This window comes from Bacillus sonorensis NBRC 101234 = KCTC 13918 (genome assembly GCF_001592005.1).
In the GTDB taxonomy this organism is placed as follows: Bacteria; Bacillota; Bacilli; order Bacillales; family Bacillaceae; genus Bacillus; species Bacillus sonorensis.
The window spans coordinates 57,672-170,801 of sequence record NZ_BCVZ01000007.1 but is presented as its reverse complement, the minus strand read 5'-3'; the positions used below and the strand labels follow the sequence as shown (position 1 = coordinate 170,801).

Sequence of the window (113,130 nt, the reverse complement as noted above, 5' to 3'; positions counted from 1 at the left end):
GTTGTACACAAACGAAATTATGATGTTTCGTTTTTTTTTTATGTCTTTTTATATTGATTTTTCAGCTTGGTTCAGCCAAGCTTTCTTTATTTCTTGATGATAATTCGATAAACTAGTGTTAGTGTTTTTAATTGCCGCTTGTAACAGCAAAGGAGCATGTTATTTTATGGATGAATTTGAGCTGATTCGCAGGATTGCGCCGCGCTCTCTTTCTCATCGGGAAATCGAAATCGGTATCGGAGACGATGCCGCCGTTTATAATCCAAAAAAAGGATATCAGGAAATCGTTTGCGTCGATACGATGGTAGACGGCGTTCATTTTCTGTCTTCACATTCGACGCCAGCTGATATCGGCTATAAAGCATTGGCTGTTAATATTAGCGATATTGCGGCAATGGGAGGCTATCCGAAATTTTATCTCGTTTCGATTGCTGTACCTTCGGGACGACGCGAATCTGATATTGAAGCCATGTATGAAGAAATGACTAAACTGGCGAAACTGTACCAAATGGATTTAATTGGCGGTGACACTGTATCGACCCGCGGACAGATGGTCATCACCGTAACGGTCATCGGTGAGGTTGAAAAAGGCAGGGCCTGTTTGCGAAGCCATGCCCGTCCTGGTGATGTCGTCTTTGTCACAGGAGAACTTGGTTCTTCCGCAGCCGGGCTGTCATTGTTGTTGGGAGACCGGTTTACTAACGATGAAGGTCTTGTCCAACATTTTATGAAGCGGCATAAAAGACCTGAGCCCCGGGTGAAAGCCGGTTTGATCTGTTCCCGTTATCAACGTGTTGCGCTTAATGATATCAGCGACGGACTTGCCAGTGAATTAAATGAAATTGCTGAAGCAAGCCGTGTATCTATAGATATATATCAAGATTCAATCCCAACACATTCGGAATTACATAAGCTGCATTCAGATTGGGAAGAGTGGGTCTTGTTCGGCGGAGAAGACTTTGAGCTTGCCGGTACAATTTCCAGTGATCAATGGGAGCGTTTTGCTCAGGAATGTTCCAGCTGCGGGGTACCGGTATATAAAATCGGACAAGTCGTTCAATCCGGAGAAGCAAAAGTTTTCTACCACAGTGGACAAGACCGCATTCTCCTTGAGAAAAAAGGATATAATCATTTTAAACAAGACAGGTGACATAAAGGTGAAAACATTGGAATGGATAACGGCGGATCCTGAGGAAACAAAGAACATCGCCAAGTTGACGGCGCGTTATGTTCAGCCTGGGGACGTCATTACATTGGAGGGGGACCTGGGAGCCGGGAAGACGACTTTTACGAAAGGTTTCGCAGAAGGAATCGGCATTCAGCGGGTTGTCAACAGTCCGACCTTTACCATCATAAAAGAATATCGGGAAGGTGTCCTTCCCTTATATCATATGGACGTATACAGAATGGAAGATGAAACAGAAGACCTCGGCTTGGATGAATACTTTGAAGGAGAAGGGGTCTGCCTCGTGGAATGGGCGCATCTGATTGGAGAACAGCTTCCTGAAGAACGTCTTGAGATTGTCATCAAAAGGCTTGGCGGAGATGAACGACAGCTGGTCTTTACACCTAAAGGCAATCGGTATGAAAATCTTTGCAGGGAGATAAGCGAACATGACGATACTTGCGATTGATACATCTAATTTAACGCTTGGCGTTGCTTTGGTCCGGGATGGAAAAGTGATAGCCGAGCATATATCCCATCTGAAAAAAAACCATTCGGTCCGGGCGATGCCGGCGATCGATGAATTGCTCAAAGAATGCGGCCTCACCCCCCGTGATTTGAGCAAAATCGCAGTTGCAAGGGGACCGGGCTCTTATACCGGAGTGCGCATCGGCGTCACGATTGCGAAAACGCTGGCCTGGTCTTTGAATATTCCCGTTGCAGCGGTTTCAAGCCTTGAAGTGCTGGCTGCCAACGGCCGTTTTTTCTCAGGAGTCATCTGTCCGCTGTTTGATGCAAGACGGGGACAGGTTTATACTGGATTGTACCAATATGACGGCAATAACAGGCTTTTAGCTTTGGAAGAGGATCAAAATATTTTGCTTGAGGATTGGCTGAAAAAGCTGAAGGAAAGCAAGCAGCAAGTGCTGTTTTTAGGCAATGACACCGACATCCACAAGGAAATGATTGAAAAGACTCTAAATCATCAAGCCGTGATCGGAGGCGCTTCTCATCACCTTCCGCGGCCATCCGAATTGGCTTTAATCGGAGAGTGCAAAGAACCTGAGCCTGTCCACAGCCTTGTCCCGAATTATATTCGTTTGGCCGAGGCGGAAGCCGTATGGCTGGAAAAACAAAAGTAACGGGTGAAACCATGAATACTCAAATGGTCATACGTGATATGAGTCCAAAAGATGTAGATCAAGTGTATGAAATTGAAAAGCTGTCTTTTTCATCTCCATGGAAAAAGGAATCATTTTATCAGGAGCTTCACCATAATATTTATGCTCATTATCTCGTTCTTGAAGTCGACGAAAACATCATCGGCTACTGCGGGATCTGGATTGTGCTGGATGATGCGCAGATTACCAACATTGCCGTTTTACCCGGTTATCGGGGACGCCATTTTGGGGAAGCCCTTTTAAGAGAAGCTATGGAACTGTGCCGAAGAAAGAAGGCGGCCCAGCTTTCTTTAGAAGTCAGGGTATCGAACCATATTGCCCAAAGCTTATATCAAAAACTCGGTTTTCAGCCGGGGGGAATTCGCAAACATTATTATACTGATAATGGAGAAGATGCTTTATTAATGTGGGTGAGACTAAATGAATCATAAAAAAGATTTGTATGTATTGGGAATTGAGACAAGCTGTGATGAAACCGCCGCCGCCATCGTTAAAAACGGTACAGATATTGTCACAAACGTGGTCGCGTCACAAATTGAAAGCCATAAACGGTTTGGAGGGGTGGTTCCCGAGATCGCTTCAAGGCATCATGTAGAACAGATGACGATTGTGCTTGAGGAAGCCTTTTCACAGGCAGGCATGTCCTTTGATGATATTGATGCCATTGCGGTAACAGAAGGACCGGGACTTGTCGGCGCATTGCTGATCGGCGTCAATGCAGCCAAGGCACTGAGTTTTGCCCGCAATATTCCGCTGGTGGGCGTTCACCATATTGCAGGCCATATTTACGCAAACCGGCTTGTACAAGAGATCCGCTTTCCTGCGCTCGCTTTGGTCGTCTCCGGCGGACACACAGAGCTTGTGTATATGAAAGAACACGGCTCATTTGAAGTGATCGGGGAAACGCTCGATGATGCTGCAGGCGAAGCGTACGATAAAGTAGCCAGAACGATGGGGCTGCCTTATCCTGGAGGGCCTCATATTGATAAGCTCGCCCACCAAGGTGAAGCAAATGTACCGCTTCCGCGCGCATGGCTTGAAGAGGGGTCTTACAACTTCAGTTTCAGCGGCTTAAAGTCAGCGGTGATTAATACGCTTCACAACGCTTCTCAAAAAGGGGAAACGATATCTCCTGAAGATTTATCGGCAAGCTTTCAGGAGAGCGTCATCGATGTGCTGGTGACAAAAACGGAGCGCGCCGCTAAAGCCTATGGTGTCAAACAAGTGTTGCTTGCCGGCGGAGTAGCGGCAAATAAAGGACTTAGAACAGCCCTTGAAGAGACGTTCTCCGCATATCCGGATATCGAGCTGCTGATACCGCCGCTCTCTCTGTGCACGGATAATGCGGCGATGATTGCAGCCGCAGGAACCGTTGCTTTTGAAAAAGGAATCAGGGGAAAATATGATATGAACGGCCAGCCCGGCTTGGAGCTGACATCCTTTTGAAAACCTCACAGCTGTGAGGTTTTTTAGTACATATAAAGTTATAAACAAATTGTTAACATGTATCCACAGGACTGTGAATAACATCTAGAAAACCTATTATATAGAGCTTTTTTACCTGTTAATAATGTGCATAAATATTAGAAATGGTGTGGATATTGTGGGTAAATCGCTTTCTTCCCTTTAAATAAAGGATTTGTGTTGTGGATAAAAAACCACTTCAAAGAATGAAGTGGTTTTCGGTATTTATTCATTTGTAGAAAGTGCTTCCCATTCGGATAATAACTGTTCCAGCTCGTCATTCAGATGTTCATTTTCGGAGTTGATCTCCTGCACTTTTTCATGATCTTGAAATACTTCAGGCTCGCAAAGCAATTCTTCATTTTTTTCGATTTGGTCTTCAATGGCCGTGATCCGTGTTTCTATTTCTTCAATGCGGCGCTGGCGCTGGCGTTCTTTCCTTTTCCATTCTTTTTCTTCCTCATAGCTGCGTTTTGCTCCGGCCTCTTTTTCTGAAGCGGTTTTTCGCCGTTCTTGCGTTTTTTGCTTTTCCAGTTCTTCGAGCTCAAGCTGCTGCGCCTTTTTTTCTGTGTAATAATCGTAGTCCCCTAAATATTCTTCCACCTTTTCAGGGGAGAGCTCAAATACTTTTGTTGCGATGCGGTTGATAAAATAACGGTCATGAGACACAAATAGAATCGTTCCGGGATAGTCAATCAAAGCGTTTTCCAATACTTCCTTGCTGTCTAAGTCCAGATGGTTTGTCGGCTCATCAAGAATGAGAAAATTGGCTTTTTGAAGCATCAGCTTGGCGAGCGCGAGCCGGGCTTTTTCACCCCCGCTCAGGGCGTGAACCGGTTTTAGCACATCATCTCCGGAGAATAGAAAATTTCCCAGGCATGTTCTAATATCTTTCTCATTCATCTCTGGATACTCATCCCACAGCTCGTCAATGACACGTTTTGACGAAGTCAATTCAGCCTGTTCCTGATCGTAATAGCCGATCAAGACATGTGAGCCCGTTGTGATCGTTCCGGCGGCAGGCTTCAGCTTCTGTATCAGCGTTTTTAACAGCGTCGATTTTCCGATACCGTTAGGGCCGACAAGCGCCACGCTTTCCCCGCGTGTAATATGAAAATTGAGCGAACGGAGGAGCGGAGGCTGATCTTGATAGCTGACCGTCAGATCTTCGACGCGTAAAACGTCATTTCCGCTTTGCCGCGAAATCTCAAAGCGGAAGTTGGCTGATTTTTCATCGCCGAGCGGTTTTGTCATGACTTCCATCCGCTCGAGCTGTTTTCTTCTGCTTTGGGCGCGCTTTGTCGTTGAGGCCCTTGCCAGGTTGCGGTCGACGAAGTCCTGGAGCTTGGCGATTTCATCCTGCTGCTTTTCATACAGCTTGGTCTCTCTTTCAAGGTGTTCCGCTTTTAATGTAAGATATGAGCTGTAGTTTCCGATGTATTTTTTGCTCTGGGTGCGGGAAATCTCATATACTTGGGTGACGACCTTATCAAGAAAGTACCTGTCATGGGAGACGATCAGAATGGCGCCGCTGTAGTTTTGCAAATATTGTTCCAGCCATGTGAGCGTGTCGATGTCCAGGTGGTTTGTCGGTTCATCAAGAATCAGCAGATCAGGCTTTGTCAAAAGCATTTTTCCGAGTGCGAGCCTCGTTTTTTGTCCGCCGCTTAAATCCTGCACGCGCGCGGAATCGCCGTGTCCGGCGAATCCCATTCCGTGGATCACAGATCTGACGTCAGCTTCATATTGATAGCCGCCTTTGTCTTTAAACGTCTGCTGGAGTCTATCGTACGTTTTCATTAAAGATTCCAGCTTGTCCGGATCAGCATGCGCCATTTCCTCTTCAATCGAGCGCATCTCGGTTTCCATCGTTTTCAAATGATCAAAGACCGAAAGCAATTCCTCTTTAATCGTAAGCTCGGAATCAAGTCCTGAATGCTGATCAAGATAGCCGATGGTTAAATCCTTCGGCTTAATGATGTCCCCTTTTTCATAAGACAGGCGGCCGGCGATAATTTTTAAAAAAGTCGATTTTCCGGCTCCGTTGCGGCCGACGATCGCAATCCGGTCCCGTGATCTGACTTCAAGCTTTATATTCGTTAAAATGGAATCGGCCCCAAACGATTTTGAGAGCTGATTGACTTGTAAAATCATCATGATCTATTTCACCTCTTGTTTGCTATTTTAAGTGTAGCCTATCAGATAGCAGTCAGCAAACAATTAAGTGAAGTCTGGAAGATTTTAACCAAAAGAAAAAGACAGATTGAAAAAAATAGTGTATGATCTTTATAAGGAGAGTTTTTATCATGAACCAATTTACACACTTTAATGAACAAGGCAGAGCCAAAATGGTTGATATAAGCGAAAAGGAAGCTTCAGTCCGAACTGCTGTGGCTCTCTCAAGCGTGTCCATGACAAGAGACGTGCATGCAAAAATCAAGAACCAGGAAATGGGGAAAGGCGATGTGCTGGCGGTGGCCCAGGTAGCCGGAATCATGGCGGCGAAGCAAACGTCCGCCATCATCCCGATGTGCCATCCGATTGCCCTTAAGGGAGTCGATATCGCCTTTCGATGGGAAGAAAAAGAACAGAACAGCATCCTGCATATTCAGGCAAAAGTCAAGACAAAAGGGAGTACAGGTGTGGAAATGGAAGCGTTAACGTCAGCTTCCGTATGCGCCCTGACTGTTTATGACATGTGCAAGGCGGCGGATAAGGGAATGGTGATAGGCCCGACCTATCTTGCAGAAAAGACGGGCGGGAAAAACGGCGACTATAAAAGGGAAAAAGCTGAAGTAAACATGGAGGATCGGTTATGAACTTGGATCATTCAAAAATTCCGCAAGCGACAGCGAAACGGCTGCCGTTATATTATCGTTTTTTAAAAAACCTTCATGCATCAGGGAAGCAGCGTGTTTCGTCTGCTGAGCTGAGCGATGCCGTAAAAGTCGATTCTGCTACAATTCGCAGGGACTTTTCATATTTTGGAGCTCTCGGCAAAAAAGGCTATGGCTATAATGTGAATTATTTGCTGTCCTTTTTCAGAAAGACGCTCGATCAGGATGAAATGACAAACGTAACGCTCATCGGTGTAGGAAATTTAGGAACAGCCTTTCTCCATTACAATTTCATTAAAAACAACAACACGAAAATTGCGATGGCTTTTGATGTCAATGAAAGCAAAATCGGAACAGAAGTCGGAGGCGTTCCCGTATACGACCTGAATAAACTTGAAGAGCATTTGACAGATGACATCCCCGTCGCCATTTTGACGGTCCCGGCCCATGCCGCCCAATCGATTACGGACAGGCTTGTTGCGCTCGGTATTAAAGGTATTCTCAATTTTACGCCGGCCCGTTTGAATGTGCCGGAACACATTCGAATTCATCATATAGATTTAGCGGTTGAACTTCAGTCATTGGTGTATTTTCTGAAGCATTATTCAATGACGGAAGAAAAATGACGGAAAGGGGGAGGCTTTTATATGCCGACAATCGGTCCTGGAAGCTTTATTTTAATCGTTATTTTGGCGATTTTGATTTTTGGTCCGAAAAAACTTCCTGAACTGGGAAGAGCAGCAGGCAATACATTACGGGAGTTTAAAAACGCGACAAAAGGTCTGGCGGATGACGATAACGACAAAAAGAAAGAAGATCAGTAGGATGGGATGACATTGATGAAGGGAAAAGAAATGTCGCTGTTGGAACATATTAAAGAATTGCGAAGACGGCTCATGTTCACTGCCTTCTTTTTTGCCGTTTTTGTCATGGCGGGCTTCTTTCTTGCAAAGCCGATCATCATTTATCTGCAGCAGACGGAGGAAGCCAAACTGCTTACGCTCAATGCGTTTAAACTGACGGACCCTTTGCTGGTATACATGCAGTTCGCTTTCATCATCGGCGCTGTCATGACCTCGCCGCTCATTTTGTATCAGCTGTGGGCGTTTATCAGCCCGGGGCTGTCTAAGCTATATTCCTGTATCGATTATTCTCTTTTTAGGCGGCATTGCCTTTTCTTACTTTATTTTGTTTCCGTTTGTCGTTGATTTTATGATGAACTTATCCGATGATCTCAATGTGAATCAAGTCATCGGAGTGTACGAATATTTTCAATTTCTTCTGCAGCTGACGCTTCCTTTCGGTTTATTGTTTCAGATGCCTGTGGTGGTTATGTTTGTGACAAGGCTCGGCTTGGTGACGCCCATGTTTTTGTCAAAGATCAGAAAGTATGCCTACTTTGTTCTGTTCGTCATTGCGGCTGTTATCACTCCGCCGGAGCTGTTGTCTCATTTAATGGTTTCAGTGCCTTTATTAATTCTTTATGAGATCAGCATCGTGATTTCGCGAATCGCCTACCGGCAGGCGCAAAAAAATGCAATTCGGGAGGAAAACCAGGCATTTCTGCAGAAATAAAGAGCCATCTCTCTTTACGAGAATGGCTCTTATCTTTAAAACGAGTTGTTTTATTTTTTTCTTTTCAACCTGCTTGAAAGGGCGAACATTTTAAAGGAAATGCTGATGTTGTAAGCAGCGAAAAGCATGAGAAGAATCGTGTAGAACGACCACATATTCCCCGGAGTGGTAGCTGCCAGATACGTAAACAGCACACCGGTCAAAAAATAAATCAATCCCCAAAATTTCGGGCTTCTTATCATAAAAATCCTCCAATAATCATTTGCATTTTTTCGGCTCGTTCCAAATATTCTTCAATAGGCCCCTGGAAAGTCTGGATAATGACGACAAGCGTATTCATGGCGACATGGGCGAAGATCGGTACGATGATCCGGTTTGTCCTGACGTATAAAAACGCGAATGTGAAGCCCATTGCCGTATAGATTAAAAGGTGTGAGAAATCCAGGTGGACAACCGAGAATAAAATGGAACTGATTAAAGCGGCGATAAAGAAATTTGTTTTTTCATAAAATGCCCCAAAAATGATCTTTCTGAAAATGATTTCCTCCAGAATAGGACCGAATACAGATGAAACAAACATCATGAGCGGCAATGCATGAATGATATCCATGATTCTTTGTGTATTTTCCGATTCGGGATTTACACCGAACAGTTTCATTTCGATCGCGGCGGCAATCGATTGGGCAAAAAGCGCGAGAAAAACGCCGAGGACCGCCCAGGCGATAGAGACACCGATCGATGCTTTCGGGGCGTTTCGAAGCGTTGTTTTTGGAGCGGTCCTTAAAATCAACAGCACGATCACAAGACATAGTGTAAAGGCGATGACAGACCATACTCCGACGAGTGTGAGCTGAGTTTCGGCGGGTGGCTGCCCTTTTCCGACGCCAAGAAAATAAAGCAGCGGCAGACCGACAACGGACGACAATTGCATGAGCACGTATGTCAAAATAATAAACCAGTATTGTTTTCTCAAGCCGTATGTACTCCTTTTCTAAAGATCTAAAGCAGACTATGTTTATTGTAACACACTCCATTCAAATTATTGGGCGGGAAGGATAACGGGAAATATGTAAGCGCAAAAAATTTTTAACCTTATCACTTGAAATTGCCCTGGAGATTCTTTATTATAAGAATTGTGTTAGCACTCAATGAGTGCGAGTGCTAAAATTACATATGAAAATATTGAGGAGGTTGTTTCATTGTTAAAGCCATTAGGTGATCGCGTTGTCATTGAGCTCGTTGAGTCTGAAGAAAAAACTGCTAGCGGAATCGTACTTCCTGACTCCGCAAAAGAAAAACCCCAAGAGGGTAAAGTGGTTGCTGCCGGTTCAGGCCGTGTGTTAGAGAGCGGAGAGCGCGTTGCATTAGAAGTCAAAACAGGCGACCGCATCATCTTCTCAAAATATGCAGGTACCGAAGTGAAATATGAAGGTACTGACTACTTAATCTTGCGTGAAAGCGACATTTTAGCTGTTATCGGCTAAGACATAAATAAAATCTTTAAACAATCCTGAGGAGGTTCGAATAACATGGCAAAAGATATTAAGTTTAGCGAAGAAGCCCGCCGTTCAATGCTGCGCGGTGTAGATGCATTGGCGGATGCTGTAAAGGTAACGTTGGGACCTAAAGGACGCAACGTCGTTCTTGAGAAAAAATTCGGTTCTCCATTAATCACAAACGACGGTGTAACAATCGCGAAAGAAATCGAGCTTGAAGATGCTTTCGAAAACATGGGTGCCAAACTTGTTGCTGAAGTTGCCAGCAAAACGAACGATGTTGCCGGTGACGGTACGACAACTGCGACTGTTCTGGCTCAAGCAATGATTCGCGAAGGCCTTAAAAACGTAACAGCCGGCGCCAACCCTGTCGGTGTGCGCAAAGGAATCGAGCAGGCTGTTGCCGTTGCGGTTGAAAACCTGAAAGAAATCTCTAAACCGATCGAAGGCAAAGAGTCTATCGCACAGGTTGCTTCTATCTCTGCTGCCGATGAAGAAGTCGGAAGCCTGATCGCAGAAGCAATGGAACGCGTCGGAAACGATGGCGTCATCACAATCGAAGAATCAAAAGGATTCACAACAGAGCTTGAAGTTGTTGAAGGTATGCAGTTCGACCGCGGATATGCGTCTCCTTACATGGTGACCGACTCCGATAAGATGGAAGCGGTTCTTGACAACCCGTACATCCTGGTCACTGACAAAAAAATCACAAACATTCAAGAAATCCTTCCAGTGCTTGAGCAAGTCGTTCAGCAAGGCAAACCATTGCTTCTGATCGCTGAAGACGTTGAAGGTGAAGCTCTTGCAACACTTGTTGTCAACAAGCTCCGCGGAACATTCAACGCAGTGGCTGTTAAAGCTCCTGGATTCGGTGACCGCCGCAAAGCGATGCTTGAAGACATCTCTATCCTGACAGGTGCTGAAGTGATCACAGAAGATTTAGGCCTTGACCTTAAATCAACTCAAATCAGCCAATTGGGACGCGCTTCTAAAGTCGTCGTTACAAAAGAAAACACGACAATCGTTGAAGGCGCCGGAGAAGCAGAACAAATCGCAGCACGCGTCAACCAAATCCGCGCTCAAGTTGAAGAAACAACATCTGAATTCGATAAAGAAAAATTACAAGAGCGCCTTGCGAAACTTGCAGGCGGCGTAGCTGTCATCAAAGTCGGCGCAGCGACTGAGACAGAACTGAAAGAACGCAAACTTCGCATCGAAGACGCCCTCAACTCTACTCGCGCTGCGGTAGAAGAAGGAATCGTATCCGGCGGTGGTACAGCTCTTGTCAACGTATACAACAAAGTAGCTGCAATCGACGCAGAAGGCGACGAATTGACTGGTGTGAACATCGTTCTTCGCGCTCTTGAAGAGCCGATCCGTCAAATCGCGCACAATGCTGGTCTTGAAGGATCTGTCATCGTTGAGCGCCTGAAAGGCGAAGAAATCGGCATCGGCTACAACGCTGCAACAGGCGAATGGGTCAACATGATCGAAAAAGGTATCGTAGACCCTACAAAAGTAACGCGCTCAGCTCTGCAAAACGCTGCATCTGTAGCGGCTATGTTCTTGACAACTGAAGCAGTTGTTGCCGACAAGCCTGAAGAAAACAAAGGCGGCGGCATGCCTGACATGGGCGGCATGGGCGGCATGGGCGGAATGATGTAAGCCCACCCGCAACTAAAACCCCTTGAGTAATCAAGGGGTTTTTCCTTTTATTCCGCCGACCGCCGGACAAAAGTTTTGGACATGTTTACCCCCTCCTCATCGAGAAGGGGGCAATTTCATTCAAACTCTTTATCAGGTTCTGTAAACGCACAAAACCTGATCGGATCTCCATTTTGATCCGTGCACCAAGATTGCGTTAAGAAAGCTAAAAAAATGGCAACCCAATAGTCCTTAAATTGAATGAGTATCCCGCCGTCGTGATAAACTCCGTTGTCCTGTTTCCATCTTCCTGAATTCCCCTGGTTCATGTGAATATTATGCATACCGTTGGTTGGTTCGAACCCGAATATTTTATCTTTCTTATTCTCAGGTCCGAATCGTGAGCCGTAAACATAGATAGCAGCATTTTCTTTTTTGGCTTCGTTCATGTATGTTTCAATAAAATCATTCAAGTCATTATTTTCGCCAGTAACTTCATGAGGCAGAGGTATCATTTTGGTGGGATCGAAAAGATTGCCTCTTACATAGTCAAGTGCGATACGTTGATTTGCTTCATTTTCTCGAATAGGAGTATATCCGTTCTGCAGGTTTTGCAAATGGGTGATTTCACTGGCATTAAAATCATCATCCGCATAATACAATACTTCTGATTCGGCTGAGCTCGACATCACATTAATGGCACATCTGTAATGCGTGCCATCCTCTCCAATCACATCCACTTGATAATGGGGGGTATCAAAATCAACCTCTCTTCTCGTATCGTGTACAGTTCCCTTTAAAACGCCATAATTTTCAACAGCCATCGTTTTCCTCCTTTTAAAAAGTAGTTGGGAGAAAACATGGAAGGCTTGTTCACCAACCATCCCCACAATGTGGTCACATGACGTCTTTTTCACGGATGTATAATTTGAAATTCTCCGTATTCATAAAAAATCCTCCGCCAGCCGGCCGTTTCATGTAAAAATGGTAAAAAGGTGATATTGATGAGGTGATCAGTTAGATGGGGTACAACAGCAATTTTTAAAAAAATCTGTCAGTCTGCCCGGGAAGATCTGTGTGAGCTTTCATTTTTCCATGAACATATTATGATTCTTCCGCCCGTCGAGTCTTATTTGTATGGTACACCCCTTTTTTGTTTTAAAATGGATATTGGAGATGATGTTACTATACCTTAAGCCTTTACCATCCTTTAAGAAGGGAGAATCGCCATGCGGAAAACACTTTTTCGAAATGCGACAATCATTACTCTTGATCCGAGGCTGAAAAACATCGAAAAAGGGGACATGCTGATTGAGGGTTCAACGATAGTGGAGGTTGCCGGGTCTATCGTTGCACTAGACGCAGAGGTGATCGATGCCTCTAATATGGTGATCATGCCGGGGCTTGTCGACACACATCGCCATGTCTGGGAGTCTGTCATTCGGGGAATCGGCGCCGATTGGTCGCTGCAAACCTATTTGAGCCGGATTTATTATGGGAATTACGGTTCGATGCGCAGGCCTGAGGATGATTGGATCGCAAATTATTTGGGAGCGCTTGAGGCGCTCGATGCGGGCGTGACCACATTGCTGGACTGGACGATGATCGAGTCGCCGGATCACACGGATCAGCTGATTGCCGGTTTGAAAAAAGCGGGAATTCGTGCAGTCTTTGCTTTTGGAACATCAGGTGATGCCGCATATTGGGACAGAGAAAGCAATCTGTCCAATATGGATGAGGCCAAGCGGGTAAAAAAAGCTTACTTTCAGTCAAAAGATCAGCTTCTGACCATGGGGCTGGCGATTCGCGGCCCTGAGTTTTCATCATGGGATACATCTGCCTTTGAAATCAAGACAGCTCGCGAACTCGACGTCCTGTGCAGCATGCATATCGGCTTCGGCAATTGGGGAGCGAAAGACCGTTCCATTGAAAAGCTGCATAAAGCCGGGCTGCTCGGTCCTGATTTGAATATGGTGCATGTCAATGCAATTAGTGAAGAGGAGATGAAAATGCTGTCTGCCCATGGAAGCTCGATTTCTGTTACACCTGAAATTGAGATGATGATGGGACATGGCTACCCTGTCACAGGATTGGCCCTCAAACACGGAGTGCGTCCTTCGCTTGGCGTTGATGTTGTCACATCAACGGGGGGAGATCTATTTGCCCAAATGAAATTTGCCCTTCAGGCAGAGCGCGCTAAACAAAATGAGGCATTGCTTAAAGAAGGGATCATGCCTGGGCCGGAATTGGGCATCTTCGCCGAGCAAATCCTTGAAGCGGCTACGATTGACGGCGCACGAGCCTTAATGCTGGATCATAAAATCGGCTCTCTTTCTCCTGGCAAAGAAGCTGATTTCATCATGCTGAAAGCCGACAGCCTTAATTTGCTCCCTCTTACTGATGTGACAGGGGCTATTGTACAGACCGCTCATCCCGGTAATATAGATTCCGTATATGTTGCTGGAAAAGCAGTCAAACAACAGGGGAAATTGGTTGATGTCGATCTTGAGGATGTAAGAAAGAGAGCGGTCGCGGCAAGGGATCATATCCTATCCCGAGCCCCGGAAGCCGCTTTTTAAAGCATATCATTTATATCAATAGAGAGAAGTTATTACCCTTACAAGTATCTGTTAATGACCAGCCCTTCCTAATGAGAAGGGCTGTAGGCCCCATATGCGTTTGGTTTTCCTATATTAGTCTATCCCCGCCCTTTACGGGCAAAAAGAAGCAGAAATATTTCCTGCCGGGACAGCCGATATCTAAATGGTTAATGAGAAGAAGGGACATAATTCACGCCGCTAAGTATTTGTTTCCAAAGAGAATCGTTAGCTGCCCATATTTCTTTATCCGGAAGTTCAATTGCGCAAACTCGTTGTAACGGCCAATTTTGTTCAACAATCCCTTTAACATTCGTATGATTGATAAGTAAAACGCTGAATTCGTTTTGTACCAAGTCAGATAATACGGTTTCAAGTTCCTGCGCTTCTTCAAATGTTCCATTCGTTCTGATAAAAAGGATTCGATTAGCTGTCGCCATTTGATTTAAAAATCTGTTAATTCTTCTACTAAATTTCTCTTTTACTTCCGGATAAGTGACAATATCATCGAATGTGTTTTGATCTGCTTTAAAATCATGGGCAGAATCTACATAGTAATAATCATCTCTTAATGAGATATAGCGTTCATGGCTATCAACTCCGGTCGAGTAGCCTGTTATTCTGAGATTTTGAGGTTCTAAAAAATTGGAAAAGCGATTTCTTAAAAGGCGGTTGAGATCTGTCAGATAAGGGGTTCCGACCCAATCTAAAGGGCCCGCATAATGCCTTAAATTATTTTTTCTAAGTTGAAGGGCTGTTAAACAAAGATGCCCCAGTCCGAAAATAGCATCATAGTTTCCTTTTATTTGATCTAAATTCATAAGTCAAATTCTCCTTTTTATCTAGCGAGTTAATCATAGTATTCTATGTTGATCAGATTTTTAAGTAACGACTGCAGCCTATTTCATCAATTTAATAGGAAAAATAAAGAGGAGAAGAGGGATTGTGCCTCAATTAAATGTGCTTGTTCTATGGTCTTTATTTTTGGTCCGGTTTGAAGCCTGTCTTTTATATGCCCGCTGACAATGACTGTTGTTATGAAAGAAGCATAAACACCGCAGGAATTTCTGGTTATTTGCCGAACAATGATACGAAATAACGGATAAAAGGGGGAGATAGAATGGATACGAGTATCATCCAGCTTACCAATGATGAAGAACATCTTGAATGCATGAAAGAAATGGTGGAATTGTGGAACAGAAATGCTGTTGAGACTGCGAATTGTGAATTGGATGAGGAAGAGAAGAAAGCGGTTCAGGAACAAATCCAACAATATATTCAATCCACATATGGTGTCGTGTTCGCAGTGACGAATGAAAAAAGCCGGGCCGTTGGGTTCGGTATTGCTTCAATGAAGCAGGATCTTGTTAGTAACACGTTATACGGCCAAATCGATGAAATCTATGTGTCGCCAAGATACCGGAGACAGAACATTGCGGGAAACCTGGTGGATGACATAATGAATTGGTTTAAACGGAAGGACGTTTCTTTCGTTCACGTTTCTGTTGATATAGAGAATCAAACCGCTTTAAAATTTTGGCAGGGGATAGGGAATTTTTTATCCTCTCCAAATACTGACTTGCTATAGAAAATGATATACAATACCCCAGTAGAGTATGATTGTCACGAAATGTACAAAAAAACAGCCGTTCCCTTATGATAATATGATGAAGATAAGAATGTAGCGGAGATGATGAAAAATGACATGGCTTTTTGTAACGCTGCTTGTACTCGCAAGCCTTATTAAAATATTGGTGACGTGTCTTCCAACCGCTGTTGTCGAACGGATTTCTGCAAAATTTGAAGTTCATTCAAAGCTCAATGACAAAAATGCCACCGTCACGGTCGGCGGAAAACGCTTGGAAGGTCAAGAGAAAAAACAAGTGATCCAGTATTTTAACGAAGCGGTATTTATGGAGCGCTATTATATCTACCCTGGGGATGAGCATTTATATCTGCATCCGAAGAACAGTGGAACTCCGGTGGTCATCGATGCGAAAAACGGCAAAAAAGATGTTAAGATATATGTCTACACCTACAATGACCGTGTAGATGTTGTCAAACAGTTCAAGAAAAAAGTAATTGCGTACTGCCTGCAGTCCGATATCCTGCAAAAGGGTTCTTCACTGACAGCCGGGGATCTTCATAAAGAGTTTGTATGATAAAAAGCACACCTGAACAGGTGGGCTTTTTCTTTTCTGCGGGTTCTTACAAAAAAGTAAGCCTGGTGTAAGAAAACCGCATTTATTCAATATGACCGGATCTTTTAAAATAAGAGTATGAAAAGGAGTGAAGAAAACATGAAAAACATAACGTTTTTTGTGATGATATTAGGCTGTTTATCGGCTTTTATACTAGGCGGGTGCGCGGAAAAGGGCGCTGTGCTGGAAAGCGATTTTTATGTGCAGATTCATGGGAAAGCAGAACAAGCGGGAAATAAGAAGGATTATGTCTATAACGTAGAGGGGATCAATGAGGACGGAAAGAAAAAAGTCGTGTCATTTTTTGTTGACAAGCCTTATCAAGAGGGAACGCTCGTACGGGTTCCAAGAAGATATGACGGGTATACAGGCAAGCCTAACGTCATAAAAGCAGAAGATTTGCCTGAAAAGTTGAAAGAGCAGTTTCATATGGAAAAATAAAGCTAGGACCTGTATAGAATGCTATACAGGTTTTTTAAATTTTGTTGACTGGGCGGTCAGCAAGCGTTACAATTTTTACTAACCAATTGGTCAATAAATCAAAAGGAATGATTCATGTGCCTTTACAGCTTTATGATAAAGAGCAAATATTGGAGACCTGTTTGGCCGTTTTTGCCCGGCACGGCTATGCAAAGACGTCGACCGGAATGTTGGCGGAAGCGGCGGGGATTTCAAAGGCGCTTATTTTTCATCATTTCAAGAGCAAAAAGGATTTGTACCTCTCTTTGCTGGACTACTGCATAGACAAAGTGAAAAAACACCTTTCCATCGATGATCTGCCGCATGATGAGGATTTTTTTGAGGCGAAAGAAAAACTCAGCTTGGCAAAGCTTGAGTTTTTCAGGAAGTATCCTGATGTGTATAAAGTGACGATGGAAACGTTCCATACACCGCCTTCTGAATTGAAGGAGGAGATAGCCGAAAGGTATGGGGAGCAGTTTGCTTTCAGAGATCGTTTTTGGAAGCAGTTATTTGCCAAAGTGCCTCTGCGGGAAGGAGTGAACCGTGAAGAGGCTTTCGAACTGATCATGCTGGCAATCAAACATTTCGAGCATAGATTTTTATCAGAAGCGTCTGACGAGCATGAGTTTGATGAGGCTTATCACAAGCGCCTCCTTGATGAAAGGAACCGTTTTTTGAATATGATTCGTTTCGGCATTGAACGATAAATACAAGAGGGGGATGCCTTATGCAAACAAATGTATTGGGCTTTGATGAAATAAACGAAACGGATTTGCTGCTCGTCGGTGGAAAAGGCTTAAATCTTGGAGAACTGTCAAGGATTGAAGGCGTCCGCGTGCCTGCAGGCTTCTGCGTTACAACCGCGGCTTATCAGCGCATGGCCGGACAAAACGGGAACATCAGCAGTCTGCTCGACCGGCTGTCCCTGTTAACAACGGCCGATAGGGAGCAGATCGCTGACATCAGCCAAGAGATACGCAATGAAATCGAAAACGTGAAGATCGATGCAGAGATTAAAGAAGCCATCAGCCGCTTTCATTCAAAGCTTGGGGAAAGGGAGGCATATGCCGTCCGTTCCAGCGCCACGGCTGAAGATCTCCCGAATGCATCTTTTGCCGGACAGCAGGACAGCTATTTGAACATCATCGGGATTGATGACATATTGAAGCATGTCGCCAAATGCTGGGCATCCCTGTTTACAGAACGGGCCGTGATCTACCGGATTCAAAATGGCTTTGACCACCGCAAAGTCCAATTATCGGTCGTGATCCAGCAGATGGTGTTTCCACAGGCATCAGGAATTTTGTTTACCGCTGATCCGGCCACTTCCAACAGGAAAGTGCTGTCGATCGATGCCAGCTTCGGCTTGGGGGAGGCGCTCGTATCCGGACTTGTGTCCGCTGATCACTATAAGGTTCGCGAAGGAAAGGTGATAGAAAAAACGATTTCTGCGAAAAAAGTAGCGGTTTATGGATTAAAAGACGGCGGTACGGAGGAGCGGGCCATTGAAACCGGACGGCAGAAAATGCAAACATTGACCGATGAGCAGATCCTTCAGCTTGAGAAAATCGGCAGAACGATCGAGGCGCATTTCAATGCTCCGCAGGATATTGAGTGGTGTCTGGCTGATGACAAATTTTTCTTTGTTCAAAGCCGCCCGATTACAACATTGTTTCCGCTTCCGGAAAAAAGCGACGGCCGATTTCGCCTTTATATGTCAGTCGGCCACCAGCAGATGATGACAGAGCCGATCAAGCCGCTCGGAATCTCGTTTTTCAGCCTGATGTCGGAATACGAATTGAGCCGCGCCGGCGGAAGGCTGTTTATTGATTTGTCACATGATTTGGCATCAGCCGCCGGGCGGAAAATCGTCCTTGCTGCATTGGGAAAAAATGATCCGTTAATGCACAATGCGCTGTCCAATTTTATGAAAAGAAAGGAACTTGTGAAATCGCTTCCCAATGGAAAAAGGATGTTCAAGTTTGGCGCTGAAGGATTTTCCTGGTCGTTGCCGGCCGACATGGCCAAAATTTACCGGAAAAACGACATCGGGATCGTCAAACGGTTGATATCCAAAGCCGAGGAATCCATCAAAAACGCTGAGCGAAACATACAGCATCTCACAGGAGATGAGCTGTTTGAAGCTTTGTTGGAGGATCAAAAGGAGCTCAAGAAAGTCCTCCATGACAAGGAGAGCATGGCCGTCATTATGGTCGGCATATATGCGGCGTTTTGGATCAATAAAAAAATGGAGAAATGGCTGGGGGAAAAGAGCGCGGCCGATACCCTTTCCCAGTCGGTGCCGAACAATGTCACATCAGAAATGGGGCTGGCTCTTCTGGATGTGTCAGATGTCGCCAGGAAATATCCGGAAGTGCTCGATTATTTTAAACAGCCCAATGACGAAACCTTTTTTGAAGACCTTGAAAAGCTGGAAGGCGGGCCCGCCGTCAGAACGGCTCTGCGGGAATTTCTCAATCAATACGGCGTGCGCTGCACAGGTGAGATCGACTTGACGAAAACAAGGTGGAGTGAACGGCCGACCGCCCTCATCCCCTTGATTGTCAGCAATATCAAAAACTTTGAACCGGGTGCGCGAAAGGCCAAGTTTGAGCAAGGAAGGCTCGAAGCTGAACAAAAAGAGCGGGACCTTTTAAAGCGTCTGGAGAAATTAAAAGGCGGCAGGAAAAAGGCCAAAAAGACAAAGAAAATGATCAGCGTTTTGCGAAATTTTATCGGCTATCGGGAATATCCGAAGTATGCCTTCATCAAGCGCTACTTTATTTACAAGAAGGCGTTGATGAAAGAAGCCGCTGTTTTACAGAAAAAGAAGCTCATCAAAGCGAAGGAAGATATCTATTATCTATCCTTTGACGAACTCCGGGATGCGGTCAGAACAGGGCGGCTCGATTACAGGATGATTGAAGAACGAAAGGCGGCATATGAGCTTTATGAGAAATTGACGCCTCCGCGGCTGATGACCTCCGAGGGAGAAGTCATATTCGGTGAATACCATAGCGGAAGCCTTCCGGAAGGAGCCTTGCCGGGCATTCCGGTTTCGGCAGGCGTCATCGAAGGAAGAGCGAGAGTCGTTTTAAAATTGGAGGAAGCCGATATTGAAGAGGGGGATATTCTCGTAACAGCTTTCACTGATCCGAGCTGGACGCCTTTGTTTGTTTCTGTCAAAGGTCTGGTGACAGAGGTCGGCGGTCTGATGACCCACGGCGCCGTGATCGCCCGGGAATACGGACTTCCGGCAGTCGTAGGCGTTGAGAACGCAACGAAAGCCATCAAAGATGGCCAGCGGATCAGGATCAACGGTGCGGAAGGGTATGTTGAAATAGTAGATGCCGGTAAATGATGTATTCAACATCACGCTCAGGTTTTCATTAGAAAGAACCTGAGCGTGTTTTTACGTACATTTCATCGGCAGTCAGACTTTGAGGCACGGACAATCACCTATAAGGGGTTGAGACAGTATAATATTGGAAAACGAAATGAGGAGATGAACACGATGTATTTTTACCCGTCTTATCATTCGGATCAGCGCCAGTATTATAATGTCTATCCCGGGACTTATCCAGGAGGTTCCCCATATATGTATGGCCTGCCTTCCCTGTTTGATTCCCCATGCTACAGAGAATGTATAAGGAGCGGAGCGGATAGCTATTTCTGCTGCTATATCTGCGGTTTTTGTTAAAGTATACCGAGGGATCTTGGCTTTTCAGCAGCGGAGAGGCCGCAGCAAAAAAGCGCAACTTTCAATGGTAGCTTTTTCTATGACTGTTTTTTGTAAAACTCGGGGGACGACATCCAGTCCAGCAAGTGCTGGTATGGATAATACGTCGTTCCTTTTAGTTCGATCATGATATTTGCTAAGCATTTCCTTCGTTTCTTCTCTAGTTAAACCTAAATAATAGTGCAAATCTTTTTCCTTAATTAAATAAGGATAGCCGGAAACATCCCCTTTTGGGTTCTGAAAGTTTTTCAACCCTTCGCCAATAAAATAACCCATAAGCCCTAAGCCAATGGCAAGCCAAATCAAGCCGGAATCCATGTGTACCATCCTTTCTTTTTCCCCGTAATACGGGGATGGCGCATAAAAGTTTCACGTCTCCAATACTTCTTTCAGGACAACGGCATGGTTGTGGAGCTCGTCCTTCGCGCCGTACAGCAGGACAACGCGCTCATTTGCCATCCTTTCTTTTAGCTCCTTTACCTTTGTCTGTTTTTCAGTGTCTTGTGTCAGTTCGTCTTTATATGCTTGTTTAAACTGTTCGAATTTCGCCGGATCGTGATTGAACCATTTTCTTAATGCCGGGCTCGGCGCAATCTCCTTCATCCATTCATCAAGCCGCGCATCTTCTTTGGATATGCCGCGCGGCCAGACGCGGTCAATTAAAATTCGCCGGCCTTCAGATTCGGGATGTTCATGATAAATCCGCTGCAGAACGATCGGCATGTTGGCCATACCTCCTTTTTTATTCATGAAAAAACGATTGGATTAGACAAAACAACCGATATGGCTTCATGAAAAAGGGCTTCCCGCTTGCATACGTGAGGAAACCCATTGGTTTTATTCGATCGCGCTTTTTTGGGCGCTATACATTTGTGCAACACTTTCGTCAATCTCGTCTCTTGACATCAGCCGTGCTTTTTCAGCCCGTCCATAGCCGATTTCGAGCTTTCCTTCTTTCAATCCTTTGAAAATCGCATCGGCGAAATCATCGACCGGAGCACCATAATCGTGCAGGCCGGCTCCGCCCAAATCAGTATTGACCGCCGGCGGCGCCACTTCAATGACCTGTACGCCGGTATCTGATAGCTGATGCCGTAAACTCATAGTAAAGGAGTGAAGAGCGGCCTTCGTCGACGAGTATATCGGCGTGATCGCCATCGGTGTAAAGGCGAGGCCTGAGGTTACATTCATAATCGCAGCGTTTGTTTGCTTTTCGGCGAAATACGGAGCAAAGAGCATGGAAAGATGCAGCGGAGCCTCCAAATTGACGGTGATTTCTTTATTGTAGCGGCCCCAGTCGTTTTTTGCAGCGGTTTTTAACAGATTATAGCGCTGCTGAATTCCTGCGTTATTAACAAGCACGTTTACTTCCGGGTGGTGCTCGGTTGTCCATTCAAACAGCGCAAGCCGTTCAGCTTCATCCGCTACATCGCACACACGCGTGATGATGCCCGGCAATGCTTGCTTTGCTTCTTCAAGCTTGTTTTTGCGTCTGCCGCATATGATGACCGTATTTCCAGCCTTCACGAATCGTTCGGCAAAAGCGAATCCGATCCCTGTTGCTCCTCCTGTAATCAGTATGGTATTCCCTGACAGCTCCATGCAGATCCCTCATTTCTTGTTTTTTCGAAGCGTTCCGCTTATAGAATGGACAGCCTCCATCATTCTATACCGGGACTTGCTCCATATCCTATGATGATTGAAATATCCTCAGTTTGCAAGTGTCGCCATTAGACGGAATAGGAACGCTTCCTTTATCATGAAATGATGAAGGGAGTGGTATAAAATGTCTGGTCTCACAGTGAAAACCCGTTATGGAGCGCTGAAAGGAACGATGCAGAACGGCGTCCGCGTATGGAAGGGCATCCCTTATGCGAAGCCGCCTGTCGGAGAGTGGAGATTTAAAGCTCCGCAAGAAACCGATGCATGGGAAGGAGTCAGGGATGCGACTCAATTCGGCTCCATCTGCCCCCAGCCTGAAGGGATATTGTTTCAATTAGAGAGGGTGGAGAAGTCTGAGGACTGCCTTTGCTTAAATGTGTTTGCTCCACAATCGTCCGGCGAAAACCGGCCGGTGATGGTGTGGATTCATGGCGGCGCGTTTTACCTCGGCGCAGGCAGCGAGCCTCTATATGATGGATCTCATCTCGCGGCTGATGGAGATGTCATCGTAGTGACGATCAATTATCGCCTCGGTCCGTTTGGATTTTTGCACCTTTCTTCTGTCAATCAATCCTACAGCAACAATCTCGGTCTGCTTGACCAAATTGCTGCGCTGAAATGGGTGAAGGAGAATATCTCATCCTTCGGAGGAGATCCTGACAACATCACGGTTTTTGGAGAATCGGCCGGTTCGATGAGCATCGCCTCGCTATTGGCCATGCCAGATGCAAAAGGCTTATTCCAAAAAGCGATTATGCAAAGCGGAGCTTCCGAAACCATGCCGAAGGAAAAAGCGGAAACTGCGGCAGAAACATTTTTACACATTCTCAATATCGATCCGGACCATTCGGAACAGCTGCACGATGTATCTGCTAAAGAGCTCCTTGAAGCAGCGGATGAGCTTAGGGATGTCATGGGGGAAAATATTTTTCAATTGCTGTTTTTACCGGTCGTTGACAGGGAGACGCTGCCGCTGGAGCCTGTGACAGCCGTTGCACAAGGAGCGGCGGATGACATCAAGCTGTTGATCGGGACAAACCGGGATGAAGGCGTGCTATTTTTCACGCCGGAATCGGAGCTGTTGCCGGAACAAAAAAAGGCTGAGATTCTAAGAGAACATGTGGGGGGCGAATTGGCGAAAACAGCTGCCGAATTGTATCCGGGATCGCTGGAAGGCCAAATCAATATGATGACAGACATCCTTTTTTGGCGTCCGGCCGTCGCGTTTGCCGCAGGGCAGTCGGCGCATTCGCCCGTATGGATGTACCGGTTTGACTGGCATTCCGAACATCCGCCGTTCCATAAAGCGGCACACGGTTTGGACATCCCCTTTGTGTTCGGCAACATGGATGCCCTTGACATGATCACGAATACGAAAGCAAGCGAAGAAACGAAACAGCTTTCGCAACATATTCAGGCTGCCTGGCTTTCATTTGCACATACGGGAAGTCCGTCCACTGAAGCCTTCAGCTGGCCGAACTATGATAAGGACACACGAAAAACGCTCATTTTCAATACAACTATTTTAATAGAAGAAGATCCTGATGCTGAAAAGAGAAAAAAACTGAAGATCTGATGATTGACCTCCCTCGTCATGAGGGAGGTTCTAAAGCATCGAATCATCATCAAATCAGCCGCTTTTCTGATACCGTTCATTTTGAATGTCTTCCAAAGATTTTCCCCTCGTCTCCGGGGCCATGAGAAGGCCGATGATCATATGAACGGCGAGAAATGTGATCATCACGCCTCCGGCCGTTTTAAAGCCAAGTATGGTAATCATGGCCGGGACAACCAAGGAAATCAAGCCGACGCCGATCCGCACGACAAAGAACATAAAGCCTTGGGCCATCGCCCTGTATTTCGTATGGAACAATTCGGCAGCCCACAATCCGTAAAAGGCCTGGGCTTCAAAGCCTGCAGCAATCCCCCATAGGCTGACGAACAGCAGAAGCTCCGTCATTCGCATGCTGCCGAAGGTGAGAACGATCCATGCAGCCGTCACCATTGCCGCGCCGATGCCGAATAATCGTTTTCGATTGACTTTGTCCCCTAAACGGATGAAGACAAAATATGTGGCCGCGACGGTTAAAATCCATAAAAAGGCTTGCAGCAAATTGGCTTGAGCGGCTGTTAAGCCGCCTACAGTTTCATAAATATAAGGCATGAAATACCCCATGGTGCCGGCGACAAGATTCCAGAAAGCATAGATTCCGATTAACAGAACCATCGCATGCAGGTTCGCTTTATTCGTAAACAGCTCTTTGATAGACGCTTTTTCATCCATTCCTTGCGCTTTCCCTATCGCTTCTTTCTGCTCGGGTTTAACGGTGATCATTGCACACAAACTCATTCAGCAAAAAGCAGGTTCGAACGCCTGCTTTTTAGTCTGTGGAGCGGCGTTATATAGACGAAAAAGGCGAAATGATCACTTTAATAACATTCACGCTCTTTTTAAGTCAGATGCTTTTAGAAAAAGGATGAAGCTAAACCACACAATGATGCTTCCGGCGCATAATAGAATGAACTGAACACTGATTTGTAAGTTTAGGAGAGCAGAAACCAGTCCATAGGAAACAGGGATAAGCCCCATAGAAACCATTGTATTTATGCTCATGACCCTGCCTACTATAGTTGAAGGGGTTTTCTCTTGTATTACACTTACTAAAGGAATATTAATACTTGATACACAACATCCAATCATAAGCAAGCTGACAGCGGCAAGCCAGAGATTGGTCGCTTGGCTAAATGCCGTCAGTAATAATCCTTCTATGAGTATGAGAGCAATGACAAGTTTTCCTCTTTGTTTTTTCATATTCAACCATCCCATGATTATAGCGCCCAACAGCATCCCGCCGGCAAACGAGCTTTGCAGCATGCTTAAGTTGAAGGGATTTCCTTCAAAACGATCCTCCGCAATGATAGGGATGCTTACCATGAGAGGCCCGATAAAGAATAGGTTCACAATAATAAAGGTGCCCATGACAGTGAGCAGAAAAGAAGAACCTTTAACATAATGAATACCTTCGGCCAAATCTCTTAAGAGAGATGATTTCTTGGGGGTTAGTTCCTTTTTTTCCTGGACGAATCGCAGCAAGAGGATGCTGATGAGAAGGGCAAAGGCAATGATCAGAAAGATGGTCGAATATGAGAATAGGGAAAGGAGAGCAGCCCCTAAGACAGGGCCAAGCATGACAGAAAGCTGATTTGTTGTTTGGATGACTGAATTCGCTCTGACAAGTTGCTCTTTAGGAATCATCCCCGGAACAATCGAATCTCTAGCCGACCAAAAAAATGCATCAGATGCCCCGAATAATAAAGCAAATATAAATAAGGCGGAAAGGGTTAAGACATGATTTGTATAGAATAGGGCCATGAGAAGCAGAATAAAGCACCTTGTTAGCAATGAGAAGCATATAATTTTGGATCGGCTGTATTGATCTGCTGCAATGCCTCCAATCATCATGAATAATACTCTGGGAATCGTAGTGGCCATTAAAATGATTCCTAAGGAGTTCTTCAAGTTCAGGTAATGGACTACGTACCATTGCTCAATGGTTAAATACATGGAAATAGAAAGGCTTGAAAATATGCTTGCACCCCATAGATAAATAAATTTTCCTTTCCAAATACTTGTTTGCCATGCAGCTTCTTCACTTGTTGGAATCATATTTCCACCTCATTGTTTGTTAAAATCGATCTAATTCGATATATATCGAATTAGATCGGATGAAAAAATGAACGTAAGAACGTTCATTTTTAAAAGACAACGGGCCACATCTCTTTTGGATTTAATTCATACTCTCCGTTTTGTCTATACATGAAGTGCTGCATAATTAATTCTCTGCGAATCGTCGCATAATCTTCATGATAGTTTTTTATATATTCATTAAGATCTTTTTCTTTATATCTTTTCCCGTGGTGTAAATCGCGGATTAAATACGCCAAGACCACGTTCTTTTTCTTCCTTTGACTTGGGATTTGTTTCAATGTCCCGTCGCTGTTTATGAAATTTTTAACAATAGACAGCTTTTCTTTATCATTGATTTTGATTTCCTGGTTCTCCATCGACTCTACCCCGATGTTTAAGATAGCCTTTGAATTATATTCCAGCCGTTCACGATCTAGATAAAAATAAATGATATTCCCTTGTCTTCTTTGATAAACTAACCCAACATCTCTTAACTTTGAAATATGATGAGTAATCGTCGGCGGTTGTAACCCCAGTTTATAAGCAATGGCTTGCCCATGAAGGGGTCCGTTTTTTAGCAAGGCAATGATTCTAATTCTGGTCGGGTCCCCAACCGCTTTATGATAATCCACTAACTTACTGAGTTGCATCGCCTAATCCCCTCTTTTTTAAATTCGATATACATCTAATTAGATATTAATCTAATTGGATGTGTTTGTCAATGGGCATCGTCATTAAGGACCGCTTTTATGGAGAAACTTGTTTAAGGGGTCAAGATGGAGGCCCTGTTTAGGGGCGGGTTCTCACAGCCGATCACTGAGATACCGGGCGCGCTGATTTGGCGGCTGGTTCTTTTTTATAAATCACATCAATTGCATCATCGGTCCGCTGCCCGTATTCTATAGTCAAGAGATTTCGCTTTATGTTAGGGGATCGGCAAACATAAATGAAGTTTAAAAGGAAAACAATCAAAGCAAAGAGAATGAAACACATCTTAAAAACATCTGGAGGATAACAAAATGGAATTAGGCATCAGCACCTTTGCAGAAACAACCCCGGACGTCAAAACCGGAAAAGTGATCAGCCACGCGCAACGGCTGCGTGAGGTAGTCGAGGAGATCGTCCTTGCCGATCAGGTAGGCTTGGATGTGTTTGGCGTTGGAGAGCATCATCGCGAAGATTATGCCGCATCTTCTCCAGCCGTTGTGCTGGCTGCAGCTGCTCCGCAGACGAAGCGCATCAGGTTGACCAGTGCTGTTACAGTGCTTTCATCTGATGATCCGGTGCGCGTCTTCCAGGATTTTGCCACGCTCGACGGTCTTTCAAACGGACGGGCCGAAATCATGGCGGGACGGGGGTCTTTCATCGAATCGTTTCCTCTGTTCGGCTACGATTTGGACGATTATGAAGAGCTGTTTGAAGAAAAGCTTGATTTGCTTTTGAAGCTGCAAAAGTCAGAAAGAGTAACATGGAGCGGCAAGCATCGTCCTGCTATTCAAAACCTTGGCGTGTATCCGCGGCCTGTGCAAGATCCGCTGCCCGTCTGGATCGGGAGCGGGGGTAACCAGGAATCCGTCGTTCGCGCCGGATTGCTCGGCCTGCCGCTTGTTCTTGCGATCATCGGAGGGAATCCGCTGCACTTTGCGCCGCTTGTTCAGCTTTATCAAAAAGCGGCAGAGCATGCGGGTCATGATGCATCAAAGCTGAAAGTCGCCTCTCATTCCCACGGCTTTGTTGCCGAGGATACAGAGACGGCCGCCGACAAGTTTTTTCCGTCCACGCATCAGGCCATGAACACGCTCGCACGTGAGCGCGGCTGGGGACCTTACAGCCGGTCAAGCTTTGATGCTGCGCGAAACTTTGAGGGAGCGCTTTATGTAGGCGATCCTAAGACCGTGGCGGAAAAAATTATTCATCTGCGCAAACATGTAGGGGTGACAAGGTTCATGCTGCATGTGCCGGTTGGAACAATGCCGCATGAAGACGTCATGAAGGCGATCGAGCTGTTTGGAAGGGAAACGGCGCCGCTTGTCAGGGAAGAAGTCTCCCGCTGGGAAGCCGCACAAAGGACATCATGAACCATGCTGTTGAAAAGGCCCGCAGGTTATGCGGGCCCTTTATTTCATATAATGCTTTTTCAAATCGGGATGGATCGAAAATTTGCGCCGCAAGCTGATGAGGTTTTCCCCGAAACTTTCTTCCAGCACGTCTCTATGCTTTTCCATGATTTCCATGAGGTACAGATCGTGGATCATCACTTCCGTAATCGGCATCACCAAGCCTACATGCATCGTCCATGCCGCGCGGCTGTCTTTCCCATGGGAGACGATGCCTGCTACGACTTCAGAATCGTCCACGCTAAAAACGAGCCACCGGCCGTCATATTCTTCGGTAATTTCACGGCTCCTGTCATGCAGGTACACGTTCGCGAAATCAGCCTCAATGTCGCCATAGGCAATAATCGTCACGATAACGCCTGTCTGTGCGGCTTGTTTTAGTTCAGATTCAATTTCTTTAAAATCTTCTTTCCAAATTTCCAGGAGAATTCTTTTTTGGGCTGATAATATACACGCCTTTACCTTATCGAGTATTTCGCTTCGCCCTGTGATATTCCAAATATTTTCACGGTCGTTTGCTGAGCGCTCAAACTTTTTAAAGTATTTTTCGGCCTGTTCAAACGTCTCTTCCGCTTTCAGCCGGCGGTTTTTAATCAGCTCCTTGGCGGGAACGGGAATGTACTGCGGAGTGTTGCCGTAGCTTACAAAAATATCACCGCGAATCACGAGGCTCTCCAATACTTCATATATCTTCGAACGGGGAACGCCTGATTTTTTTGCCACAGCATAGCCCGTCAGCGGCGATTCTTCCAATAGCGCAAGATATGCTTTCGATTCATATTCGGTGAAATTCAAGTTTTTTAATATTTTTAAAAGGTTGTTTTTCATAGCTCCTCCTGACCTAAAGGAAATAGTCGCTACCATTGTCACTCATATTTTAGCCGGACGTATTGATTTTTTTCAAGTGCACTGATACACTTTTTGTAAGTAGTTACCCTGGTAGTCACTATTTGTGATTGCATGAACAATTGAAGTATGTAATGGAGGGAGAACATCGTATGGATAGCCTTGTGTCATACATAGCGATTGCCGCCATGATGGTCATCATACCGGGAGCTGATACGATGCTGGTGGTAAAAAACACGCTTCGGTACGGTCCAAACGCGGGCCGCTGCAATGTTCTCGGGTTGGCGACCGGACTTTCTTTCTGGACGATGATTGCCATTCTTGGCTTAGCCGTTGCCATTGCGAAATCGGTGATTCTTTTCAGCACGATTAAATATTTGGGGGCGGCATATTTAATTTATTTAGGCGCAAAAAGTTTTTTTACCAAAAACGCGATGTCTTTAGAGGACATTCAAGTGCAGAACGGGGACTCAAAAAGTTCTGCGAATCGCCATTATAAAGATTCTTTTATTCAGGGCTTGTTAAGCAATATTCTCAATCCAAAAACCGTTTTGGTCTATATTACAATCATGCCCCAATTTGTCAATTTAAAGGAAAGCGTGAATCAGCAATTGATTGTGCTTGCTTTAATCCTTACATCCATCGCCGTGTTTTGGTTTCTGATCCTTGTTTATCTTATTGATTATGCAAAAAAATGGCTGAGGAACTCAAAGTTTCAAAAGATCTTTCAAAAAACCGCAGGCTTGGTGCTGGTGGGGTTTGGCATCAAAACGGGGTTGAATTAATAAAAAAGGGAGTGGGCATTCACAGCTCACTCCTTTTTTAAAATTTTTCTATTCATATTTCTTCAATACAATGGCCGAATTGTGCCCGCCAAAGCCAAATGAATTTGACAGTCCATAATCGAGTGACACTTTGCGGGCGCTGTTTGCGACAATATCCAGGTTGCATTCCGGATCAAGAGTGTCTATATTAATCGTCGGCGGTATGATGCCGTGCCTTAGACTTTCGACTAAAGCAATCGCTTCTGCCCCGCCTGCGGCGCCGAGCATATGGCCGAACATTGATTTGTTGGCCGTAATCGAGACTTTATCGGCACGGTTTCCGAACAGCCTTTTCACCGCTAACATTTCGGAGCGGTCTCCTACCTGTGTACTTGTAGCATGAGCGCTGATCACGTCAACTTCATCTGTTGCGACTTTTGCTTTTGCCAAAGCGTGCTTCATCGCCAGATACGCACCCTTTCCTTCAGGGTCCGATGCCACCATATGATGCGCATCAGAGCTGGCCCCGTATCCGATGACTTCGCATAGAATAGGAGCATTTCGACGGACGGCATTTTCCAATGATTCCAATACTAATACACCTGCACCTTCGCTCATGACAAAACCGTCTCTGTCTATATCAAACGGCCGGCTTGCTTTAGCAGGCTCATCGTTTCTTGCAGATAAGGCCTGGGCGTTTCCGAAGCTGGCCACGGACAATTTCGTAATGGCGGCTTCAGTTCCTCCGGCAAAGATAATATCTGCGGCCCCATTCTGAATGGCATAAAATGCTTCGCCAATCGATGTATTTCCGATCGAACATGCGGTTACCGGCGATAATGACGGTCCGAGCGCGCGCAATCTGATGCTGATTTGCGCTGCGGCCGCATTTGAGATCATCATCGGCACCAGGCTTGGACTGACTCTCCCAGGGCCTCGTTCATTCATCACATTTACTTGATGAATGAGTGAATGGATGCCGCCAATTCCAGAACCGACATATACACCGATACGTTCACGGTCAACTTTATCCAATTGAAGCTTGGACTGTTCCAGCGCCTGTTCGGCGGCAGCCAGGCCGAATTGTGCAAAACGATCCAATCGTCTGGCTTCTTTCTTTCCCCATCTTCCTTCTGCGTCAAACCCTTGAACACATCCCGCGATTTTTGTCTTGAGCTGAGATGTATCAAAAGTGTCGATTAAAGATATTCCAGATTCTCCGTTCACTAATCGGTTCCAAAACGTATTGACATCATTGCCCAGAGGAGAAATAATCCCCATTCCGGTGATGACGACTCTTTTCATAGCAATTCCTCCCTTGAATATATTCTTAATTCTAGCCGTTTTTGATCCTATTACAAGTTGTCGTTTATCATAGTATAATCAGTACTACGATAAGAAAGGAGACGGACATGAAACCTGAAACCAGACTTCAAGCGCTCTCAGAATTTTTGAAAACCCAGCGTGCCAAGATTCATCCGCAAATGGTCGGACTGCCGGCGGGCACCCGCAGAAGGACACCGGGTTTAAGAAGGGAGGAAGTCGCCCAACTGGCCGGTGTCAGCACAACATGGTATACGTGGCTGGAACAAGGGAGGGATATAAAAGTGTCCGCCGCAGTCCTGGATGCTGTGTCAGATGCATTGCAGCTCAATAAGGATGAGCGGAATTATTTATATGCCCTTGCATTGGAAGAAGGGGTGAAACAAGCGTCCCCGATTGAAACCGAAACAGAGATCAGCCCAGCTTTAACCAAAATTCTGCAGGAGCTTCGCTACTGCCCGACGATCATTTCTGATAGAAGATGCCATATCGTCGGGTGGAACCAGGCGGCAGCCCACGTGTTCATCAATTTCGACCAAATTCCGCCTGAAGAGAGAAATCTGATCAAACTGCTGTTCTCCAGAAAGGAATTCAGAAGCTTAGCTGTAAATTGGGAGCATTTTGTAAGAGGATTTATTGCGATTTTCAGAACATATTACGGACAGTATGTGGCTGATGACTGGTACTCGCAATTCATTGAAGAGATGGAGCAGGCCTACCCGGAATTTCATAAAATGTGGAATGAAAGCGAGGTAAGCTCTGCACCGGAAGTGTTAATTGAATTCAGGCATGCCAAAGCCGGAAAAATGCTGTTCAACCTGACTTCATTGCAGGTGCAGGGGGATGCAGATTTAAGATGCAGCATCTATACACCGGTTGACAATACCGAAACGGAATCCAAGCTAAAGCGGCTGATTGAGTTCAGAGGCCTTTCTTAGAAAAGAAAGGCCTGTTCAATTTCATATCAAGTTCTCGCCGCAAAAATTTGAAAGGTCACGCCGTACGGGTCGGTGATGATGCCGTAGGCCGGGCTGAAATACGTTTGTTCAAGTTCAAGGACGACTGTGCCTTGTTCCCGCAGTTTTTCGAAAAGCTGTTTTGTTTCAGCCACACTCGATACCGTCATGCAAATCGACAGTTGATTTCCGCTTTGAAATGGCAGCTCCGGAATGATGTCGGCGATCATCATATTGGTTTCTCCGATTTTTAATACGGCATGTGCGATAAAATCCTGTTCATTTTCTTTAAATTTAGCCGCTTCTTCTTTAGGCCCTTCTCCTATCGTCTGCTGAAATTTCACCTCGGCGTTCAGCGTCTCCCGGTAGTATTCAATCGCTTCTTTTGCTCTGCCATCCATCAGGATGTAAGGGGTAAACTGTAATGACATTATAAAAAACATCTCCTTTTTTATTGATCTGAGACGATTGTATATTATAATGGTGACAACTTATGTCATGGTTATGGAGGAATTCATGTCAAAGGCTAAAAGATTAAATGAAATGATGATGATGGTCAACCGAAAGAAAAGGTTTACGGTTGGGGAATTGGCGCAAGATTTCGGGGTTTCCAAAAGGACCGTGTTGCGGGATTTGCAGGAGCTCAGCGAGATGGGCGTCCCGCTTTATTCAGAGACGGGGGCTCATGGCGGGTATCAGGTGATAAACGAAAGAATCCTTCCTCCCATCGCATTCAGCGAGGATGAAGCGGTCTCGATATTTTTTGCGATTCACGCTTTGCGGCACTGCATCTCTCTGCCGTTTGACGCCCAATACGAATCGATCAAAAAAAAATTTTACTTGAACCTTGCCGGGGATATTAGAGAAACGATCGACAGCATGAAAGACCGCGTTGATTTTTTCTCGGCTTATCAGCAAAAAGACGAAATCCCGTTTTTAAGAGTGCTCCTGGATGCGGCCATCCGGCAGGAAGTGGTGATGATCAGCTATGAGGCGAATGGCGTATGCAGCAAAAGGAGCATTCAGCCGATCGGCATTTACGCCAATCAAGGAAAATGGTATTGTCCGGCTTATTGTTTTTTAAGACGCGATTACCGAATGTTTAGATGCGACCGCATCGGTTCTGCAGAGCCGGATGAGGAAACAGAGCCGATTGATTTGGCCGATGTTGATTTAAAGAATCGTTTTTCAGTTCTCGCTCCGCCAGAGGACATGCTGGAATTATATATAGAGCTGACGGAAAAGGGCGTGGAGCAATTCGGCTCAGTCAAATGGCCGTATATTGAATTGCACCGGAGAGAAGACGGGTCAGGGGTTTTGTCCGGGTATATTTCAAAGCGTGATCTCAGCTTCTTTTCCGGCCATTTGATCTCATACGGCCGGGAAGCCGTCATTAAAAAACCTTCTGAATTAATTCAAAAGACAAAAGAAGTGCTGATTGACATGTTAAACCAATACAGCTGATGTCAAAAAATACGAACCGGGGCCAACCGCGCATTAAGACCGGGGCTCATGCTTGTCTGCCGGATTCCCTGCTACACTTGACAGGACTGATTGCTAAAAGGACCAGGAATAATTAGGTGCGGCAGGGATGAAGTGGCTGAATTTTATTGGCGGCGCTGTTTTTTGGCGGAATTATGAGCTCAATGGCGCTGCAATTTGCTGTGAACCCGGCTGCATATGAAGAAACGTTTGCGTTCTCTCGGCATGCCGTGGTCATCAGCGACTATATAAATCGGAGCTGTCGGCACGTTGCTGATAGGGTTTATATACGGAATCTTTACGAACTGGGGTTTTTTTAGACATAGATGGATCGCGGTGAAATGGGCGCTTTTCATCATTCAAACGTTCATCGGGATTTTTATTGTCGACCAATTGATGACGGTCAACATGGCGATGCTGGAAGCGGGAAGCATCGCTGCTTTAAACAATCCTGATTTTATCCACAATCATACTGTAAGACAATATGCCGCCATCGTTCAAATCGCGATAACGCTTTTTATCATTTGTATTTCTGTGTTAAAGCCGTGGAAAAAGAAAAAAACGGTGCTGAAAAAGAAGCAATGCCTGCGGTTTCCGCTATTTTGACAGTTTAAAAGCATTGCAGACTTGCAAAAGCAGACAAAGTAAGACATTCTCAAAGGTTGAGAGTGTCTTTTTTTTTCCTGATTGCGAAATTTTTGTCCAAAAACATTGACGCGGGATTTAAAAGTGAGTATCATTACAAATGTGATATAAATATTACATTTATGTTACAAAGGTAAAAATTACGAGATTGAAAGAGGTTTAAGTCAAAAAAATGTTTATAAAAAAAGCAATGGCGATTTTAGGATTTCTAGTCCTAACGTCTTTATTGCTGTTTATCATAAATAAATATTCAACCCAAACCAATGCGTCGTCTGCTGAAAAGGCTGCAGTCCATACTGAAATTTACAAAGGCAACGATCATTTATCCTATCCGACATTCAGCGATATAAAGGGCAAGGATTTAACACTGATTAATGATGCAATTGAACGTCATATGGAAGCTTCCTATAAAGAAGCCCAGTCACTGAAAAAAGAAGCGGATCAAAAAGGAGAGGAAAGCGCATATGAGACTTCCTATAAAGTCAAATATAATGACGGGAAGAAATTGAGCTTTTTAATCTACGACTACCAGTTTTCCGGCGGGGCGCACGGGGTGTATACTGTCACTTCCTATAACTATGATTTAAATGATCATAAGCGGGTCAAGCTGCTGGACGTTTTAAGTAATCAAGCAAAAATCGAAAACACGAAAAATTATATTATCAGCTATATTAACGAGCATCCGGAACAATTTTATTCTGACCTTAAAAAGAGCGATATCCGTTTAAACCAAAATACTGCATTCTATTTTACAAACAGTGGGATTTCCATAGTATTCCAGCAGTATGATATTGCGCCGTCTGCTGCCGGCAACCAAGAAATTAAAATTCCTTCTTCCTATTTATATTAGTCTTGGTTTTGCAGGCAGGCATCTTTCTTCAGGGCAGGATCAGCGGATTGAATGAGCAGGAGCAGGAGAGTGAGAACAGATGTCTGTCAAGCCATCGGCTAGAACGATCAAAATCTTAATATTTATCACTATATTCATAGGATTGGCGGGATACTCTTTCAATAAAGTATCCACTAATGCAGAAGAGACCCATAAACAAGGAAAAGACCGGGAATATTCCAATGTCGGGGTTGAATCTTTTGTCAGCGACGGGAAACAAGAGAGATATGCCGTCCATTATCCGGTTTTTCATATGAAAGAAATCGATGAACCATTAAAAAAATATGTCAGCAAGGAACTGAACCGCTTTAAAGAAGAAAATAAAAGCGCGCGCGCCCGGCAGATCAATGGCCCGTTTGAATTGAACATCCAGTATAAAATCGCCTATTATTCAAAGCAGGCTGCCGCGGTTGTATTAAACGAATACATAGAGGCCGGAGGCGCTCCGGGAAAAACGGTGGTCAAAACATTTAATGCCGATTTAAAACATAAGAAGCTGCTTGCATTGGATGATCTTTTTGATAAGAATTCCGATTTTCTTTATAAGATCTCAAATCTATCTTATGAACAATTAAAACGGAAAAATCCCGCGGCCGATGATGAGCTGTTAAGGGAAGGGACAAGCCCTCTGGCAAAGAACTTCAGCCGTTTCGTTCTTCTGGAAGATGAGATACAATTTTATTTTGAGAAAGAGAAAACCGGTTTAGAGCAATCTGTCAACATCAAAAAAGATGAATTAAAAGATATATTAAAAGATCAATATAAAAGCATGAAAAAAAGCAAGACTCAGGAAAAACCGAAGCATAAAGCGGCCGTTCCCATTCCAAAAGAAAAAATTCGCGTCGGCCCAGATGATAAAGTGATCGCCCTGACATTTGACGATGGTCCTAATCCGGCCTCAACCAATAAAATCCTGGATGCATTAAAAACTTATGATGGACGCGGGACTTTCTTCGTTTTGGGAAGCAGGGCCCAATATTACCCTGAAACAATCAAGAGAATGCTGAGGGAAGGAAATGAAGTGGGCAATCATTCTTGGGACCATCCTTTGCTCACAAGGCTATCAAAGGAAAAAGCCTATAAAGAAATCAATGATACGCAAAACATAGTCGAGAAAATCAGCGGCCACCGTCCGACACACTTAAGGCCTCCGTACGGCGGGATCAACGATTCCATCCGCGGGCTCACAAATTTAAAAATCGCTTTATGGGACGTGGACCCTGAAGACTGGAAATTCAAAAACAAAGCCCGAATCGTCAATCATGTGATGAGCCACGCAGGAGACGGAAAAATCATACTGATGCACGATATTTACGCCACATCGGCCAGCGCCGCTGAAGAGATTATCAAAAGACTGACCAAGCAAGGCTATAAATTGGTCACGGTAACACAGCTTGAACAGATTCAAAAACAAAGAGGACATTAGAGAAAGCATTCATTTACTGCTTTCTCTTTTTTATATTGTAATCATTATAGGTATAAAGGTATTTGTGAAAATTTTCTTTTGATTATAGAATGTTTGTTGATCTTTCAGTATGTTAGAAAGGAGAGAGGGAAATGGTTTACAAATGCAAACGGATATTATGTTGTGTGCTGCTGTTTTTCATAGTGCTGCCGGCTTCTAAAACATATGCGGCAAGCCTGAACGGCACGCTGATGCAGTATTTTGAATGGAATCTGCCTAATGACGGCCAGCATTGGAAGCGCTTACAAAATGATGCGGGATATTTATCCGACATTGGGATAACGGCTGTTTGGATTCCGCCCGCCTACAAGGGAACGAGCCAGGCTGACGTTGGATACGGCCCATACGATTTGTACGATTTAGGGGAGTTCCTGCAAAAAGGGACGGTGCGGACGAAATACGGGATGAAAACAGAGCTTCAGTCAGCGGTCGGTTCGCTTCATTCCCAGAACATCCAAGTGTATGGCGATGTTGTCCTTAATCATAAGGCTGGGGCGGATCTGACGGAGGATGTCACCGCGGTTGAAGTGAATCCCGGCAATCGAAATCAGGAAATATCTGGAGAATATCGAATCAAAGCGTGGACAGGATTCAATTTCCCTGGACGCGGCAGCACATACAGTGATTTTAAATGGCATTGGTATCATTTTGATGGGACGGATTGGGACGAATCCCGAAAGCTGAATCGCATCTACAAGTTCCGCGGAGATGGGAAGGCATGGGATTGGGAGGTTTCCAGCGAAAACGGCAACTACGATTATTTAATGTATGCGGATGTCGATTATGACCACCCCGATGTTGTGGCAGAAATGAAACGGTGGGGAACCTGGTATGCAAAAGAGCTTCAATTGGACGGTTTCCGGCTTGATGCCGTAAAACATATTAAATTTTCATTTTTGAGCGACTGGCTGAAAGCGGTCAGGCAGTCAACCGGAAAGGAAATGTTTACGGTTGCGGAATACTGGCAAAATAACCTTGGAGAAATCGAAAACTACTTGCAAAAAACCGATTTTCAACATTCTGTATTCGATGTGCCGCTTCATTTTAACCTTCAGGCCGCATCTTCACACGGAGGCAGCTATGATATGAGGAATTTGCTGAACGGAACGGTTGTTTCCAAACATCCTTTGAAAGCGGTTACATTTGTCGACAACCATGACACACAGCCGGGGCAATCATTGGAGTCGACCGTCCAAACATGGTTCAAGCCGCTTGCCTACGCTTTTATTTTGACAAGAGAGGCCGGGTACCCGCAGGTTTTTTATGGAGATATGTATGGGACAAAAGGTCCTACATCGCGGGAAATTCCTTCTCTTAAAAGTAAACTGGAGCCGATTTTGAAAGCGCGCAAGTATTTTGCTTATGGAACACAGCATGATTATTTCGATCATCCAGATGTCATCGGCTGGACGAGGGAAGGCGATCAATCCGTCGCTGCATCAGGCTTGGCCGCTTTAATCACAGACGGACCGGGCGGATCAAAGCGGATGTATGTGGGCAGGCAGCATGCCGGTGAGACATGGCATGACATCACTGGGAACCGTTCAGATTCCGTCGTGATCAATTCGGACGGCTGGGGAGAGTTTTATGTAAACGGCGGTTCGGTTTCGATTTATGTCCAACGATAGAAAGATCAGAGGGGCGGATTTCCTATAGGAAATCCGCTTTTTTATTTCCTGCGCTTTATAAAATCTCTTTCATTCCGTACTATAATGAATTTTAACGAATTGTTATCAGTCCAGGGTAGGACTTGATGGCAGTTTGAATAAGCGCAGGTGAGGCGGGGATGAAAATGGCAACGTTATCAGATGTGGCAAAAAAAGCAAACGTTTCAAAAATGACGGTATCGCGGGTGATCAATCATCCTGAGACGGTGACGGATGAATTGAAAAAGCTGGTTTACTCCGCGATGGAAGAGCTGAATTATATTCCTAACTATGCGGCAAGGGCGCTCGTTCAAAACAGAACACAGGTAGTGAAACTTCTGATTCTTGAAGAAATGGATACGACAGAACCTTATTACATGAACTTATTAACCGGGATCAGCCGGGAATTGGATCGCCACCATTATGCTTTGCAGCTTGTGACAAGGAAGTCTCTCAACATCGGCCAATGTGACGGCATTATTGCAACTGGGGTGAGACGGACTGATTTTGAAGGGGTAGTCAAGGCTTTTGAAAAACCTGTCGTCGTATTTGGACAGAATGAAATGGGCTATGACTTCATCGATGTCAATAATGAAAAGGGCGCTTTTATGGCGACGCGCCATGTCATGGGGCTGGGGAGCCGGGAGATCGCCTTTTTTGGGATTGACTTGGATGAGCCCTTTGAACGTTCAAGAGAAAAAGGCTATATGAAGGCGATGAATGAAGGTTTTAGAAAAACGAATATTTTTCGAATGGAAAACAGTTCGAAAAAAAGCGAGGGTCTTGCGAGGGAATGGCTGGAGTCGCATGATGATCCGTCTGCGGTTGTATGCGCTTCCGACCGGATCGCGCTGGGCGTCATCCGTGCGGTGCAGTCGCTTGGGAAGCGAATTCCCGACGATGTGGCGGTGACCGGGTATGACGGCGTGTTTCTTGACCGCATCTCATCGCCCCGCTTGACAACGGTACGGCAGCCTGTGGTTGAAATGGGAGAAGCTTGCGCGAGAACCTTGCTGAAAAAAATTCATGAGGATGGAGCCGTCCAGGGAAATCAATTTTTTGAGCCGGAATTAATCGTTCGCGAATCGACTTTGTAAGAGAATGATTCTGTTACCGTTAACATCAGGAAAACGATTGTTCCTCCTAACGCCGGCATGATAATTTCAACGTATGGACCGGTTAACATAAACCGCAAATGAAAAAGGAGGAGTTTTTAGATGGAATATGCAGCAATACACCATCAGCCTTTCAGCTCTTATGCTTATTCTTATGACGGGCGGACAGTGCATATCAAGATCCGCACCAAAAAAGGCGACGCCGATCAAGTCCGGCTGATGTGGGGAGATCCTTACGCGTACACGATAGAGTCGGCCAACGAGGCGCAAATGAAAAAAATCGCTTCAACAGAGGTGCACGATTATTGGTTTGCCGAAGTGACACCGCCATATAGACGGTTACAATACGCTTTTGTTTTAACAGACCGTGATCATGAAGATAGATTTTACGGCAGCTCGGGCGTCTGCCCATATCACGCTAAAACGCTGGGGCCGATCAACGACTATTTTAAATTTCCATTTGTTCATGACATTGATACGTTTCAAGCGCCTGAATGGGTCAAATCAACGATCTGGTATCAAATTTTTCCGGAGCGATTTGCAAACGGCCGTGAGGACTTGTCTCCTGAAGGCGTATTGCCGTGGGGGAGCAAGGAGCCTGACGTGAATGATTTTTTCGGAGGCGATTTGCAGGGAATTATCGACAAGCTTGATTATTTGGAGGAGCTGGGAGTAAACGGGATTTATTTGACGCCGATCTTTTCCGCGCCTTCCAACCATAAATACGACACATTGGATTACTATTCGATTGATCAGCATTTTGGAGATCCGGCGCTTTTTCGCACATTGGTCGACCAGCTTCACCGGCGGGGGATGAGAATCATGCTTGATGCCGTTTTCAACCATATCGGCAGCGCATCGCCGCAGTGGCAGGATGTCTTGGAAAACGGCGAACAATCCCGCTATAAAGACTGGTTCCATATTCATTCTTTCCCTGTCAAAGAAGGCGGTTATGATACGTTCGCCTTTACAAGCGACATGCCGAAGCTAAACACGGCCAATCCTGAAGTGCAGACATATTTGCTTGATATTGCTTTATATTGGATCCGCGAATTCGATATTGACGGCTGGCGCTTGGATGTGGCGAATGAAGTGGATCATGCTTTCTGGAAGACATTCCGCCAAGCCGTATTGAATGAAAAACCGGACCTTTATATTTTGGGCGAAATCTGGCACAATGCAGAGCCTTGGCTGAGAGGAGACGAATTTCACGGAGTGATGAATTATCCCTTCACAGCGCCGATGATTGATTATTTCGCGGACAGTGGAATTTCGGCTTCGCAATTGGCACACCGTGTAAACGCGCATTTGATGAATGGGATGCAGCAAGCCAATGAGGCGATGTTTAATTTGCTTGACAGCCATGATACACAACGGATTTTGACGAGGTGCGGGCACGATGAGAAAAAGGTGAGGTCCTTGCTGGCGTTTATGTTTGCCCAGACAGGCTCGCCATGCATTTATTACGGAACAGAAATCGGGCTTGACGGCGGAAATGATCCGTTATGCCGGAAATGCATGGTTTGGGAGGAAGACAAGCAAAATCAAAAAATGCTCAAGTTTATGAAGCGGCTGATTGCTTTGCGCAAACACGAAAATGCGTTATTGACTTATGGGAGCCTCGAGTGGAATCTGCTGGATGATCGAAACGATTTTATCAGCTTTTCACGGGCTGCCGGTGACAAACAGCTGATCTATTTCTTTAATCAGGGAAGCGCTCCGCGCCGGGTCAGTTTGCAAGACTTGAAGATTGATAGCAGTACGAAAGTATATGATGCATGGACAGAACAGACGCTTGATCATGCTGATGTGATCGATGTGAATCCTGGCGAATTTTTCGTTTTGGGAGCCGCGGCCGCCCTGTAAATTCTGTTACCGGTAACAAGGCGAAAGGTGTTGTAACCGCTTTCTGTCGAGGATTACAATTGTTACGAGATTCTTGATAGAAGGGGGAAAAAGAGATGGCACATGTTAAAAAAGGTTTTGCATTATTGCTGGCGGCAGTCCTTACATTCGGTCTCGCGGCCTGTTCAGGGTCAAAGGATACGGCAGGCTCCGGCGGAAAAAAGGTGCTGACCGTGTCTGTTGAAGAAACCTATAAGAATGATGTCGAAAGCATAAAAGACGAATTTGAAAAAGAGAATGATGTCACCATCAAAATTGTGGAAAAACAAATGTTTGACCAGCTAGAGGCGCTTCCTCTCGATGGACCGGCGGGAAACGCGCCTGATGTTATGCTTGCTGCATACGATCGAATCGGCGGTTTAGGGAAGCAAGGCCATTTGCTTGAAATCAAACCGTCCGGCACAGACAGTTTCGGAGACAAAGAAATGCAGCAGGTGACGGTTGACGGAAAAGTGTACGGGATGCCGTTAGTCATTGAAACGCTTGTCTTATACTACAACAAAGACTTAGTAAAGACGCCGCCAAAAACATTTAAAGAGCTTGAACAGTTAACAGACGATCCGCGGTTTGCTTTTGCTTCGGAAAAAGGAAAATCGACCGCGTTTCTGGCAAAATGGACCGACTTTTATATGTCGTACGGTTTATTGGCCGGTTACGGCGGCTATGTATTTGGCAAAGACGGATCAGATTCCGGGGACATCGGGCTTAACAATAAAGGCTCGGTAGAAGCTGTTGAATATGCGATGAAATGGTTTCAGGAACATTGGCCAAAAGGCATGCAGGACAACTCAAGCGCCGACGACTTTATCCAGCAGACCTTTATAGACGGGAAAGCCGCGGCAATAATTGGCGGTCCATGGTCGGCGGCCAACTATAAAGAGGCCGGTTTGGATTACGGAGCGGCCAAGATACCGACGCTGCCAAATGGAAAAGAATATGCGCCGTTTGCCGGCGGGAAAGGCTGGGTTGCTTCAAAATATACGAAAGATCCGGAGCTTGCTCAAAAATGGCTTGAATATGCCGCAAATGACAAGAATGCTTACAAGTTTTATGAGGATACAAATGAAGTGCCGGCCAATACAGCCGCCCGCAAAAAAGCGGGAGAACAAAACAATGAATTGACCACGGCCGTCATCAACCAATATGAAACGGCGACACCGACACCGAATATTCCGGAAATGGCGGAAGTGTGGACCGGAGCGGAAAGCTTGATATTTGACGCAGCTTCAGGAAAAAAATCACCACAGCAATCAGCGGATGATGCCGTAGACGTGATCAAAGAAAACATTAAAGAAAAATACGCGAAATAAAACGGCGGTTTAGCGTCCGGAAGAATAGAGGGCGAAAAAATGAACAAAGATCAAACACTTGCAAAAGAGAGGCGGAAAGCAGGGCTTTTATCCATCATTCCGGGAGTCGGACAGATCGCGAACCGGCAGATTTCAAAGGGAATTTTTTTTCTCGCCATTACAGGGTTGTTTGTTTGTGAATTAGGGATTTTCGGCATAAAGGCGCTCACCGGATTGATTACGCTCGGAAGTGTTCCCGGTGAAGATCATTCGCTGTTTCTGCTCATCGAAGGCACGCTGCAATTGATTGTGACGCTGCTGTTTCTGATGTTCTACATCTTTAATATTTATGATGCCCGCAAGACCGCCGCGATGAAAGCGGCGGGCTTAAAGGTCAGCACGACGGCCCGGGACATGATCAGGAATGCGGGAGATAAAGGGTTTCCATATTTATTTACACTGCCGGCATACTTTATGATGGTGTTTGTCATTATTTTTCCGGTTCTCGTGACTCTGTTTGTCGCATTTACCAACTATGATTTTTATCATATTCCGCCTAACAGCCTGATTGACTGGGTCGGGTTTAAAAACTTCATGAATATTTTACTCCTCGGTTCCTATCGGGAGACATTTACCGATGTACTGGGGTGGACCATCATCTGGACGATCTGCGCGACAACGCTGCAAATTGTTCTCGGCATAGCGACCGCGCTTATCGTCAATCAGGATTTTATTAAGGGCAAGCGGATATTTCGAATGATCTTTTTGCTCCCGTGGGCTGTTCCGGCTTTTATTACGATAATGAGCTTTTCTAATATCTTCAATGACAGCATCGGCGCTATGAACGCACAGGTTATTCCATTATTGAATCATCTGCCGTTTGTGGATCTGCCGGCGGTCTCGTGGAAGACCGACCCGTTCTGGACGAAGACGGCTCTGATTATGATACAGACCTGGCTCGGATTTCCGTATATTTATGTCATGGTGACGGGCGTGCTTCAGGCGATTCCAGGTGAAATGTATGAAGCGGCAAAGATTGACGGGGCCACTTTTATTCAACGTTTTCAATATATCACATTGCCGATGATTTTATTTGCGACCGCACCCGTGCTGATTACGCAGTATACGTTTAATTTCAATAATTTTTCGATCATCTACTTATTTAATGAAGGAGGACCGGGAAGCGCGGGAGCCGGAGCCGGGTCAACCGATATATTAATTTCCTGGATCTATAAGCTGACAACCGGGACTTCGCCGCAATATTCCGTCGCTGCCGCTGTCACGCTGTTAATTTCTTTCATTGTCATTGGAGTTTCCCTGATTGCTTTTAAGAAATCGAATGCGTTTGGCAATGAGGAGGTCATGTGATGAATGCGCGAACCGCCAGGATCCTTACCAAAATCTGCACCTATTTCTTTTTGGCGTTTTTAAGCATTGTCATTATATATCCGCTGCTGATTACGGCTTCTTCCGCGTTTCGTGTGGGAAATGTGACGTCTTTTCAGCTTGATTTTTCCGGTTCATGGACATTGGATCATTTCAAGCGGCTGTTTGAAGAAACGCTTTATCTTCATTGGTATGGCAATACACTTATAATCGCGTTGTCGGTCATGGTGCTGCAGGTTACCGTCGTGACGCTTGCGGGCTATACGTACAGCCGCTATCGCTTTGCGGGCAGAAAAAAGAGTTTAATATTCTTTTTGATCATTCAGATGGTGCCGACGATGGCGGCGCTGACAGCTTTTTACGTCTTGGCCATGCTGATCGGCGCTCTCGATCAGTACTGGTTTTTAACAGCAATCTATATCGGCGGAGGAATTCCGATGAACACATGGCTGATGAAAGGCTATTTTGATACCGTGCCGAGAGAAATTGATGAAGCTGCACGGATTGATGGGGCAGGACATTTGCGGATTTTCGCCTCGATTGTGCTGCCGCTGGTGAAGCCGATGCTTGCTGTGCAGGCGCTTTGGGCGTTTATGGGGCCGTTCGGCGATTATTTGCTGGCCAAGTTTTTGCTCCGTTCGCCTGAACGAATGACGATCGCCGTCGGATTGCAGTCCTTTATATCCAACCCGCAGCAGCAAAAAGTCGCGCTGTTTGCGGCCGGAGCGATACTTGCGGCGCTGCCGATATGTGTATTGTTCTTTTTTCTCCAAAAGAACTTTGTGTCCGGTCTGACAACCGGCGGAACGAAGGGATAAGCCAATGAAAGCTTTGCAGAATGATCGTTTTATGGCCCGATTTCTTAAAGCGGCAGTATCGCCGGCCGGCGTCTGCCGTTACAGAAAGACATTCAGCTGGTTCGAAATCTTTTTTTTATTTGTTTTTTTGACGTCTTGCTTAATGGTGCCGTTTACCATTTCATTTTTGAAAATGGATCGGTTCCATATCGGATCCCTCATGCCGTCGGCCATTCAAGCCGGCAATGAAAGATTTGCCGGCCAATTAAAAGATTATCAACTAACGAATGGAAAGCTGACCGGCGGGAAAAGTTTTTATCGGATCGAAAAAGGACGGACTTTGCTTGCGGTCGATATGAAGCGCGAGTACAACATAAGCGGTGAGAATGGGCGTCTCAAGGTAAACGGCTATGAAAACGCCGTCATCTTTCAGCCTGATCATCTGATCATCAGTGATCAAAACGGGACGGGATTTTCCGTCCGCTATGGCAAAAAGGACGGAAAGCTGGACATCTCCGATATGGAGGCTTTTATCGGGCGATTGTGGTTTGCTCAGTATAAACCGATGATCATGATGCTGGCATGTTCGGCGATATTCATCATCCAGCTGGTGTTGACGGCTGTCATCGCAGGAGGCATATGGATCACAAAAGCATCAAACATGTCCGGCATTGCGTCGTTCAAGGAAGCAGCCGCAGCTGCGGTAAGCGGATCAGCCGTTCCGGTTTTTGCCGCAGCAACGGCCGGTTTAATCCATTTTGACTTCACGGCCGTGCTGTTGATCCATTCCTGCGGCGTCATCTTGATGATTTCATTTACATTTAGGCATTTGTACAAAACCCGCCACCATAACGGGAAACTACAGTCAGGAGGAAACCATGGCAAATCAGCGGCTATTTGAGATAGATGAATGGAAAATCAAAACGAATACATTCGAAAAGGAGCATAAACGGCTGCAGGAAAGTCTGACTTCGCTGGGCAACGGCTATATGGGAATCAGGGGCAATTTTGAAGAAAGCTATTCAGGAGACACCCATCAAGGCACATATATCGCCGGGGTGTGGTTTCCTGATAAAACGCGTGTCGGCTGGTGGAAAAACGGCTATCCTGAATATTTCGGCAAAGTGATTAACGCGATGAATTTTATCGGCATTGATGTATGGATCGACGGTGAAAAAGTCGATCTCTATCAAAACGAGATCGAATCGTTTGAGTTAGAACTGGATATGAAAGAAGGGATTTTACGGCGAAGCGCGGTTGTCCGCATTCATAGCAAAACCGTCAGGATCAGCTCGGAGCGATTTCTCAGCATTGCCGTCGACAAGCTTTGCGCGATTCATTATGAAGCAGAGTGCCTGACAGATGACGCCGTCATCACGCTTGTCCCTTATCTGGACGGAAATGTCGCAAATGAAGACGCCAACTATCAGGAAAGGTTTTGGCAGGAAGAAGCGAAGGGAGCTGCTTCCCACCAAGGCCATTTAGTGGCAAAAACGATTGACAATCCATTTGGAACGCCGCGTTTTACCGTTTCTGCCGCAATGGCAAACGTTACAGAAGGCTTTGCCGATGAAAGCTTTCAAACAGCCGGCATGTATGCGGAAAACCGCTACACCTATCAAACAAAGGCTGGAACAAAGGTTTCGCTGAAAAAATTTATTATTGTGACCACTTCCCGCGATTTTCCCGAGACCGAGCTTGTCACCAAAGGCAGGGAGCTTTTGGCCGGTATTCTCCGGCAGGGCTATGAAGAAGCGAGAAGGAGGCACACTGAACAATGGAAGGAAAGGTGGACAAAAGCGGATATAGAAATTAAAGGTGATGATGAACTTCAGCAAGGCGTCCGCTACAACATCTTTCAATTGTTCTCAACATACTATGGGGCAGATTCACGGCTGAATATCGGGCCGAAAGGATTTACAGGCGAAAAATATGGAGGGGCCGCTTATTGGGATACTGAGGCATACGCCGTTCCGATGTATTTGGCCGCCGCAGATCCGGAAGTGACGAAAAACCTGCTTTTGTACCGCTACCACCATTTGGAGGCCGCCAAACGCAATGCCGCCAAATTGGGCCTGAAGGGCGCCCTGTATCCGATGGTGACGTTCACAGGTGATGAATGCCACAATGAATGGGAGATCACCTTTGAAGAAATTCACCGCAACGGTGCCATTTGCTATGCGATCTACAACTATGTCAATTATACGGGCGACCGGGCGTATATCAGGGAATACGGGATAGACGTTCTCGTCGAAATCAGCAGGTTTTGGGCTGACCGCGTTCATTTTTCCAAGCGGAAAAACAAATATATGATCCACGGCGTCACGGGGCCGAATGAATATGAAAACAATGTCAACAACAACTGGTATACGAATTTGATTGCGGCTTGGACGCTTGAATACACACTTGAAAACCTCGCAACCCTTCCGGCGGAAAAGCGCAGACAGCTGAATGTACGGGAAGATGAAATGGAGACATGGAAGGATATCATGGAGCGGATGTACTATCCATACAGTGAAGAACTGAATATTTTCATCCAGCATGATACATTTTTGGACAAAGACCTGCAAACGGCGGACAAATTGAATCCGGCTGAACGGCCGCTCTATCAGCATTGGTCATGGGATAAAATTCTCCGCTCCAGTTTTATTAAGCAGGCGGACGTTCTGCAAGGCATTTATCTTTTTCATCACCGTTTTACATTGGAAGAAAAACGGCGCAACTTCGAATTTTATGAACCGATGACCGTTCATGAATCTAGCCTTTCACCTTCCGTCCATGCGGTGCTTGCAGCCGAACTCAGAATGGAAAAGAAAGCGCTTGAATTATTTAAGCGCACAGCCCGCCTTGATCTTGACAATTATAATCATGACACGGAAGAAGGGCTTCATATTACATCAATGACGGGGAGCTGGCTCGCCCTCGTGCAGGGGTTTGCAGGAATGCGGGTCTTGAACGGGACGCTGTCATTTGCTCCGTTTCTGCCGAAAGAATGGGACAGCTATACGTTCGCCATCAATTTTCGGGGCCGATTAATCAGCATCAATGTGACAGAGGAAAAAACCGTTATTGAACTGTTGAAAGGAGAGCCGTTCGAGCTGGCCGTATACGATGAACCGATTTTGCTGAACGGCCGATGCGAAAGGAGGACAACCGATGGGTGAATGGTGGAAAGAAGCTGTCGTTTATCAAATTTATCCGCGCAGCTTCTATGATTCTAACGGCGATGGATTCGGAGATTTGCAGGGGATCATTCAAAAACTGGATTATATCAAATATCTCGGGGCGGATGTCATTTGGCTGTGCCCGGTTTTTGACTCTCCGCAGGATGACAACGGCTATGACATCCGGGACTACCGAAAGATGTACGAAAAGTTTGGGACAAACGAAGATATGTGTCAGTTAATAGATGAGGTCCATCAACGCGGGATGAAAATCATCATGGATTTGGTCGTGAATCATACGTCAGATGAGCATCCATGGTTTATGGAAAGCCGAAAGGCGAAGGAAAATCCATACCGCGAGTATTTTTTTTGGAAAGATCCCAAGCCGGACGGCAGAGAGCCGAATAACTGGGGGTCGATCTTTTCCGGTTCGGCTTGGGAGTTTGATGAGCGGACAGGTCAATATTATTTGCATTACTTTTCAAAAAAGCAGCCTGATTTAAACTGGGAAAATGAAGCCGTCCGCCGGGAAGTATACGATCTGATGAGATATTGGATGGATAAAGGCGTTGACGGCTGGCGGATGGATGTGATCGGGTCCATTTCCAAACACATTGATTTCCCGGATTATGAGACAAACGAACACCGCAGTTATATCGTCGGTCCATATCATTCAAACGGTCCCCGCCTTCATGAATTTATTCAGGAAATGAACCGGGAAGTGCTGTCAAAGTATGATTGTATGACAGTCGGCGAAGCGAATGGCTCAGACGTGGAAGAAGCGAAAAGGTATACGGATGCAAGCAGGAATGAGCTGAATATGATCTTTACATTCGAACATATGGATATCGATACGGAACAGGGGTCGCCGAATGGGAAATGGCAATTCAAACCGTTTGACCTGATCGCTTTGAAAAAGGTGCTGACCCGGTGGCAGACTGCTCTGATGGATGTGGGCTGGAACAGTCTGTACTTTGAAAATCACGATCAGCCGAGGGTCATTTCGCGCTGGGGAAATGACGCGTCTCTGCGAAAGCAGTGTGCCAAAGCATTCGCAACGGTTCTTCACGGTCTGAAAGGAACGCCTTATATTTACCAGGGAGAAGAAATCGGCATGGTCAACAGCGATTTCCCGTTGGACATGTATGAGGATCTTGAAATCAAAAATGCCTATCAGGAGCTGGTCATTGAAAATCAAACGATGACAGAGGAAGATTTCCTGAAGGCGGTAGGCCAGAAGGGGAGGGATCACGCGCGCACGCCGATGCAATGGGACGACAGCCAACACGCCGGCTTTACGGCGGGCGAGCCGTGGCTTGCGGTAAATCCCCGCTATAAAGAAATCAATGTGAAAGAAGCTCTGGCCGACGCGGATTCGATTTTTCACTATTATCAGAAGCTGATTCGATTACGTAAACAGCACAAGGTGTTTGTCTACGGAGATTATCAGCTGCTGCTCGGGGATGATCCGCAAATATTCGCTTATACCCGCGAGTATGAAGGCGAAAAGCTTTTCATCGCAGTGAATTTGTCAGAAGAAGAAGCTGTGTGTGAAGCGCCTTCGGAACTGCTTGGTGACCAGTGGGAAGTGCTGCTTTCCAACTGCCGCCAAGAGGATGAACCGAAACATATCCGGCTGAATCCATACGATGCTGTCATATACATCAGCACTGGAAAGGGCCGTCACTAGTGAAAGCGGTCATATTTGATTTGGATGGAGTCATAACAGATACGGCTGAGCTGCATTTTCTCGCGTGGAAGCGTATCGCTGAACAATTGCATATTCCATTTGACAGGGACTTTAATGAAAGGCTGAAAGGAATCAGCAGGGAGGAATCGCTTGAACGCATCCTGGACCATGGCGGATTGTCAGCGACATACTCAAAATCCGCAAAGCGGGATCTCTTGGTAATGAAAAATCAATATTATCAAAAACTGATAGACAACATTACGCCCCGCGATCTTTTGCCCGGAATCGGGCGTCTCTTATGTGAACTGGAAAAAGAACGGATCAAAATCGCTTTAGCTTCGGCAAGCCGCAATGCCCCGTCCATTTTAAAAAGGCTGGACCTGATCAACGTCTTTGATGTCATCGTCGATCCGGCAAGTCTTAAAAAAGGAAAGCCCGATCCTGAAATATTTTTGGCGGCTGCCGGGCATCTCGGCGTATCCCCTGTGGACTGTGCAGGTATAGAAGACGCCGAAGCCGGGATCGCCTCGATCAAATCAGCGGGGATGTTTGCCGTAGGAGTCGGGAATGAACGCGCCATGCATGAAGCAGACCTTTCTGTCAGGCAAACGTCTGATTTGTCGTTTGACCTTCTGTATGAAGGCTGGAAGCGGCGCATGGAACGATAATTGGGGACGGCGACAGAAAATGCCCCTTGCTTTCAAACGTAAAGCTGTTCTTTAATGAAAGTAAAGAAACAGAAAGGGGCTTAATCAACGTGGAAGTCAAAAGATTCAGCTGTCCCGAAGAATTTCTTCGGCATGCCGAGCATGCGCTTTTAGAGCATGAAGCAGTCAACAATTTGCCGCTTGGGCTTTTGTATCATCTGCGGGAACAGCAAGACTCTGAAGCCGTTTTGCTGTCAGCGGAAAATGAACAGGGAATTCAGCTGATGGCAGTTATGGCTTCAGGTGAATTGATTTTGGCTGGAGACGAACGCCGGGTCGAAGCGGCAGGTGAACTGGCCGCGTATATAAAAAAGGCGGGAATCAGGCCGCCGGGCGTCATCGGGCAGCCCGCGATTGCCAAAGCTTTTGCAGATGCATGGAAAAGGAAGACGCGGGTCAAGATGAAGCAAACCATTTATCAGCTCGATAACGTCAATGACGTCTCTCTGAGTTCAGGAAGCTTAAGAAAAGCGGATCAGCGTGATCTGGAATTGATCACCGATTGGATACATTCGTTTTCAGAAGAGGCTTTCCATGACGGCCTCGGGCATGAAAAGGCGAAGAAAATGGCCGCCCGGGGGATTGATAAAGCTTCAATTTATGTATGGGAGGACTGTGGGGAGGCTGTTTCAATGGCTCAAAAATCGAGGCCGACGAAAAACGGCATCACCGTCAACCTTGTGTTTACACCGAAAAACCGGCGAAACAAAGGCTATGCAACATCATGTGTGGCGGCCCTCAGCCGGACGCTGTTGGACGAAGGGGTCTCATTTTGCAGTTTGTACACCGATCAAGCCAATCCGACATCCAATAAAATCTACGCGGAAATCGGCTACAGGCCGGTTGCGGATTCGATAGTGTATGCTTTTGACCAGTCTGAAAAAAGCTGATGAACACTTTGTTTCAATCAGCTTTTTTCTTTGATCAGACGTTTATGGCGCAATTTGATGCGATCTCCTTTGTTCACGCTGTCATATTGCTTTTTTGAGACGAGGACGGCCTGCTGCTTTCCGCTTTGATCCTCAATGATCAGCCAGTATCTGTTTTCCTTCGGTTTGGCAATCTCTTTTTCTCTCACTCCGATACTTTGCAGCATGCTTTTTTGTTCGGCTGTATATCCATGTGAATGAAAGATCATCCAGTATGGAAAATAATAATTAAAAAAAGACGTGCCTGCGGGATTTTGATTGATTGTCTGTTTGACGCTTCTCTTGTACAGGGCGTTTGCAGGCAATGTTCTTTGCAGACTGTTCGAAACTCTGTTTTTAGTGAAATTTTTCGCCGAATTGCTTTTATTTGCGGCGTTTTTCATATAGCTTCTCGCATTTTTATGAACCGAAGCCGCCCGGCTGCCGGCAGAGCTTTTTCCTGATGTGTTTGCAGACCTTCCCCCTGACGAGCTTGTCCCGCTTACAGCTTCTGCGTTATCTGCCCATACTGCTGTAAACATGAATAAAACGGCGAGCATCAGCAATAGCGTCTTTTTCTTCATTGTTGATCATCACTGCTTTTTTGTTCTATTTTGTCTTTCACGACTCCTTCAAGCGGCTTCTGGTCGTATGTCATGTAAGGCGGCCTGTAGATGAACACTTCATCATTCCGCATTTTGATGTAAGGCTGTTCGATATCTTCCACATTCTCCACATATTTTTTAAATGTTTTCGTTTTTTGCTTGCCGTTTTCCATATAGGAGACTTTGACTTCCGGGGCGCTGTCAGATTCGCTGTCATTCAGATAATCGAACCAGACGAGATCATATGTTTTCAGCGATTTGTCTTTGGCGGCTTCTTGAGAACGGTCTTCACCGCTGTCGTCGCAGCCGGAAATCAAAAGGGCTGCGGTAAACATCATGAGAGTAAAAGAAGTGAGTTTGAATTTTGTCATATTTTATCATCCTGTCTATCTGTTTTTCTCCTTTTATACGAGCAAAACAGGCGAAAGTGTCAATTTTTATATCGATTACTGCCTCTTATTTCTGTGCTTTTCAGATTAGTTTTCAAGTAAGTATTAAAGATTCCCCGCGCACTGTCTGGCATTTTTGTAAACTCACCTAAAAACAATTCCCCGAGCTCACTGAATCCCAGTGACAGAATTTTTAATTGAAAAATCGTTTGGATTTAGTGATCCAAGGCACATTGAACTTCGAACTAATTGTTGCGGCATGCTTTTTTCTTGTTGTTCAACGGTTCAGTTGGCTGCACAAGTTTTACATTGTAGAGCATTACCGTAAGAACGAATTTTGTCTTGGCTAAAATGAAAAAGACCACAACATAACAATAATAAAATGATCCATTTCAATATTTTTTTATTGTAAAACGATAAATAATATGCTAAATTCAAATCGACAACAAATAAGTGAGGTGCTTTTTATGAAACGAGTGTCAACACTCTTCTTAAAGATAGCTGTTATTCTTATTGGAATTCCAATTCTTGCTTTATGCATTTTTTTGGTGCCTAAGATAGCCAATTATACAGCAGAATTACTTCCCAATATTGCTTATATAAAATATCTCGTTTTCATCTATTTGTATGTAACGGCGATACCTTTTTACTTTGCTCTTTATCAAGCGTTTCAACTTTTAAGCTATATTGATAAGAACAAAGCGTTCTCTAAAATTTCTGTAAGAGCTTTAAAAAATATCAAATACTGTGCGAACACAATCAGCATCTTGTATGTGGCAGGCATGCCGCTTTTTTATCTCGTGGCGGAGATAGACGACGCCCCGGGTATCATAGTCATCGGATTGGTCATTATTTTTGCTTCAATGGTGATTGCAGTCTTTGCTGCTGTTCTTCAAAAACTGTTAAAAGAAGCGATTGATATAAAAACAGAAAATGACTTAACGGTCTGAGGTGATGAACATGGCAATTATTATCAATATTGATGTGATGCTGGCTAAAAGGAAAATGAGCGTAACAGAACTTTCGGAGAGGGTTGGGATAACGATGGCTAATCTTTCTATATTGAAAAATGGAAAAGCAAAGGCCATTCGATTATCAACTTTAGAGGCGATTTGCAAGGCTTTGGAATGTCAGCCCGGGGATATTTTGGAATACCAAAGTGATGAAGACACAAGGGATGTATAAATCAGAAATATTTATCATGAAAAGGAAAATGGGGCTGAATGATCCTCTCCGCATAATTCTTAGTCCATTAAAGCAAACATTGCAAATATTCAGAAAAAACCTATGGAGGCACAAATCATGAGAGCACTAAAACAACTCGTTCGTTTTGGTTGGGAGCAGGCCCTATCATGTTTGTTTCCTGTCGTTATTTTTGCCTCTTTGGCTCTTACAAAAATCATCCCTCTTCCCTTCTTGCCACGGTATGACTGGCTGCTCATCATCTGTGTTCTCATGCAGTGGTTGATGGTGCGTTCAGGTCTTGAAACACGGGATGAATTAAAAGTGATCACATTGTTTCACCTTATTGGACTTGCTCTTGAACTTTTCAAGGTACATATGGGCTCCTGGTCTTATCCGGAGGAAGGATATTTCAAAATTTTTGGAGTGCCTTTGTATAGCGGCTTCATGTACGCAAGTGTAGCTAGTTATCTTTGCCAGGCGTGGAGGAGGCTTAAGGTTGAACTGGTGAAGTGGCCGCCGTTTTTGGTAGTCGTACCTCTTGCCGCTGCTATTTATTTAAATTTTTTTACCCACCATTATTTGATTGACATTCGTTGGTGGTTATCTGGACTTGTCATGATCGTCTTTTGGCAATCATGGGTTACATATGAGGTTAATGGAATTCGTTACCGTATGCCACTCGCACTTTCTTTTGGGCTCATCGGATTTTTTATCTGGATAGCCGAAAATATTGCAACGTTTTTTGGGGCGTGGGAATATCCAAACCAAACCGATGCATGGAGTCTCGTTCATCTAGGAAAGGTGAGTTCATGGCTGTTATTAGTGATTGTCAGCTTTCTTATCGTAGCGACGTTAAAACAGGTTAAAGGGAAAAATACCACCAAGATAGAAACTGGTCAATTTTTATAGTAAGGATATGAAAAATTCACCGCTTTTAATCGAAGAAGGGCTTAGAATATGTAATATTTGCATTCCAAACGTAAAGAAACTGTAAAAGAGCTTGTCTATGAAACACGGTATAATCTCTATGTCAGAAAAAAATCCCAGCACATGGAGGATATTTTTATATGAAGAAAATACTCTTTTCAGTTTTTGTTTTAGCGGCGAGTTTACTGTTGGCATTTAATTTTGCCGGTGAAGCCAGCGCTAAGACAAAAAAAGTCAGCGGCTATATTACTTGGTACAATGGAGTGGGAAAAATCGGCGCTGACGGAAAAAGGCTCGGTCATTGGGATTGTGCTACAAAAATGGGTTTTGACGTTCCGCGTAAAGGCACAAAAATAAGAGCTTATTCAAAAGCAAAACCTAAAAAAGTGATTACGGTATATAAATACGATGTCGGCAGACTGCCCGGCGCTGTTTTGGATGTAAGTCCGAAAGCCTTCAGAGCTTTAGGATTTTCAACAAGCAAAGGCAAGGTCAAAGGACATTATACTTATAAAAAATAAACGAAATGGAGCAAGAAAAATGTTTTCTTGCTTCTTTCTATTGGCGGAGATCAGAACATGAAAAAAATAATGATAATCTTGGCGGCGGGAATCGTTTTAGCTGCAGGGGTTTTTGCTGTGTTCCGTTTTTCCGGATTAAAAACGGAGCAAAAAGAGGCAGGCAGTTCAGACCTTCTCGTGTCCTTTACAGATCAAAAATTAATGACCTCTTATTATGAAAATCAGAAAGTGCTTTACAAAGAAAAAATGACGGACTATCCTGCTATGGCGCTGGATCGCAAACATCAAATCCTATACTATACAAATTTGGACAAGAGCAGCGGACGGCGTTTGATCAAACTGGATCTGAAAACAGGCAAAAAAACGACGCTGCATTCAGGCGATGAATATGTAGACGAGCTAACCTTGTCAAAAGACGGCTCAAAACTGTACATGCGTTATAATCTCTCGGCTGAACGAAACTTTCATCTGGCATCATTTGATTTGAAAACAAAGGCGTTTACCGCCATCTATCCGAAATTAAACGACAAGGATGAAACGGTAAGCTTCTATCAATACAATCAAGATAAAGGCCAGTTTGTCCTCCTGCACTATTCCGAGGAGGAAGATTATAAGAAAACCGATGAGGCGAATAGCAAGGGAGTCGCTCCAGAACCGACCAATATGCGCATTTCTTTAGCCGATGAGAAGCAGAATCAAGACATAAAAACGATAGCGAAATTCATTAATGATATCGCAATCTCGCCAAATGGGAAGACGGCGGTTTTTACCGCAACAGATGAAGAAGGCGAAAAAACGGCGATCTGCAAGCTGGATGTCGAGACGAAAGAATATAAACCAATCATTAAAGACGGGCGGGAGTTCACATTGATCGACTCGGCGCAGCCGCAGTTTTCAAAAGACGGGAAAAAAATCTTTTTCCTAGCCGAAGCAAAAGGAGCTAAGCTTCTGAAAGATGAAACGGGAAACGAAGCGAAGGTTAGAACGATTTTCGCTTACGATACCGATACAAAAAAAGTAAGCAAAGAATGGGAAAAACCGAACGGGATCATCAATGGTTTTACTGTTTTGAATTGACATCGGCCGGCAAGCGTTTTTCAAACAGCTTAGCCGGCTGATTGTTTTTCGTACAGGCTATGGTTAAAGAAAGCATATCTTGTGAAAAGCCTATCTTGCATTACATACAGAATCCCGAAACCAATATATAATGGCAGCTAAAAATATAAAAAATCTTTTTGTTCGCTATGTATGGCAAAGGAAGGGCGAATCGATACAAAAAGCAAATGCGATCATCACATATCGTTTTAGAAAATCCCCGCGTTATCATGTAATGGATAAAGCCTGGACTTGAGAACAAAACGATTATTTCTAAATACTTCACAATTTCCCTTCCCGGTTTGTTTTTTCTTATATGATAATTGATGGAGCTATTGATTTGCGCAAACAATTCGATCCGTACATGTTTTGGGTGAATGGCTCATTGCCCGATGTCAGCCCTCAATCATATGGAAATGGATATAATGCGGTCAACAGAGCAAACGGGAAGATCCTTCTTCTGAACCGGCAGTATGTTTTCAGCGGATATCTGAAGTTCCCGTAAAATTGTCTTCCTTCGGTTACGTTTTCCGGGATGAGGACTGATGCTTCCCGGCGATTTGCCCCTTCAAGGATGCCGTGAACCGATCGCCCATCTTTCAGTTTCAGCACAACGTGGTAATGCATATACTTGAGGCAAAGATCATGCAGCGAACGTTCATGATCATGGGGCATCGAGCAGAGAACATCGTGAGGGACGCTCATAGCTGTTTTTCATCTCCTTTTCCATTAGCATATTCAGCTATTGGATGATGGTTCCAAAGCTGACTTGGCGTCACGGACGTCCAGCGATCAAATGGAAAAAAGCCGATTATCATGTGTGAATCGGCTTCTCATGAACATTCTCAGCACTTCTTTCTCCGGCATGTAAAGCGGTCATCGTCATCATCAGAAAAACACTTTCTTCTTTTGCATTTGAAACGGTCGCGATCATCAGAATGACGCTGTTCACTGGTGTCATTCGTCTTCGGCGTATGTTTCGGCTTGCGGTTGTATGGATCGTAATTGTCGTATTCATCGTAGTTGTACATGGCGCTCACCACCTTTATCTGGGTTATGATAATGTATTGCAGACGGAATGAGTTTGCCTGTGCATCTATAACGGTTTTTGCCTATAGCTCTGCCAAATTTATAAAATAAAACAGGGGAAATGAAAGGATTTTCTGCAAGGAAACGCTAATGTATAATAAAACGGGATTTTTCACCATAAAACGAAGAAGCGCGGAAACGGCATGAAGGCGAGCCGTCTGGTATGATATGAGAGAGAATGCATACCAAGCGGCAAAATTCTGATATAATCGATATGAAGGAGAGAAAATATGAAGAATACTAGAAAAAAAGAGATCTGGTCATGGGTGAGGACGCTTCTCATTGCGGGGGTAATTGTATTTATTTGCCGCTATTTTCTGTTTACACCGTCAACTGTTTTAGGGGATTCAATGTCTCCAACCCTGCAAAACGGGAATATGGTTATGGTCAGTAAAATCAGCGACATACATCGTTTTGACAAGATTATTTTTCATGCCCCTGATGCTGACGAAGACTATGTCAAAAGAGTCATCGGCGTCCCCGGGGATTCGATTGAGATGAAAGACGATGTCCTTTATATTAATGGAAAAACCTATGATGAGCCTTATCTGAAACAAAATAAGCAAACCTTGGCGGGCGATGAACATTTAACAAATAATTTCACCCTGAAAGACTTAACAGGCAAAGAAAAAGTGCCGAAAGACAGTTTCTTCGTTATGGGAGACAACCGGCAGAACAGCAGAGACAGCCGCTATTTTGGATTTGTTTCAAAATCCTCCGTCGTCGGCAAAGTCGAGTTTCGCTACTTTCCATTCAACGAAATCGGCGGAATAGAATAAGAAAAGACTTCCCATGATAGAGATGGGAGGTCTTTTCTTTTTGCCGGATTCGTGTGGGCCGGCTGTTTGAAGGATCATACATACAATGAAATAATAGAAGAAACCGAAGCGAAAGGAGCAGGATGATATGAAAGTGTTCATCGTCGGAGCAAATGGGCAGATTGGCCGGCACCTGACCAACATGCTGCATGAAAGCAGCGAACATCAGGTCAGGGCGATGGTCAGAAATGAAGAGCAGGCGGAGACATTGAAGCGCTCCGGAGTCGAAAGCGCGCTCGCCAATTTAGAAGGGACTGTGGAAGAGATTGCGGAAGCGGCAAAAGGCTGTGAGGCGATCGTCTTTACGGCCGGATCAGGCGGAAACACCGGTGATGATAAAACATTGCTGGTCGATCTGGACGGCGCGGCAAAAACGATTGAAGCCGCACAACAAGCAGGCATTAAACGGTTTATCATGGTCAGCACATTGCAGGCCCACAACAGGGAAAACTGGAACGAAGCGATAAAACCTTATTATGTCGCAAAGCATTATGCGGATAAAATACTGGAAGCAAGTGATTTAATATATACGATCATCCGTCCTGGAGGGCTTTTAAATGAGCCGGGCACAGGGAAAATAACAGCCGCGGAAAATCTGGAGCGGGGCGCGATTCCCCGCGAAGACGTAGCTGCCACAGTGGCCGCCGCACTTACTGAAGAGCGCACATTCGGCCGTTCATTTGACCTGCTCAGCGGAGAAACGGCGATCGCCGAAGCGCTGAAAGCAATCTGAGCGAACATACCGGGAATCCAAAATGGGTTCCCGGTATTTATGTAATGGGAATATAGATTTTCATTTTCATGTCATGCGGATAAGCGGAGCGGCGCACATCAGTCACCTCAAAATCCGGTCCTTCCCTTCTTTCATAGTTCGCATTCGCAAGCCATGTGCGATAGATGTACCTTCTTGTGTTTTGAACCTGTTCAGTCGGCCCGCTTACGTCAAACACGGCGTACTTCCCGCCGGGTATCTCAATGTGGACAAACCGGTCTTCGGTATTTTGAGCCGACGAGAGAACCGCCTCGCCGACGATAAATGAAAATGCGCCCTCATCCCGGAAATTGCATGATATGCCGTATGACATGTCAGGCGCTGCTTTATCAGGGATCTTCAAAAAGTATTCATTAGCTCCGAAATCGTGGTAGAAGCCGGGGATGTCTTCAAAATACTGTTCATCGTTCAGGTCTGTGTGGTATTCATAACCGATGACGGGAATGGAGTCTAAGTGCATGATGGCCGGTTTGGGAATCGATTCGTCTCCATTGAGGCTTGTTTTCAGGTCGAGAAAATTGATGATAGACTGGCCATCCAGTTGGATTGTTGATCTGCGGTATTTGGCCGGGGTGATCCCGAAGCAATGGGCGAACGCCCGGCTGAATGCTTCCTGTGAACCATACTGGTAGTCGATGGCGATGTCGAGGATTGTCCGGTTGGTCTTCTTCAGCAGATTTGCGGCTTCAGTCAACCGCCGCCGGCGGATATATTCCCGTACGGAAAAACCGGAAATCGCTTGAAAAAGCCGTTGAAAATGGAATGGTGAGAAACAAGCCTTTGAAGCAATGTCGGTGATGGGTAATTCCTTTTTCAGATTTTCTTCCATAAAATGAACAGCGCTTTGAATTCTTTCGTAATAGTCCACTTTGACACAGCCTTTCGGAGTTTTCTTGCCTTTATTGTACACGATGGAAGACCGCTTTTTTTGATCCGTTGTGCTTTTTATAAATGAAAAAAGCCTCCGGCAAAGGAGGCTTTTATGATTGGATGCGAAAATCTGTGACGTCAAGGGGCCGCATCATATCATAATCTTCATGCTCGAGTATATGGCAATGCCACACGTATTTGCCGCTGTACGGGCTGAAGGTGGCGATTATGCGCGTGACTGATCCGGGTGGAACCTTTACCGTATCTTTAAGTCCTCTTTCATTTGGCGGGGGAGCAGCGGCAGGGCCGGTAAAAATCAGTTCTCCGTTTTCCTGATAGCGCTCCGTGTCAAATGGGCGGTGGTCAAGAATGAAAAATTGAACGAGATGCAAATGGATCGGATGGATGGCCCTTCCCGCATTGACGATCGACCAGATCTCAGTGCTGCCAAGCGCGGGGGTCTCTGTCACGGGCGCATGCCATCTCGTGTTGTTTAAAAGAAGGACAGGCCTTCCGTATTGATCCTGCGATGCCCCCAAGGTCAAACGCCTGATCGTATTGATATTTCGGTTTTGGAAAAACGGCCGCTTTCTCAATATTTTTGGAATCTTGCTAGTGTCCTTTTGTTTTAATGGCTTGGATACGCGGAACTGCATAATATCGGCATCGGTTTCCGGGTCTGCATCCTCTCCGCCGCAGCCGATCCGGTTTTTCAAAGTGACTGTTTTTCCTTCTGCATTCGAAAAATCGACGATAAGGTCGCATCTTTCAGCAGGGGCGATCGTGAGTGACTCGACTTTTGCCGGGCGCTGCAGCAGGCCGCCGTCTGTTCCGATTTGATAAAACGCATGCCCTGAATCGAAATACAGTTCATATATCCTCGTATTTGAAGCATTCAGAACGCGAAAACGGTATTTTCGCGGTTCGATTTCTGCGTAGGGCCACACTTTGCCATTCACCAAAATGGTATCTCCGCAAAATCCGGGGACAATCGACGGATTCGGCAGATCTGGAGAAGGGTCGTCAGGCTGCCGCGGATAAAACAATGAACCATCCTCCTGAAACGACTTATCCTGGATCAAGAGGGGAATCTCATATTCTCCTTTTGGCACGTTTAAAGACTGTTCTTCCCTGTCACGGATGAAATATAAACCGACAAGGCCCGCATATACATTCAGTCTTGTCAGGGCCATCGCGTGATCATGGTACCAGAGGGCGGTCGCGTCCTGGTGGTTGGGATATTCATAAACCTCCTTTTCGAAAAACGGCCCCGTTTCTTTAAAATCCCTTGTATACCAAGCCTCAGGATAGCCGTCGCTGTCAGCCGGAGTATTTCCGCCGTGAAGGTGAACGACCGTTTTGACTTGATGCTCCTCATGGGCGTCATGGTGAATCGTGTGGTCGATAGGAAGAAAATGGTGATGCGGCAGTTTATTCATCCATTTGACCGCGACCTTTTCATTTTTTTTGACTTCAAATGTAGGTCCGGGGTAGCTTCCGTTATATCCGTAAAGCCGGGTAGGCGGCAGATCTCGGTGAAGCTGTTGATAAAACTCCTGCATCGTGACCTCATAGTAGGTGTTTGTTTTGCTTTTTGTATGAGGTTTGATCACTTTTGGAATCGGCAGCTGGTCGACAAATTTTTCAAGTTTCATGTTTCACCTGTCCTCTATGTTCTGATAAAAAGATTAGTACATTATAAGACGGGACCTATGTTTAGGTTCCTGCCTGAGAGAGAAAAAATGCAGAGGAAGCCGCTGTAAAGGCGTCTGTCCAAGCCTGTTTTTCGGAAGCCTTTTATGATAATAAAGACGAAGTTTTACAAGGGAATGAACGGGATATTTCAAAACGATTAAATATGGCGTTTTGCGAGGGGAGAAGGTGGTGCTCTTTTACGAGGCGATGATACATTATGTGTGATCCCTTTTTTTGCGGGATAAAAGCGGGTTGAAAGGAGATGCCGGTGATGCCGAAAAGGATCGATTGGATTGACGCGGCGAAAGGGCTGGGAATTATCCTGGTCGTGTTAGGCCATACACCGACAACTGAATGGCTGAAAACGTTCATTTTTTCTTTTCACATGCCGCTGTTTTTCTTTTTGTCAGGGGTCGTGTACCGCGATGAGAATATGACCTTTTCTTCCTTCCTTCTCAAAAAAATGAAGACTCTTCTTTTGCCGTACTTCATCTTTTCCGTCATCGCCTATTTATATTGGTTGTTTGTCGAGAGGCATTTCAAGTTCAGCGGCAGTTCGGATGTTGATCCGATCGTCCCGTTTAAAGGGATTTTTTATTCCATTCCTGACGGCTATATGCTGACCCATAATCCTGCTCTATGGTTTTTAACATGCTTGTTCATCGTCGATATGCTGTTTTTTTGGTTGAAAAAAACGCTGAAGGATCACGATGTTGTCCTTGTTGTGACGGTATCCGGTCTGTTCGGTTATATCAATTACCAGTATCTCGGATTAAAGCTTCCGTGGAATATTGAGGTCGCTTTGACAGCCCTCGGTTTTTATGCGGCCGGTTTTTTTCTGAGGCATATGCTGAAGGCTGACAGACATCGCAAAACGCTGCTCATGTCATTGTTTCTGTTCATTCTGGTCGGCTTTCTGCAAAGCCAAAACGTCAGAGTGGATATGAGAGCGAATGAATACGGAAACATGGCGATCTTTTACGTTACGTCATGTTTGGGAACGGCCGGCGTGATACTTATAAGCTTTAAACTGCAGCATGCGGCGCTTCTGCAATTCCTCGGCAGAAATTCGCTGATCATCCTCGTTCTTCATTACCCGGTCATCCGGATGTTAAAAGCCATCATCTATTATTTCATGAATGTTTCCCTTGATGAGACATACGGTTCCGTATTGTGGGGCGGCGTGTATACTGCCGTGACCTTGCTGATCATGGTTCCGTGCATTCTTCTTTTGAACAGATACCCGGTGTTGCTGGGGAGGAAAAAAAGATGCTGAATCAAAACGCCTTGCAGAGATTCTGCAAGGTGTTTCGGCCTATTTCAGGTTAAACGCGATTGTTCCTGTCACTTTGCCGTCTGGCGAAAGATCTCTGGATAGTCGGCAGTCTCTGATTGTTTAACGTTTTTCTGAAAAAATTCGCTTGTAAAAAAGAAAAATAATTCGGAAAAAGGATCCGAACCTTATTCGGCGGCATGCCGGAGAGAGTAAGGGGATTTGAAAAAAACTTGCCGTACCGGGGTTTTTCGGGGATTGGCCGGGCTGAAATTTGTTTCCTTCAATAAAAAAAGTTCTATTGCGACTATATTTCTGCAAGAAGTGAATCATGTTTCTATAGACTCACTCGGGTTTTGCTTTGTATGATAAAAGCGAATACACGGATGGGAAAGGAAGCTTTTTATGGAACGGTATGACGAATTAAAAAAAGGAGAAGCCGGGGCATGGGTCAGTATAATCGCTTACCTTGTCCTGTCGGCTGTTAAGCTGATGATCGGGTATATGTTTCACTCCGAGGCCTTAAGGGCAGACGGGCTTAACAACACGACGGACATTATTGCATCTTTAGCGGTGCTGATCGGTCTCAGGATTTCGCAAAAGCCGCCTGATGAAGACCATCCGTACGGGCATTTCAGGGCCGAGACGATCGCCTCGCTCGTCGCCTCTTTTATTATGATGGTTGTCGGGCTTGAGGTGCTGTACAGTTCTGGTGAAATGTTTTTTCACCCGAGAGAAACAACTCCCGATATGATTGCGGCTTGGACGGCGGTCGGGAGTGCGGCCGTGATGTTTTTGGTTTACGGCTATAATAAAAGGCTCGCTAAAAAGGTAAACAGCCAGGCGCTTTATGCGGCCGCCGCAGACAATAGATCAGATGCTTTCGTCAGCATCGGAACGTTTACGGGCATTTTCGCGGCGCAGTTTCACCTTGCCTGGGTCGATACGGCTGCGGCATTTATCATCGGATTGATCATCTGCAAAACGGCGTGGGATATTTTTAAAGAGGCCGCCCACTCCTTGACGGACGGATTTGATATAAAGGATATTTCGACATATAAAGAAACGATTCAAAAAGTTCCCGGCGTCGGCAGGATCAAGGATGTGAAGGCGAGATATTTGGGAAGCGCCGTTCATATTGAAGTCATCGTTGAAGTCAGGCCTGACCTGAATATTTCTGAAAGCCACGATATCGCCGATGAAATTGAAAGGAAAATGCAGGAGGAGCACTCGATCGTTCATTCCCATGTTCATATAGAACCGTTTAGAGACGATGTAAAATAACCTTTTCGATTGGAAAAGGTTATTTTTAATTGTATAAAAAGAGAGTTTAACCATTTAGTTGTTTTCTTGCGGAACATCGTTTATCGTAAAGTTAAATCAATTTTGATCCGTACGCATGAGGAGGAAAAGGATGGCTTACCAAGAAACGCTGCATCCTGTTTTGGGAAAAGTAGCCGAAAATATTGATAAAGTAATGGTAGGAAAGAAAGATATTGCCGTTTTGAGCCTGACCGCCATTCTTGCAAACGGCCATGTGCTTTTGGAAGATGTGCCAGGTGTGGGGAAAACGATGATGGTCCGTACTTTGGCGAAGTCTACCGGTGCGGAATTCAAGAGAATTCAGTTTACGCCGGATTTATTGCCTTCAGACGTTACAGGCGTTTCCATATATAATCCAAAAACCCTTGAATTTGAATACCGTTCAGGCCCGATTATGGGAGATATTGTTCTTGCGGATGAAATCAACCGCACATCGCCCAAAACCCAATCGGCCCTCTTAGAAGCGATGGAAGAAGGGAGCGTGACTGTGGACGGTGTGACGATGCCGCTTTCCCAGCCTTTTTTTGTCATGGCCACACAGAACCCGGTGGAATATGAAGGGACTTATCCGCTCCCTGAAGCCCAGCTTGACCGCTTCCTATTCAAGCTTCGAATGGGCTATCCAACGGTCCGCGAAGAGCTTCAGGTGCTCGACCTTCAGGAGAGAAGCCGTCCGATTGAACAAATTGAGCCGGTTATTACAAAGGAGGAGCTGGCCTCGTTCCAAAAAGAGGCTGAAACGGTATATGTGGATCGTTCCATTAAGGAATATATTGTTGACATCACCCAGCAAACAAGACATCATTCAGACGTTTATTTGGGAGTCAGTCCGCGCGGCTCAATTGCCCTGATGAAGGCCGCACAGGCGTTTGCTTTTTTGTACAGCCGCGATTATGTGATTCCCGACGATATTCAGTATCTTGCGCCATTTACGCTTCCGCACAGAATGATCTTGCGGCCGGAGGCGAAATTTGAAGGCAAACGGCCGGAGACGGTTCTTCAGGATATCATGGCTAAAACGAAGGTTCCCGTAGGAAGGTCGATGAGCAGATAATGAGAGAGCGCATCGGTCGTTTCGGGTTCGGATGGAGGCTGTTTGTTCTATTTCTTCTATTGGCTTCGACGTTCAGCTATGCCATGTTTCAAGGGGGATTTGTCAGCTGGTTTTTGTTCTATGTTTTTCTTCCCTTTGGGTTGTACGCCGTTTTGTTTGCTTTCTATCCGTTGAAAACATTCGAGGCTGAACGCAAGCTCAGCCGTGGACAGTTGAAAGCCGGGGATCCATTTGAAGCCGTCATTACGCTAAAAAGAAAATTTCCGTTTCCGCTGATGTTTTTGATAGTGGAAGACTGCCTTCCGGCTTCGCTTTTGAAAAACGGTCATCTATCTGAGGCGAAAACGTTTCTTTTTCCCTGGTTTCAGAAGGAAATCAAGATGGTTTATACGATACCGTCCGTCCCGAGGGGCGATCACCGTCTGACTGCGGTCAGAATCCGCACCGGTGATCCGCTTGGGCTGCTGGAAAAGGAAGTGTATCTGCAAATTGAAACCTCCTTTCTAGTGCTGCCTTCATATCAAGAAATTACATATCGCGAAAACGCGGGCAGTTTTGACGATAAGGGCGGACATGCGGTTGATTTTCAGAGGCAAAACAGCAACCTGGCTTCAGGCGTGAGGGAATATCAGCCCGGCGACCGTGTTTCATGGGTGGACTGGAAGACATCGGCAAGGCGGAACAGCCTGATGACAAAGGAATTTGAACAGGTGAAAGGCCGGAATTTGTACATTTTTATGGACAGATCACCTTCTCCGGTTTTTGAAGATATCGTTGTTTTTACGGCATCGGTTGTCCGTGCGGCTCTTCAAAACGGGACTTATACCGGACTTGTTTCCATTGGAAAAGAGCGAACCGTCTTTCCGGTCCGCTCCGGGGAGGATCATTTGAGGAAGCTCTTTTACCATTTGGCATTGGCTGATTGTGATTCTTCTTACCCGTTTCACAGTCTGCTTGAGAAAGAACTTCATCTCCCTGATATAGCCAAGACTGTAAAGTACATCATGACAAGCCGCATGACACCGGAGTTGTCGCGTGTTTTGGGGAACGCGGCGAGAGACAAGGCGCCCGCCGTTTTCGTCATCAAAGAAAAGGGAGACGCTCTCTCGCCTGAAGAAAGCGCGGCCATCGAGTATGTAACAGCGCGGGGAATTGAAGTCAGCGTGATTGCCGGAGACCGTTTTTCCCATGTTTTTGCGAAAGCGAGGTGAGGCATGATGTCGAGAGAAAGAAACAGCCGGGTCAGTTTGCTGATTTTTTATGTATTAACTTTTTTGCTCCTTTGGGAGTGGCTCCGTCCTTTGCAGTATTTTACGGATACGGGGCATACCGTCTTTTTTATCGTTTTTATCGCGATGGTTTTTTTGTTTACATTTTTTAAGGTTCCTTGGATGATCAGGTTTCCGGTCAGCCTCGGCTTTATATTGTTTGCGCTTCATTGGATATTCTACGACGGCCCGTTGCTCTCAGCCTCCTGGGTCGGAAAGCTTTTGCAAGAGGTCAATCATAATGTATCGTTCATTTTCTCCGGGATGTGGCGCGATATGTCGCCTTTGTTTCGGACGCTGCTCTTTTTCGTCCTGCTCTGGCTATTAGTCTACCTTCTGCATTATTGGGTGATCTACCAGCGGAGAATCTTCTTCTTTTTCATTATGACGATCGTTTATATTACAGTGATTGACACGTTTACGCCTTTTGACGCGTCATATGCGATCGTCCGGATCGCTATATTGGGATTTCTTTTGCTGGGAATGCTGTATTTGGAGCGGATGAAGGAGAGCGAGAGGCTCAAAGCTTCCGCATCATTATTTGCCAAATGGTTTGCTCCGCTGCTGCTGCTGACTGCTGCCGCTGCTGCTGTGGGCATAGCTGCGCCGAAGACGGATCCGATTTGGCCTGATCCGGTGCCGTTTATCAAAACGGCGGCCAATGGCGATTTTACTTCAGGCGGCAAAAACAAGGTCGGCTATGGAACCAATGATACATCACTGGGCGGACCATTCACACAAGACAATACATTGGTCTTTACATGGCAGGGCAAGGAAAGAAGCTATTTCAGGGTGGAAACGAAGACCCATTATACCGGCAAAGGCTGGTCTGAAGATGAGAAGGCCGGGGCAACCATCAATCTGGATGATAATAAGCTCGATTATCAATGGTATGATAAAATTGTCAAAACAGAGACGCGCAAAGTCAAGGTCGACATCAATCCGGCTTACCGCTATGATCATGTCTTATATCCGATCGGGACGAAGGCGATTTTATTGGACGATTTCGTACCCCTTAAGATGAACGGCAATACGGAACGGATGATTCCAAGCGGCCGGATGGGGGCGGACATTCAAAATCTTGGAAGCTATTCCCTGACCTATGAATCCCCGGTTTTTGACGTGAACAAGCTGAAAAGCATCAGCATGGATTCTGAGGGGGAGTGGGGCAAAAGACACCAAAAATATCTGCAGCTTCCCGCTTCCCTTCCCGAGCGTGTCAAACAGCTCGCCCTTGATTTGACGAAAGGCCATGACAATGTTTACGACAAAGCGAAAGCGATTGAAGACTATCTCGGTTCTTCCGATTTTTCGTATCAGACAAAAGATGTCGCCGTTCCGAGTAAAAATCAGGATTATGTTGACCAATTTTTATTCGAAACCAAAATCGGGTATTGCGACAACTTTTCCACGGCGATGACGGTGTTATTGCGTTCTGCCGGGATACCAGCCCGCTGGGTGAAAGGCTATACATCGGGGCAGTTTGCCGGGACGTCGCCCGATAAAAAGCAGACCGTTTATGAAGTGACAAACAACAATGCCCATTCCTGGGTTGAAGTCTATTTTGAAGGACAGGGCTGGGTGACGTTCGAGCCGACGAAAGGCTTTATCAACCCCGAGCAGCTGATCGAGCATTCCGGCGGCGGGCGTGAGGATGCCGCTTCAGAAAAAGGCGGAAAAGAACAGGAATATGCCGATCATCAAAGAAAACAAGCCGTCAAAGAAGAACAAAAAAACAGTGGGAATCAAAGGCTTGATGCCCAACAAGACCGTCAAACAGATGCGGCTGCAAACCGCGGCGGCGCAGGCGGTGTTCTCTGGTATGGCGCGGCATTTCTGCTTCTTCTCTTGGCCGCAGGAGCGGGTCTCTATTTTACACGGACAATTTGGCTCCCTGTCATGATTGCCGCCAGATTGAAAAAGCGGCAGGATGATGCCGTATTCTTCAAGGCGTATGAGGAGCTGCTCCGCCAGTTGAAGAGAAAAGGCATGAAAAAAGAAGCGGGACAGACGCTCCGTGAATTTGCGGAAACGGTTGATAAACGATATGACAGCGATGAGATGACGCTTCTGACGCTTCGTTATGAACGGGCGCTTTACCGAAAAGAAGACGCAGGAAAGCTTTGGAATGAATCAGCCGAGTTATGGGAAAATTTAATTAAAAGGAGATAGTCTTGACCGCTTTCTTTCCTATTGTTAGAATAAGTGAATATTAAAAACCCTTATATATCTTTGCTGGCAGGCCCGGCGTCAATCATTTTGCACACCGGGCCGAACCCGCGAATGGGGGCAGGACCGCCGTATGTCTGCCGCCATTTTTTCTGTGCAAAAGACAATTTGATAAAGAGGTGACACCATGACGAAGTTAGTAAATGAAATGATTCTTGTATTGGATTTTGGAAGTCAGTACAACCAGCTGATCACCCGGCGCATCCGCGAGTTTGGTGTGTACAGCGAATTGCATCCGCATACGTTGACAGCGGAAGAAATCAAAGAAATGAATCCGAAGGGAATTATTTTGTCCGGAGGACCGAACAGCGTGTATGATGAAGGATCTTTCCGCTGTGACGAAAAGATTTTTGAACTGGACATCCCTGTTCTCGGAATCTGCTACGGCATGCAGCTGATGACCCATTACCTCGGCGGCAAAGTGGAAGCGGCTAGCCAGCGTGAGTACGGAAAAGCAAACATTCATATCGAAGGCGAGCCGGATCTGTTTAAAGACCTTCCGAAAGAACAAGTCGTTTGGATGAGTCATGGTGATTTAGTCGTTGAAGTTCCGGAAGGTTTCACTGTTGATGCGACAAGCCATCACTGCCCGAATTCAGCGATGAGCAAGAAAGATAAAAAGTGGTACGGCGTTCAGTTCCACCCGGAAGTTCGCCACTCTGAGTACGGAAACGATCTGCTGAAAAACTTTGTGTTCCATGTTTGCGAATGCGCCGGCGAATGGTCAATGGAGAACTTCATTGAAATTGAAATGCAAAAGATCCGTGAAACAGTCGGCGACAAGCAAGTGCTATGCGCGCTCAGCGGCGGAGTTGATTCTTCTGTTGTCGCAGTCTTGATCCACAAAGCGATCGGCGATCAGCTGACATGTATTTTCGTCGACCACGGTCTTCTTCGCAAAGGTGAAGCCGAAGGCGTCATGAAGACGTTCAGCGAAGGCTTTAATATGAACGTCATCAAAGTCGATGCAAAAGACCGCTTCCTCAACAAGCTGAAAGGTGTTTCAGACCCTGAGCAAAAACGGAAAATCATCGGCAACGAGTTCATCTACGTGTTTGACGATGAGGCGGACAAGCTGAAAGGAATCGATTTCCTTGCACAAGGCACGCTTTACACCGACATTATTGAAAGCGGCACGGCGACTGCGCAGACGATCAAATCGCACCACAATGTCGGCGGACTGCCTGAAGATATGCAGTTTAAGCTGATTGAACCGCTGAATACTTTATTTAAAGATGAAGTCCGCGCGCTTGGTACAGAGCTTGGCATCCCTGATGAGATTGTTTGGAGACAGCCGTTCCCTGGACCGGGTCTTGGAATTCGCGTTTTGGGAGAAGTGACAGAAGAAAAACTGGAAATCGTCCGTGAGTCAGACGCGATTCTCCGCGAAGAAATCGCCAAAGCCGGGCTTGACCGCGATATTTGGCAGTACTTCACCGTTCTTCCTGACATCCGCAGTGTCGGCGTCATGGGAGACGCGAGGACATATGACTATACAATCGGAATTCGCGCCGTCACGTCAATCGACGGCATGACATCTGACTGGGCAAGAATCCCGTGGGATGTCCTTGAGAAGATCTCAACGCGGATTGTCAATGAAGTGAAGCACATTAACCGTGTGGTGTACGATATTACGAGCAAGCCGCCTGCAACAATTGAGTGGGAATAATAGCAATGCCTCAAATCCTTGCCTCTTTAGGATTTGGGGCATTTTTTTCTGGAACGGAAAAAGCGCGGAGAACACGCTTATCAAAAGGAACGTTTTATTTGTATAACTTTCTAAAGGGCGAAAAAACTAGCGGGGTTGCTTGATTGGAATATACAGTAAACGAACATAGCGGACATTGTTTTGAATAATGTTCGCTTTTTTGTATTGTGTTTAAGGAGAGATATTGCTACAATAGCATAGTAATTGAAAAAGAACTTGTCGTATAATCATGGGAATATGGCCCATAAGTTTCTACCAAGCTACCGTAAATAGCTTGACTACGCTGGTATATATTGATTTCATGCCGAGAAACATTTTTTCAGTATGACATCTGCCGTAGTCAAGCGTCCCGTTTATTTGGGGCGTTTTTTGTTTTAAAAGCAACGGTTTATGAAACAATAAAAACGACAGAAAATCGAGAGGAGTATACCATTTTGAAGCGTTTCTTTCAGTTTGATGAATTGGGTACAAATTACCGGAGAGAAATCATTGGCGGTCTGACCACCTTTTTATCAATGGCGTACATTTTATTCGTCAATCCGCTTACTTTGTCTCTCGCTTCCGTTCATGATTTTCCTAATCAATTAAGAATAGATCAGGGTTCAGTCTTTACAGCGACAGCGATTGCTTCTGCCGTCGGCTGTATTTTAATGGGCATCATCGCGAAATATCCGATAGCCATCGCGCCCGGAATGGGACTGAATGCGTTTTTTGCTTTTACTGTTGTCCTGAGCATGGGCATTTCCTGGCAGGTGGCCTTATCAGGCGTGTTTATTTCAGGTCTTATCTTTGTCGGTCTTTCTTTAACGGGATTGCGGGAAAAAATCATCAACGCCATTCCTCCGGAGCTCAAACTGGCGGTTGGAGCCGGTATCGGCCTTTTCATTACATTTGTCGGTTTGCAAGGTTCAAAAATTATCGTGGCCAACCCGAGCACGCTCGTTTCGCTTGGAAACATTCACAGCGGGCCTGTGCTGCTGACGATATTCGGAATTATCGTCACCGTCATTTTGATGGTGCTTCGGGTGAATGGGGGCGTCTTCTTCGGAATGCTGATCACGGCTGTGGCCGGTGTGATCTTTGGCTTGATTGATGCGCCGACAAAGATTGTCGACAAAATTCCAAGCCTTGAACCGACGTTTGGACAAGCCATTATTCATTTGCAGGATATTTTCTCTTTGGATATGCTGATCGTCATTTTAACGTTCCTGTTTGTCGGATTTTTTGACACTGCCGGTACGCTGGTAGCGGTCGCCACACAAGCGGGATTAATGAAAGAAAACAAACTGCCGAGGGCTGGAAGGGCTTTGTTTGCCGATTCATCTTCGATCGTTGTCGGCGCGGTTCTTGGAACATCGACGACGACTTCTTATGTTGAATCAAGCGCAGGGGTTGCAGCAGGAGCAAGATCAGGCTTTGCGGCTGTTGTAACAGGAATACTCTTTTTATTTTCGATGTTTTTCTCTCCTTTGCTGACCGTTGTAACGTCAAATGTCACAGCTCCCGCATTAATCGTCGTGGGAGTGCTGATGGTGGCGCCGCTCGGCAAAATTGACTGGACAAAATTCGAAATCGCCGTTCCCGCGTTTTTAACGATGATCTGCATGCCGCTGACATACAGTATTGCGACGGGGATTGCGATCGGCTTCATCTTTTATCCAATCACAATGATCTTTAAAGGCAAAGCGAAAGATGTTCATCCGATTATGTATGCTTTGTTTGTCATCTTTATTCTTTACTTTATTTTCTTAAATCACTAAGCTTTGTATGGCCGATAACTCTTACGGGTTATCGGTTTTTTAATGCGGGCGAAATTAGGCGAAAGAAAACAAAACTTTTCGGTGGTGATCAGCGTTATATATAATGACCGCCAAATCTGTTTGAAAATAGGGTTTTGCTTGACTGTTTGTCAAGGCTTCGGTAATTTAGAAAAGAAATCAGTAGCTTTCGCTTTGGGCAAAGAATAGGAGTTGCTTATATGATTGATGAACAATATAAAGACAAAAAAAGTCATGATGAAGATCATGAACATGAAATAGATCAGGAACCTGCATCGAGGATGTCGAGAAGCTCGCGCAATGCGCGGAAAAGCAAGGAGCCAAGCACATCCTCATCGAAAGCCAAAACGGCATTGCAAAGCGTAAACGCCGCTCTTGTCCGTTATTTCAGCTTTATGCTTGAGGTGTTAAAATCTCCTGTCCGTGCGGCGGAACAGTATGACCGGTCTTATTTTAAGTATTCCGTTATATCCATGACGCTGTTAGCCGTTTTCTTTTCGCTCGGGAATTTTTATCAGCTTTTGTCCGGCCGCGGCAGGGTTCTTGGATTTGGCGTGTCCGTTCCATTCATGGAAGTGTTTCTCGTTGTTTTCCTTTACTGCATGGTGTTCATGTTTTGGATGGCCGGGTCCATTTGGGTCGTGTCAAGGTTTTTGCTGAAGCATAACATGTCTTTTGTTGAGACTGCGGCAAAATACGGCTTGCTGTTGGTTCCGTTTATCATCCCGGCCGCCCTGTGGATGATTTGTGCGATTTTAAATATCACGACGATGACGGTAATCCTATCTATTTTCATCTTCCTTGGACTGACATTCGGAATGTTTTTCATGATTCAGTCCGTTTATGAAAAAAGCGGAAGGATGCGGACTGATTTGATGTATTGCGTCTTTGGCGTCCTTTTGCTTGAATTGGTGTATGTCGGATTGACATGGAAGTTCATGGTCGGTTATTTGCTGTCTTCACTCGTTCCGGTGTAAGACGGGCCGCTGGTTCACATGATGAACCAGCTTTTTTTATCATTAATTCCAAGTTGACTCATAAGATTAATGAGTATAATATAAAAACACATGTCATATTGATCGGGGGAGTGATCGAATGGCCAAGTTTCTCCGCAAAGCGATTCATCAAAAAAAGAAATGGCTCATCAGGCAGATCATGAAGTCCGGCCTGATCGAGAATCCAAACGATTTAGCGGCGTATACGCTGAGTGACCTTGAAAAGGAGCATCGTTCAATCAAAAAGCTAAAGACAGGCAAAAAGCAGCCGTAGCTGATAGGATCGGAAACAATCGGAGCCGGCTGTGCTGCTGTGGTGAGGGGGGCGTTCATATGAACGTCTTTTTTGACGGTATAAAGGCTTTGAAACTACTGCAAAAAGGGTAAACTGATCATAATTGGAACCTGGTGTCGGTTTGTCGAAAAATTTTGTAGTGAAGCATGGTCATTACAGGATTGTATATGCGGAATTTCTCTAGTAGAATATGATTGCTTTGGATCTAAAGGAGGGATTGCAATTGCTTCACACGGCATTAGTACACGCTGTGAGTATGGTTGGCATTATTTTGGTTATCAATATTATATATGTAACATTTTTAACCCTTCGAATGATACTGACACTGAAAGGCCAGCGGTATCTGGCCGCCTTTATCGGTACAATCGAAATGGTGGTCTACGTTGTCGGACTCGGACTGGTTTTAGATAATTTAAATCAAATTCAAAATGTCATTGCCTATGCGGTAGGGTTTGGAATCGGAATTATCGTCGGCACGAAAATAGAAGAAAAGCTTGCGCTCGGATATATTATGGTAAATGCAATCACGAAGGAGCTTGATCTCGATCTTCCGAAACAGCTCCGCGAAAAAGGATATGGCGTCACCCATTGGGTCGTCGGCGGACTTGAAGGAGACAGGACGGCGATGCAGATTTTGACGCCAAGAAGGTATGAACTGCAATTGTATGAGACGATCAAATCAATCGACTCAAAAGCGTTTATCGTTTCCTATGAACCGAAAACGATCCACGGCGGCTTTTGGGTGAAAGCCGTTAAGAAAAGGAGAATTAAAGAATAATGACAAAGCCGAAGAAGAAGCGCTTTGAAGTGACTGAGGGCGAAACGATTGAATCTGTTTTGAATCAAATGCAAAAAGAAGGGTATGCTCCTGTGCGCCGGATGGAAGAGCCAGTCTTTAAAGAGATGAAGGAAAATGGAACGATTCAGGTCGTCCCATGCGGAAGGAAAATTATATTTGAAGGGAAATTAATCTAAAACCCGAACATTAAAACTACAAAAAATAATATCGTTCGATAATATCGTTGACATAATTGAAGTCCGTTGTTAAGATAAACATGACATAAAAACACGACCTCATATAATCTTGGGAATATGGCCCATAAGTCTCTACCCGATGACCGTAAATCATCGGACTATGCAGGAAAGTGGACAATAAACTGACATGGAAATCGCGAGAAGCGGACGACTGACGATAAGCGCGCCATGCCCGGTTTGTGTTGCTTCCTACATGCAATACAGCCGGGTTTTTTGTTTGCGAAGAATTACAGCTAAAGGTGGGACAATAATATGCAGCCTCTTGCAGGTGTTATTATGGGAAGCACATCCGACTGGGAAACGATGAAACACGCTTGCGACATACTTGAAGAATTGGAGATTCCATTTGAGAAAAAGGTTGTTTCCGCTCATCGGACGCCTGATCTCATGTTTGAATATGCCGAGACAGCGCGGGAGAGAGGCTTGAAGGTCATTATTGCCGGAGCGGGGGGCGCTGCCCACCTGCCGGGAATGGTTGCGGCCAAAACGACGCTGCCTGTTATCGGGGTGCCGGTACAGTCAAAAGCGCTGAACGGACTTGACTCGCTATTATCAATCGTTCAAATGCCGGGCGGTGTTCCGGTGGCGACTGTTGCGATCGGAAAAGCCGGCGCCGTCAATGCAGGCCTGCTTGCAGCCCAGATTCTTTCGGCTTTTGATGAAAGAATAGCCCGCGCTTTGAGCGAACGAAGAGATCAAATGAAACAAACGGTTTTAGAAAGCAGTGATCAGCTTGTATAAACAAACGGTTTTTCCAGGAGCGACAATCGGCATCATCGGAGGCGGCCAGCTCGGCAAAATGATGGCAGTCGCCGCAAAGCAGATGGGTTACCGCGTGGCGGTGGTTGATCCTGTTCCTGCCTCACCGTGCGGACAGGTGGCAGACCTTGAAATCACGGCGGCCTATAATGATAATGAAGCAATACAGAAGCTTGCCGAGGCGAGCGATGTCATCACCTATGAATTCGAAAATATCGACTATGACGCACTAAACTGGCTGAAGGACAACGCGTATCTCCCGCAGGGAAGCGAGCTTCTGCTTCTGACGCAAAACAGGGAGACGGAGAAAAAAGCGATTGAATCAGCAGGCTGCAAAGTGGCGCCCTACAGAATCATTCATGACCGCAATGAGCTGGAAGCGGCCGTATCAGAACTCGGGCTTCCGGCGGTGCTGAAGACATGCCGCGGCGGGTACGATGGAAAAGGCCAGTATGTAATTAAGGAAAAAGAGCAATTCGAAGAAGCAGCGGCCCTTCTAGAGCATGGAACCTGCATTCTGGAAAGCTGGGTTCATTTCAAAATGGAACTGTCCGTCATTGTGACAAGGTCAGTGTACGGGGAAACCGCCGTTTTTCCAGTTGCTGAAAACATTCATAAAGATAACATTCTATTTCAAAGCATCGTCCCGGCGAGAGTCGAATCCGCGGTACAGGAAAAAGCGGCTGATCTTGCCGTCCGGCTCGCCGAAAAGCTTCAGCTCGTCGGAACGCTGGCGGTTGAACTTTTCCTGAAGGAAGACGGCGGACTGCTCGTCAATGAACTTGCGCCGCGCCCCCATAATTCGGGGCATTATACGCTCGATCTGTGCGAAACAAGCCAGTTTGAACAGCATATCAGGGCCGTCTGCGGATTGCCGCTCGGCAAAACGGAGCTTCTGAAAGAAGGAATGATGGTCAATCTCTTAGGCGATGAAGTGCACATGGCTGAAGAAGAGCCTGAGCTGTTAAAAGAGGCGAAACTTTATATTTATGGAAAGCATGAAGTTAAACCGGGCCGCAAAATGGGGCATATTACATTTATAAGAAAACCTGATCAACAATGGATTCAGCAGATCACAGAAAAGTGGATCGAAAGAGATGGAGGACGAAAATCATGATTGAACGTTATTCAAGACCGGAAATGGCTGCGATTTGGACGGATGAAAACAGGTTTCAGGCATGGCTTGAAGTCGAAATTTTAGCGTGTGAAGCATGGGCGGAGCTTGGCGTCATCCCTAAAGAAGACGTAAAGGCCATGCGCAAGAACGCATCATTTGATATGAACCGGATTTTAGAAATCGAACAAGATACACGCCATGACGTCGTCGCTTTTACCCGCGCCGTATCTGAAACGCTCGGCGAAGAAAGAAAATGGGTTCACTACGGCCTGACATCAACGGATGTTGTCGATACCGCTCTTTCCTATCTATTAAAACAGGCCAACGAGATTTTGCTCAAGGACATTGAGAGATTTGTTGACATTTTAAAAGAAAAAGCGAAAGAGCATAAATATACGGTCATGATGGGACGCACACACGGCGTACATGCGGAGCCGACGACATTCGGTTTGAAGCTTGCGCTGTGGTACGAGGAAATGAAGCGCAATCTGGAGCGCTTTAAACAGGCGAAGGAAGGTATCGAAGTCGGCAAAATCTCCGGTGCTGTCGGAACATACGCGAACATCGATCCGTTCGTTGAACAATACGTATGTGAGAAGCTGGGCTTGAAACCGGCGCCGATTTCCACGCAAACGCTGCAGCGTGACCGGCATGCCGATTATATGGCAGCACTTGCGCTGATTGCGACAAGCATTGAGAAATTCGCCGTTGAAATCCGCGGGCTGCAAAAAAGCGAAACGCGCGAGGTTGAAGAATTTTTCGCCAAAGGCCAAAAAGGTTCATCAGCCATGCCGCACAAGCGGAACCCGATCGGCTCTGAAAACATGACGGGAATGGCCCGCGTCATCCGCGGCTACATGCTGACCGCTTATGAAAATGTGCCGCTTTGGCATGAACGAGATATTTCCCATTCATCCGCGGAACGGATCATTTTGCCTGATGCGACGATTGCGCTGAACTACATGCTGAACCGTTTCGGCAATATTGTGAAAAACCTGACCGTGTTCCCGGAAAACATGAAGCGCAATATGGACCGCACACTCGGACTGATCTACTCGCAGCGCGTTCTTCTGGCGCTGATCGATACGGGAATGGCGCGCGAGGAAGCATATGACACGGTTCAGCCGAAAGCGATGGAAGCATGGGAGAAGCAAGTGCCGTTCCGCCAGCTTGTCGAAGCTGAGGAGAACATTACATCCCGCCTTTCTCCTGAACAAATCGCCGACTGCTTTGACTACAATTATCATTTGAAAAACGTCGACTTTATCTTTGAACGTTTAGGCTTGGCATAAAAAGCGGCGCCCGCCTTTTTCAGGCGGGGGTCTAAGTGCCGAAATATTTCCAACATTCGGGTTAGGAGGCCTTCTGTGAATATTGTGAAAAATGAACTTTTATACGAGGGAAAAGCAAAAAAGATTTTTCGGACGGATGATGACGATATTCTGTTTGTCGAATACAAAGATTCTGCAACAGCCTTTAACGGAGAAAAAAAGGCCGAAATTGACGGGAAAGGCCGTTTAAATAATGAAATTTCCAGCCTGATTTTCACAAGGCTGCATGAGAAAGGAATCGCAAACCACTTTGTGAAACGGATTTCCGAAACCGAGCAGCTCATCAAAAAAGTGACGATTATCCCGCTAGAAGTCGTCGTCCGCAATGTCGTTGCGGGGAGCATGTCCAAACGTCTCGGCATTCCGGAGGGCACAGCGCTCAAAGAGCCGATTATCGAATTCTATTATAAAGACGATTCTCTCGGCGACCCGCTGATCACAGAAGACCACATTTGGATTTTACAGGCGGCTGAACCTGACCAGGTGGAAACAATCAAGTCGATTACAAGGCAGGTAAACGAAGAGCTGCAGCATATTTTCGCAGCCTGTGATGTCAGATTGATAGATTTCAAGCTTGAGTTCGGGCTTGACGCAAATGGACAGGTCCTGCTTGCCGATGAAATTTCACCTGATACGTGCCGGCTTTGGGATAAAGAAACGAATGAAAAGCTTGATAAAGACGTATTCAGACGGAATTTAGGCGGATTGACTGATGCGTACTCAGAAATTTTTAAAAGACTTGGAGGCATGTGAGATGTATAAAGTGAAAGTTTATGTGAGCTTAAAAGAAAGTGTTCTAGATCCGCAAGGGAGTGCCGTCCAGCATGCATTGCACAGCATGTCTTACAAAGAAGTTCAGGAAGTCCGCATCGGCAAATACATGGAGCTTACAATCGAAAAATCAGACCGCGATCTTGACATTTTAGTCAAAGAAATGTGCGAAAAACTGTTGGCAAACACGGTGATTGAAGATTACAGATATGAAGTTGAGGAGGTTGTCGCACAGTGAAATTCGCGGTGATTGTTCTACCAGGCTCAAACTGTGATATCGACATGTTCCACGCCATCAAGGATGAGCTCGGCGAAGAAGCGGAATACGTCTGGCACACGGAAACAAGCCTTGACGGGTATGACGGGGTGTTGATCCCGGGAGGCTTTTCCTACGGTGATTACTTGAGATGCGGTGCGATCGCCCGCTTTGCAAACATTATGCCCGCCGTCAAAAAAGCGGCTGAAGAAGGGAAGCCTGTACTCGGCGTCTGCAACGGATTTCAAATTTTGCAGGAGCTCGGATTATTGCCGGGCGCGATGAGGCGGAATAAAGATTTGAAGTTTATTTGCCGCCCTGTTGAACTGATCGTGCAAAACGATGACACACTGTTTACATCTTCATATGCCAAAGGAGAAGCGATTACGATCCCGATCGCACACGGCGAAGGAAACTTTTATTGTGATGAAGAAACGCTTGCCGCATTAAAAGCCAACAACCAGATTGCGTTCACGTATGGAACAAATATCAATGGCAGCGTCGATGATATCGCGGGCGTCGTCAATGAAAAAGGTAATGTACTTGGCATGATGCCTCACCCTGAGCGCGCAGTCGACTCTCTGCTCGGAAGCGCCGACGGTCTCAAACTCTTTCAGTCTATCGTGAAAAATTGGAGGGAAACTCATGTCGCTACTGCTTGAACCAAGTAAAGAACAGATTAAGGAAGAGAAACTCTATCAGCAAATGGGCGTCAGCGATGACGAGTTCGCCATGATCGAATCGATTCTCGGAAGACTTCCCAACTATACGGAAATCGGGATTTTTTCGGTTATGTGGTCAGAGCATTGCAGCTACAAAAATTCGAAGCCGATCTTGAAAAAGTTCCCGACTAAGGGCGAGCGCGTTCTGCAAGGCCCTGGGGAAGGCGCGGGAATCGTCGACATCGGCGACAACCAGGCGGTCGTGTTCAAAATCGAATCGCACAACCACCCATCGGCGATCGAACCTTATCAGGGAGCTGCAACAGGTGTGGGCGGCATCATCCGCGACGTCTTCTCAATGGGGGCGCGGCCGATCGCTGTCTTGAACTCTCTTCGCTTTGGTGAACTCACTTCACCGCGTGTGAAGTACTTGTTTGAAGAAGTAGTCGCAGGCATTGCCGGTTACGGAAACTGCATCGGCATCCCGACCGTCGGCGGTGAGGTGCAGTTTGACAGCTGCTATGAAGGAAACCCTCTCGTCAATGCGATGTGCGTCGGGTTGATCAACCATGAAGATATTAAAAAAGGCCAGGCGAAAGGCGTCGGAAACACTGTCATGTATGTCGGCGCGAAAACAGGGCGCGACGGCATCCATGGCGCAACCTTCGCGTCTGAGGAAATGTCTGATGCTTCAGAAGAAAAACGTTCCGCGGTTCAAGTCGGCGATCCTTTCATGGAGAAGCTTTTGCTTGAAGCGTGCCTGGAAGTCATCAAATCCGATGCTCTTGTCGGCATTCAGGATATGGGAGCGGCAGGGCTGACAAGTTCGAGTGCGGAAATGGCCAGTAAAGCCGGCTCAGGCATCGAAATGAACCTGGATTTGATCCCGCAGCGGGAAACGGGCATGACGCCGTACGAAATGATGCTGTCAGAATCTCAGGAGCGCATGCTGCTCGTCATTAAGCGCGGCCGTGAACAAGAAATCATCGATATTTTTGACAAATATGATCTTGAAGCGGTTGCCGTCGGGCATGTGACAGATGATAAAATGCTGCGCCTGCTCCACAAAGGGGAAATCGTCGCCGAGCTTCCGGTAGATGCGCTCGCAGAGGACGCGCCTGTTTACCACAAGCCTTCAAAGGTTCCGGCGTACTACAAAGAATTCCTTGAAACAGACGTCCCTGTACCAAAGGTGGATGATGCCAAAGAGACGCTTCTTGCCCTTTTGCAGCAGCCGACGATCGCCAGCAAGGAATGGGTCTATGACCAATACGACTACATGGTGCGGACGAATACGGTAGTCGCTCCCGGCTCTGATGCGGGGGTTCTCAGAATCCGCGGAACGAAAAAAGCGCTCGCCATGACGACGGACTGCAACGCCCGCTATTTATATCTCGACCCGGAAATCGGCGGAAAAATCGCAGTTGCCGAGGCTGCGCGCAACATTGTCTGCTCTGGAGCGGAGCCGCTTGCGGTCACGGATAACCTCAATTTCGGCAACCCGGAAAAGCCGGAGATTTTCTGGCAGATTGAAAAAGCGGCCGACGGTATCAGCGAGGCTTGCAACGTACTGAACACTCCGGTTATCGGCGGAAACGTTTCTCTGTACAATGAATCGAACGGAAGCGCCATCTATCCGACGCCTGTCATCGGCATGGTCGGACTGATCGAAGATACGGCTCATATCACGACACAGCAGTTCAAAGCTGCGGGAGATTTGATTTATGTCATCGGCGACACGCTTCCTGAATTTGCCGGAAGCGAGCTGCAAAAGCTGACAGAAGGAAAAATCTATGGAAAAGCGCCGGCGATCGACCTTGAAGTGGAAGAGTCAAGGCAAAAATCTCTTCTGCAAGCAATCCGCTCGGGACTGGTCCAATCGGCGCACGATGTCTCAGAGGGCGGACTCGGCGTCGCGCTGGCAGAAAGCGTCATGGGGGCGAAAGGCCTTGGCGCCAAAGCCGCGCTTAGCGGAGACCCTGCACTGCTGTTCAGCGAATCACAGTCACGATTCATCGTATCCGTGAAAAAAGAACACCAGGAATCGTTCGAAGCGCTCGTAAAAGACGCCATCCATATCGGTGAGGTAACATCAGACGGGATTTTTGCCATTCAAAGCCAGGAAGGAAAACAATGGATTCATGCGCGGACAGAAGAGCTTGAAAGCGCATGGAAAGGAGCTATCCCATGCTTGCTGAAATCAAAGGCTTAAATGAAGAATGCGGCGTATTTGGGATTTGGGGGCATGAAGAAGCACCGCAAATTACGTATTACGGCCTCCACAGCCTCCAGCACAGGGGGCAGGAGGGCGCCGGCATCGTGGCGACGGACGGGGAAAAGATGTCCGCCCACAAAGGCCAGGGGCTGATTACCGAAGTGTTCCAAAACGGCGAGCTCAAAAAAGTGAAAGGAAAAGGGGCGATCGGCCATGTCCGCTATGCAACGGCGGGCGGCGGCGGTTTTGAAAACGTCCAGCCGTTCCTTTTCCATTCGCAAAACAACGGCAGCCTTGCGCTTGCACACAACGGAAATTTAGTCAACGCCACACAGCTGAAGCAGCAGCTTGAAAACCAGGGCAGCATTTTTCAGACGTCTTCCGATACGGAAGTGCTTGCCCATTTAATCAAGCGAAGCGGTCATTTCATGTTGAAGGACCAAATTAAAAACGCCCTTTCCATGCTGAAAGGCGCTTACGCTTTCTTAATCATGACGGAAACGGAAATGATCGTGGCGCTCGATCCGAACGGACTCAGACCGCTGTCGGTCGCCATGCTTGGCGATGCATATGTCGTGGCTTCTGAAACGTGCGCCTTTGATGTCGTGGGCGCGACGTATTTGCGCGATGTTGAACCGGGCGAGATGCTGATCATCAATGATGAAGGCATGACATCTGAGCGCTTTTCGCTGAATATCAACCGTTCGATCTGCAGCATGGAGTATATCTATTTCTCAAGACCTGACAGCAACATTAACGGGATTAACGTACACAGCGCCAGAAAGAACCTCGGCAAAAAACTCGCCGAAGAATCCGGCGTTGAAGCGGATGTTGTCACAGGAGTACCGGATTCGAGCATTTCAGCGGCGATCGGCTATGCCGAAGCGACAGGCATCCCTTATGAACTCGGACTGATCAAAAACCGCTATGTCGGCAGAACCTTTATTCAGCCGTCCCAATCGCTCAGAGAGCAGGGCGTGAGGATGAAGCTGTCCGCTGTCCGCGGAGTCGTCGAAGGCAAGCGCGTCGTCATGGTCGATGATTCGATCGTGCGCGGCACGACGAGCCGCCGGATCGTGACGATGCTCAGGGAAGCGGGAGCAACGGAAGTGCATGTGAGAATCAGTTCGCCTCCGATTGCCCATCCGTGTTTTTACGGAATCGACACGTCGACGCACGAAGAGCTGATCGCCTCCTCTCATTCAGTCGAAGAAATCCGCCAGGAAATCGGCGCCGATACCCTGTCTTTCTTGAGCATTGAAGGCCTGCTTTCCGGCATCGGCAGAACGTATGAAGGGGAAAACTGCGGCCAGTGCATGGCTTGTTTTACAGGAAAATATCCGACGGAAATCTACCAGGATACTGTACTTCCGCACGTCAAAGAAGCCGTGCTGACAAAATAAATGAGCGGCGTCCGGCTGGGCGCCGCACCTTGTGAACATGAATCAGGGGCAGCGGGAAATGTGCTGCTCTTTTGAATTGAAATCGATCAATGGACTAGCGCGGAATAGGAGTGATGATGATGTCTGAAAGCTATAAAAACGCCGGGGTTGATATTGAGGCTGGCTATGAGGCCGTCAAACGGATGAAAAAGCATGTGGAACGGACGAAGCGCATCGGCGTGATGGGCGCTCTAGGCGGTTTTGGCGGCATGTTTGACCTGTCAGAGCTTCCTTATAAAAAACCGGTTCTTATTTCCGGGACGGACGGCGTCGGGACAAAGCTGAAACTGGCTTTTGCCATGGATAAACACGACACGATCGGAGTGGACGCTGTGGCGATGTGTGTGAACGATGTATTGGCCCAAGGTGCAGAACCGCTGTTTTTTCTCGATTATCTTGCGGTCGGAAAAGCCGATCCGGCCAAAATAGAGGAGATCGTGGGAGGAGTTGCTGAAGGCTGCGTTCAGTCGGGATCTGCGCTCATCGGCGGAGAAACGGCGGAAATGCCGGGTCTGTATACTGAGGATGAATATGATATTGCCGGTTTTTCAGTAGGAGTAGCTGAAAAGGATGACATCGTAACGGGCGAAAGAATTCGCGAAGGACATCTCCTGATCGGACTTTCTTCAAGCGGCCTGCACAGCAACGGCTTTTCACTCGTGCGGAAAGTTCTTCTTGAGGATGCCGGCCTGAGCCTCCATGAAACATATACACCATTTGGACGGCCTCTTGGCGAAGAGCTTTTAGAGCCGACGAGGATTTATGTCAAACCAGTGCTTGAAGCCGTAAAAACGGGAAAAGTCGACGGCATGGCGCATGTCACGGGAGGCGGTTTTATCGAAAACCTGCCGCGGATGCTGCCTGAAGGTCTTGGTGTCGAAATCGACCATGGATCTTGGCCGATCCCCGCCATTTTCCCGTTTGTGCAGGAAAAAGGCGGCTTGAAATCAGAAGAAATGTTCAATGTCTTCAACATGGGCATCGGTTTTGTCCTCGCTGTCAAAGAAGAGCATATGACAGATATTATTCAAACGCTCGAAGGCCACGGGGAAAAAGCCTATTTGATCGGCCGGGTGAAAGCCGGAAGCGGCGTGACGTTTGGCGGTGCCGGACTTTCATGAAAAAATTTGCGATATTTGCATCAGGAAGCGGGACGAATTTTGAAGCGATTTTGAGGAAAATGAAAGAAGAAAACTGGGATGCCGACATCGTGCTTGTCGTCTGCGACAAACCGCAGGCGAAAGTGCTGGAGCGGGCCGAAAAAGCCGGAATCCCGTCATTCGCTTTTCAGCCGAAATCATTTGAAAATAAAGCGGCTTTTGAACAACTCATCGTTGAACAGCTCCGCCTCCACGGGGCGGAGTGGATCGTGCTGGCGGGCTACATGAGGCTGATCGGTGACACGCTTCTTTCGGCGTACCGGAACAAAATCATCAACATCCATCCGTCGCTCCTGCCGGCGTTCCCCGGCATCGACGCGATCGGACAAGCGTACAGAGCGGGCGTGAAAGTGGCGGGAATTACAGTTCACTATGTTGATGAAGGGATGGACACAGGACCCATCATCGCTCAGCGGGCGCTTGAACTTGATCAGCACGAAACATTGGAATCCCTTGAAGAAAAGATTCACAAATTGGAGCATGAGCTTTACCCTGAAGTGATTAAAGAGCTTCTTGAACTAAATGGCAGAGGTGAGAAGAAATGACGATCAAACGCGCATTAATCAGCGTATCTGATAAAACAAACATTGTCCCTTTTGTAAAAGAATTGACAGAGCTTGGCGTTGAAGTGATTTCAACGGGCGGCACAAAAAGGCTGCTTCAGGAAAACGGTGTTGATGTGATCGGAATTTCCGAAGTGACGGGCTTTCCGGAAATCATGGATGGCCGGCTGAAAACCCTTCATCCGAACATTCACGGCGGTCTCCTTGCCGTCCGCGATAATGAAAAGCACATGGCACAGCTGAGTGAACAAGGCATCCAGCCGATTGACCTCGTTGTTGTCAACCTTTATCCGTTTAAAGAAACGATTTCTAAGGAAGGCGTCACATACGAAGAAGCGATTGAAAATATCGACATCGGCGGACCGGGCATGCTTCGCGCCGCAGCGAAAAACCATCAGGATGTGGCCGTCATCGTCGATCCTCAAGACTACAATCCGGTGCTGACCGACATCAAAGAGGCCGGTGCGGTGTCCCTCGAGAAAAAACGCGAGCTTGCGGCGAAAGTATTCCGCCACACGGCGGCATATGACGCTTTGATCGCCGATTATTTGACAAACGTGACAGGAGAAAAAGAGCCTGAACAGTTCACCGTCACATTCGAGAAAAAACAGTCGCTCCGCTACGGGGAAAACCCGCATCAGGAAGCCGTGTTTTATCAAAGCGCCATCCCTGTGAGCGGTTCGATCGCTTCAGCGAATCAGCTTCACGGAAAAGAGCTTTCCTACAATAACATTAAAGATGCGGATGCCGCAGTCCAAATCGTCCGTGAATTCACAGAGCCGGCGGCGGTTGCGGTCAAGCATATGAACCCGTGCGGCGTCGGCACAGGCAAAACGATTGCGGAAGCGTTCAACAAAGCCTACGCGGCTGATCAAACATCGATTTTCGGCGGAATCATCGCCCTTAACCGTGAAGTGGATCAAGCAACTGCCGAAGTCCTTCATCAAATCTTTTTGGAAATCATCATCGCACCTTCATTCAGCACAGAAGCGCTTGAGATTTTAACATCCAAGAAAAATCTCCGTCTGTTGACGCTTGATGTCAATCAGCCTGTCAAAAACGAAAAGCAGCTGACATCCGTTCAAGGCGGACTCTTGATTCAGGATCTGGATATGCACGGCTTTGATGATGCCGACATCACGATCCCGACGAAAAGGGAGCCGACAGAACAGGAGTGGGCAGACCTGAAGCTTGCCTGGAAAGTCGTCAAACATGTAAAGTCAAACGCGATCGTGCTTGCCAAAGACGACATGACGATCGGTGTTGGTGCCGGGCAAATGAACCGCGTCGGCTCCGCGAAAATCGCGATTGAACAGGCCGGCGAAAAAGCGAAAGGAAGCGCCCTCGGATCAGACGCCTTCTTCCCGATGCCTGATACGGTCGAAGAAGCGGCTAAAGCCGGTGTGACGGCAATCATTCAGCCGGGCGGCTCGGTTCGTGACGAAGATTCGATTAAAAAAGCGGATGAGTACGGCATCGCGATGGTGTTCACCGGAATCCGCCACTTCAAACATTAAGGGGAGGAAACAGCGTGAACGTATTGATTATCGGTAGAGGCGGCAGAGAGCATACATTAGCCTGGAAAGCGGCGCAGAGCCCGCTTGTCGACACCGTTTATGCAGCGCCCGGCAATGACGGAATGGAGGGCACGGCCGTACTCGTTGATCTTGATGAAGGCAATCACGAGGGCCTTCTCGCTTTCGCAAAGGAAAACAATATTGGACTGACGATCGTCGGTCCTGAAGTTCCTTTGATTGAAGGCCTTGTCGATGAGTTTGAAAAAGCGGGGCTGCCGGTCTTCGGCCCTTCCCGCAAAGCTGCGGTGATCGAAGGCAGCAAACAGTTTGCGAAGGATTTGATGAAGAAATATCAGATTCCGACAGCCGAATACGAAACATTTACGTCCTTTGACAAAGCGAAAGCCTATGTTGGGCAAAAAGGAGCGCCGATCGTGATCAAAGCGGACGGGCTTGCAGCCGGCAAAGGCGTGACCGTCGCGATGACAGAGGAAGAAGCGGTACAATGCCTTCACGATTTTCTCGAGGATGAAAAATTCGGCGAAGCGAGCGCATCTGTCGTGATCGAGGAGTTTTTAAGCGGCGAAGAATTTTCGCTGATGGCATTTGTTAAAGGAGAAACAGTATATCCGATGGTGATCGCCCAGGACCACAAACGGGCATTTGACGGGGACAAGGGTCCGAATACAGGGGGAATGGGCGCCTATTCTCCTGTGCCGCAGATTTCCGATGCGGTCGTTCAAGATGCCGTCAAAACGATTTTGGAGCCCGCAGCCAAGGCCATGGTCAAAGAAGGCCGTTCATTTACCGGCGTCTTATATGCCGGCTTAATGCTGACGGAAAAGGGCACAAAAGTGATTGAATTCAATGCCAGATTCGGAGATCCGGAGACACAGGTCGTGCTCCCGCGACTTGAATCAGATCTTGTTCAGGTGATGCTTGATCTGCTGCAAGACCGCGAAGTTGAGCTGAAGTGGAAGGATACGGGGGCAGTCACCGTTGTTCTGACGTCTGAAGGCTATCCGGAAAGTTATGAAAAAGGTACGCCGATCGGCTCCTTGGCACCAGCAGAGGAAGATACGGTCGTCTTCCACGCAGGAACGAAAAAAAGCGGTGGCCAGTTTGTCACAAACGGCGGCCGCGTCGCCAATGTGACGGCCTTTGCCGATACGTTTGAAGCGGCGAGGGAAACGGCTTACAAAGCGGTAAGCGAAGTCACCAAGCCGGGGCTTTTCTACCGGACGGATATCGGCGCGCGCGCCTTAAAAGCCGCACAGAAATAAACATGAAGAGACAAAATGGGAAGTGCTCATTTTGTCTCTTTTTTTTACATCATCCTTTTTGGATCAGGCTGATCATGGCTTCAGCCATATATTCAGGCGTATAAGGCATTCCATTTTCAAGCCACCATGCCGCTGTGCCTTCATAGGCGGAAATCACAAACTGCCTTTGAATGTCCAAGGGAACCCAATGCTGCAGTTCGCCGTCCGGAGCCTTTTTGACTCCTGTTAAAAAACTGTCATTCCAAAAATCATGAAGTAAATCCTTAATATTCAGCTCATACCTTCTGTTGATAATGATCGTAAAATCACGGCAGTTATGCTTCAAATGTCGATAGAATCGCAGGACATACCAGTATGCCTCCGGCTTATCATCATCGCCGTCAGCGCCATGAGGGGAGAAAATCTCTTGCTTCATCGCTTCAAACATATCGCTCACATGCTGGTGAAGCAGATCATATTTGTCTTTATAATACTGATAGAATGTGGTTCTGTTCAGCTTTGCCCGCTTCGTAATGTCCTGAACGGATATCTTCTCCCATTCTTTTTCGGCAAGCAATTCAAAAAGAGCTTTTTTTAAGTTTTTTTTCGATTGCGTCATCCGCTTGTCCCCGCGGTAGCTGTCAGCCATGCAGTCAGCCTCCTCTGCCTTTTTCGACACATTGCTGTCATTTGTTGGTTGAATCATCCAGTGAATTTTTTTAATTTTAAACTAACATATTTGCCAATATGATTCAGCTGACAAGCAAAAAGAAGGAGTGAAGCGAGTGAACTCGGCAAAACAGCAGAACCCTATTCAAAAAGCTCTTCTAAACGGAAAAAACCGGCAGGACCCGTATGATCCATTTCCCTGGTACGAAAAAATGCGCAAGGAATCACCTGTCTACTATGATGAGGACAGCAAAGTGTGGAGCGTGTTTCTTTATGATGATGTCAAAAGAGTGATCAGCGACAAAGACTTTTTTTCAAATCAATTCCCTCAGCTTGAATCCGGCAATACATTTGCGAAAACAATGGTCAGCATGGATCCGCCAAAACATACCAGAATCAGGTCGATTGTAAGCAAAGCTTTCACACCGCGTATCATGAAAGAGTGGGAACCGCGCATCCGGGTGCTGACGGATGAACTGCTTGGAAAGGCCCGCGGCCGGGACGAAATCGACCTCGTTCAGGATTTTTCTTATCCTCTTCCCGTTATGGTCATTTCAGAATTGCTGGGTGTTCCATCTGAGCATAAGGAGAAATTCAAAGAATGGTCAGATCTATTAGTAAGCTTGCCGAAGAGCGCTTATGAAGAGGACGTCATGGAGTGGCGGACCATTAGGAATAAAGGTGAAGAAGACTTAAGCGCGTTTTTTGAAAACGTCATTGAAGAAAAAAGACGGAATCTGGGAGATGATATCATTTCACTTTTAATTCAAGCTGAAGAAGATGGGGACAGGCTTTCTCCTGATGAATTGGTTCCGTTTTGCAATCTGCTGCTTTTAGCTGGCAATGAGACAACGACGAATTTGATTTCAAATATGGTTTACAGCATTCTTGAAAAACCGGGTACGTTTGACGAGTTGGCAAATCAGCCTGACCTGATCCCCCAGGCCGTCGAAGAAGCTGTCCGTTTTCGCGCGCCGGCGCCGATGATCGTGCGCTTCGTCCAGCAGGATACCGCAATCAGGGGAGTGAATTTGAAAAAGGGAGAGGGAGTGATCGCTTTTCTTGCCTCAGCCAACCGGGATGAAGCTGCATTTGAACGGGCGCACGAATTTGATATTCACCGCCATCCAAACCGGCACATCGGCTTTGGCCACGGCATCCATTTCTGTTTGGGCGCCCCTTTGGCGAGGCTGGAGACAAAAATCGCGCTGGAGGCGCTCCTCAAGCAATATTCCGCTATGGAAACGATCTCGACAGAGCCGATGGCCAACAGCAGCATGTACGGTCTGAAACATTTTCGCCTCCATGTCAAAGAGGCGCTGCTTTCATCATGAAAAAAAGCATCCCAACAGGGGTGCTTTTTTTACGATTGTCCTTCGGATTCGCTCTGCTTCATATATGTCTGGCATACATAAGTCATGGGACAGAATCTCAGGATGCCGGAAGCGGTTTTCATCGCACCCATAAACATGCAAAAGAGCGTCATTCTGCACCACGGCTTTCTCGTGAATTTGGCCGCCGCCGCGGACAGGATCGTAAGCCCGCAGGCGATGCGGAATAAGGCGTCAAACAGTCCGATGTTTTGCTTCATATTGATTCCTCCGATTAAAATAATTAAATAAAGTGTGTTTTCGAAAAATTGTAACGGAATGGTAATGCGTGACAATAGTAAATGTGTTAACATAGGGTCATTACATGTAAAGGAGAGTATGTGAATGTTCGAACGCACCTTAAATTGGAAAAATAAAGACATCAGATCACAAGTTGATGTTGTAAGTTCAAGGTCGCTCCCAACGCTCCTTTTACGAAATGCATACGTATTGAACCCGTATTTAAAGCAGTGGATCTCTGCAAACGTATGGATTCATCATGACAGAATCGTTTATGTCGGCCGTGACCTTCCGAAAACGGCTGTTAAAACTACCATAGATTGTGAAGGAAAATACATTGTACCAGGATATATTGAGCCGCATGCGCATCCTTTTCAAATTTATAATCCCCAAACTTTGGCTGAATATGTGTCACAGTTTGGAACAACGACATTGGTGAACGACAACCTGTTTTTGCTTTTGCATTGCGGAAAAAAGAAAGCGTTTTCTATTTTGGAAGAACTGAAAAAACAGCCTGTTCACTATTACTGGTGGTCAAGGTATGATTTGCAGACAGAGGTGCCTGAGGAAGACCAAATGCTTTCGATTGACTACCGGAAGCACTGGGGCGAGCATCCTGACGTGATTCAGGGAGGAGAAATGACAGGCTGGCCGCGTCTTTTAGAAGGAGACGACCTGATGCTTCACTGCATGCAATGCACGAAAAGAAGGCGGAAACGGATCGAAGGCCATTTTCCCGGCGCCTCCGAGAAAACGCTGACAAAAATGAAACTGTTCGGCGCGGATGCGGATCATGAAGCGATGACGGGAAAAGAGGTATTAAAGCGGCTTGAGCTTGGCTATTATGCCGGATTAAGGCATTCTTCGATACGTCCGGATCTGAGAACGATTCTGCGTGAGCTGCATGAAGAGGGATTCCGCCATTATGACCATATGTTTTACACAACGGATGGCGCCACGCCGAATTTCTATAAGGAAGGCATGACAAACCAGCTGATTTCGATTGCCCTTGAAGAGGGCGTTCCGGCGATTGACGCTTATAATATGGCCGGATTTAATATTGCGAAATACTATCAGCTTGAAGACCTTCTCGGCGTCGTCGCACCTGGTCGATATGCGACATTAAACATTTTAGAAAGCCCTGAAAACCCGACTCCGGTAACGGTCCTTGCAAAAGGCCGAATCTTAAAATCAGACGGCGTGAACACGGAAATGTTTTCAGAGCCCGAATGGAAAAAAGGCGGTCTTGTCCCTCTGAACCTTTCATATGATCTAACGATGGACGATTTGCAGTTTTCCATGCCGCTCGGCTTGAAGATGCGGAACGACGTGATCATGGAGCCTTATACGATTGAGATTGACAACTCGGTCAATCAGCTGTCTTTCGATCATGATGAAAGCTATCTCGCCATGTTCGATAAAAAAGGCAAATGGCGGGTCAATACGATGCTAAAGGGATTTGCATCCCGCGTTCAAGGGTTTGTCAGCTCGTATTCCACCACGGGGGACATCGTGGCCATCGGCAAAAATAAAGAAGACATGCTGCTGGCATTTAAACGGATGAAAGACATCGGCGGCGGAATCGTATTAGCCGAAAGCGGCAAAATCCTGCACGAAATTCCTCTTCATTTAGGCGGCGGGGCATCAAATGAGACGTATGAGAAAGTGCTTGAGCGGGAAAACAGGCTGAAAGAACTTCTATTTGAAAGAGGGTACGTGTTCACCGATCCGGTCTTTACTCTGCTTTTCTTGCAAAGCACCCATCTGCCATACATCAGGGTGACGCCGAAAGGGATCTTTGATGTCATGAAAAAAACTGTACTCTTTCCATCGATAATGCGTTAAAATATAAAAGAGCGGGAGCTAATGTATGACCAATCGATACGCAAGAGTACTGCTGTGTATAGCCTGTGCTGTGCTGCTTATGTCATGCCAGCCCAAAGAAAAACGGGAAGCCGATAAAAATATCTATCCGCTGACGGGTTTGGAAGCGGATGGGAATGTTCAGCAGCGGCCGCTTGCCGTTGTGGTGAACAATCATCCAAAGGCAAGACCGCAGTCGGGATTGAGCAAGGCGGACATCGTAATTGAGGCTCTGAGTGAAGGCCCGATCACAAGATTTTTGGCGATTTACCAAAGCGAGATGCCTGAAGCTGCGGGTCCCGTCAGAAGCGCGCGCGAGTATTTCATTGATTTGGCTCTTGGCTTTGACGGCCTATTGGTGCACCACGGCTGGAGTCCCGGTGCCAAAAACCGGCTTAAAAGCGGTGACTCCGATCATATCAATGGAATGGATTATGATGGCAGTTTGTTTTGGAGAACAGACTTCCGGGAAGCGCCCCATAATTCGTATACTTCATTTAAAAATATCAAAAAAGCTGCCGATGATAAGGGATATTCCATGAAAGCCAGCACAGAACCGTATACATTTATAACCGCCCGTGCTGCATCTTCCGGGACGCCTTATTCGGCTCGGTTAGATTATGGCACAAAAAACGTTACAAACAACGTTGAATATGGTTATGATAAAAAGGCTGGCGGTTATGTGAGAACATCAGACGGCATGTTGACAACAGACCTTGAAACAGAAGAACCGGTTGTTCTTCAAAATATTTTAATAGTGGAAGCCGAACATCAAGTAAAAGATACCGACGGGAGAAGGGATATTGACCTGCGATCAGGCGGACAAGGGCTGCTTCTGCAAAACGGGGAAGTCCGCCAAGTCGATTGGAAGAATGAAGACGGCCGGATCATACCGGTGAAGGACGGAAAAACCGTTCCTTTTGTTCCGGGAAAAACGTGGATCAACATCATTCCCGATCTCAGCAAGGTTTCTATTAGTAAAGGAGAAGGTGTGTAACGATGCAGATCGATAAATTACGCGGGAGAGAGCTTGACCAGCTTTTTCAATCCATCCTGTCATTGAGGGATCTCGAAGAATGCTACCGTTTTTTCGATGATCTGTGTACCATAAATGAAATTCAATCGCTGGCTCAGCGGCTCGAAGTAGCCAGAATGCTTCGCGACGGCAACACGTACCACAAAATAGAAACCGAGACCGGAGCGAGCACCGCGACCATTTCCAGGGTCAAACGCTGCCTGAATTACGGAAATGACGCATATATTATGGCACTGGACCGTGTAAAAGAAAAAGAATCTGAATCATCTTCGTGAGGAAGATCGCAAAACCGCCTGGCTTTAAGAGCGCAGGCGGTTTTTTTACGCCCAAATCTTTCTTCGGGAATCCGTTTTTCCAACAGGGGTGAATTTGTTATAATATTTAAATGGTAAGAACGATTGGAGGAGCTTTTTTCATGTACGATATTACCGAGTGGAAGCATGTCTTTAAACTCGATCCCAATAAAGATATAACGGACGATCAGCTTGAACAGCTGTGTGAATCGGGAACAGATGCGATTTTGATCGGCGGAAGCGACAATGTCACAGAGGATGACGTGCTGCGCCTCATGTCAAAGGTTCGGCGTTTTTTAGTGCCGTGCGTCCTTGAAGTATCCACGATTGATGCGATTGTGCCGGGATTTGACCTTTATTTTATCCCTACCGTGCTGAACAGCAATAATCCAGACTGGATCGTCGGTCTACATAAAGAGGCAATGAAAGAATACGGTGAGCTGATGTCACCGGAAGAGATCATTGTGGAAGGCTATTGTATCTTAAACAAGGACTGCAAGGCGGCAGCTTTGACAAATGCAAATCCTGCGCTTGAGCTTGAGGATATCAAAGCGTACGCGAGACTGGCCGAAAAACTGTTCCATCTGCCGGTTTTTTATCTGGAATACAGCGGGATGCTCGGGGATGCCGAGATCGTCAAAGAAACAAAAGCCGTTCTGACCGATACGACTTTATTTTACGGCGGCGGTATCAAAAACCCGGAAACTGCGGCAAACATGGCTGAATATGCCGATGTCGTCGTTGTCGGAAATGCGATTTATGAAGATTTTGGACAAGCGTTGAAAACGGTGAAGGCCGTAAAAAAATGAGCGAAACTAACCGGATTGGTTTATAATAGAACATATGTTTGAAGAGGCGGTGAACGGATTTTGAATTATATTAGCGACCAATTATTAAATGGGTTGAATAACGTACAGCAGGAAGCGGTCAAAACAACGGATGGGCCGCTTTTGATCATGGCCGGCGCGGGAAGCGGAAAAACGAGGGTTTTGACCCATCGAATCGCTTATTTAATGGCGGAAAAGCGCGTCGCCCCGTGGAACATCCTCGCGATTACGTTTACGAACAAAGCGGCGAGAGAGATGAAAGACCGTGTCGAAAGCATTCTCGGACCGGGGGCTGACGACATTTGGATTTCGACCTTTCACAGCATGTGTGTGAGAATTTTGCGGAGAGACATCGACCGTATCGGGATTAACCGCAATTTCTCGATTCTTGATACATCTGACCAGCTCTCAGTCATTAAAGGGATCTTGAAAGAACGAAACATCGATCCGAAAAAATTTGATCCGCGGAGCATTCTCGGCTCCATCAGCGGGGCGAAAAATGAACTGATCGACCCGGAGGAATATGAGAAAACGGCGGGCGGCTTTTTTGAGCAGGTTGTCAGCGACGTCTACAAAGATTATCAGAAAAAACTGCGGAAAAATCAGTCCCTTGATTTTGACGATTTAATCATGACGACGATCCGCCTGTTTGACCGGGTGCCGGAAGTTCTTGAATACTATCAGCGCAAATTTCAATATATTCATGTCGATGAGTATCAGGATACGAACAGGGCGCAATATTTGCTCGTCAAAAAAATGGCCCAGCGCTTCCAGAACATCTGCGTTGTCGGGGACTCGGACCAGTCGATCTACAGATGGCGCGGAGCGGACATCGCCAACATCCTGTCTTTTGAAAAAGATTATCCGAATGCGAGCGTCATTTTACTCGAACAGAACTACAGATCGACGAAGCGGATCTTAAATGCGGCCAATGAAGTGATCAAGAACAACTCAAACAGAAAGCCCAAAAAACTTTGGACTGAAAATGACGAAGGGGCGAAAATCTCCTATTTCAGAGGGGACAACGAGTTTGGCGAAGGACAGTTTGTGGCGGGCAAAATCCGGGAGCTCGTCCAATCCGGCAAGCGCTCCTATTCCGATATTGCGATTTTATACCGGACAAACGCCCAGTCCCGCGTCATCGAAGAAACGCTGATGAAAGCAAACATCAGCTACAATATCGTCGGCGGAACGAAGTTCTACGACAGGAAAGAAATTAAAGACATTCTCGCTTATTTGCGCCTTGTCGCAAATCCGGATGATGATATCAGCTTTGCCAGAATCGTCAATGTGCCAAAGCGCGGCGTCGGGGCGACCTCCGTCGATAAAATCGCCGCATATGCGGACATGAACGGATTGTCCCTGTTTGAAGCGCTCGGCCAGGTCGATTTTATCGGCCTCAGCGGGAAAGCGGCCAATGCCCTTGATGACTTCAGACAGATGATTGAAAATTTAACGAATATGCAGGAATACTTATCCGTCACAGAACTGACGGAAGAAATTCTCGAGAAAACCGAATACCGCGAAATGCTCAAAGCGGAAAAATCGCTCGAAGCCCAAAGCCGGCTTGAAAATATCGACGAGTTTTTATCCGTGACGAAAAACTTTGAGCAGCAAAGCGAAGATAAATCGCTCATCGCCTTTTTGACGGATTTGGCGCTGATCGCCGATATCGACCAGCTTGACCAGCAGGAAGAGGAATCCGGAAACAATGAAGCCGTGATCTTAATGACACTCCATGCCGCAAAAGGGCTGGAATTTCCGGTCGTCTTTTTAATGGGACTTGAAGAAGGCGTCTTCCCGCACAGCCGCTCCCTGATGGAGGAAGCGGAAATGGAAGAGGAGCGGCGGCTCGCTTATGTCGGCATTACAAGGGCCGAAGAAGAGCTTTACTTAACAAACGCGCGGATGCGGACATTATTCGGCAGAACGAATATGAATCCGGAATCGCGTTTTATCGCGGAAATACCGGAAGAATTATTGGACAATCTAAATGAGAAGAAGAGCACGGCAGCCGCACCGTTCGGACGCAAGCCAGAACGGAGAGGACCCGTCAGCCGTCCGGCGGCATCCTACAGCAAAACCGGCGGAGACGGAATCGACTGGGCCGTCGGAGATAAAGCCTCCCATAAAAAATGGGGCGTGGGTACGGTCGTCAGCGTGAAAGGAGCGGGTGAATCAACAGAGCTTGATATCGCCTTTCCGAGTCCGATCGGAGTCAAACGTCTGCTCGCGGCCTTTGCGCCAATTGAAAAGCAATAATGGCAAAAGACCTGAAATGAAAGGACGAAATTAATGGAAAAAGAAGCAGCTAAACGCCGTGTGGTCCAACTGCATGCACTGATCAACAAATACAACTATGAATATCACACACTTGATGACCCGAGCGTGCCTGACTCCGAATACGACAAACTGATGAAGGAGCTCATTTCGATTGAAGAGGAGCACCCGGATCTGAAAACGCCTGATTCACCTTCACAGCGCGTCGGCGGAGCCGTTTTGGACGCTTTTCAAAAAGTGCAGCACAAAACGCCGATGCTCAGCCTCGGCAATGCTTTTAATGAAGAGGATCTGCGCGACTTTGACCGCAGGGTCCGCCAGGCGGTCGGAGACGTTGAATATAACGTCGAACTCAAAATTGACGGTCTTGCTGTTTCGCTGCGTTATGAAAACGGGGTATTTGTCAGAGGGGCGACAAGGGGCGACGGAACGACAGGCGAGGATATAACCGAGAACTTAAAGACGATCAGAAATATCCCTCTGAAAATGAAGCGCGACCTTTCGATAGAGGTGCGCGGCGAAGCCTTTATGCCGAAGCGTTCCTTTGAACTGCTGAATGAAGCGCGGAACGAGCGGGGGGAAGAGCCGTTTGCGAACCCGCGGAATGCGGCCGCCGGCTCATTGAGACAGCTTGATCCGAAAATTGCTGCGAAACGAAATCTCGACATTTTCGTCTACAGTATAGCGGAGCTTGACGAAATGGGAGTCGAAACGCAAAGTCAGGGCCTTGATTTTCTTGATGAGCTCGGCTTTAAAACCAATCATGAAAGAAAAAAATGCAGCACGATTGATGAGGTTATCGGCATCGTGGAAGAGCTGAAGACGAAACGGGCCGATCTGCCGTATGAAATCGACGGCATCGTCATTAAAGTCGATTCGCTCCACCAGCAGGAAGAGCTCGGATTCACGGCCAAAAGCCCGCGCTGGGCGATCGCTTACAAGTTTCCGGCAGAAGAGGTCGTCACAAAGCTGCTGGATATTGAATTAAGCGTCGGCCGCACCGGCGTCGTGACGCCGACGGCGATACTTGAGCCTGTAAAAGTGGCCGGGACGACGGTCCAAAGAGCGTCCCTTCATAACGAAGATTTAATTAAGGAAAAGGATATTCGGCTGTTTGACAAAGTGGTCATCAAAAAAGCGGGGGACATCATTCCTGAGGTTGTCAATGTGCTTATTGAACAGCGGACCGGCGAAGAAAAGGAATTCAACATGCCTGACGAATGTCCTGAATGCGGAAGCGAGCTTGTCAGAATCGAAGGAGAGGTCGCACTGCGCTGCATCAATCCGGAATGTCCGGCTCAGATCAGGGAAGGACTGATTCATTTCGTTTCCCGCAACGCCATGAATATAGAAGGACTTGGAGAGCGTGTGATCACACAGCTGTTCCGTGCGGATCTGGTCCACAATGTCGCCGATCTTTATAAGCTGACAAGGGAACAGCTGATCAACCTCGAACGAATGGGAGAAAAATCGACCGACAATCTCCTCCAGTCCATTGAAAAATCGAAGGAAAATTCGTTGGAGCGGCTTCTTTTCGGCCTCGGCATCCGTTTTATCGGCGAGAAGGCGGCGAAAACGCTCGCGATGCATTTTGAAACGATTGACCGGCTCAAAAAAGCGTCAAAAGAAGAGCTGGTGGAAGTGGACGAAATCGGTGAAAAAATGGCGGATGCCATCGTCACCTATTTTGAAAAAGAAGAGATGCTCAAACTGTTGGATGAGCTTGAACAGCTCGGCGTGAATACGGTTTATAAAGGCCCGAAAAAAGTGATGGCGGAAGAGAGCGATTCCTACTTTGCAGGAAAAACGATCGTGCTGACCGGAAAGCTTAGTGAAATGTCGCGAAACGACGCGAAAGCGGAAATTGAAGCGCTCGGGGGAAAAATCACAGGCAGTGTAAGCAAAAAAACCGATCTCGTCATTGCCGGCGAAGCGGCAGGCAGCAAACTGGCCAAAGCTGAAGAGCTCAACATCGAAGTATGGGATGAAGCAAGGTTGATCAGTGAGCTAAAGAAATAAGAGGAGTGTTTTCTATTGAAAAAAGCATTGATTTTGGCGGCTGCTGCGAGTATGTTGATGCTCTCAGCCTGTGCGCCGAATTTTAAGGGAGAAGAGGAGCAGGAGATGGTTCAAAAGACGAATAAGTCAAAAGAAAAAGCCATCATCCCGAAATACAACATCTCTGATTCTTATTACAAAATGGTGATTCCTTTTAAAGCCGGAAAAGCGCGCGGACTGACGACCGACCGCTTGAACACGAGGCTTGACATCGATGAATTTGAAACAGGCATGATGCGCCTCGCTCAAGACTCGTTCTCAACGAAAGATTATCTGTTTCAGGAAGGCCAATATTTGGACGAAGACACGATCACAAACTGGCTGGCCCGCAAAAAAACAGGGAATGACCTGAAAAAAGCGGAAAAAAAAGATAAAAACTTTAAAAATCTCGGGCTGAATCCGCCTCTTTCCGGAAGCGGCTCTCAAGAAAAACAAAACGAAGAAAGCCCGGTTTATCTGGCCCATATGCTTGAACACGATTATCTCGTCAGAAAAGACAAAGATACGATCGAGCTCGGCGGCGTTGTGATCGGCCTTGCGCTCAACTCGGTGTACTATTACCGGGAAAATGTCGGCGATCCGCAAAAAGAAGTGAACATCAGCGATAAAAAAATTAAAGCAGAGGGCGAAAAGATCGCTCAGGAAGTGGCAAAACGCATCCGGAACATGGATGACCTCAAAAACATTCCGCTGACGATCGTCCTGTACAAACAGGCGCCGAAATCCTCGATCGTGCCCGGAAACTTTATCGCCAAAACCGATGTGAAAGCCGGTACAAGCGAAATTACCGGCTGGGACAATATCAATGAAGAATACACGTTCTTCCCGTCAACGGACGGAACGACAAAACATCCGGATGACGCGGAGCTGTTCAAACGTTTTAAAAATAAAGTCGAAACGTATTTTCCTAATTACACAGGGGTCGTCGGAACGGCATTGTACAAAGACGACCAAATGCAGGAAATGAAAATTAACATTCCGATGCAGTTTTACGGAAAAAGCGAAGTGATCGCTTTCACCCAATTTTTGACCGGAGAAGTCATGGATTATTACGGCAAGAGCGAACTGAACGTCGAAATCAACATCACCTCATCAGACGGCCAGGAAGCGCTCATTCTGAAAAAGCCGGGAGCCAAAGAACCGACCGTGCATATCTATGATTCATAAAAAAGAAGCAGCCTTTTCGGCTGCTTCTTTTTTTGAAAAGTATCATGGCTTAAAATATTTGTTGCAAGTGTAAGTGCAATCACTTATAATCAATTATACAGAATATAGTATATTGTCTAAGGAAGATTGATGATGTGGGAAAAATTTTATTCTAAAAATGGATTGGCAGCCAAAAATATTGCGAAAGAATTGTTGGGGCTCAAAACAGGCGAAAAAATCCCCCGTATTTCAGACTATTGTGATCAGTTATCCATTGGAAGGGGAACCGTGCAAAGCGCGCTGAATTTATTAGCCGATATGAAAGCCATTCAATTGGAAGCAAGGGGCCATTTAGGGACGTATTTAGTAAGCAAGGATAACAATTTATTGCTCGAAATAGCAGGAATTGCACCATTAATCGGTTCCATGCCCCTTCCATATTCGAGAAAATACGAGGGATTGGCAACAGGAATCGTCGAAGGTTTTGAATCCGCCGGAAAAACAGTGAACTTGATTTATATGCGCGGTGGAGTGAATCGAATTGAAGCCGTCCGCACTAAGAGAAGCGATTTTGCAATTGTTTCTAAACTGACAGCAGATGACGCCATAGCAGAATATCCAAACTTAAAAGTCTTTAAAAGGTTTGGACCGGGCAGTTATGTAAATGCCCATAAAATTTTCTTAGCCGATTCTCAAGAGGATGCGGTAAGGGGTGCTGTCAAAGTAGGCGTCGATTTGGAGTCTCTGGACCAAAAGCGGCTAACAATGGCTGAATTTGAAAGCAAGAATGCCGAATTTATAAATGTCAATTATATGCAGCTGTTTGATATGCTGAATTCAAAACAAATTGATGCCGCAGTCTGGAATGCTGATGATGAAAGAATGATTCAAACATTTAGAGCCGTCGATTTTTGTTCACCGAAAGCAAAGAAAATGTCCGAGGATACAACTGAAGCAGTAATCATGATTGATGGCGGCAGAGAACAAGAAATAACAGAAAAGTGGAGTATGGTTGGCGTTAAACAAATATTAGACATTCAAAAAATCGTAGAAAAAGGGGAGAAAATACCGCGCTATTAAAATGCGGACCCGACCCAACGGAAAGGTTGCACTGGGTCACGCATTTTTACATAAAAATACTAAATACAGTATATTGGAGGTATTGTATGAATCGCAGACAAGTCGAAGAAAAGCTGGAAATTTTAACCGCAGGCCATGCTGTAACAAAAAATGTAGTCTCGGCAACTTTGAATACTTTTGACTTTTTAGCAGGTAAATTGAAAAAACAGGTGATCGAAGACTCGGATATGTTTTGGACGCATATGTCAATGGCTTTGGCCAGATTGGAAAGGGGGGAATGCGAAGATGGACCACCAAATGACATCATCAATGAAGTATACGAGACTCCATATCAAAACATGATAGAAGAGGTGATTGACTATATCGATTCACAGGCAGTTCAAGAGCTTCCAGAAGGGGAACGCGCCTATTTTTATCTTCATCTTCATAGAGTCATAGAATGTAATCAATAGGAGGATTTGATAATGGTGAGAATTGTAATAGGTGGACAGCTGAATAAGCAGGCAATCGAAAAGCAAGTGAAAGAGCTTGGGGGAATTAACGTAGACGTTACAGTCAAAAGCGATTTGGACGCGGTAATGGCGATAAAAAACAATAAGGCCGACTATTATATTGGAGCCTGTGAAACAGGATCAGGCGGCGCGCTTGCAATGGCAATTGCCTTATTAGGAAAAGACAAATGTTCTACCCTGGCTTCCCCAAGCACGATAAAAACCAAGAAAGAGATAGAGCAGGAAGTCGATAGTGGAAAGATTGCGTTTGGTTTTACGGCTTCTTCTTCTAAAAAGATATTGGATATATTAATTCCTTCCTTATTAATTTGAAGGAACGTAGCAAAACGGAAAGGCCAGTCTTTCTAAAAAAAGAAAGCGCTTTAATTTCGCGTGTTCAAAATAGAGAATCCAAATAACAATGGAGGGCGCGTTCATTTTCAGACCTTTAACATGTTCTCTATACAGAGTTTGAGAAAAATCCATAGAGGTGAATTGGAAATGGATCTTACTTTAATCCAATGTATTGTCATAGTGGCCGTCGGTGCATTAGGTTCCATTCTGGTTAATCGCGGGGTGGCTGTGTTTAATGATGGCTTGCGGCCCATTATGCCTGAATATCTTGAGGGGCGAATGAAAAGAGGAGAGCTTGCGGCAACGAGCTTTGCGCTAAGTTTTGGCTTGATTATCGGCTTTGGCATTCCGTTGTCCATAGGAGCTACGATCATTATTGGCCATAGTATTTTATTAGCGTGTGACATTATTGGTATTTGGACCCCGGATAACAAAATAGGAATGATCGCAGCAGGAATAATTGGCGCTGTATATAGTATTGGAATCGTTTTGGGGCTTCAATTTGTAGTCGATTTCTTTGGCATGCTTCCTGTCAATTTTATAGATTCGCTAAGTCTGATCGGCAATCCGATTATTATTGCTTTTACAGTGTTTCCAGCTGTAGCGGTCGGATATCAGCACGGGGTGAAGAAAGCCGCCGTGACTGCAATTGTCACATTAGCTTCTCTGCTCTTATTCAAAAAATTTGGTTCGTTTCAAGTGGCTGGATATAACATTTCTCTAAGCCCTGAAGGGATGGCTTTATTAATAGGAATGGTCATGATGATTTACTATGCAGCGAGAATCAGGGGAGGAGGCGAATCTACAAATGCCGATTTAGTCAATATTTTTAATGAACGTGTAAATCGAATCAAAAAAAACCGCTTCTTATTAGCCTTAATGGGCGGTCTTGTTTCTTTAACATCCTCCATGCTGATTTTAGCAGTTGATGCAATGCCCCAAGCCTTGATAAATAAGGAACTTTATACGGAGGCAGCCATTGCTACGTTTGCACGCGGAATCGGATTCATCCCTTTAGTTTTTTCAACTGCCATTGTAACTGGAGTTTATGGTTTAGCCGGTACGACACTGGTATTTGCAGTCGGCCTGGTTTTCAGGGATGTGCCGATTTTAGCTTTTATATTAGGCGCCCTCATCATGTATTTGGAGGTCATCTCGTTATCGGCAGTATCAAAAAGCATGGATAAATTGCCTGGCGTACGGGAAATGGGGGAGCATATTCGAACTTCACTATCAGATGTTCTCGGAATGGCTATTTTAATCGGCAGTGCCATGGCGGGAGAAAAAATTGCTCCTGGACTTGGATTCTTTTGGGTGATTGGCTGCTATTTAATCAACCGAATGGCATCAAAACCACTCGTTGAATTGGCTGTTGGACCTATTGCGGTGATTTTGCTGGGGATTATAGCTAATCTTCTCTACGCAGCCGGTTTATGGCAGGTTGGCTAAACCATTAAAAAGGGGAACGTATCTGAATGCTGAAAAACGGAATTACCTATATGCATGAACATATAACCATTGACCTTTCCGAGGTGAAAAACAATGAGGATTGTAAGTTGGATGTCATTTCTGAAACCATAAAAGAATTTAAAGGTTTATATGAAAAAGGCGTACGCAATGTTGTCGATGTAACGAATATTGGAATGGGAAGGAATATTTCATACGTTGAAAACGTGTCAAAAGAAACTGGGATCAATATTGTTTTTTCGACTGGTTTCTATCAAGACTCTTTTTATCCGATCAAGGTATTCCGTGAAACGAAAGAAAAATTGGCTGAAAAAATGGTGAAGGAAATTGTCGAAGGGATAAGGGGAACAAATGTGAAAGCCGGGATTATCGGCGAAATTGGTACAAGCTATAACAAATGGACCGAAGCCGAACAAAAAGTGTTTGAAGCTGTTGTCATGGCCCATAAGCAAACCAAAAAGCCAATCTCTACACATACTTCCATTGGAACATTGGGACATGAACAAGTAGAATTTTTTAAAAAGAATGGTGTCGATTTAAATAGAGTGGTAATAGGCCATGTTGATTTAACGGGAGATGCCGATTATATATTAAAGATGCTCAGGGAAGGCGTATACGTGGAATTTGATACCATAGGCAAAGAAAATTATATGCCTGATCGTGTCCGGGCAGACATATTAAAAAAAATACAGGATAAAGGATATATGCACAAAGTATTTCTCTCAATGGATATCACTAGAAAATCGCAGCTGGCCTATAAAGGGGGACCGGGCTACTCCTATTTGCTCGATTCGTTTATCCCTCTTTTGCAAACCTATGGAATTACAAGCGAATCAATAGAGAAAATGTTGATGAAAAACCCGCATGCTTTTATGGAAGGGCAGGGTGAATGAAGATGCAAACGTATCCTCTAAAAAGCATTTCAATAGAAGAAGCTAAGCAAAAACAGTTTAAGCTGGTCGATGTCGTGACAAGGCATTTTCGCGGAGATGAAATACTTTCATGTGGCGATTTAGGAGTTGTAAAAGGAATCAATAAACCATGTTACACAAAAAAAGTAGAAGAGGCATTGGCCGACTTTTTTGATGTAGAGAAAGCTTTGCTGGTGCGCGGAGCGGGAACAGGCGCATTGAGATTTGGTTTCATGAGTTTTTTAAAGCCGGGTGATCAGCTTCTCGTACATGATGCACCTATCTATCCAACGAGCAAAACGACTTTGGAGTCGATGGGGATTCTCCCGGTATATGCGGATTTTCATCATCATGAAGAAATGAAAACTGCCATTGCCAAGCATCCAAAGCTTAAAGGCGCATTAATACAACACACAAGGCAAAAAATTGACGACCATTATGATTTGGCTGAAACGATAAAAATAATCCGTTCCGCCAATCCTGCTTTAGTTATTATTACAGATGACAACTATGCGGCAATGAAAGTCGACAAAATCGGAGCGCAAATGGAAGCCGATTTGTCCGCCTTTTCATTGTTCAAACTGCTGGGGCCTGAAGGTGTCGGGATCATGTTGGGAAAAAATGAATTGCTGGAGAAAATAGAAAAGCTGAATTATTCCGGCGGAAGTCAAGTTCAAGGTTACGAAGCTTTGGAATCGTTAAGGGGGCTCATCTATGCTCCTGTGATGCTGGCAATCCAGGCAAGCGTAAATGATCAACTGGTCCATGAGCTTAATAGCGGAACGGTCCAAGGTGTGAAAAGAGCTTATTTGGCAAATGCACAATCTAAGGTCTTACTTGTTGAATTTACAAAACCGATTGCTGAAGAGGTGCTTCATCATGCTAATGAATTAGGAGCCGCGCCGAATCCGGTTGGTGCTGAATCAAAATACGAGTTTGCACCGATGTTTTACAGAGTGTCTGGCACTTTCTTATCGGCAGATCCGGCACTGGCCAAAAAAATGATCCGAATTAATCCCTTACGAAGCGGTGTTGAGACGATTTTAAGAATACTGAAAATCTCTATCCGACAGGCAACGGAACAACTTCATGCAACTCATTCGAGGGAGGACACAATATGAATAAAAGAGTCATTATTATCATTTTGGACAGCCTGGGTGTCGGATGTATGGATGATGCAAGTGACTACCGCCCTTTGGATACAGGAGCAAATACGTTTTATCACATACTTGATTCAGTGCCTACTTTGGACATTCCGAATCTTGAAAAGATGGGTATAAATAAAATTTTACACCATCCTAAATTGAAAGATATTGGCCATATTGCAAGCTACGGTGTTTTGAATCTTATGCATGAAGGAGCGGACAGCTTTGAAGGCCATAATGAACTGATGGGAACAAAACCTAAAAAGGCGTATCTGGCTCCTTTTGTTGAACATATAGATCATGTTGCATCAGCTTTAGAAAAACAAGGCTATCACGTCACCATGCCAAATCCGGAGCTGCCATATCTACTTGTAAACGATTTGGTGATCATAGCGGATAATATAGAAACCGATTACGGCCAAATTTACAATGTAACTGCGCCGCTGGATGAGATCCCATTTGAAGACGTATTAAAAATAGGAGAATGCGTTCGTCATCATGTAAAAGTAAATAGAGTGATTGTGCTTGGAGGAGAAAATGTATCACCCGAACGTTTGCAGAATTCAGTCGAAAGGAGAGAAGACGGCTTAGTCGGGGTGAATTCCCCAAAATCAAATGTATACAAACAAGGATATCAAGTACGGCACTTGGGTTTTGGCATTTCTCCTGAAAGTCAGCTGCCGACTTTGGCTAAAAACAGAGGAATGGACGTTTCGCTTATCGGAAAAATGCAGGATGTCATTTATTGCGAAGGTGCAAATCAATTTCCGGGAGTAGATACGGAACAAGTAATGAAAAATATTTTACATGAAATGGACAATGTCAAACATGGTGTCATTGCTGCAACAGTGCAAGAGACCGATTTAGCCGGTCATGCACAAAATCCTGAGCGTTATGCGGATCGGATTGAAGTGGTTGATCGCCATTTGATAGAAATCCTTGAGAAGATGACTGAACAGGATCTCCTGATGATCAGCGCAGATCACGGGAATGATCCGACGATAGGCCATAGTCAGCATACACGGGAAAAAACATATTTGCTGGCTTACCACAAAAAGCTATCGCCCGTTAACATCGGGGAACGAAAAACGCTGGCAGATATCGCGGCAACATCTGCTGAATATCTAGGGCTTGAGCATACTGAAAACGGCAGTTCATTTCTTCAAATCATGAAAAAAGGAAAAGAGGAGACAAACTAATGTTTTTGGAGTCCACATGCAAATATAATCAAAAATTAATAGATGCCGCCTTAGATCTCCATCAGCAAGGAATGATTGCACCCAATACGTATGTATTAGACTTGGATGCTGTAAAAGAAAACACAAAAATGTTATCAGAAAAAGCCAAAAAACAGGATATTGAACTGTTTTTTATGACAAAGCAATTTGGCCGTAACCCGCTGGTCGCAAAAGCAATCGCCGAATGCGGGATCGCCAAAGCTGTTGCAGTAGATCCATGGGAGGCAATCTCTCTCAGTCAACATGGAATTCAGATTGGACATGTAGGCCATCTTGTGCAAATACCTATTCATATGATATCAACTGTATTACATCTTCATCCTGATTATGTAACGGTTTTCAGCCTGCGGAATGCTCAACATATCAGCAGGGCTGCAAAACAAATGGGAAAAACACAAAAAGTGTTTTTGCGAATAGCAAACAAAGGCGATTTTATATACAACGGCCAAGAAGGAGGCTTCACATTTGAACAGCTGGTAAAGGATATCGAATCGCTTGAAAAATTAGAGGGAATTGAAATAGCCGGATTAACAAGTTTCCCCTGTATCATAATTCAAGACGGTGTTCCGGCAATAACTCCGAATGTCATATCAATGCAAACCGCAAAAGCCTTTTTGGAGGACAGGGGATTCGACAAACTAGAGATGAATATGCCAAGCGCCACATCTTCTGCAACATTGGCATTATTAAAGGAAAATGGGGCGACTCAAGGCGAACCCGGGCATGCATTAATTGGAACTACGCCAATACATGCAGTGAAAAAGCTGGATGAAACTCCGGCTATGGTATACGTATCTGAAGTATCCCATCTTTACGACCATCAAGCATATGTGTTCGGCGGCGGTTTCTACCCGCGTTCCCACATGAAAGAAGCGTTGGTTGGAACAAACAGGCGTAACTTAAAGAAGGTTTCCGCTATTGATATTGCACCTGCCAACATTGATTATTACGGTTTATTAGATACAAATGAAGTACAAGTTGGAGATACAGTCATTTATGCTTTTCGAACACAAGTCTTTGTAACAAATGCTCATATTGCCATCTTGAAAAATATGTCTACAGCTCCTGAACTGATCGGTATATATGATTCAAAAGGAAATGTAATCAAATAAATGATATTCGATCTTAGAGAGCCGGCAATAAGCCGGGATTGTTATCAACACGGCAAGCTTCATGAAGCAACAAGGAGCAGGGGAATCTCTCTCGTTGTTTCAGGAGAGAAGAAGTCTGAAGCACTGGCAAGGTTGGTATACATGATTGATAAAAAAGAAGCGGCCTTTTCGGCTGCTTCTTTTTTCATGCGCTTACATCGTGTCGCATTTCACCCCGACGACTCCGTCGATCGCTTTAATATCATAATAGACATCAGTTACATATCTCTTCCTGTGAACCCTGACTTTCGTTTCCATGACCGGAAACTCTTTTTCTGGCATATCGTCGATCCGGACGGAGTGGATCCGGATGTTTTTTGATTTCATTTCTTTCAAAATGTCCGTCAATTTATCCTTATCAGACAATGATATGCGGACGCGGATTTCTTTTTCCTGCAGACGGTTCGGGCCGATTTTGCCGACGACCCACGGCAGAAATTCGACGCTGACTAAAATAAAGGCGAGGCTGATAAAAGTTTCCTTATAAAAACCCGCACCGATCGCGACGCCGAGGCCGGCCGCTCCCCAGATCATGGCCGATGTGGTAAGCCCGGAAATGACATCATTGCTCTTTCTTAAAATCACGCCGGCTCCGATAAAGCCGATGCCGGAAATGATTTGCGCGGGCAGCCGGAGCGGGTCCATCATGATCCTGTTCGATCTTGGAAAATGATATGCCGCGTCAATGCTGATCATCGTCAAAACGCATGAACTGATGGCGATGACGATGCAGGTTTTCAAACCGAGCGGCTTATTTTTCAATTCCCTCTCGAGACCGATGACCATCCCGACCAATGTCGCGATGCCAAGCTTCATCAGCGTGTCGATATCGATATGCCAATCCATGCGCATGAACTCCTTTCTTCCTTTTTATTATGATGATTGATATGATTTTCTCACAGAGAAGATAAACGGACAACTGGTTTTTAAAGGGGGATACAGACTTTGCTGCTATTGTTGTCGCTGCTGTTTCCATTGGCCGTCGTTTTCGTCATTCTCATCGCCGCATATCACATGTTTATCCGCAAGAAAACCGTTCAAAACCACTATACTCCTTTTGATTATATTGCCGGACAAACATCAAAAGAATTCCATGAAGAAAAAAAAGAGCAGGATGGCCGGGAAGATGATGATACAGGAGAAGGACAATAAAAAGCCGCCAAGAAACGTATTCTTGACGGCTTTTCTTCATTATTGGGCATGTTCTTCCTGGTGCGTCTGCTCCATTTCTTCAAACATATCAGCCGCTTCTTCCGTGGGCTTATTTGTCAGCAGACTGCCGGCGATGACTGCAGCCAGACTTACGAAGAAGCCTGGGATCATTTCATATATGCCGGTTGTTTTTTCAAGTCCGGCTATAATCCAGATCAGCACTGTGACAGCGCCTGATATCATGCCTGCAAGAGCGCCCCACTGATTCATCCGCTTCCAGTACAGGCTGAGAAGAATCGCAGGTCCAAATGCCGAACCGAATCCGGCCCACGCATAGCCGACGAGCTTCAGAATCGTGTCATTCGGGCTTAAAGACAGCAGAAGGGCGATGACAGCGACCAAAAGAACGCTCAGCCGTCCGACAAGGACAAGCTCTTTATCCGATGCCTCACGGCGGAAGAATGTTCTGTAAAAGTCTTCGGTCATGGCGCTTGATGTGACCAGAAGCTGGGACGATACCGTACTCATGATGGCCGCAAGCAATGCGGACAGCAAAAATCCGGTGATCAAAGGATGGAACAATACTTTAGAAAAGACGATGAAAATCGTTTCCGGATCTTTCAGGCTGATACCTGTTTGATGGACATATGCCACCCCGATCAGTCCGGTCAGCAACGCGCCGATGACAGAGATGATCATCCATCCCATCCCGATGCGGCGGGCCGGCTTCAGCTCTTTCACTGAAGAAATCGCCATAAAGCGGACGATGATATGGGGCTGCCCGAAATACCCCAATCCCCAGGCCAGGAATGAAATAATGCTAATGACGGTCGTTCCTTTGAAGAAATCCATTAAGCTCGGATTGATTTCTTCTACGATATTGAATGTCGGCGCAACTCCGCCTAAATGAGTAAAGGCAACGATCGGCACGAGCACTAATGCGATAAACATAATCAGGCCCTGCACAAAGTCTGTCAGGCTGACTGCCAAAAATCCTCCGAACAGCGTGTAAGCAATCACAACGAGGGCGGTGACGAACAAACCGATCTTATAATCAAGACCGAACGCCGTTTCAAACAGCCGTCCTCCCGATACCATACCCGCTGACGTGTACAGCGTAAAGAACACCATAATGACGATGGCCGATGCCAGACGCAAGACCCTTGTCGTATCATTGAATCGATTTTCGAAAAAGTCTGGAATTGTAATCGCGTCGTTCGCCACTTCCGTATATGTCCGCAAGCGCGGTGCGACGAGCAGATAGTTCACATAAGCTCCCAATGTAAGGCCGACGGCAAGCCAGGCGCTTGAAATTCCTGTAGCATACATGGCTCCGGGCAATCCCATCAGCATCCAGCCGCTCATGTCCGACGCACCGGCCGATAACGCCGTAACAGCAGGCCCGAGCCCTCTGCCGCCGAGCATATAGTCATTTAAATTGGATGTTTTTCTATAGGAATACCAGCCGATTAAGAGCATTGCGGCAAAATAAATCCCCAACGAAATAAATACTTCAACACTCACGTTTCATATCTCTCCTCTTTGCTTTAATAATGTGGCATCACCTCTCCTGGGATTTTAACAATACTGATTTGATGTGTACGAAGATGATTGCAGGGCCTTCTTTTATGAAATCAGGTATTGAAAAAGATAAGGCGCTGCCGTTTTGATCGTACTTAGTTACCTAACCTATCAAACTATTGGTCATCAATCAACCGTGAGGAACACCTTCTGTATTGACAAAAGGACGCGATGCTTCCGATAAGCATCATAATGAAAACGTTTTCAAAAAATGATAAAAGTAAAAATATTCTGAATATTAGGATGGGCCATTCGCGGGGATTTTTCGTATACAATAAAATAAACCGGCGGAAACGGGGCGGGATTCGCGGTTTTGTTGATTTACAAGGCTAATATTTGATATGATCAGTATTATATGACTAAGCGAGAATCATCTTGGAGGTGTTTTTTAATGTCGCGTATTTCTATAGAAGAAGTGAAGCATGTCGCCCATCTGGCCAGACTGGCGATTACAGATGAAGAAGCGGCTATGTTTACAGAACAGCTTGACAGCATTATTTCATTTGCGGAAGAGCTGAATGAAGTCGATACAGAGAATGTTAAACCAACGACACACGTATTGCAAATGAAGAATATCATGAGGGAAGATGTCCCGGATAAAGGCCTTCCGGTCGAGGACGTTGTCAAAAACGCGCCCGATCATAAAGACGGCTATATCCGCGTGCCATCCATTTTGGACTAAAGGAGGGAGAGAGACGATGTCACTGTTTGACCATAAAATATCTGAATTAAAACGTCTCATACATAACAAAGAGATCAGCATATCAGATTTAGTCGATGAATCTTACAAACGGATCCACGAAGTTGACGGAAAGGTACAAGCCTTTTTGCAGCTGGATGAAGAAAAAGCCCGCGCTTATGCGAAAGAATTGGACGAAGCGCTTGACACCCGGAACGAGCACGGCCTTCTTTTCGGCATGCCGATCGGAGTCAAGGACAATATCGTCACAAAGGATCTGCGCACAACCTGCGCCAGCAAAATTCTTGAAAATTTCGACCCGATTTATGATGCAACGGTTGTTGAGCGTCTGCATGAAGCGGAGGCTGTTACCATCGGAAAGCTGAACATGGACGAATTCGCCATGGGATCTTCCACAGAGAACTCAGGCTTCCAAAAAACGAAAAACCCGTGGAACCTGGAAACTGTTCCAGGCGGGTCCAGCGGCGGATCTGCTGCGGCTGTGGCGGCCGGAGAAGTGCCGTTTTCGCTCGGATCGGATACGGGCGGCTCAATTCGCCAGCCGGCATCTTTCTGCGGCGTCGTCGGCTTAAAGCCTACATACGGACGCGTATCAAGATACGGTCTTGTCGCGTTTGCCTCTTCATTGGATCAAATCGGCCCGATCACAAGATCTGTCGAGGACAACGCGTATCTTCTCCAAGCGATCGCGGGCGCCGATCAAATGGATTCGACAAGCGCCAATGTGGACGTGCCGGACTATCTGTCTGCGCTGACAGGCGATATTAAAGGACTTAAAATCGCAGTTCCAAAAGAATACCTTGGCGAAGGCGTCGGGGAAGAAGCGAAAAATTCCGTCCTCGAAGCTTTAAAAGTACTTGAAGGACTGGGCGCGACATGGGAAGAAGTATCACTTCCGCACAGCAAATACGCGCTGGCGACTTACTACCTGCTTTCTTCATCTGAAGCTTCGGCCAACCTGGCCCGCTTCGACGGCATCCGCTACGGCTACCGCACGGATAATGCGGACAACTTGATCGACCTTTACAAACAGACCCGTTCCGAAGGTTTCGGAAACGAAGTCAAGCGCCGCATCATGCTCGGTACGTTCGCGCTAAGCTCAGGCTATTATGATGCGTATTATAAAAAGGCGCAAAAGGTCAGAACCTTGATCAAAAAAGATTTTGAAGACGTATTTGAAAACTATGACGTCATCATCGGACCGACAACACCGACGCCTGCGTTTAAAATCGGCGAAAAAACAAGCGATCCGCTGACAATGTACGCCAACGACATCTTGACGATCCCTGTCAACCTGGCGGGTGTACCAGGAATCAGCGTGCCGTGCGGATTTGCGGACGGTTTGCCGCTCGGCCTGCAAATCATCGGCAAACACTTTGACGAAAGCACAGTATACCGCGTCGCCCACGCGTTTGAACAGGCGACAGACCATCATAAAGCAAAACCTGAACTGTAAGGGGTGAAAACACATGAACTTTGAAACGGTAATCGGACTTGAAGTCCACGTGGAGCTAAAAACGAAATCGAAAATTTTCTCAAGTTCTCCGACGCCATTCGGTGCGGCGGCCAATACGCAGACAAGCGTCATCGATTTGGGCTATCCCGGCGTGCTGCCTGTTTTAAATAAAGAAGCGGTCAATTTTGCAATGAAAGCGGCCATGGCTTTAAACTGCGAAATTGCGACGGAGACAAAGTTTGACCGGAAAAACTATTTCTACCCTGACAACCCGAAAGCGTACCAAATTTCCCAGTTCGATAAACCGATCGGCGAAAACGGCTGGATCGAAATCGAAGTCGGCGGAAAAACAAAGCGCATCGGCATCACCCGCCTCCATTTGGAAGAGGATGCCGGAAAACTGACGCATACAGGCGACGGCTATTCCCTTGTCGACTACAACCGTCAGGGAACACCGCTCGTCGAAATCGTATCAGAACCTGACATCCGCACACCTGAAGAAGCGTACGCCTATCTTGAAAAGCTTAAATCGATCATTCAATACACAGGCGTCTCCGATTGTAAGATGGAGGAAGGTTCGCTTCGCTGTGACGCGAATATTTCCCTGCGTCCGATCGGCCAGGAAGAATTCGGGACAAAGACAGAGCTGAAAAACCTGAACTCATTCGCCTTTGTCCAAAAAGGCCTTGAGCATGAAGAGAAGCGCCAGGCGCAGATCCTGCTGTCAGGCGGCGTCATTCAGCAGGAAACCCGCCGCTATGACGAGGCATCAAAAACGACGATTTTGATGAGGGTTAAAGAAGGGTCTGACGACTACCGCTATTTCCCTGAACCCGACCTTGTCGAGCTCTACATTGACGATGAGTGGAAGCAGCGCGTCAGAGACAGCATTCCTGAGCTTCCGGATGAACGCCGCAAGCGTTATATCGAAGAGCTTGGCCTGCCTGCCTATGATGCGAAAGTCTTGACGCTGACAAAAGAAATGTCCGACTTCTTTGAAGCGGCCGTCGACAAAGGCGCTGACGCAAAGCTTGCGTCGAACTGGCTGATGGGTGAGGTGTCGGCTTACCTGAATGCCCAGCAAAAAGAGCTTTCAGACGTCGCGCTCACGCCTGAAGGGCTTGCCGGCTTGGTTAAGCTGATCGAAAAAGGAACCATTTCATCCAAAATCGCGAAAAAAGTCTTTAAAGAGCTGATTGAAAAAGGCGGAGACGCCGAAAAAATCGTCAAAGAGAAAGGCCTTGTGCAAATCTCTGATGAGGCCACGCTCAGAAAGCTTGTCACAGAAGCGCTGGACAACAATCCGCAGTCGATCGAAGACTTCAAAAACGGAAAAGACCGCGCAATCGGCTTCCTTGTTGGCCAAATCATGAAAGCTTCAAAAGGCCAGGCGAACCCGCCGATGGTCAATAAGCTTCTTCTTGAAGAAATTAATAAACGATAAAAAATAGCCCCTTGGAGACGTTTCTCCAAGGGGCTTTTTCATTCAATGATCGGCGTTAATGAATCACCGTCCCATATTTCTCCCTTATTCAGCGCCCAGCTGTCATGATAAAGAATTTGCCGCACCTTTGTTCGCGGCAGGACTCCAGCCGTCATTCCATGCCAAGAAATAAACGGTTTTCGGATGGTTCTGTTTGATGGCATTGATCAATGAAGAGTAATCCAGGCCGCCGTTCGTTTCCTGCGGCCCGACCTTTGTGAAGGCAAACAGCTTATGAAGAGACGTCAGCTCGTCATACCCCTTGATCGAATACGAGTCGGTAAAATACGCGTCCAACCCAACAATGTCAACATATGAAACACTGGGATAAAAATCTGTCTTAAAATCTCTGTTT

109 protein-coding genes, 3 pseudogenes and 2 riboswitches (1 of these 114 cut by a window edge) are annotated in these 113,130 nt (G+C 46.0%); of the genes and pseudogenes, 86 read left to right on the top strand and 26 right to left on the bottom strand.

All coding sequences use genetic code 11. The annotated features are described in order from the left end of the window. The first annotated feature begins 166 nt into the window (after positions 1 to 166). Genes thiL through tsaD form a run of 5 tightly spaced genes read left to right on the top strand, consistent with a single transcriptional unit; the run spans position 167 to position 3,792 of the window. A complete protein-coding gene (thiL, locus tag BTR1S_RS11075) occupies positions 167 to 1,150 on the top strand; it encodes a thiamine-phosphate kinase (protein ID WP_006637201.1) in 984 nt (327 codons plus the stop codon). A gap of 7 nt (positions 1,151 to 1,157) precedes the next feature. Further along, complete coding sequence (gene tsaE, locus BTR1S_RS11070) at positions 1,158 to 1,634, top strand: tRNA (adenosine(37)-N6)-threonylcarbamoyltransferase complex ATPase subunit type 1 TsaE (RefSeq protein ID WP_006637202.1); 477 nt, start codon at positions 1,158 to 1,160, stop codon at positions 1,632 to 1,634. Beyond that, entirely contained in the window at positions 1,615 to 2,307 is a 693-nt protein-coding gene (tsaB, locus tag BTR1S_RS11065; protein WP_029419826.1) for a tRNA (adenosine(37)-N6)-threonylcarbamoyltransferase complex dimerization subunit type 1 TsaB, read from the top strand. The genes tsaE and tsaB overlap by 20 nt, the downstream gene beginning before the upstream one ends. An 11-nt stretch (positions 2,308 to 2,318) precedes the next feature. Then, positions 2,319 to 2,777: a ribosomal protein S18-alanine N-acetyltransferase gene (gene rimI, locus BTR1S_RS11060; protein WP_006637204.1), complete on the top strand. Its 459-nt coding sequence runs from the start codon at positions 2,319 to 2,321 to the stop codon at positions 2,775 to 2,777. Further along, a complete protein-coding gene (gene tsaD / locus BTR1S_RS11055) occupies positions 2,767 to 3,792 on the top strand; it encodes a tRNA (adenosine(37)-N6)-threonylcarbamoyltransferase complex transferase subunit TsaD (protein WP_006637205.1) in 1,026 nt (341 codons plus the stop codon). The genes rimI and tsaD overlap by 11 nt, the downstream gene beginning before the upstream one ends. Before the next feature lie 243 nt (positions 3,793 to 4,035). On the opposite strand, the gene BTR1S_RS11050 is transcribed toward tsaD, so the two are convergent. Beyond that, positions 4,036 to 5,967 (bottom strand): ABC-F family ATP-binding cassette domain-containing protein, encoded by a 1,932-nt coding sequence (locus BTR1S_RS11050; RefSeq protein ID WP_029419827.1) that lies wholly within the window; start codon positions 5,965 to 5,967, stop codon positions 4,036 to 4,038. 149 nt (positions 5,968 to 6,116) lie between these two features. Here BTR1S_RS11050 and moaC point away from each other — a divergent pair, with 149 nt between their 5' ends. From moaC to tatC, 4 genes and pseudogenes are all read left to right on the top strand, one after another. Then, a complete protein-coding gene (moaC, locus tag BTR1S_RS11045; protein WP_006637207.1) occupies positions 6,117 to 6,629 on the top strand; it encodes a cyclic pyranopterin monophosphate synthase MoaC in 513 nt (170 codons plus the stop codon). Beyond that, positions 6,626 to 7,273 (top strand): redox-sensing transcriptional repressor Rex, encoded by a 648-nt coding sequence (locus BTR1S_RS11040; RefSeq protein WP_029419828.1) that lies wholly within the window; start codon positions 6,626 to 6,628, stop codon positions 7,271 to 7,273. Before moaC ends, BTR1S_RS11040 begins: the two co-directional genes overlap by 4 nt. A 21-nt stretch (positions 7,274 to 7,294) precedes the next feature. Then, positions 7,295 to 7,471, top strand: coding sequence for a sec-independent protein translocase protein TatAY (gene tatAY, locus BTR1S_RS11035; protein ID WP_006637209.1), 177 nt, complete (start codon positions 7,295 to 7,297; stop codon positions 7,469 to 7,471). Positions 7,472 to 7,477: 6 nt separating this feature from the next. Next, positions 7,478 to 8,222: pseudogene (gene tatC / locus BTR1S_RS11030) on the top strand (twin-arginine translocase subunit TatC). 50 nt (positions 8,223 to 8,272) lie between these two features. Here the strand turns inward: tatC and BTR1S_RS11025 are convergent. Then, positions 8,273 to 8,461, bottom strand: a complete 189-nt coding sequence (locus BTR1S_RS11025) for a YdiK family protein (protein WP_029419829.1) — start codon at positions 8,459 to 8,461, stop codon at positions 8,273 to 8,275. Continuing rightward, entirely contained in the window at positions 8,461 to 9,195 is a 735-nt protein-coding gene (locus tag BTR1S_RS11020) for a CPBP family intramembrane glutamic endopeptidase (RefSeq protein ID WP_006637212.1), read from the bottom strand. Before BTR1S_RS11020 ends, BTR1S_RS11025 begins: the two co-directional genes overlap by 1 nt. 226 nt (positions 9,196 to 9,421) lie before the next feature. Between BTR1S_RS11020 and groES the strand changes: the two genes are divergently transcribed. Next, positions 9,422 to 9,706, top strand: a complete 285-nt coding sequence (groES, locus tag BTR1S_RS11015; RefSeq protein ID WP_003179248.1) for a co-chaperone GroES — start codon at positions 9,422 to 9,424, stop codon at positions 9,704 to 9,706. A gap of 45 nt (positions 9,707 to 9,751) precedes the next feature. Next, positions 9,752 to 11,383 carry a chaperonin GroEL gene (groL, locus tag BTR1S_RS11010; protein WP_006637213.1) on the top strand — a complete coding sequence of 544 codons (1,632 nt, stop codon included), beginning with the start codon at positions 9,752 to 9,754 and terminating at the stop codon, positions 11,381 to 11,383. Positions 11,384 to 11,499: 116 nt separating this feature from the next. Here the strand turns inward: groL and BTR1S_RS11005 are convergent, their stop codons facing one another. Then, positions 11,500 to 12,186, bottom strand: a complete 687-nt coding sequence (locus BTR1S_RS11005) for a YukJ family protein (RefSeq protein WP_029419830.1) — start codon at positions 12,184 to 12,186, stop codon at positions 11,500 to 11,502. 405 nt (positions 12,187 to 12,591) lie between these two features. On the opposite strand from BTR1S_RS11005, the gene BTR1S_RS11000 reads away from it, so the two are divergent. Further along, positions 12,592 to 13,941, top strand: coding sequence for an amidohydrolase family protein (locus tag BTR1S_RS11000; RefSeq protein WP_006637269.1), 1,350 nt, complete (start codon positions 12,592 to 12,594; stop codon positions 13,939 to 13,941). Between the two features lie 188 nt (positions 13,942 to 14,129). On the opposite strand, the gene BTR1S_RS10995 is transcribed toward BTR1S_RS11000, so the two are convergent. Further along, positions 14,130 to 14,780 (bottom strand): DUF1796 family putative cysteine peptidase, encoded by a 651-nt coding sequence (locus BTR1S_RS10995; protein WP_006637270.1) that lies wholly within the window; start codon positions 14,778 to 14,780, stop codon positions 14,130 to 14,132. Positions 14,781 to 15,079: 299 nt separating this feature from the next. Here BTR1S_RS10995 and BTR1S_RS10990 point away from each other — a divergent pair, with 299 nt between their 5' ends. From BTR1S_RS10990 to ppsA, 5 genes are all read left to right on the top strand, one after another. After that, positions 15,080 to 15,547 (top strand): GNAT family N-acetyltransferase, encoded by a 468-nt coding sequence (locus BTR1S_RS10990; protein WP_029419831.1) that lies wholly within the window; start codon positions 15,080 to 15,082, stop codon positions 15,545 to 15,547. 112 nt (positions 15,548 to 15,659) lie between these two features. Further along, positions 15,660 to 16,121: a YfmQ family protein gene (locus BTR1S_RS10985; RefSeq protein ID WP_006637272.1), complete on the top strand. Its 462-nt coding sequence runs from the start codon at positions 15,660 to 15,662 to the stop codon at positions 16,119 to 16,121. 138 nt (positions 16,122 to 16,259) lie between these two features. Beyond that, a complete protein-coding gene (locus BTR1S_RS10980) occupies positions 16,260 to 16,601 on the top strand; it encodes a DUF1093 domain-containing protein (protein WP_029419832.1) in 342 nt (113 codons plus the stop codon). Between the two features lie 107 nt (positions 16,602 to 16,708). Further along, positions 16,709 to 17,329, top strand: a complete 621-nt coding sequence (locus BTR1S_RS10975) for a TetR/AcrR family transcriptional regulator (protein WP_206702672.1) — start codon at positions 16,709 to 16,711, stop codon at positions 17,327 to 17,329. Positions 17,330 to 17,349: 20 nt separating this feature from the next. Then, positions 17,350 to 19,983: a phosphoenolpyruvate synthase gene (gene ppsA / locus BTR1S_RS10970; protein WP_029419834.1), complete on the top strand. Its 2,634-nt coding sequence runs from the start codon at positions 17,350 to 17,352 to the stop codon at positions 19,981 to 19,983. Between the two features lie 363 nt (positions 19,984 to 20,346). On the opposite strand, the gene BTR1S_RS10965 is transcribed toward ppsA, so the two are convergent. The 3 genes from BTR1S_RS10965 to BTR1S_RS10955 all read right to left on the bottom strand — a co-directional run bounded on the left by BTR1S_RS10965 (position 20,347) and on the right by BTR1S_RS10955 (position 21,963). Then, complete coding sequence (locus BTR1S_RS10965; protein ID WP_006637276.1) at positions 20,347 to 20,679, bottom strand: hypothetical protein; 333 nt, start codon at positions 20,677 to 20,679, stop codon at positions 20,347 to 20,349. 51 nt (positions 20,680 to 20,730) lie between these two features. Next, complete coding sequence (locus BTR1S_RS10960) at positions 20,731 to 21,084, bottom strand: DUF488 domain-containing protein (protein ID WP_006637277.1); 354 nt, start codon at positions 21,082 to 21,084, stop codon at positions 20,731 to 20,733. Between the two features lie 114 nt (positions 21,085 to 21,198). Continuing rightward, a complete protein-coding gene (locus tag BTR1S_RS10955; protein ID WP_006637278.1) occupies positions 21,199 to 21,963 on the bottom strand; it encodes an SDR family oxidoreductase in 765 nt (254 codons plus the stop codon). A gap of 184 nt (positions 21,964 to 22,147) precedes the next feature. On the opposite strand from BTR1S_RS10955, the gene BTR1S_RS10950 reads away from it, so the two are divergent. Further along, positions 22,148 to 23,599: a carboxylesterase/lipase family protein gene (locus BTR1S_RS10950; protein ID WP_029419835.1), complete on the top strand. Its 1,452-nt coding sequence runs from the start codon at positions 22,148 to 22,150 to the stop codon at positions 23,597 to 23,599. 54 nt (positions 23,600 to 23,653) lie between these two features. Here the strand turns inward: BTR1S_RS10950 and BTR1S_RS10945 are convergent. The 3 genes and pseudogenes from BTR1S_RS10945 to BTR1S_RS10935 form a co-directional block, all read right to left on the bottom strand. Continuing rightward, a pseudogene (locus tag BTR1S_RS10945) lies at positions 23,654 to 24,340 on the bottom strand (MFS transporter); the annotation flags it as partial. 123 nt (positions 24,341 to 24,463) lie between these two features. Next, positions 24,464 to 25,690, bottom strand: a complete 1,227-nt coding sequence (locus BTR1S_RS10940) for an MFS transporter (RefSeq protein WP_029419837.1) — start codon at positions 25,688 to 25,690, stop codon at positions 24,464 to 24,466. An 89-nt stretch (positions 25,691 to 25,779) separates the two neighbouring features. Then, positions 25,780 to 26,361: a DUF2087 domain-containing protein gene (locus BTR1S_RS10935; protein WP_006637282.1), complete on the bottom strand. Its 582-nt coding sequence runs from the start codon at positions 26,359 to 26,361 to the stop codon at positions 25,780 to 25,782. 369 nt (positions 26,362 to 26,730) lie between these two features. Between BTR1S_RS10935 and BTR1S_RS10930 the strand changes: the two genes are divergently transcribed. Further along, positions 26,731 to 27,789, top strand: a complete 1,059-nt coding sequence (locus tag BTR1S_RS10930; protein WP_029419838.1) for an LLM class flavin-dependent oxidoreductase — start codon at positions 26,731 to 26,733, stop codon at positions 27,787 to 27,789. A gap of 39 nt (positions 27,790 to 27,828) precedes the next feature. On the opposite strand, the gene BTR1S_RS10925 is transcribed toward BTR1S_RS10930, so the two are convergent. Next, the gene (locus BTR1S_RS10925) at positions 27,829 to 28,656 is read right to left on the bottom strand and encodes a TrmB family transcriptional regulator (RefSeq protein WP_029419839.1); all 828 of its coding nucleotides are present in this window, start codon (positions 28,654 to 28,656) and stop codon (positions 27,829 to 27,831) included. A gap of 170 nt (positions 28,657 to 28,826) precedes the next feature. Here BTR1S_RS10925 and BTR1S_RS10920 point away from each other — a divergent pair, with 170 nt between their 5' ends. Further along, on the top strand, positions 28,827 to 29,459 hold the full coding sequence (locus BTR1S_RS10920) for a homoserine/threonine efflux transporter (protein WP_029419840.1): 633 nt from the start codon (positions 28,827 to 28,829) through the stop codon (positions 29,457 to 29,459). Between the two features lie 48 nt (positions 29,460 to 29,507). Here the strand turns inward: BTR1S_RS10920 and fabF are convergent, their stop codons facing one another. Next, positions 29,508 to 30,743, bottom strand: coding sequence for a beta-ketoacyl-ACP synthase II (gene fabF, locus BTR1S_RS10915; protein WP_029419841.1), 1,236 nt, complete (start codon positions 30,741 to 30,743; stop codon positions 29,508 to 29,510). A gap of 107 nt (positions 30,744 to 30,850) precedes the next feature. On the opposite strand from fabF, the gene BTR1S_RS10910 reads away from it, so the two are divergent. Then, the gene (locus BTR1S_RS10910) at positions 30,851 to 31,699 is read left to right on the top strand and encodes a helix-turn-helix transcriptional regulator (RefSeq protein ID WP_006637286.1); all 849 of its coding nucleotides are present in this window, start codon (positions 30,851 to 30,853) and stop codon (positions 31,697 to 31,699) included. Positions 31,700 to 31,725: 26 nt separating this feature from the next. Here BTR1S_RS10910 and BTR1S_RS10905 read toward each other — a convergent pair whose 3' ends face one another. After that, a complete protein-coding gene (locus BTR1S_RS10905) occupies positions 31,726 to 32,148 on the bottom strand; it encodes a VOC family protein (protein WP_006637287.1) in 423 nt (140 codons plus the stop codon). An 85-nt stretch (positions 32,149 to 32,233) separates the two neighbouring features. Between BTR1S_RS10905 and BTR1S_RS10900 the strand changes: the two genes are divergently transcribed. The 15 genes from BTR1S_RS10900 (at position 32,234) to BTR1S_RS10830 (ending at position 50,787) form a co-directional block, all read left to right on the top strand. After that, entirely contained in the window at positions 32,234 to 33,181 is a 948-nt protein-coding gene (locus BTR1S_RS10900; RefSeq protein WP_029419842.1) for a helix-turn-helix transcriptional regulator, read from the top strand. Between the two features lie 354 nt (positions 33,182 to 33,535). Continuing rightward, positions 33,536 to 33,805 carry a hypothetical protein gene (locus BTR1S_RS23230; protein WP_255265712.1) on the top strand — a complete coding sequence of 90 codons (270 nt, stop codon included), beginning with the start codon at positions 33,536 to 33,538 and terminating at the stop codon, positions 33,803 to 33,805. A 211-nt stretch (positions 33,806 to 34,016) separates the two neighbouring features. Beyond that, entirely contained in the window at positions 34,017 to 34,694 is a 678-nt protein-coding gene (locus BTR1S_RS10890) for a DUF3298 and DUF4163 domain-containing protein (RefSeq protein WP_006637290.1), read from the top strand. 79 nt (positions 34,695 to 34,773) lie between these two features. After that, positions 34,774 to 36,159: a polysaccharide deacetylase family protein gene (locus BTR1S_RS10885; protein ID WP_029419844.1), complete on the top strand. Its 1,386-nt coding sequence runs from the start codon at positions 34,774 to 34,776 to the stop codon at positions 36,157 to 36,159. Between the two features lie 131 nt (positions 36,160 to 36,290). Next, entirely contained in the window at positions 36,291 to 37,826 is a 1,536-nt protein-coding gene (gene amyS / locus BTR1S_RS10880; RefSeq protein ID WP_029419845.1) for an alpha-amylase, read from the top strand. 164 nt (positions 37,827 to 37,990) lie between these two features. Next, a complete protein-coding gene (locus tag BTR1S_RS10875; protein ID WP_006637293.1) occupies positions 37,991 to 38,941 on the top strand; it encodes a LacI family DNA-binding transcriptional regulator in 951 nt (316 codons plus the stop codon). A gap of 120 nt (positions 38,942 to 39,061) precedes the next feature. Further along, positions 39,062 to 40,825 carry a maltogenic alpha-amylase gene (mdxD, locus tag BTR1S_RS10870; protein ID WP_029419846.1) on the top strand — a complete coding sequence of 588 codons (1,764 nt, stop codon included), beginning with the start codon at positions 39,062 to 39,064 and terminating at the stop codon, positions 40,823 to 40,825. 95 nt (positions 40,826 to 40,920) lie between these two features. Continuing rightward, positions 40,921 to 42,174, top strand: a complete 1,254-nt coding sequence (locus tag BTR1S_RS10865) for an extracellular solute-binding protein (RefSeq protein WP_029419847.1) — start codon at positions 40,921 to 40,923, stop codon at positions 42,172 to 42,174. Between the two features lie 39 nt (positions 42,175 to 42,213). Then, a complete protein-coding gene (locus BTR1S_RS10860) occupies positions 42,214 to 43,521 on the top strand; it encodes a carbohydrate ABC transporter permease (RefSeq protein WP_006637296.1) in 1,308 nt (435 codons plus the stop codon). Next, the gene (locus tag BTR1S_RS10855) at positions 43,521 to 44,357 is read left to right on the top strand and encodes a sugar ABC transporter permease (protein WP_029419848.1); all 837 of its coding nucleotides are present in this window, start codon (positions 43,521 to 43,523) and stop codon (positions 44,355 to 44,357) included. The genes BTR1S_RS10860 and BTR1S_RS10855 overlap by 1 nt, the downstream gene beginning before the upstream one ends. A 4-nt stretch (positions 44,358 to 44,361) precedes the next feature. Continuing rightward, positions 44,362 to 45,237: a DUF1189 domain-containing protein gene (locus BTR1S_RS10850; RefSeq protein WP_029419849.1), complete on the top strand. Its 876-nt coding sequence runs from the start codon at positions 44,362 to 44,364 to the stop codon at positions 45,235 to 45,237. Next, the gene (locus BTR1S_RS10845) at positions 45,215 to 47,500 is read left to right on the top strand and encodes a glycoside hydrolase family 65 protein (protein ID WP_029419850.1); all 2,286 of its coding nucleotides are present in this window, start codon (positions 45,215 to 45,217) and stop codon (positions 47,498 to 47,500) included. Before BTR1S_RS10850 ends, BTR1S_RS10845 begins: the two co-directional genes overlap by 23 nt. After that, on the top strand, positions 47,493 to 49,190 hold the full coding sequence (locus tag BTR1S_RS10840; protein WP_061781675.1) for a glycoside hydrolase family 13 protein: 1,698 nt from the start codon (positions 47,493 to 47,495) through the stop codon (positions 49,188 to 49,190). The genes BTR1S_RS10845 and BTR1S_RS10840 overlap by 8 nt, the downstream gene beginning before the upstream one ends. After that, a complete protein-coding gene (gene pgmB / locus BTR1S_RS10835) occupies positions 49,190 to 49,858 on the top strand; it encodes a beta-phosphoglucomutase (RefSeq protein ID WP_006637301.1) in 669 nt (222 codons plus the stop codon). Before BTR1S_RS10840 ends, pgmB begins: the two co-directional genes overlap by 1 nt. 89 nt (positions 49,859 to 49,947) lie before the next feature. Beyond that, positions 49,948 to 50,787 carry a GNAT family N-acetyltransferase gene (locus tag BTR1S_RS10830; RefSeq protein WP_155910222.1) on the top strand — a complete coding sequence of 280 codons (840 nt, stop codon included), beginning with the start codon at positions 49,948 to 49,950 and terminating at the stop codon, positions 50,785 to 50,787. A 17-nt stretch (positions 50,788 to 50,804) separates the two neighbouring features. Here the strand turns inward: BTR1S_RS10830 and BTR1S_RS10825 are convergent, their stop codons facing one another. Both BTR1S_RS10825 and BTR1S_RS10820 read right to left on the bottom strand, forming a co-directional pair. Next, positions 50,805 to 51,389, bottom strand: a complete 585-nt coding sequence (locus tag BTR1S_RS10825; RefSeq protein ID WP_029419911.1) for a hypothetical protein — start codon at positions 51,387 to 51,389, stop codon at positions 50,805 to 50,807. Further along, positions 51,386 to 51,781 (bottom strand): hypothetical protein, encoded by a 396-nt coding sequence (locus BTR1S_RS10820; protein WP_006637304.1) that lies wholly within the window; start codon positions 51,779 to 51,781, stop codon positions 51,386 to 51,388. The genes BTR1S_RS10825 and BTR1S_RS10820 overlap by 4 nt, the downstream gene beginning before the upstream one ends. Before the next feature lie 485 nt (positions 51,782 to 52,266). Between BTR1S_RS10820 and BTR1S_RS10815 the strand changes: the two genes are divergently transcribed. The 5 genes from BTR1S_RS10815 to BTR1S_RS10795 all read left to right on the top strand — a co-directional run bounded on the left by BTR1S_RS10815 (position 52,267) and on the right by BTR1S_RS10795 (position 55,509). Continuing rightward, entirely contained in the window at positions 52,267 to 52,749 is a 483-nt protein-coding gene (locus BTR1S_RS10815) for a DUF2975 domain-containing protein (RefSeq protein ID WP_006637305.1), read from the top strand. Positions 52,750 to 52,759: 10 nt separating this feature from the next. Continuing rightward, complete coding sequence (locus BTR1S_RS10810; RefSeq protein WP_006637306.1) at positions 52,760 to 52,984, top strand: helix-turn-helix domain-containing protein; 225 nt, start codon at positions 52,760 to 52,762, stop codon at positions 52,982 to 52,984. Positions 52,985 to 53,101: 117 nt separating this feature from the next. Then, positions 53,102 to 53,893, top strand: a complete 792-nt coding sequence (locus BTR1S_RS10805) for a DUF817 domain-containing protein (protein ID WP_006637307.1) — start codon at positions 53,102 to 53,104, stop codon at positions 53,891 to 53,893. A 158-nt stretch (positions 53,894 to 54,051) separates the two neighbouring features. Then, positions 54,052 to 54,432, top strand: a complete 381-nt coding sequence (gene walM / locus BTR1S_RS10800; RefSeq protein ID WP_006637308.1) for a cell wall metabolism protein WalM — start codon at positions 54,052 to 54,054, stop codon at positions 54,430 to 54,432. 57 nt (positions 54,433 to 54,489) lie between these two features. Beyond that, positions 54,490 to 55,509, top strand: a complete 1,020-nt coding sequence (locus tag BTR1S_RS10795) for a hypothetical protein (RefSeq protein WP_029419910.1) — start codon at positions 54,490 to 54,492, stop codon at positions 55,507 to 55,509. Positions 55,510 to 55,929: 420 nt separating this feature from the next. On the opposite strand, the gene BTR1S_RS10790 is transcribed toward BTR1S_RS10795, so the two are convergent. Together BTR1S_RS10790 and BTR1S_RS10785 are read right to left on the bottom strand one after the other, a co-directional pair. After that, on the bottom strand, positions 55,930 to 56,232 hold the full coding sequence (locus BTR1S_RS10790; protein ID WP_006637310.1) for a hypothetical protein: 303 nt from the start codon (positions 56,230 to 56,232) through the stop codon (positions 55,930 to 55,932). A gap of 140 nt (positions 56,233 to 56,372) precedes the next feature. Further along, complete coding sequence (locus tag BTR1S_RS10785) at positions 56,373 to 56,558, bottom strand: hypothetical protein (protein ID WP_081605356.1); 186 nt, start codon at positions 56,556 to 56,558, stop codon at positions 56,373 to 56,375. 288 nt (positions 56,559 to 56,846) lie between these two features. On the opposite strand from BTR1S_RS10785, the gene lepB reads away from it, so the two are divergent. Further along, positions 56,847 to 57,395, top strand: a complete 549-nt coding sequence (gene lepB / locus BTR1S_RS10780) for a signal peptidase I (RefSeq protein ID WP_006637311.1) — start codon at positions 56,847 to 56,849, stop codon at positions 57,393 to 57,395. 127 nt (positions 57,396 to 57,522) lie between these two features. Then, positions 57,523 to 58,167 (top strand): SDR family oxidoreductase, encoded by a 645-nt coding sequence (locus BTR1S_RS10775; RefSeq protein WP_006637312.1) that lies wholly within the window; start codon positions 57,523 to 57,525, stop codon positions 58,165 to 58,167. A 37-nt stretch (positions 58,168 to 58,204) separates the two neighbouring features. On the opposite strand, the gene BTR1S_RS10770 is transcribed toward BTR1S_RS10775, so the two are convergent. Next, positions 58,205 to 59,074: an AraC family transcriptional regulator gene (locus BTR1S_RS10770; RefSeq protein ID WP_029419908.1), complete on the bottom strand. Its 870-nt coding sequence runs from the start codon at positions 59,072 to 59,074 to the stop codon at positions 58,205 to 58,207. 112 nt (positions 59,075 to 59,186) lie between these two features. After that, on the bottom strand, positions 59,187 to 60,731 hold the full coding sequence (locus tag BTR1S_RS10765) for a multicopper oxidase family protein (RefSeq protein WP_006637314.1): 1,545 nt from the start codon (positions 60,729 to 60,731) through the stop codon (positions 59,187 to 59,189). 311 nt (positions 60,732 to 61,042) lie between these two features. Between BTR1S_RS10765 and BTR1S_RS10760 the strand changes: the two genes are divergently transcribed. From BTR1S_RS10760 to purD, 23 genes are all read left to right on the top strand, one after another. Then, positions 61,043 to 62,047 carry an acyltransferase family protein gene (locus tag BTR1S_RS10760; RefSeq protein ID WP_006637315.1) on the top strand — a complete coding sequence of 335 codons (1,005 nt, stop codon included), beginning with the start codon at positions 61,043 to 61,045 and terminating at the stop codon, positions 62,045 to 62,047. A gap of 402 nt (positions 62,048 to 62,449) precedes the next feature. Continuing rightward, positions 62,450 to 63,328 carry a cation diffusion facilitator family transporter gene (locus BTR1S_RS10755; protein ID WP_006637316.1) on the top strand — a complete coding sequence of 293 codons (879 nt, stop codon included), beginning with the start codon at positions 62,450 to 62,452 and terminating at the stop codon, positions 63,326 to 63,328. A 130-nt stretch (positions 63,329 to 63,458) separates the two neighbouring features. Then, positions 63,459 to 64,421, top strand: coding sequence for an AAA family ATPase (locus tag BTR1S_RS10750; RefSeq protein WP_006637317.1), 963 nt, complete (start codon positions 63,459 to 63,461; stop codon positions 64,419 to 64,421). Next, entirely contained in the window at positions 64,421 to 65,632 is a 1,212-nt protein-coding gene (locus tag BTR1S_RS10745) for a DUF58 domain-containing protein (protein WP_029419907.1), read from the top strand. The genes BTR1S_RS10750 and BTR1S_RS10745 overlap by 1 nt, the downstream gene beginning before the upstream one ends. A 6-nt stretch (positions 65,633 to 65,638) precedes the next feature. After that, positions 65,639 to 67,861: a DUF4129 domain-containing transglutaminase family protein gene (locus BTR1S_RS10740; RefSeq protein WP_029419906.1), complete on the top strand. Its 2,223-nt coding sequence runs from the start codon at positions 65,639 to 65,641 to the stop codon at positions 67,859 to 67,861. Positions 67,862 to 68,045: 184 nt separating this feature from the next. Beyond that, the gene (gene guaA / locus BTR1S_RS10735) at positions 68,046 to 69,587 is read left to right on the top strand and encodes a glutamine-hydrolyzing GMP synthase (protein ID WP_006637320.1); all 1,542 of its coding nucleotides are present in this window, start codon (positions 68,046 to 68,048) and stop codon (positions 69,585 to 69,587) included. Positions 69,588 to 69,825: 238 nt separating this feature from the next. After that, positions 69,826 to 69,927: riboswitch (purine riboswitch) on the top strand. A gap of 133 nt (positions 69,928 to 70,060) precedes the next feature. After that, positions 70,061 to 71,386 (top strand): NCS2 family permease, encoded by a 1,326-nt coding sequence (locus BTR1S_RS10730; RefSeq protein ID WP_006637321.1) that lies wholly within the window; start codon positions 70,061 to 70,063, stop codon positions 71,384 to 71,386. A 218-nt stretch (positions 71,387 to 71,604) separates the two neighbouring features. Beyond that, complete coding sequence (locus BTR1S_RS10725; RefSeq protein ID WP_006637322.1) at positions 71,605 to 72,381, top strand: DUF6574 domain-containing protein; 777 nt, start codon at positions 71,605 to 71,607, stop codon at positions 72,379 to 72,381. 118 nt (positions 72,382 to 72,499) lie between these two features. Continuing rightward, complete coding sequence (locus BTR1S_RS22800; RefSeq protein ID WP_006637323.1) at positions 72,500 to 72,673, top strand: hypothetical protein; 174 nt, start codon at positions 72,500 to 72,502, stop codon at positions 72,671 to 72,673. 277 nt (positions 72,674 to 72,950) lie between these two features. Next, positions 72,951 to 73,472, top strand: coding sequence for a DUF2179 domain-containing protein (locus BTR1S_RS10720; RefSeq protein WP_411802872.1), 522 nt, complete (start codon positions 72,951 to 72,953; stop codon positions 73,470 to 73,472). After that, entirely contained in the window at positions 73,472 to 73,669 is a 198-nt protein-coding gene (locus BTR1S_RS10715) for an NETI motif-containing protein (protein ID WP_006637325.1), read from the top strand. The genes BTR1S_RS10720 and BTR1S_RS10715 overlap by 1 nt, the downstream gene beginning before the upstream one ends. 79 nt (positions 73,670 to 73,748) lie before the next feature. Beyond that, positions 73,749 to 73,850: riboswitch (purine riboswitch) on the top strand. A 131-nt stretch (positions 73,851 to 73,981) separates the two neighbouring features. Then, positions 73,982 to 74,470 carry a 5-(carboxyamino)imidazole ribonucleotide mutase gene (purE, locus tag BTR1S_RS10710; protein ID WP_006637326.1) on the top strand — a complete coding sequence of 163 codons (489 nt, stop codon included), beginning with the start codon at positions 73,982 to 73,984 and terminating at the stop codon, positions 74,468 to 74,470. After that, positions 74,463 to 75,605, top strand: a complete 1,143-nt coding sequence (gene purK / locus BTR1S_RS10705; RefSeq protein ID WP_029419904.1) for a 5-(carboxyamino)imidazole ribonucleotide synthase — start codon at positions 74,463 to 74,465, stop codon at positions 75,603 to 75,605. Before purE ends, purK begins: the two co-directional genes overlap by 8 nt. Then, positions 75,602 to 76,897 carry an adenylosuccinate lyase gene (purB, locus tag BTR1S_RS10700; RefSeq protein ID WP_006637328.1) on the top strand — a complete coding sequence of 432 codons (1,296 nt, stop codon included), beginning with the start codon at positions 75,602 to 75,604 and terminating at the stop codon, positions 76,895 to 76,897. Before purK ends, purB begins: the two co-directional genes overlap by 4 nt. 75 nt (positions 76,898 to 76,972) lie before the next feature. Next, positions 76,973 to 77,689, top strand: a complete 717-nt coding sequence (gene purC / locus BTR1S_RS10695) for a phosphoribosylaminoimidazolesuccinocarboxamide synthase (RefSeq protein WP_029419903.1) — start codon at positions 76,973 to 76,975, stop codon at positions 77,687 to 77,689. Position 77,690: 1 nt separating this feature from the next. Then, the gene (gene purS, locus BTR1S_RS10690; RefSeq protein ID WP_006637330.1) at positions 77,691 to 77,945 is read left to right on the top strand and encodes a phosphoribosylformylglycinamidine synthase subunit PurS; all 255 of its coding nucleotides are present in this window, start codon (positions 77,691 to 77,693) and stop codon (positions 77,943 to 77,945) included. Next, positions 77,942 to 78,625, top strand: coding sequence for a phosphoribosylformylglycinamidine synthase subunit PurQ (purQ, locus tag BTR1S_RS10685; protein WP_006637331.1), 684 nt, complete (start codon positions 77,942 to 77,944; stop codon positions 78,623 to 78,625). The genes purS and purQ overlap by 4 nt, the downstream gene beginning before the upstream one ends. Further along, positions 78,609 to 80,837 (top strand): phosphoribosylformylglycinamidine synthase subunit PurL, encoded by a 2,229-nt coding sequence (gene purL, locus BTR1S_RS10680; protein ID WP_029419902.1) that lies wholly within the window; start codon positions 78,609 to 78,611, stop codon positions 80,835 to 80,837. Before purQ ends, purL begins: the two co-directional genes overlap by 17 nt. Beyond that, positions 80,813 to 82,243, top strand: a complete 1,431-nt coding sequence (gene purF, locus BTR1S_RS10675; RefSeq protein WP_006637333.1) for an amidophosphoribosyltransferase — start codon at positions 80,813 to 80,815, stop codon at positions 82,241 to 82,243. Before purL ends, purF begins: the two co-directional genes overlap by 25 nt. Before the next feature lie 119 nt (positions 82,244 to 82,362). Continuing rightward, positions 82,363 to 83,403 (top strand): phosphoribosylformylglycinamidine cyclo-ligase, encoded by a 1,041-nt coding sequence (gene purM / locus BTR1S_RS10670; protein WP_006637334.1) that lies wholly within the window; start codon positions 82,363 to 82,365, stop codon positions 83,401 to 83,403. Continuing rightward, positions 83,400 to 83,987, top strand: a complete 588-nt coding sequence (gene purN, locus BTR1S_RS10665; protein WP_029419901.1) for a phosphoribosylglycinamide formyltransferase — start codon at positions 83,400 to 83,402, stop codon at positions 83,985 to 83,987. The genes purM and purN overlap by 4 nt, the downstream gene beginning before the upstream one ends. Then, positions 83,984 to 85,522, top strand: a complete 1,539-nt coding sequence (gene purH, locus BTR1S_RS10660; protein WP_006637336.1) for a bifunctional phosphoribosylaminoimidazolecarboxamide formyltransferase/IMP cyclohydrolase — start codon at positions 83,984 to 83,986, stop codon at positions 85,520 to 85,522. Before purN ends, purH begins: the two co-directional genes overlap by 4 nt. Positions 85,523 to 85,536: 14 nt before the next feature. After that, positions 85,537 to 86,805 (top strand): phosphoribosylamine--glycine ligase, encoded by a 1,269-nt coding sequence (gene purD / locus BTR1S_RS10655; RefSeq protein ID WP_029419900.1) that lies wholly within the window; start codon positions 85,537 to 85,539, stop codon positions 86,803 to 86,805. Between the two features lie 49 nt (positions 86,806 to 86,854). Here the strand turns inward: purD and BTR1S_RS10650 are convergent, their stop codons facing one another. Then, positions 86,855 to 87,433 carry a TetR/AcrR family transcriptional regulator gene (locus BTR1S_RS10650; RefSeq protein ID WP_006637338.1) on the bottom strand — a complete coding sequence of 193 codons (579 nt, stop codon included), beginning with the start codon at positions 87,431 to 87,433 and terminating at the stop codon, positions 86,855 to 86,857. A 136-nt stretch (positions 87,434 to 87,569) separates the two neighbouring features. Here BTR1S_RS10650 and BTR1S_RS10645 point away from each other — a divergent pair, with 136 nt between their 5' ends. Continuing rightward, entirely contained in the window at positions 87,570 to 88,787 is a 1,218-nt protein-coding gene (locus BTR1S_RS10645; RefSeq protein WP_029419899.1) for a cytochrome P450, read from the top strand. A 29-nt stretch (positions 88,788 to 88,816) separates the two neighbouring features. On the opposite strand, the gene BTR1S_RS10640 is transcribed toward BTR1S_RS10645, so the two are convergent. Next, the gene (locus tag BTR1S_RS10640; RefSeq protein WP_006637340.1) at positions 88,817 to 89,044 is read right to left on the bottom strand and encodes a YgaP family membrane protein; all 228 of its coding nucleotides are present in this window, start codon (positions 89,042 to 89,044) and stop codon (positions 88,817 to 88,819) included. Between the two features lie 124 nt (positions 89,045 to 89,168). On the opposite strand from BTR1S_RS10640, the gene BTR1S_RS10635 reads away from it, so the two are divergent. The 15 genes from BTR1S_RS10635 (at position 89,169) to BTR1S_RS10565 (ending at position 106,364) form a co-directional block, all read left to right on the top strand. Further along, positions 89,169 to 90,908, top strand: coding sequence for an adenine deaminase C-terminal domain-containing protein (locus BTR1S_RS10635; protein WP_029419898.1), 1,740 nt, complete (start codon positions 89,169 to 89,171; stop codon positions 90,906 to 90,908). Between the two features lie 25 nt (positions 90,909 to 90,933). Continuing rightward, complete coding sequence (locus BTR1S_RS10630) at positions 90,934 to 91,923, top strand: DUF3048 domain-containing protein (RefSeq protein ID WP_029419897.1); 990 nt, start codon at positions 90,934 to 90,936, stop codon at positions 91,921 to 91,923. A 2-nt stretch (positions 91,924 to 91,925) separates the two neighbouring features. Beyond that, the gene (locus tag BTR1S_RS10625; protein ID WP_006637343.1) at positions 91,926 to 92,237 is read left to right on the top strand and encodes a YerC/YecD family TrpR-related protein; all 312 of its coding nucleotides are present in this window, start codon (positions 91,926 to 91,928) and stop codon (positions 92,235 to 92,237) included. Positions 92,238 to 92,377: 140 nt separating this feature from the next. Continuing rightward, the gene (gene pcrB / locus BTR1S_RS10620; protein WP_006637344.1) at positions 92,378 to 93,064 is read left to right on the top strand and encodes a heptaprenylglyceryl phosphate synthase; all 687 of its coding nucleotides are present in this window, start codon (positions 92,378 to 92,380) and stop codon (positions 93,062 to 93,064) included. Positions 93,065 to 93,124: 60 nt separating this feature from the next. Next, entirely contained in the window at positions 93,125 to 95,344 is a 2,220-nt protein-coding gene (pcrA, locus tag BTR1S_RS10615; protein ID WP_029419896.1) for a DNA helicase PcrA, read from the top strand. Positions 95,345 to 95,377: 33 nt separating this feature from the next. Continuing rightward, complete coding sequence (ligA, locus tag BTR1S_RS10610) at positions 95,378 to 97,381, top strand: NAD-dependent DNA ligase LigA (protein WP_006637346.1); 2,004 nt, start codon at positions 95,378 to 95,380, stop codon at positions 97,379 to 97,381. Between the two features lie 15 nt (positions 97,382 to 97,396). Continuing rightward, the gene (locus tag BTR1S_RS10605) at positions 97,397 to 98,587 is read left to right on the top strand and encodes a CamS family sex pheromone protein (protein WP_006637347.1); all 1,191 of its coding nucleotides are present in this window, start codon (positions 97,397 to 97,399) and stop codon (positions 98,585 to 98,587) included. A gap of 132 nt (positions 98,588 to 98,719) precedes the next feature. Next, positions 98,720 to 99,646, top strand: a complete 927-nt coding sequence (gene yhfZ, locus BTR1S_RS10600) for a GntR family transcriptional regulator YhfZ (protein WP_006637348.1) — start codon at positions 98,720 to 98,722, stop codon at positions 99,644 to 99,646. Between the two features lie 86 nt (positions 99,647 to 99,732). After that, positions 99,733 to 100,098 (top strand): PRD domain-containing protein, encoded by a 366-nt coding sequence (locus tag BTR1S_RS10595; protein ID WP_029419895.1) that lies wholly within the window; start codon positions 99,733 to 99,735, stop codon positions 100,096 to 100,098. 12 nt (positions 100,099 to 100,110) lie between these two features. After that, entirely contained in the window at positions 100,111 to 100,470 is a 360-nt protein-coding gene (locus tag BTR1S_RS10590; RefSeq protein WP_006637350.1) for a DUF2620 domain-containing protein, read from the top strand. A gap of 168 nt (positions 100,471 to 100,638) precedes the next feature. Then, a complete protein-coding gene (locus BTR1S_RS10585; protein WP_029419894.1) occupies positions 100,639 to 101,940 on the top strand; it encodes a YhfT family protein in 1,302 nt (433 codons plus the stop codon). 26 nt (positions 101,941 to 101,966) lie between these two features. Beyond that, positions 101,967 to 102,851: a phosphotriesterase family protein gene (locus BTR1S_RS10580; RefSeq protein WP_006637352.1), complete on the top strand. Its 885-nt coding sequence runs from the start codon at positions 101,967 to 101,969 to the stop codon at positions 102,849 to 102,851. Further along, positions 102,848 to 103,990, top strand: coding sequence for an aminotransferase class V-fold PLP-dependent enzyme (locus tag BTR1S_RS10575; RefSeq protein WP_006637353.1), 1,143 nt, complete (start codon positions 102,848 to 102,850; stop codon positions 103,988 to 103,990). Before BTR1S_RS10580 ends, BTR1S_RS10575 begins: the two co-directional genes overlap by 4 nt. Continuing rightward, the gene (locus BTR1S_RS10570) at positions 103,987 to 105,213 is read left to right on the top strand and encodes a phosphopentomutase (RefSeq protein WP_006637354.1); all 1,227 of its coding nucleotides are present in this window, start codon (positions 103,987 to 103,989) and stop codon (positions 105,211 to 105,213) included. The genes BTR1S_RS10575 and BTR1S_RS10570 overlap by 4 nt, the downstream gene beginning before the upstream one ends. Further along, on the top strand, positions 105,213 to 106,364 hold the full coding sequence (locus BTR1S_RS10565) for a YhfX family PLP-dependent enzyme (protein ID WP_006637355.1): 1,152 nt from the start codon (positions 105,213 to 105,215) through the stop codon (positions 106,362 to 106,364). Before BTR1S_RS10570 ends, BTR1S_RS10565 begins: the two co-directional genes overlap by 1 nt. Before the next feature lie 59 nt (positions 106,365 to 106,423). Here the strand turns inward: BTR1S_RS10565 and BTR1S_RS23225 are convergent, their stop codons facing one another. Together BTR1S_RS23225 and BTR1S_RS10560 are read right to left on the bottom strand one after the other, a co-directional pair. Further along, complete coding sequence (locus BTR1S_RS23225; protein WP_255131274.1) at positions 106,424 to 106,552, bottom strand: hypothetical protein; 129 nt, start codon at positions 106,550 to 106,552, stop codon at positions 106,424 to 106,426. 4 nt (positions 106,553 to 106,556) lie between these two features. Further along, positions 106,557 to 107,255, bottom strand: a complete 699-nt coding sequence (locus tag BTR1S_RS10560; RefSeq protein WP_087962498.1) for an MgtC/SapB family protein — start codon at positions 107,253 to 107,255, stop codon at positions 106,557 to 106,559. A 93-nt stretch (positions 107,256 to 107,348) separates the two neighbouring features. Here BTR1S_RS10560 and BTR1S_RS10555 point away from each other — a divergent pair, with 93 nt between their 5' ends. Then, complete coding sequence (locus tag BTR1S_RS10555; protein WP_006637357.1) at positions 107,349 to 107,555, top strand: DUF3951 domain-containing protein; 207 nt, start codon at positions 107,349 to 107,351, stop codon at positions 107,553 to 107,555. A 39-nt stretch (positions 107,556 to 107,594) separates the two neighbouring features. Here the strand turns inward: BTR1S_RS10555 and putP are convergent, their stop codons facing one another. Continuing rightward, positions 107,595 to 109,079 carry a sodium/proline symporter PutP gene (putP, locus tag BTR1S_RS10550; RefSeq protein ID WP_006637358.1) on the bottom strand — a complete coding sequence of 495 codons (1,485 nt, stop codon included), beginning with the start codon at positions 109,077 to 109,079 and terminating at the stop codon, positions 107,595 to 107,597. 448 nt (positions 109,080 to 109,527) lie between these two features. Here putP and gatC point away from each other — a divergent pair, with 448 nt between their 5' ends. From gatC to gatB, 3 genes are read left to right on the top strand one after another with little or no spacing between them, the layout of a single operon-like run. Next, positions 109,528 to 109,818: an Asp-tRNA(Asn)/Glu-tRNA(Gln) amidotransferase subunit GatC gene (gatC, locus tag BTR1S_RS10545; RefSeq protein WP_003179590.1), complete on the top strand. Its 291-nt coding sequence runs from the start codon at positions 109,528 to 109,530 to the stop codon at positions 109,816 to 109,818. 16 nt (positions 109,819 to 109,834) lie between these two features. Further along, on the top strand, positions 109,835 to 111,292 hold the full coding sequence (gene gatA / locus BTR1S_RS10540; protein WP_029419892.1) for an Asp-tRNA(Asn)/Glu-tRNA(Gln) amidotransferase subunit GatA: 1,458 nt from the start codon (positions 109,835 to 109,837) through the stop codon (positions 111,290 to 111,292). Between the two features lie 13 nt (positions 111,293 to 111,305). Beyond that, positions 111,306 to 112,736 (top strand): Asp-tRNA(Asn)/Glu-tRNA(Gln) amidotransferase subunit GatB, encoded by a 1,431-nt coding sequence (gene gatB / locus BTR1S_RS10535; RefSeq protein ID WP_029419891.1) that lies wholly within the window; start codon positions 111,306 to 111,308, stop codon positions 112,734 to 112,736. 38 nt (positions 112,737 to 112,774) lie between these two features. Here the strand turns inward: gatB and BTR1S_RS10530 are convergent. Beyond that, a pseudogene (locus BTR1S_RS10530) lies at positions 112,775 to 113,130 on the bottom strand (glycosyl hydrolase) (it continues 578 nt past the right edge of the window).

Excerpts from the sequence above, each read along its gene's own strand:
- BTR1S_RS22800 (WP_006637323.1), top strand. The coding sequence starts at position 72,500 with ATGGCCAAGTTTCTCCGCAAAGCGATTCATCAAAAAAAGAAATGGCTC.
- BTR1S_RS10650 (WP_006637338.1), bottom strand. The coding sequence starts at position 87,433 with ATGGCTGACAGCTACCGCGGGGACAAGCGGATGACGCAATCGAAAAAA.
- BTR1S_RS10975 (WP_206702672.1), top strand. The coding sequence starts at position 16,709 with ATGATTCATGTGCCTTTACAGCTTTATGATAAAGAGCAAATATTGGAG.
- BTR1S_RS10960 (WP_006637277.1), bottom strand. The coding sequence starts at position 21,084 with ATGCCGATCGTTCTGCAGCGGATTTATCATGAACATCCCGAATCTGAA.
- BTR1S_RS10935 (WP_006637282.1), bottom strand. The coding sequence starts at position 26,361 with ATGCAACTCAGTAAGTTAGTGGATTATCATAAAGCGGTTGGGGACCCG.
- gatB (WP_029419891.1), top strand. The coding sequence starts at position 111,306 with ATGAACTTTGAAACGGTAATCGGACTTGAAGTCCACGTGGAGCTAAAA.
- BTR1S_RS10635 (WP_029419898.1), top strand. The coding sequence starts at position 89,169 with ATGTTCGAACGCACCTTAAATTGGAAAAATAAAGACATCAGATCACAA.
- purB (WP_006637328.1), top strand. The coding sequence starts at position 75,602 with ATGATTGAACGTTATTCAAGACCGGAAATGGCTGCGATTTGGACGGAT.
- BTR1S_RS10820 (WP_006637304.1), bottom strand. The coding sequence starts at position 51,781 with ATGACAAAATTCAAACTCACTTCTTTTACTCTCATGATGTTTACCGCA.
- BTR1S_RS23225 (WP_255131274.1), bottom strand. The coding sequence starts at position 106,552 with ATGAAAAAAGAAGCAGCCGAAAAGGCCGCTTCTTTTTTATCAATCATG.
- BTR1S_RS10765 (WP_006637314.1), bottom strand. The coding sequence starts at position 60,731 with ATGAAACTTGAAAAATTTGTCGACCAGCTGCCGATTCCAAAAGTGATC.
- BTR1S_RS10585 (WP_029419894.1), top strand. The coding sequence starts at position 100,639 with ATGGATCTTACTTTAATCCAATGTATTGTCATAGTGGCCGTCGGTGCA.
- gatA (WP_029419892.1), top strand. The coding sequence starts at position 109,835 with ATGTCACTGTTTGACCATAAAATATCTGAATTAAAACGTCTCATACAT.
- BTR1S_RS10910 (WP_006637286.1), top strand. The coding sequence starts at position 30,851 with ATGAAACCTGAAACCAGACTTCAAGCGCTCTCAGAATTTTTGAAAACC.
- BTR1S_RS10570 (WP_006637354.1), top strand. The coding sequence starts at position 103,987 with ATGAATAAAAGAGTCATTATTATCATTTTGGACAGCCTGGGTGTCGGA.
- BTR1S_RS10850 (WP_029419849.1), top strand. The coding sequence starts at position 44,362 with ATGAAAGCTTTGCAGAATGATCGTTTTATGGCCCGATTTCTTAAAGCG.
- BTR1S_RS10575 (WP_006637353.1), top strand. The coding sequence starts at position 102,848 with ATGAAGATGCAAACGTATCCTCTAAAAAGCATTTCAATAGAAGAAGCT.
- moaC (WP_006637207.1), top strand. The coding sequence starts at position 6,117 with ATGAACCAATTTACACACTTTAATGAACAAGGCAGAGCCAAAATGGTT.
- BTR1S_RS10560 (WP_087962498.1), bottom strand. The coding sequence starts at position 107,255 with ATGCGCATGGATTGGCATATCGATATCGACACGCTGATGAAGCTTGGC.
- BTR1S_RS10805 (WP_006637307.1), top strand. The coding sequence starts at position 53,102 with ATGAGAGCACTAAAACAACTCGTTCGTTTTGGTTGGGAGCAGGCCCTA.
- BTR1S_RS10745 (WP_029419907.1), top strand. The coding sequence starts at position 64,421 with ATGAGAGAGCGCATCGGTCGTTTCGGGTTCGGATGGAGGCTGTTTGTT.
- BTR1S_RS10930 (WP_029419838.1), top strand. The coding sequence starts at position 26,731 with ATGGAATTAGGCATCAGCACCTTTGCAGAAACAACCCCGGACGTCAAA.
- BTR1S_RS10580 (WP_006637352.1), top strand. The coding sequence starts at position 101,967 with ATGCTGAAAAACGGAATTACCTATATGCATGAACATATAACCATTGAC.
- BTR1S_RS10640 (WP_006637340.1), bottom strand. The coding sequence starts at position 89,044 with ATGAAGCAAAACATCGGACTGTTTGACGCCTTATTCCGCATCGCCTGC.
- purM (WP_006637334.1), top strand. The coding sequence starts at position 82,363 with ATGTCTGAAAGCTATAAAAACGCCGGGGTTGATATTGAGGCTGGCTAT.
- BTR1S_RS10630 (WP_029419897.1), top strand. The coding sequence starts at position 90,934 with ATGACCAATCGATACGCAAGAGTACTGCTGTGTATAGCCTGTGCTGTG.
- BTR1S_RS10925 (WP_029419839.1), bottom strand. The coding sequence starts at position 28,656 with ATGAAAAACAACCTTTTAAAAATATTAAAAAACTTGAATTTCACCGAA.
- purL (WP_029419902.1), top strand. The coding sequence starts at position 78,609 with ATGTCGCTACTGCTTGAACCAAGTAAAGAACAGATTAAGGAAGAGAAA.
- BTR1S_RS10980 (WP_029419832.1), top strand. The coding sequence starts at position 16,260 with ATGAAAAACATAACGTTTTTTGTGATGATATTAGGCTGTTTATCGGCT.
- gatC (WP_003179590.1), top strand. The coding sequence starts at position 109,528 with ATGTCGCGTATTTCTATAGAAGAAGTGAAGCATGTCGCCCATCTGGCC.
- yhfZ (WP_006637348.1), top strand. The coding sequence starts at position 98,720 with ATGTGGGAAAAATTTTATTCTAAAAATGGATTGGCAGCCAAAAATATT.
- BTR1S_RS10965 (WP_006637276.1), bottom strand. The coding sequence starts at position 20,679 with ATGGATTCCGGCTTGATTTGGCTTGCCATTGGCTTAGGGCTTATGGGT.
- BTR1S_RS10795 (WP_029419910.1), top strand. The coding sequence starts at position 54,490 with ATGAAAAAAATAATGATAATCTTGGCGGCGGGAATCGTTTTAGCTGCA.
- tatAY (WP_006637209.1), top strand. The coding sequence starts at position 7,295 with ATGCCGACAATCGGTCCTGGAAGCTTTATTTTAATCGTTATTTTGGCG.
- BTR1S_RS10855 (WP_029419848.1), top strand. The coding sequence starts at position 43,521 with ATGAATGCGCGAACCGCCAGGATCCTTACCAAAATCTGCACCTATTTC.
- BTR1S_RS10875 (WP_006637293.1), top strand. The coding sequence starts at position 37,991 with ATGGCAACGTTATCAGATGTGGCAAAAAAAGCAAACGTTTCAAAAATG.
- BTR1S_RS10750 (WP_006637317.1), top strand. The coding sequence starts at position 63,459 with ATGGCTTACCAAGAAACGCTGCATCCTGTTTTGGGAAAAGTAGCCGAA.
- guaA (WP_006637320.1), top strand. The coding sequence starts at position 68,046 with ATGACGAAGTTAGTAAATGAAATGATTCTTGTATTGGATTTTGGAAGT.
- BTR1S_RS10825 (WP_029419911.1), bottom strand. The coding sequence starts at position 51,389 with ATGAAGAAAAAGACGCTATTGCTGATGCTCGCCGTTTTATTCATGTTT.
- BTR1S_RS10565 (WP_006637355.1), top strand. The coding sequence starts at position 105,213 with ATGTTTTTGGAGTCCACATGCAAATATAATCAAAAATTAATAGATGCC.
- BTR1S_RS10860 (WP_006637296.1), top strand. The coding sequence starts at position 42,214 with ATGAACAAAGATCAAACACTTGCAAAAGAGAGGCGGAAAGCAGGGCTT.
- BTR1S_RS11050 (WP_029419827.1), bottom strand. The coding sequence starts at position 5,967 with ATGATGATTTTACAAGTCAATCAGCTCTCAAAATCGTTTGGGGCCGAT.
- BTR1S_RS10625 (WP_006637343.1), top strand. The coding sequence starts at position 91,926 with ATGCAGATCGATAAATTACGCGGGAGAGAGCTTGACCAGCTTTTTCAA.
- amyS (WP_029419845.1), top strand. The coding sequence starts at position 36,291 with ATGGTTTACAAATGCAAACGGATATTATGTTGTGTGCTGCTGTTTTTC.
- purH (WP_006637336.1), top strand. The coding sequence starts at position 83,984 with ATGACGATCAAACGCGCATTAATCAGCGTATCTGATAAAACAAACATT.
- BTR1S_RS10810 (WP_006637306.1), top strand. The coding sequence starts at position 52,760 with ATGGCAATTATTATCAATATTGATGTGATGCTGGCTAAAAGGAAAATG.
- BTR1S_RS10865 (WP_029419847.1), top strand. The coding sequence starts at position 40,921 with ATGGCACATGTTAAAAAAGGTTTTGCATTATTGCTGGCGGCAGTCCTT.
- walM (WP_006637308.1), top strand. The coding sequence starts at position 54,052 with ATGAAGAAAATACTCTTTTCAGTTTTTGTTTTAGCGGCGAGTTTACTG.
- purF (WP_006637333.1), top strand. The coding sequence starts at position 80,813 with ATGCTTGCTGAAATCAAAGGCTTAAATGAAGAATGCGGCGTATTTGGG.
- BTR1S_RS10940 (WP_029419837.1), bottom strand. The coding sequence starts at position 25,690 with ATGATTCCAACAAGTGAAGAAGCTGCATGGCAAACAAGTATTTGGAAA.
- BTR1S_RS10720 (WP_411802872.1), top strand. The coding sequence starts at position 72,951 with ATGGTTGGCATTATTTTGGTTATCAATATTATATATGTAACATTTTTA.
- BTR1S_RS10760 (WP_006637315.1), top strand. The coding sequence starts at position 61,043 with ATGCCGAAAAGGATCGATTGGATTGACGCGGCGAAAGGGCTGGGAATT.
- BTR1S_RS10715 (WP_006637325.1), top strand. The coding sequence starts at position 73,472 with ATGACAAAGCCGAAGAAGAAGCGCTTTGAAGTGACTGAGGGCGAAACG.
- BTR1S_RS11005 (WP_029419830.1), bottom strand. The coding sequence starts at position 12,186 with ATGGCTGTTGAAAATTATGGCGTTTTAAAGGGAACTGTACACGATACG.
- BTR1S_RS10905 (WP_006637287.1), bottom strand. The coding sequence starts at position 32,148 with ATGTCATTACAGTTTACCCCTTACATCCTGATGGATGGCAGAGCAAAA.
- BTR1S_RS10955 (WP_006637278.1), bottom strand. The coding sequence starts at position 21,963 with ATGGAGCTGTCAGGGAATACCATACTGATTACAGGAGGAGCAACAGGG.
- BTR1S_RS10595 (WP_029419895.1), top strand. The coding sequence starts at position 99,733 with ATGAATCGCAGACAAGTCGAAGAAAAGCTGGAAATTTTAACCGCAGGC.
- ligA (WP_006637346.1), top strand. The coding sequence starts at position 95,378 with ATGGAAAAAGAAGCAGCTAAACGCCGTGTGGTCCAACTGCATGCACTG.
- tsaB (WP_029419826.1), top strand. The coding sequence starts at position 1,615 with ATGACGATACTTGCGATTGATACATCTAATTTAACGCTTGGCGTTGCT.
- BTR1S_RS10950 (WP_029419835.1), top strand. The coding sequence starts at position 22,148 with ATGTCTGGTCTCACAGTGAAAACCCGTTATGGAGCGCTGAAAGGAACG.
- BTR1S_RS10755 (WP_006637316.1), top strand. The coding sequence starts at position 62,450 with ATGGAACGGTATGACGAATTAAAAAAAGGAGAAGCCGGGGCATGGGTC.
- BTR1S_RS10725 (WP_006637322.1), top strand. The coding sequence starts at position 71,605 with ATGATTGATGAACAATATAAAGACAAAAAAAGTCATGATGAAGATCAT.
- BTR1S_RS10995 (WP_006637270.1), bottom strand. The coding sequence starts at position 14,780 with ATGAATTTAGATCAAATAAAAGGAAACTATGATGCTATTTTCGGACTG.
- tsaD (WP_006637205.1), top strand. The coding sequence starts at position 2,767 with ATGAATCATAAAAAAGATTTGTATGTATTGGGAATTGAGACAAGCTGT.
- ppsA (WP_029419834.1), top strand. The coding sequence starts at position 17,350 with ATGCAAACAAATGTATTGGGCTTTGATGAAATAAACGAAACGGATTTG.
- BTR1S_RS10775 (WP_006637312.1), top strand. The coding sequence starts at position 57,523 with ATGAAAGTGTTCATCGTCGGAGCAAATGGGCAGATTGGCCGGCACCTG.
- BTR1S_RS11000 (WP_006637269.1), top strand. The coding sequence starts at position 12,592 with ATGCGGAAAACACTTTTTCGAAATGCGACAATCATTACTCTTGATCCG.
- thiL (WP_006637201.1), top strand. The coding sequence starts at position 167 with ATGGATGAATTTGAGCTGATTCGCAGGATTGCGCCGCGCTCTCTTTCT.
- BTR1S_RS10590 (WP_006637350.1), top strand. The coding sequence starts at position 100,111 with ATGGTGAGAATTGTAATAGGTGGACAGCTGAATAAGCAGGCAATCGAA.
- fabF (WP_029419841.1), bottom strand. The coding sequence starts at position 30,743 with ATGAAAAGAGTCGTCATCACCGGAATGGGGATTATTTCTCCTCTGGGC.
- BTR1S_RS10785 (WP_081605356.1), bottom strand. The coding sequence starts at position 56,558 with ATGTACAACTACGATGAATACGACAATTACGATCCATACAACCGCAAG.
- BTR1S_RS10885 (WP_029419844.1), top strand. The coding sequence starts at position 34,774 with ATGTCTGTCAAGCCATCGGCTAGAACGATCAAAATCTTAATATTTATC.
- BTR1S_RS10990 (WP_029419831.1), top strand. The coding sequence starts at position 15,080 with ATGGATACGAGTATCATCCAGCTTACCAATGATGAAGAACATCTTGAA.
- BTR1S_RS10900 (WP_029419842.1), top strand. The coding sequence starts at position 32,234 with ATGTCAAAGGCTAAAAGATTAAATGAAATGATGATGATGGTCAACCGA.
- purE (WP_006637326.1), top strand. The coding sequence starts at position 73,982 with ATGCAGCCTCTTGCAGGTGTTATTATGGGAAGCACATCCGACTGGGAA.
- mdxD (WP_029419846.1), top strand. The coding sequence starts at position 39,062 with ATGGAATATGCAGCAATACACCATCAGCCTTTCAGCTCTTATGCTTAT.
- BTR1S_RS10815 (WP_006637305.1), top strand. The coding sequence starts at position 52,267 with ATGAAACGAGTGTCAACACTCTTCTTAAAGATAGCTGTTATTCTTATT.
- BTR1S_RS10985 (WP_006637272.1), top strand. The coding sequence starts at position 15,660 with ATGACATGGCTTTTTGTAACGCTGCTTGTACTCGCAAGCCTTATTAAA.
- purN (WP_029419901.1), top strand. The coding sequence starts at position 83,400 with ATGAAAAAATTTGCGATATTTGCATCAGGAAGCGGGACGAATTTTGAA.
- purS (WP_006637330.1), top strand. The coding sequence starts at position 77,691 with ATGTATAAAGTGAAAGTTTATGTGAGCTTAAAAGAAAGTGTTCTAGAT.
- rimI (WP_006637204.1), top strand. The coding sequence starts at position 2,319 with ATGAATACTCAAATGGTCATACGTGATATGAGTCCAAAAGATGTAGAT.
- groL (WP_006637213.1), top strand. The coding sequence starts at position 9,752 with ATGGCAAAAGATATTAAGTTTAGCGAAGAAGCCCGCCGTTCAATGCTG.
- lepB (WP_006637311.1), top strand. The coding sequence starts at position 56,847 with ATGAAGAATACTAGAAAAAAAGAGATCTGGTCATGGGTGAGGACGCTT.
- BTR1S_RS11040 (WP_029419828.1), top strand. The coding sequence starts at position 6,626 with ATGAACTTGGATCATTCAAAAATTCCGCAAGCGACAGCGAAACGGCTG.
- BTR1S_RS10920 (WP_029419840.1), top strand. The coding sequence starts at position 28,827 with ATGGATAGCCTTGTGTCATACATAGCGATTGCCGCCATGATGGTCATC.
- BTR1S_RS10840 (WP_061781675.1), top strand. The coding sequence starts at position 47,493 with ATGGGTGAATGGTGGAAAGAAGCTGTCGTTTATCAAATTTATCCGCGC.
- BTR1S_RS10740 (WP_029419906.1), top strand. The coding sequence starts at position 65,639 with ATGTCGAGAGAAAGAAACAGCCGGGTCAGTTTGCTGATTTTTTATGTA.
- BTR1S_RS10845 (WP_029419850.1), top strand. The coding sequence starts at position 45,215 with ATGGCAAATCAGCGGCTATTTGAGATAGATGAATGGAAAATCAAAACG.
- pcrB (WP_006637344.1), top strand. The coding sequence starts at position 92,378 with ATGTACGATATTACCGAGTGGAAGCATGTCTTTAAACTCGATCCCAAT.
- BTR1S_RS10890 (WP_006637290.1), top strand. The coding sequence starts at position 34,017 with ATGTTTATAAAAAAAGCAATGGCGATTTTAGGATTTCTAGTCCTAACG.
- BTR1S_RS10790 (WP_006637310.1), bottom strand. The coding sequence starts at position 56,232 with ATGAGCGTCCCTCACGATGTTCTCTGCTCGATGCCCCATGATCATGAA.